Consider the following 115,343-nt stretch of genomic DNA (forward strand, 5'->3'; position numbering starts at 1 on the left):
ACATACTCATCCACCCAGCGATCAAGCTTCGGCATCAGTTCCTTCGTCGTTCCGGCAAGCCGGTCAAACAACATCAGCCGAAAACGATCGCTCTCGTAGGTCGCACGCGCCTGCGAGCGAAACGCAAGATATTTCCCATCAGGCGAATATGCTGGCCCGTCATCGCTCCCCATCGACGTCGAAACTTTGCGCGGCTTCGCACCCGCATCATCCAGCAGCAGTGTAAACACATCGTTGTTCGTGCTCGCCGCCGGAACAAGATCAACATTAGTTACATATGCAATCTCCTCCGACCCAGGTGCCCACGCGTATCCCACCGGACCACCCAGCGTAAACGTCGGCGCCTCCGCGTCCCCAATGTCCCGCCGCGGAGTCAGGTCCCGCACCGCATTTCCATCCGTCGCCGACACCACAAGCACATGACTCCGCTTCGGACCGATATAGCTATTCCAGTGCCGGTACAACAGATGTTCAAACACCTCTGCCTTCACCGGGTTCGCCGCAGCCGCATCGTCTTTCTTCTTGTTGCAAAGATCTTCATCCGTCCACGAGGCCTCATTAGTGCACTCGGGATACACCCGCGACGCAAACAAAATCCTCTTCGAGTTCGGCGACCACACTGCCCCATCAGCCTCCGTGCTTACATTCGTCAGCCGCTTCGGAGTTCCCATCGTCCCCGCAGCATCATCCCACGCAGCAAGAAAGATCTGCGACAGCCCCGTCGCACTATCGGTCGCCACAAACGCAACCTGCTTTCCATCCGGCGAAAATCGCCCTCCCGACTCACCATCCTTCCAGAAAGTGAGCTGCCGTTCTTTCGTCGGGGCGCCTACACTCGAAGCCGCTGGCGCAAGCACCGGAGGAGCCGCCATCGGCGCCACCCAAAGATGATTCACCTTCGAGTTCTTCTCAAGATCAACATCAGTCGCCGAAAACATCACCCACTTGCCACTCGGCGACACCTGCGGATCGCTCACTCTCTTCATTCGTTGGAGATCGGCGAACGTCATCGGCCGCTTTACCGCCGCCCCACCCGACAAAGAATCGGAGTCAGGACCGAACTCCTGGGCCCAAGTCCTGCTGGCCTTCCCACCACAAACATTAGCTGACACTAACGCCAGCACGCCTGCCCAAATCGCCCGGTTCTTCATCGCGCCAGTCTAACTCCCTAAGCCAAAGATCGAACCGGAATAGGAATCAGACAAGAAAATGCTGCCAAAGCTTTTCACGGCCCGCTGCGCGCGGAGCGGTCACTTCGTGACTTATATAGCGGCTTCGCCTGGGGCCTCCCGATGGTCGGCGGAAAGATCTTTGATCGCGACCAACGGGAGCGCCAACCGAAGGGGTATATAAGTCACGAAGTGACCGCCGCCCGCGCAGGGCACACCAAGGCGACAAAAAAAGATGGCTCAAACAGTTACGCGATGAGCTGACCCCTCCACCCGAGCGGATTTTTTTCCTGCAGCACGCATCACCGGCAACTCCACCGCCACCGCCGCACCATGCGGATGCAGGTTGAACGCGCTGATCTCTCCCCCATGCTCCTGAACAATCGAATAACAAAGACTCAACCCCATCCCCACGCTGTCGCCTGAATCCTGCAGCGTGTGAAACGGATCGAACATCCCCCCCGGCTCACGAAAACCCGGGCCCGTATCGCTCACAATCAAGTGAACCCTTCTCCCATTCTGACCAGGAGCGTCATCCGACCCGCTCCCCAAACTACTCAGCGAAATCCGAATCACCATCTCCTCCGCAGTCTTCACACCCCGAACTCCAGTCAACGCCTGCGCGGCATTATTCAGAAGATGCTCCAGCAACTGCCGCAGCCTGTGCCTGTTCCCGCTCACCCCGGGCACCTCTCCATCATCCTGGACCACCAGCCGAATCCCTCGACCCTCCAGCTTCTCCCCACACTCCACCGCCAGCTCGCGCACCATCTCCACTAAATCGACAGCCCCATCGCCCTGCCCCACCGGCCTGCGGAACTCCAGCAGCGTCTCCACCGTCTGTCGCATCCGCAACGCCTCCCGCACAATAATCTCCGCATCCGCCTTCACCCGCGGCTCGCCCGTCGAGCCCGCAATCAACTCCGCGAATCCAAGCACCGCCGTCAGCGGATTACTCAACGCATGCGCCATCCCTCCAGCCAGCATCCCCAGCCCTGCCAGCCTCTCGGCGCGCATCAGCCGCTCAGCCAGAGCAGCATTTTCCAGCGCCCGCGCCACCTTAACCCCCAGCGCCTCCAGCGGCCACAAAGCCTCTTCGAGCTCCCTCTGCCGTACGCTCAGCAACCCATCCGCACCAACCGCCAGCGCCCCGATCATTCGCCCTGCGGTCGTCCACAGCGGAATCACAATCGCCCCCCGCGCCTCCTCCACCAGCCGCGTCCTACCAAACACCACCGCAAACGCATTGTTCTTCACCCTCCTACCCAGCCCGCCCTCGTTCCGCCGCGTGCCAATCCCACCCTTCCGCTCCGCCTCAACAACGCCCTCCGCCCACTCATTCAACGACCGCACCGTCGTCTCTTCCATCCCCGAGCTAGCCGCGACGGAGAACCCGCCGCCCGCGTCCCGCACCAACATCGCCGTCCTGCGAAACACGCTCTTCTCCGCCATCAACCGGCTGACCTGCCCTGCCAGTTCGACTACCTCCGCATCCGCCGCCAGCCGCACATCCAGCCCAGCATAGGCCCGCAGTTCCTCCTGCTCGCGCCTCTCCCGCCGTCCTTCCGCCACCCCCACCTGCACCCGGCACCAGAGCGCCCACAGGCCTCCGCCCGCCAGCGACAACTCCAGCCAGCGCAGCCCGATCAACCCGCTCATCTCCCTCGCTCCAGGCCACATCACCAAACCTCCCCAAATCGCGTCTATTCTTAGTAGCGTGCAGGGCTTTCGCAGAAACGCAGCCCCGCCCATGGAGTTCTCCACATGAAGCTCAGCCGCGCCTCTGTCTCCGCGACCGTCCTCGGACTATTCCTCCTGCTATCGGCCCCCGTCACCCCAGCCATCGCCGCTGTCGCAAATCCAGACGGCGCCGCCGCGCAGGATCCCGCCGGCTTCGGCCCGCTCGACCCCGCGCCCCCCGCGAACATAACCCCACAACAAATCATCGAAAAGTTCGCCGCCCGCGAGACCCTCTTCAATCTCGCCCGCCAGAACTACACCTTCCGTCAGACCGTGAAAGTCGACACCCTCGTCGAGGACACCAACCGCATCGACGGCGAGTACCAGCAGGTCACTGACATCACCTTCAACCGCGAAGGCAAGCGCGAGGAGCACGTCGTCTTCGCCCCCCAAAACACCCTCGAGCGCGTCCAGATGACTCCCGCCGACTTCGACGAGATCGAGCACCGCCTCCCCTTCATCCTGACCACCGAAGACCTGCCCAAATACGACATCACCTACCTCGGCCGTCAGCACATCGACGAGCTCGACACCTACGTCTTCTCCGCCGGCCCCAAGACCTTCGAAAAAGGCAAGCGCTACTTCCAGGGCAAAGTCTGGGTCGACCAGCAGGACTTCCAGATCGTCCTCGTCAACGGCATCACTGTCCCTCAGGACAAGCGCAAAGGCCACGAAGATCTCTCCCCGCCCTTCACCACCTACTACGAGCAGGTTGACGGCAAATACTGGTTCCCCACCTACACCAAGGCCGAAGGCAATCTCCACTTCGTCGCCCAGGAGGGCGCCCTCTCGCAGGACGTCCACATGCGCAACATCGTCAAATACAGTGACTACAAGCAGTACCACGCCAGCGCGCGCATCATCTACAACGGCGAAGACATCACCGACAAAAAAGACACCACCCAGCCCGACTCCAACCAGCCTCCACCGCCGAAGAACCCCAAGCCGTAGCCGGGAAATCCCATCATCCGACCAACGGGAGGACGACGCGAAGCAACTACGAGTCACGAAGTGACCGTCGCCCGCGCAGGGCACCCGTCCGGCAGGATGTATCTCCCAGCCAGCCTCATCTTCCGCAGCAAGAATTTATCAAAGTTACCGAAGATTCGCTTGCCTGCGCCCACCCGCGAGTTTAGGATGACTCTGTTCCCGGTTCCACGGAATCACGGGCCCCCTCAAGCGGAAGATCGTCGGGAACGATCGTACTCAGGGAGGCCGCCGTGCCCATCAAATCTCTCCTCAAAGCTACCTGTGTCGCCACTCTCAGCCTTGGCTATGCCCTGGCCCAAACCCCTGCACCCGCGCCTGCCCCAGCACCCGCGCCCGCAGCAGGTCCCGCCGACGGCATCACCATGGATATGATGCCCATCACCCAGGACCAACTCACCCAGTGCCGCCAGCAAGCCTCCGGCCAGCTCACCGACGAGCAGAAGGCTCTGCACGATCGCGAGCACGGCCAGGATAAAGACAAGATGGCCCAGGGCGGCATCACCGGAGCCACCGGAGTCGCCACCAGCGCCCTCTCCCGCAAGAACAACTGGGGCTGGTGGGGCGGCGGCAACAATAACGGAGCCCAAACCGCAGCGGCCACCGGCGCCACCCAGCGCACCAACCGCAACAGCGCTGACGTCGCCAGCACCACCGCCACCAGCCAGACCGTCGGTGTCGACGCCTACCAGCAGTGCGTCAACGGCATCAAGGGTCCCGAGTACGTCCACTTCCGCCAGACCGGTCAGATGACCGCCTTCACCGGCGCTCCGCTCGCCGCCAGCTCCGCCGCCGCTCCTGCTGCGCCCGCTCCCGGCCCCGCTCCGGTAGCCACGGTAGCTCCCGCACCGATGCCAACCAAATCACCCGTACAGGATGAAGGCGACGGCAAACACTTCGTCCTCACCGCACCCGGCCAGACCGACGCCCGCGAGGTCACCCTCGTCCCCGGCAGCAAGAACTCCTACATCGAAGATGCCACCGGAGACAAATACATCGTCATGCCCGACGGCTCGGTCAACCGCATCCCGCACGTCAAGAAGACCGCAACCAAATAACTCTCACGCGTCTTATCTCAGTCCAGCGACGGTCGGTTCGCTCAATTCACGCACCAGACATCGGCATGCAGATCTTACCTGCATGCCGATCTTTCTTGTTCCACGCAGTCGAATTCCAGACTATGCTTCCACCCACAGGAGTTCTCCATGAACCGATCGACTGCAAGCACCGTCTCGCGCATCGGCAAGAGCGCCTTCCTTGCAACAGCGTTGTTCGCCTCTGTCATCTTCACGGCCCCCGCCGCCAGCGGTCAGGGTGCAGGCGGTGATCTCCAGGCAAAAGTAGCTGCCCTCAAACAATCAGTCGCCGCAAACCAGCAGAAACTGCACCAGTACCGCTGGCTCGAGACCACCCAACTCAATCTCAACGGCAACGACAGGCCCGGCACCCAGTCCATGTGCCAGTACGGCCCCGACGGAAAGGTGCAGAAGACTCCAATGAGCCCTCAACAGGCGCAGCAGGCTCCCAGCGGCGGCCGCCTCAAACAAAGAGTCATTGCAAAGAAAAAAGAAGAGATGAAGGACTACATGGGACAGGTCAAAACTCTGCTCGCCATGTACGTCCCCCCTGATCCTCAGCGCATGCAGCAGGCCTTCCAGCAGCAAAAGGTCTCTCTCGTCCCCGGCGGCGGTTCAGGTGTCGCACAGATCGTCTTCAAGGACTACGCTCAACCCGGCGACCAGATGACCATCTCCTTCAACACAGCAGACAAGAAGATCAGCGCGTTGAACGTCAACACCTACATGGACGACCCGAAGGACGTCGTCACCCTCGCCGTGCACTTTGCCAGCCTGCCCGACTCCACCAACTACGTCCACGACTCTGTCCTCAACGCCACGGCGAAAAAGCTCGTAGTCACCACCACCAACTCCAACTACCAGCCTCTCTCGCAGTGATTCGCCTATGCGGTGCGCCCTGCCGTACCGCCCGGATGACCCCCGCGCGTTGCGGGAACAGCAAAATACACACCACCATAAACACTGCGATCACGGCTGACGAAACAAACCGGCTCAATCCAAATCCGCCGTCGCCACGCGGCTTCGTCAACAAGTCACCCATCGACGCGCCAAGCGGTCGCGTCAAAATAAACGCCATCCAGAAAAGAACCGTCCTGCTTATCTTCGTAAAGAAGTAAAGCGCCGCAATCACCGCCAGCAGGACGATGAACAAAAAGACACCACCACCAAAACCAGTTCCTTCGCTCGTCCAATCGCCCAGCGCGATTCCCAGCGTATTGGAAAACAGAATCGTCAACCAATAGAACATCTCAGCCTTTGGCGTCACAATACTGTTCACCGACACAGTACCCAACACCAGCTTCCAAACCACCAGCGACACGATCACCAGCCCAAATAAGATCGACGTTCCGCCCGGATACCCAATCCCCAGTGAGCGGTCCGCAAAGTCCGCCATCGTTGTTCCAGCGAGCGTCGTCCAACAACCACGCCCCAATAGAGATAGGGATGAACCTCTTCGCTCTGATCTGCGCGACCACCAGCACCAGGAACAGCCCAAAGAAGATGATGGTGCTCGTCAAATATCCAAGCCCCAACCCCATCGACAACGCATCGCCGGCTGTCTCACCCAGAGTCGTTGCGGCGATCTTAATAATCCAGAATCCGATCGCAACTTCGGGAACCTTGCTCAGCGCGACCCTGGAAAACCCGCTATTACCACCCTCTTCAGCGGACGCGCCATCGGCAAGGCGCAACTGTATCTACCCCAGTACACCGGCCTCGCTGCAATCTCACTCATCCAAATCCAACCCCGTACCTTCATGGTCATTCCGATCGAACGCGGCGGCACAAAGAAACTGCCCACAGACGATATCCCAAAAGCCGAAGACGCTACTTCGTCTCGCAGTGAGAGTCCGGATCCGCATGCTGCTGCGTCATCCACCGATCCATCAGAGTCCCCGCACATCGCGCACCGCAGAGATGCTTCACTCCAGCCGAGTGGGCGTGGTGAGCCTGCCACCGCGTCAGCTTGATAAGAGGCTGATCCTCCTCCGGCTTCTCCCCTGGAAAACAATCCACCCAGGCCAGCCACCAGTCCCCACCCTCACCCTTCTTATCGCCGCACACGTCGCACTGATAACTCTCGATGTAAGACATTCGATCTCCTGCCGCTGAAACTATCACATCCGGGTTTCCACTTGCAGCCCTCAAGGAGGGGAATACGCTCAAAAAACTCCCCGCCCACTCTCGTTCTTTCGTCTCTCTTGCCTCTCGTTCCGCAAGCGCAACGAAGAACTCCCGCATTTCGCTCTGTAGTCGCCTTTGTCTTTCCTCGTCTGCAGTTGCCTTTGTCTGTCTTGTTTTGCAATTGCCTTTGTCTTTTTTGTTGTCATCCCCGAAGGGGATCTGCTGTCGTCTTTGTCTCTGCCGTTGTCTGTTCTGTTGTTGTCATTCCGCACCCCGAGCGTAGTCGAACGGGGGAGGAATCTGCTTTCTGCCGTTGCCTTTGCCTCTGCTACTCACAAAACCGTCATCTCGACCGAAGCTGTTCACAGCCTCACCGTGAACAGCGCAGTGGAGAGACCCCCATATTTCGTCTTTCGCTTTTGTCGTTGGGGTCTTGAATCGGCATTAAAGTCTGCTTGGAGATAGCTCATCACCGCATTCAAGGAGTAGACTGCCATCCCAACCGATTAATTTCATAAAAATCGGGCAATCTGGGCCTCCTTACAGCACGTTCTTCTCTCTAGGAGGACACGCAATGGACAAACAGCCCGCTCCATTTTTTCCGCACCGGCGCTTGGAGGATGGCAACCTGCAATCGATATGTTTGACCTGTTTGAAAACCGTCGGCGTGAGCAGCTCCAACGAAGAACTGGCAAAACTCGAAAAAGCCCATAGGTGCAAGGCAGTCCCCTACTCCGCGCGCGTCCCCCGCCCAAACCGAATTGGAAATCATCCCGCTTGGAAAGACGCACAGGAGTAAATGCAACCCGCTTCACCCTTTCAAACTGAGAACTCCACGCAATAAAGCTGTCAAGCCCCAATATCACTTAACTCATTACAAATAAACCACTTCCGCTTGGCGTATCAGTTACCTTCAAACCACTAGAATGGATCAAGAGATAGAAAGCCCCGAACCACACTCCGGGGGCCTCTCTTTCGCCGGTATAAAATCCAACTAAGCCTTTACTTTCAATATTTTAGCCGCAAGCTATTTGTAATCAATATTTTACAGGCATATACCACTCGTAAGGTACTGATTATAAGTATTTTACGCGCAAAATACCCCCCCCGGGGGAGGGGGTATCACTACAGCTTTCCCGGATGGAAAATACAGGATGGAAAATCTTAGGCCGCTGGTTCAGCCTCGAAGTACAAATACTTCCGCCAGGCCGCATCTGCGCTCCCGATCATCCGCATGATGTGCCGGGAGGTGTGCAAAGAAAACGGCCTCGGCTCCCGTTGCAACTTCATATCGGTCAACTCATGCAGCATCTGGTTACCTTTGCGACGGTTGCAGTTGTGGCAGCAGGCGACGAGATTCTCCCACGTCGACAGGCCGCCACGCGACCGCGGAATGACATGATCCAGCGTCAGCTCCCCCGCGGTCAGGATGACGCTGCAGTACTGGCACGAGTTTCGATCGCGCAGAAGAATGTTTTTACGGCTCAATGCCCGCGTCTGATGCGGAATTCTGCGGTACTCGAGCAGCCGGATCACACTCGGCATCGCCACCCGCATCCGCGCCGCATGCAGCACCGCGCCCTGCTCCTCCTCGGTCCGGGCGACGCCCTTCAGCACCAGCACCAGCGCCCGCCGCGCACCACAGATGTTGATCGGCTCGTACGACGCATTTAGCACCAGGACCGGAGTCTGCATCGCAGGCTGCCGAAACACGCCAACCCGGACTTCGCGCTCCGTCGTTACACGGACCGCGCCATGTCCGCCCCCATGCCCCGCGTGTCTTTTTCCACTCAGCCCTTGCTTCCGCATCTTCCCCGATTGCATCTCAAAGCCCTCCGGTTCCAACCACTGTTAGCACTCCGCGCCAAGCTTCTCCGCCACTCCAAATCCTCTAACCAGCATCCCAGGCAGCAACGTTCGAGCCAGCATCACGCGACGCCGAATCATCCCAGGCCGCGATCATCTCCGGCTGAGCCCGCGAAGCCGTCGCCACCCAAACCTTCGCCGCCCCGGCCCGTCGCAGCACCTGCGCACAAGCGCGAGCCGTAGCCCCTGTCGTATAAATGTCATCCACCAATAAAACTTCGCGCCCAGCCAACGCCGCGCGATCACTGACGGCAAACGCACCCTGCAGATTCCGTCGCCGCCCCTTCGGAGTCAGTTCGAACTGGCTCCGCGTATCTTTCACCCTTCGAATCACATCATGCGTCGCAGTCAGCTTCCACTCCGGACGACTCCTCTTCAACTCCGCCAACGCAGCATCGGCCAGCAAGACAGCCTGGTTATAGCCCCGCTCACGCTCCTTCGAAGGGAACAGTGGAACCGCAATTACAAGCAGATCTCCACCAGCTTCACCCTCAAGCATCTCGATTGCCCGCGCAAGGAACCGCCCCAGAGGCTTCGCCACCGAACGCACCCGCTCATACTTCAGCAGATGGATCATCTCCCGCAGCTCGTCCTGATACACCGCATAGGCTACAGCCCGCTCGAACTCCGGAGGCACCATCCGGCAAGGCGAACACACCAGCCCCTCCACCGGAAACTGTCCCGCGAAGCGCACTCCTTCCATATCCAGCGCTTCGCCACAGCGGACGCACAGTGTCATCGACTGCTCCACAACTCCATCTACACAGCTGTCACATACAGGAGAGAGTCCAGCTCTCAGCAGCGGCCCACCACAAGCCCTGCAATCGGTCGGATACAACGTAGTAACCAAGTCATCCAGCACAGTCCGAACAGACCGTCTCGGCCCCCACCACCAGCGAGACATCGCACGCCCGTCGCCCACCCCACCAGGCGGAGCACCGGGTGGCCCCCCGGAATCAATCCCGAGCGCATTGTCATTCAAGCAATCGCTGAAGACTCACCTCACTCGCTGGCGCTCCAGGTCGGTCGGACCGCGCCATTTCACGCAGTATAGCCCCTTAGCCGCTCCAGCCACAAACAATTCTGCACCAAAAAAGATGCGCCTGTGCTACACCTAGCCCATGTTGAGAGTGATCACCTGGTGCGCCAAATGCCTGTTTCTGTACTGTCTCGTCGCCTTTGCCGCAATTCGGCTCTGGCCGATTTCGATGGCATATATATATCAACTGGCGGCCAGTATGCACTGGACAAACCTGAATCGTATTAGCTACGTCCTGAGTTACTTTTTGCCGATGTTTGCAGTCGCTGGATTTCTCCTTGGCCTGGTTCCCTTCGGCAGACTGTCCGAAGCCGTTAGAGACCTCCGTCGATCGCTCTCTAACTCCCCATCGACCGAAATCCTATCGGATTCCGATGCGGTGCCGCCCATCCTGTGGGCGTGGCTGCCTGTCACTCTCGCCTTCCTGATCCGCTTTGTAAGTTGGCGGTCTAGAACGTCAAGCGTCTTCGACGCACATCGATCAACCGGCCGTTTAGAACGCTTCTTCGGCCCTCTCTATGGACAAAATCCCAACCTGCTCGATGACAAGTGGATCACCGACCGCTTCCTCTTCACCGGCCCAATGCTCTTCCTCATGGCCTGTGCCCTCGCCGCCCTCATCCGCTACAAACTCACAGCCCCGCGCAAATCGCTTCAAGAACCGTTCACCACCGACTCAGAGTGATACCTTGGAAAACACTTCTAAGCAGGCCTCCTGATGCATCGACACAAAATCCTGATATCGATCCTCGCGCTCATCTCCTCAGCTGCACTCGCGCAGTTGCCGGCAGGTATGCCAGATCCAACGCGCCAACAGACCTATACTCTCCACCGCTCCTCAAGCCGAGAGTCTACCGGCGCCAACGCCGACGCGCGCACTGTCACTCCCGGCCAAACCCTCACTGTTCTCGATGTCGACGGCCCCGGCATGATCTCGCACATCTGGTTCACCCTCGACGATCCAGAGCCCTATGCCCTAAAACGCATAGTCCTTCGGATGTACTGGGATGGAGAAACCACACCCAGTGTTGAAACTCCCATCGGCGACTTCTTCGGCCTCGGCAACGGAATCTATTACCACTGGGAGTCACTCATGCTCTCAGCCGGCGCCGACAAAGCGCTCAACAGCTACTTCCCCATGCCTTACGCTCATCATGCCCGCATCACGATTACCGATGAAGGCAAACTGCCTCTGAACCACCTCTACTGGAACATCGACTATCGCGTAAACGCCCAGCCTCTCACCGACGACACTCTCTACTTCCACGCCGAGTACCGTCAGGCACAACCCAACAAAGGCTGGACCGGAGATTGGTACGAGAATGGAGACCCGATCGTAAACTACCACCGCAACCTCGACGGCAAAGACAACTATGAATGGTTCGAAGCCAAAGGCCACGGCCAGTTTGTCGGCGTCACCTTCTCAATCCTCCAGAATCAGGACGGCTGGTGGGGCGAAGGCAACGACATGTTTCAGATCGACGGCGACACCCCAACCATCGTAGGCACAGGCGGAGAAGATTACTTCCTTGGCGCCTGGGCCTACGGCAGTGCACAAGACTACTTACTTCATGGTGCACCCGTCGTCGGCAAGGAGCTCGCTGGCGAGCGCTCCAGCATGTATCGCTTCCACTTCGACTCACCCATTCCCTTTACCAAATCCATGCGTGCAAGCATCGAGCACGGCCACGCCAATCATCGCTCCGACAACTTCTACTCGGTCGCCTACTGGTATCAGGCCGAACCGCATCTGCCCTTCCCGCCTCTCCCAAATGTCGACGAACGAATCCCGACCCTGCAGTTCGTAGGGGGACCCGGCAATGCCAAAGGCCCTTACGATCCCAACAGTCTGCATCCACGCTGACAGGACTCGTAGACTGACCCCACATCCCCGCTGATACACTCCATCGAAGCCGAAACAAAGCTCGACCGAAGCGGGAGACGTACCATCATGGCAACATCCACACCCACCAAACCAACCTTCAAATCCTTTGTCCCTGCCACCGAAACGCGCCCCGAACTATCCGCGAGAGCGTTAATCCTCGGCGCAATCTTCGGCGTCCTCTTCGGTGCCGTCACCGTCTATGTAGGTCTCCGTGCTGGTCTCACGGTCGCCGCGTCCATTCCAATCTCGGTTCTTTCCATCTCTATCCTGCGAGCCTTCGGCAAAGCCAGCATCCTCGAAAACAACATCGTTCAAAGCACCGGCAACGCTGGCCAATCCATCGCGTCCGGTGTCATCTTCACACTTCCCGCTCTCATCTTCCTCGGCTTCGATCTCGAAGCCTCCCGCATCTTCGCGCTCGCTCTCTTCGGCGGATGGCTCGGCGTTCTCTTCATGATCCCCCTTCGCCGCCAGCTCATCGTCGAAGAGCACGACAATCTCATCTACCCTGAAGGCACCGCATGTGCCGACGTCCTTATCGCTGGCGAACGCGGCGGCTCATTCGCCTCACGCGTCTTCCTTGGTCTCGGCCTCGGCGGTCTCTACACTCTCTTCCAGAATGACAACCTCTTCGCCCTCTGGCCCAGCCAGCCCGACTATCAGCCCGATCTCGGCACCCAACATCTCCTCAAAGGTTCTGCCATCCGCGCCGACTGTACCCCCGAGTATCTCGGCGTCGGCTACATCATCGGCATTCGCGTCGCCGCCATCATGCTCGCAGGTGGAGTCTTCTCTTGGCTCGTTCTCATGCCTGCGATCTACTTCTTTGGCTCACACCTCTCCAGCCCGCTCTATCCCGGTACGGTCCTCATCACGCAGATGTCGCCATCCGACCTCTGGCGAACCTACGTCCGTCCGATGGGTGCCGGTGGAGTCGCGGCCGCTGGCCTTATCACCCTCCTCCGCACCCTACCCACTATTGTTGGTGCACTCACTCAAGGCTTCAAGAAGACAGGCTCGGGAAAATCGGCGGCAGCACAACCTTCCCGCACAGAACATGACCTCCCACCAATAGTCGTCTTCGGAGGCTCCCTCCTCCTCATCGTCCTGATGGTTCTCTTCCTAGAATTCAAACCCATCCCCGGAGCCCAGGTTGGTCTCTTCGCCAACATCGCCGCCGCTCTCCTCGTCGTCGTCTTCGGCTTTCTCTTCGTCACAGTCAGCGCGCGAATCGTGGGCATAGTCGGCTCGTCCGCCTCGCCAGTCTCGGGCATGACCATCGCAACCCTCATGGCCACTGCCGCTATCTTCCTTGTCAAAGGCTGGACAGCACCTGCATTCGGAGCACTCGCCATAACCATTGGCGGAGTTGTCTGCATCGCAGCTTCAAACGCAGGCGACACCTCGCAAGACCTCAAAACCGGCTACCTCATCGGCGCAACTCCATGGAAGCAGCAGATCGCCATCATGATCGGCGTCATCGTCTCCATCTTCTCCATCGGCGCCACTCTCAACGCGATGAACAAAGGTCTCGAAACTTTTCAACGCCTCCCGAAACCAATCGTCTTTTCTCTCGACAAGCTCCCTGACGGGGTTCAGAACAACGGCCACTTCACTGGCAACGACAGAATCACTCTCACCTCTCACACACCTGACCACGCCAAAGAAGAGCTCTCCAATGCACGCCAGTACGTGCTGTTGAATGCCATCGGATCAACCACGCTCGATGACGGCAAATATCTCTATAACCCATCGACCGGAGAGATCGAGGTCCAGTGGATTCAGGGCATCGGAAGTGAAAAAGCAGCGGCCCCGCAAGGCCGTCTGATGGCCACTGTCATTAATGGAATTCTCAGCAGAAAACTTCCCTGGGCCCTCGTTCTGCTGGGTGTCGCGATCGTTGTTGTTGTTGAACTTCTTGGTGTCCGGTCACTCACCTTCGCTGTAGGAGCCTACCTCAGCATCGCCACAACTCTCGCCATCTTCGTAGGGGGCGTTATGCGCTGGATGGTCGATCGTGCAATGCTTCGACACGCAACGGAAAAAGCTCGGCTTGAACATGACGCTTCCCTGGCACTGTGGCACTCCGACCGCGAAACCTGGCTCGCGCAACATCCTGACTTCGATCCCACTGACCCCACGCACGCCGACCCCAACGGCCTGCCCCTGCCCAACACCATCACCGCGCGTGATGTCACCATCGAGTCCGAAGTCTCCCCCGGCTCCCTCTACGCCTCCGGACTTATCGCAGCCGGTGGCATCGTCGGCTTGCTAGGCGTCTGCGTCAAGCTCTACGAAGCCGCCACCGATCGTTCCATTCCGCGGTTCAGTGAACACAACCCTCTCCACCACGATCCGGTGAGCGTCGTCATGTTCGCCCTGCTGGCGTTTTCGCTTTACTATTTCGCTAGAAAACCCCTCAACACCGAGGGTTGATTTTGGTATTTTGTGCGAAAAAAAGCCTGCGTGGTGGAAGGTGGGTTTTTGCAGGGGTTTTTGCGTTTTTGGGGTGTTTTGTGGATGGTAAATCATGGTGAGGTTGTGGTGTTTTGCGTGGCTAGCGTGGTGTTTTAGCCGTCACTTTTTCAGGCTTGAAAAATACGCCAACTTTTCGAACTTTATTTTTTTGCCGGGCGCCATCAGATGTATCTTTTCCGTATTCAAGAAGGAAGTCGGAGTAGTTGATGGATTTTCGATGACTCGGGTTATTACGATCGGATGAGGAGATTTTGGATGAGTCATGTGCTGGTTGTCTTTCAGGCCGATACGGAACAGACCGAACAGTTGGCGCTCGCTGTCGGCGTGGGCGCTGTGGAGTCGGAGGCGGGCATTCGATTGCGACGTCTGAGGACGCCTGGTGCGGTTGAGGTTGGGCACAAGGGCTACGGAACGCTGAGGGAGGCGGATCTGCTCTGGGCCGATACCGTTGTCGTTGGGCTGGAGGATGAAAGGGCAGGAACGGAGGAATTGGATGGGTTCCGTGTGATCCTGAAAGAGATAGATCCGACCCAAATGAAGGGGAAGAGGGCCTGGACGTTTGGTGCGGCGGGTATTGCTTCGGGAAAGACAGAGGCCCAGAGGATTGTAGAGGAGTCTTTGCTGGCGGTTGGAATAACACCTTTGCCTTCAGTGGCCTCCGATGCGAGCGATGCCACGGAGCGAATGAAAGATGTTGGACGCCAGCTTGGACGGGAGCAGATTTGAGGGCTGGCTAAGGTTTCGTGGGTGGGAGCAACCTGACAACTTGTGTCCCCTCTGGAATTGACGCTGGAACCAGGATGGCGCGGGTCATACTGCCGCGCAGCATATCGATTTGCCTGGTGTAATCCGAGTCGGGGGCGAGATCGATTCCATAGACCGTGAAGGTCTGAAACCCTGGCGATTGAACACTTAGCGAATAGGTGCCAGCGGGAAGTTGGCGGAACTCGTAACTTCCCTTGCAGTTGGTGCGCGTTCGGAAGATAGCCTCCGTCGTCTGGTTGGTGAGGACAACTTTGGCTCCATTGATCGTTGAGCCCTCTGGGCTGTTGACCGTTCCCCGGATGGATGGGGAGAGATTCTGTGCGCTTGTGGACGAGGGAGCGCCGAGGGAAAGGAGGAACGCCAAAGTTGGGAGACCCAAGATGATCCCCAGGTTGTGCCGTCTTTTGATTGTCGGGGAGGGGATCGACACGAGGATCGCGAGAGTCAGGCAGAGGCGATAGAGAGACGTGTGAACGGAGTGCGAGGAAGCAAGGTGAGGTACCACGGATCCTACTGCAGCACTGCGGAAGGACAAGAAGAGAGCACACCAAGGCAAGGATGGGATCAACGGTAGCAGCAGGGCCGACGACAGAATAAGGAGTATGGGCATCGGCAAAGCAAGCAGCGACAGAAACGGTGAATGCAACGGCGAGCCTCCTGGCGGGCTCAGGGAGTGCCTGAGACTACCGCCGTAGATAGATCTTTGAGTGACGCTACTGGCCGCCCGGCCTAATTCCAATGGCCACCCTAAAGAACCTTCATATAGCCACCGCAGATCCTCGAATCTGCGCTCTCGGGCCAAGCGGGTACCACGAGCTGCAAAAAAGAGGAAATTCAGATGATTGAAAAACAAAGGGATAGGGAAGGGCTGAAGGTTTTGAATCTTATCTCGATATCGAGATATCTTATGTCGTAGGAGTTTGGGGAGGCTGAGATGGCAGATGAGCAGAATATAGTTTCGGCGCCCCGGCTCTGGTTGGTTCTGGCTCGGGCCTACGGTTCGATGGTGGATTTCATTGAGCGTTCCATCAACGCGCAGGGACTGGGAATCAGCGACTTCATGGTGCTGGAGGTTTTGCTGCACAAGGGGCCGCTGACGATCTCGGTGATCGGGGAGAAGGTGCTGTTGGCCAGCGCTTCGATGACTTCGGCGATCGACCGGTTAGAAAAGCGGGGGCTGGTGCTGCGGAGAAGCTGCAACTCGGACCGGCGGATTCGGCTGGTAGAGCTAACGACCGAGGGTACGGGCTTTATTGAAGAGATCTATGCGCGACATGAGAAGGATCTGCAGTTTGTGATGGCCGGGCTTACCGACGACGAACGCAAGACGATGTACGAGGGTTTGAAGAAGATCGGGCTGGCTGCGAAGGTGGCGGTTCCGACAGAGAAGTGCAAGACGGCTTGACGCAACAAGTTTCCATGCAAGACACGCGGCCCTAAGTAATGAGCCGGTGAGGCAGTAAGAGAGGACGCATTATGTTGACTGTTCGCAAGAGTAACGAGAGAGGCCATGCCGACCATGGATGGCTGGATTCGCACCACACGTTTTCGTTTGCCAACTACCATGACTCGAAGCACATGGGATATCGTTCGCTGCGCGTGATCAATGAAGACCGTGTGGCGGAAGGGCGCGGATTTGGAGCGCATGCGCATCGCGACATGGAGATTCTGAGCTATGTGCTCAAAGGCAAGCTTGCCCATAAGGACAGCATGGGTCACGTAGAGGTGTTGGGGCCGAATGAGATTCAGAAGATGTCGGCCGGCAGCGGCGTGGTGCATAGCGAGTTCAATGGGTCGGAGACGGAGCCGGTTCACTTTTTGCAGATCTGGATTGAGCCGAAGAGCCGGGGCACGACGCCTAGCTATGAGCAGTTGAAGTTTGAAGCGGAGGAGAAGCTGGACCGCTTCAAGCTGCTGGCTTCGCCGACGCAGACGGCCGGAGCGGCCACGATCAACCAGGACACGAAGGTGTCGGTTGCGGAGTTGACTCCCGGAAAACAGATTACCTATCCGCTGGGCGACAAGCGCCATGCGTGGTTGCATGTGATTCACGGAGAGGTGACGGTGAACGGCAAAGCGTTGGAGACGGGCGATGCTGTCGCAGTCGATGAGGAGCAGACGCTTGAAGTGAGCGCGCAGGGAAAGACGAATAGCGAGATTCTGTTGTTCGATCTTGCCTGATTACTCTTCGTTTGTAGAAGCGAGCCTACAAGTTTTTACGTAATTGCAACGGTGACCGGCACGTATTTTTTGAGCCGGTCACTATAACGATGACATCTCACAGCAGACCCAAATTTTCCGAGGAGAACGACCAATGAACCGTCGCATCTTTACCGCCGCCCTCTCTGCCCTGCTCCTGACCGGAGTCAGCGCGTTCGCCCAGAGCTCGACCTGGACGATTGACCCTAACCACTCGCAGGTGAACTTTGCGATCAAGCATCTGCAGGTCAGTACGGTGCGCGGCTCGATTAGCGGCATAACCGGCAACGTGAACTGGGATGACAAGGACCCGAGTAAATCGAGCGTGGAAGCGACGATCAACACAACGACTCTTACGACCAATAACGAGAAGCGTGACGCTCACCTGAAGTCGCCTGACTTCTTCAATGTCGAGAAGTTCCCGACGATGACGTTCAAGTCCACCGCAGTGACGGGCGCGCCTGGCAAGCTGCAGGTTGTGGGCGATCTAACGCTGGCTGGCGTGACCAAGAGCGTGACACTGGATGTGGACGGACCGACGCCTCCGCAGAAGGGTATGGGCGGCAAGCTGGTGACCGGCTTCTCGGCCACCGGGAAACTGAAGCGCAGCGACTTCAACTTCGGTTCGAAGTTTGGCGAGCCTATGCTTGGCGATGAGGTTCAGTTCACGATCGACGTCGAAGCAGGTAAGTAAACAGTAGTTCGATGGCCCTCCCTTTCGCGGAAAATCGCGAAGGGAGGGTTTTTTGTCTTGGGGCGGGGTTATGAGAGAGTTTCGCGGCTGAGTTGTTCGTTGCGCTTTTCAATTGCGGCTGAGGCTTCGGGCTTAAGACTGCGGAGGATTTCGAGAAGCTTTGCCGGGTCGAAGGATTCGAGTTGGTGGTCGGCGGCGGGACAGCCTTTGAAGCCTGGAGCAGCGATTACGATGATTGGAACCGTCGGTTGAAGAAGTTTGATTTTCTCGGCGACTTCGTCGCAGGTCATGTCGTCGAGGCCACCATCGAGCACGACGCCGCTGACGGCCGGGAAACGAGTGAAGAGTTCGAGCGCCTCCTGGCCACTGTAGGCGGTGATGACGTTGAACTTGGCGGTTTCGATGACAAGCTTGCGGGTCGAAATACTGCCGGGAAACTCCCGATCGATGACTAGAAAGCAGGGCCTGATCATGGACAGCATTAGACACTAAACGGTGACACAGCGGAAAGCCGGGTTTGCCATTTTTCCGCTATCTGATTGGAGTTTAGACTTCGGCAATGGCAGCGATGGAGACCATCATGCCGGGGATTCGAACAGGTAACTTCGCGCCTTGCCGCGCGGGCGGGTTCGCTGGAAACCACCTAACCCACTCTTCATTCATACCAGCGAAGTCGGTTTCCTCAAGAAGGATGACCGTCGCACTCACGACTCGTTCGAGGGAGCTACCTGCGGCTTCGAGGATGGCAGACACGTTGCTTAAGCACTGTCGGGTTTGCTCCTGAATCGTGTCACCGACGAGCTTTCCCGTCATCGGATCGTGCGGCCCCGTGCCTGAAACGAACACGAGCCCGGCAGCGCGTACCGCCTGGCTGTATGTTGGTGGTGGAGACGGCGCTTTCGTCGTTCGAATAATGTCTCTTGCCATAGATTTCTCCAGATCCTACCCTAGGCCTTCCCGATCCAGAAGTGCGGATTGTGAGTGTTACTGAAAAGAAATGGTCTCACAAGTCTGCATTGTTAGCGGCGGATTAGAGATAAGGCGACTACGCTCCATGGGCACGCTGGATGCGATCCTTATTGTCGCGAACCAAGCGAAGGAAGTTCTGCTGGATCGGATCTTCGTTCTGCGGGTTCCAGGCGACGGCGAGGCCCATGTGGAGGTTTTGCGGCACAAGAGGCGAGAAGACAATTCCGGTTGGGCGGAGGTAACGGACTCCTGAGGGGACCAGGGCTGCGCCTTCTCCGGATTCGACCAGGGTGAGGACGCTGGACCAGGTTGCGGCGGTGTTGACGATGTTTGGGGAGAAGCCTGACGCGGAGCAGAGAGAGACGATGCCGTCGTAAAGCGCGGGCGTCATCTGGCGGTCGCAGAGGACGAGGCGCTCGGTGGCGAGGGAGCCGATTGAGATGGGCTTGCCAGCGAGAGGGTGGTCGCGGGGCAGGACCACGACGACTGGGTCCTGGTAGAGAAGCTCGGCGCGGAGCGTCTGGTCGAAGGGCGGCTCGAGGGGACGGGCAAAAGCGATGTCGATCTTGCCGCCGGTGAGTGCCTCCATCTGTTCGGGAGTGCGCATCTCGTAGAGGGAGAGCTTGATGCCGGGGTAGAGCTTGCGATAGTCGCGGATGATGCGGGCGAAGAAGCCTCCGGCGCCCCAGAGGAAGAAGCCGATGCTGAGAGAGCCGACCTGGCCGAGGAGCGAGCGCTGGGTGATTTCGAGGGCGTGGTCGGCGGCGGCGAGGGTTTTGCGCGCCTCGGCGAGAAAGAGCTGGCCTTGTGGTGTGAGGCGGGTTCGGCCTGAGTTGCGGTAGAGAAGCGGGCCACCGACTTCGCGCTCGAGATCGGCAATCTGCTCGCTGATGGCGGATTGCGATATGTGCAGCCGACGGCCAGCTTCGCTGAAGGTGGCGTGCTCGGCAACGGCGCAAAGATAACGCAGGTGTCTTAATTCCATGAAGTTGAAATCCCTGCGTTTCAGGATATCGGTTTTTCCGATGGCATCTCGCGGAAATAACTGTAGATACCTTCACGCGGCAAGAATGTCTTACTCTATAGAAAGATTTGCCCGAAGCGGAAGAGGGTTCTTCGTATGTGGATCGTAAAAGTAGCTCTGAGCCGACCGTATACCTTCATCGTGCTGGCAATCCTGATTCTGATTGCGGCGCCTGTGGTCATCTCGAGCACGCCGACCGATATTTTTCCGAATATCAACATTCCCGTGGTGTCGGTCGCGTGGCAATATACGGGGCTGAATCCGGAGGAGCTCGAAGGACGCCTAACGACGCCATATGAGAAGGCGCTGACGGTGTTAGTGGACAACATTCAGCACGTCGAGTCGACCACGTTTGCGGGTCAGGTGATCGTGAAGATTTACCTGCAGCCGGGAGCGAGTCTGGATACGGCTAACTCGCAGGTGTCGGCTGCGTCGGAGTTTCAACTACGAAGTCTTCCGCCTGGGATTTTGCCGCCGCAGATTATTAACTTCAGCGCGTCGAGCGTGCCGATTATTCAACTGGGGTTGTCAGGCGAGGGACTGAGCGAGCAACAGCTCAATGACCTAGGCGCGAATTTCGTTCGTCCGCAATTGATCTCTGTGCCGGGCGCTGTGATCCCGAATATCTATGGTGGCAAGCAGCGGTCGATCATGTTGAACATCGACCCGAAGCTGATGCAGGCCAAGGGGCTGTCGCCGGTTGATGTGCTGACTGCTGTGTCACAGCAGAATGTAGTGCAGCCCGGCGGAACGGCGAAGATTGGTGAGGACGAGTATGACATTCACATCAATTCGTCTCCAGTGACGCTTGAGGGCATCAGCAATCTTCCGATTAAACAGGTGAACGGCACTACGATTTATCTGCGGGATGTTGCGACTGTGGCGGACGGGAGCATACCGCAGACCAACATCGTGCGACAGGACGGCCACCGCGGTGCGCTGATGGTGATTTTGAAGTCCGGAACCGCGTCGACGCTGAACGTTGTGAGCGGTATACGGAATATTCTGCCGAGGGTGAAGCTGACGGTGCCACCAGAGCTGAAGATCACGCCGGTCGGCGATCAGTCTGTTTTCGTTCGCGCATCGGTGCAGGGGGTTATCCGTGAGGCCATAATTGCCGCGATGCTCACGGGGTTGATGATTCTTTTGTTCCTGGGCAGCTGGCGCAGCACCATTATCATTGCGGTTTCAATTCCGCTGTCGATCCTGAGCTCGATTATTATCCTCGGGCTCATTGGAGAGACGATCAACATCATGACGCTGGGCGGACTGGCGCTGGCGGTCGGCATCCTAGTGGACGATGCGACGGTGACGATTGAGAATATCGAGCGGTACCTCGAGGAGGGGAGAGAGCTGCACGACGCCATCCTCGAAGGCGCAGCGCAAATCTCTGTGCCTGCACTCGTATCGACGCTTTGTATCTGCATCGTGTTTCTGCCAATGTTCTTTTTGAGCGGGGTTGCGCGTTATCTTTTTGTGCCGCTTGCTGAGGCGGTAGTCTTCGCCATGCTGGCTTCGTATGTTCTTTCTCGCACGTTGGTGCCGACGCTTGCGATGTACTTGCTCAAAGCAAAGGATCATCATGCTGCTCCCTCGAGGAATATTCTTGCGAGATTCCAACGCGGGTTCGAGCGGCTCTTCGAGAAGCTGCGCACCAGCTACCAGGATTTACTTGGCCGGCTTGTGGCAGCACGGATCTTCTTCGTTCTCATTTTTTTGATTCTCTGCTTGTGTGCCTTTGCGCTCGTGCCGTTTCTTGGACAGAATTTCTTTCCGAGCACGGATAACGGATCCTTCATTCTTCACGTTCGCGGCAAGAGCGGCATACGTATCGAGGAGACTGCGAAGCTGTGCGATCTGATCGAACAGGATATTCGGAAGACCGTGCCGCCCGCTGAGATGGACAATATCCTGGACAACATCGGCCTGCCGTACAGCACGCTGAATACGCAGCATGCAACATCGGGTTTGATTGGTGCGGGGGATGCGGATATTCTGGTTTCCCTGAAGGAAGACCACCATCCGACGGCCAACTATGTCGAGAAGTTGCGGAAGGATCTTCCGCGCGCGTTTCCTGAAGCCACGTTTTACTTTCTGCCATCCGATATCGTTACGCAGATTTTGAACTTCGGACTGCCAGCGCCAATCGATATACAGTTCGAGGGATCGGATATTGCAGCGAATCGCAAAGTCGCGAACCAGGTATTGAGCGAGCTGCACCATGTTCCGGGTCTGGTGGACCTACGCATCCAGCAACCCGATGACTATCCGGTGCTGGACGTTACCGTAGACCGCACGAAGGCGGCGCAGGGTGGTTACACTGAGCGCGACGTGGGCAGCAGCCTGTTGAACATACTTGGTGGCAGTACGCAGTTGAACCCTCTGTTCTACCTGAACTGGAAGAATGGCAATACGTACAACATTGTGGAGCAGACCCCGCAGTATCAGATCAGCTCTTTGAACTCGCTCGAGAATATTCCGATTTCGTCTGCAACTGCCAAACAACCGGAGATTCTGACGGACGTCGCGAAGATCACCCGCAGCAGCGAGATGGAAGTGGTCACACACTACAACATTCGGCGGACGCTCGATATCTATGGAAACGTTCAGGGACGTGACCTTGGTTCTGTGGGTAGGGACATCAACAAGATTGTGGCGAGGAATGAAAAGTCCTTGGTACGCGGCAGCTTCGTAAGGGTTCGCGGACAGATAGAGACGATGAACAGCTCATATTTCGGACTGCTTGCCGGACTGGCGTTCGCAATCGTGCTGGTCTACCTGTTGATCGTGGTTAACTTCCAATCGTGGCTCGATCCCTTCATCATCATTACGGCTCTTCCGGCGGCGCTGGCTGGTATTGTGCTCTTCCTATTTACGACGGGGACGACGTTGAGCGTTCCGGCGCTGATGGGCGCAATTATGTGCATGGGCGTGGCTACGGCAAACAGCATTCTGGTGGTGTCCTTTGCGAAGGAACGGTTGTTGCATCATGGAGATGCGATTGAGGCAGCGATCGAAGCGGGAGCGACCCGGTTCCGACCTGTCATGATGACTGCTCTGGCGATGATCATCGGCATGATTCCGATGGCGCTGGGTGCGGGTGAGGGCGGAGAACAGAATGCTCCGTTGGGACGTGCGGTGATCGGCGGACTGTGCTGCGCGACTGTTGCAACCCTCATCTTCGTGCCTGCTGTATTCGCTCTGTTACATAGTTCGAATAAGAAGAAGGTCCCTGCCCCAGGTGTGAGCCCCGAGCATCGATTGACGGCCGGAGCTTGAGAGGTTTTATGAAAATTGAAGGAGAACCAATGACGAGTGGGACAAAGGCCGAGACCAGGACGGATGAGGATATGACCACGCCTTCCAGTGAGTTCTCAGGGGGAGAGACAGAGGTTCGGGAGCCCCGGCTGACGAAGGGTACGTGGATCGGACTGGCGGTGATCGCAGTGATCGTGGCACTGGTGGTGATCTTCGGGATTGCTGCGCGTCACAAGTCGGAGAGCACGTTAGAGACGGATACAAAAGCTGCGTCGATTCCATCTGTGAATGTGATTCATCCCGTCAGTTCTGTCTTGTCTTCAGGGCTGGCGTTGCCGGGGAACACGCAGGCGTATGTTGACACCCCAATCTATGCCCGTACTAGCGGTTATCTGAAGAGCTGGCACTTCGACATAGGCGCGCATGTTCGCAAGGGACAGCTGATGGCTGTCATCGAGACGCCAGAGTTGGATGAGCAGCTTCAGGTAGCGCAGGCCGATCTGAAGAGTGCCGAGGCTAATCTGAACCTGGCGAATACGACCTCGGCTCGTTACCAGAATCTACTGACGACTAACTCGGTGTCGAAGCAGGAGACCGATGTTGCGGTGAGCGATGCGGCCGCAAAGAAAGCGGCTGTAGATGCGTCCAATGCCGCTGTACGCAGGCTGCAACAGTTGCAGTCGTTCGAGAAGATTTACGCGCCATTCGATGGAATTGTGACGGCGCGCAATATCGATATCGGCGGGCTGATTCAGGCTGGGGAGAATTTAACGCCGAAAGAGCTGTTCCATCTGGCAGCGATTCAAAAGATTCGCGTGTTCGTTTCGGTTCCCGAGGCTTACTCAACTTCTATTAAGTCAGGCGGAAAGGCGACTTTGACTCTGGATGAGTATCCGGACAGGGAGTTTGAAGGCACGATTGCGCGAAACTCGAACGCAATCGATTCTGCAACACGCACGCTGAACGTCGAAGTTGACGTTGAGAATCCGAAGGGCGAGTTGCTGCCGGGGGCTTATGTCTTCGTTCACTTCAAAGTTCCGCAACGCTCGTCGAATTTGATGATTCCATCGAATACGCTTCTGTTCCGTGCGCAGGGCCTTCAGGTGGGAGTTGTGCGTGATGGTCGTGTGCAACTGGTGCCGGTGACGATCAGCAAGGATCTTGGCGCCAATGTTGAGGTTGCTTCGGGGCTCACAGCTAACGACGCCGTGGTTCTCGATCCGTCCGACTCGCTGGCGAGCGGGCAGGAGGTGCAGGTGAAGAGCAAGCTGAGTGAGACCGCTAAGCAGATGCAGAAAAAAGAGGGGGATCAGTGACGCTAGGACCTGCAGCTCTGGCTGGCGCAACCATGCTTCTGATTAGTGGATGCATGGTCGGGCCGAAGTATGTAAAGCCATCGGTCCCCATGGCTCCTGGATATAAGGAAGCAGGTGCGGACGCCTACAAGGAGAACTCAAATTGGCAGGTTGCACAGCCGTCCGATGCGGCGCAACGCGGGGATTGGTGGACGATCTTCGGCGATACGGAGCTGAATATCCTTGAGCCGCAGGTTGCGGAGAATAATCAGGATCTTAAGGCAGCGGATGCCCGGTTCCGCGAAGCCCGTGCTCTGATTCGGTTCAGTCACGCGTCACTCTTCCCGACCGTAGGAGTGGCTCCGTCGGCCGGCGGTGTACGCGAATCGTCGAACCAGCCGTACTTCAACTTGAACAATGCCCAGGGGAACGGCACTGGGGTGATTCAATTGCCGGTGGATTTGAACTACGAGGTTGACGTGTGGGGACGAGTTCGCCGCACAGTGAGTGCTGCGCGCGAGGAGGCCCAGGCGAGCGCAGGGGATAGGCAGACGGTGCTGCTGAGCTTGCAGGCTGAGCTTGCGATCGACTACTTCGAAGCTCGCAGCGCAGATGCCCAAGAGAAGCTGCTGAACGATACGGTGAAAGACTTCGAAGAGGCCTTCCGGATCACGACGAATCGTTTTGAAGGAGGCGTCGCACCGAAGTCGGACGTCGACCAGGCGCAGACGCAGCTTGAAGCAGCGAAGGTGCTGGCGCGTGACATTACTTTGCAACGAGCGCAGTTTGAACACGCAATCGCGATTCTTCTTGGGAAACCTCCAGCATCGTTTGCTCTGCCAACGGTTCCTCTTGACGCGCGTCCGCCGATGATTCCGACCGGGCTGCCGTCGGAGTTGCTGGAGCGACGCCCGGATATTGCCGCGGCAGAACGCCGTGTCGCAGAGGCGAACGACCGCATCGGCATTGCGCGGGCCGCTTTTTATCCCACGATTTCGTTGAACGGATCGATCGGGGTAGAGGGGACCTCGTTTGCGAATCTGTTCGACCCGGCAAGTTTGCTGTGGTCACTTGGACCTACGCTGTCGCAGACCGTGTTCGATGCGGGACGACGAGCCGCTGTGTCAGAACAAGCCAATGCCAGCTACGACGAGACTGTTGCCAACTATCGACAGACCACTTTGACTGCGTTTCAACAGGTCGAAGACAATCTTGTCGCTCTCCGCGTTCTCGATCAGGAGGCTGGGCATCAGCATCAGGCTACGATGGCAGCGCAGTCGGCAGAGCAGATATTCAACAACAGATATGTGGGCGGGCTCGATACCTATCTTCAAGTTGTGACTGCGCAGACGACCGAGCTGAATAACGAACGGAACGACATCGACATTATGCGCAGGCAGATGGATGCGAGCGTTCTTTTGATCAAAGCGTTGGGTGGCGGCTGGAGCGTGGCCAATCTGCCGAAGCTGTAGTCTTAGCGGCCCGAAAGGTTGAGGGGCAGGTAGAACGAGAAGACCGACCCCTGCGACGGCTGGCTGGTTACGTCGATGGACCCACCGTGGGCTTCGACGATTGCCTTCGCAATGGCAAGTCCCATGCCTGTGCCCTGCACGCGATACCGCTGTCCCTGACCGCGATAAAACTTGTCGAAGATCATCATCTTCTCGAGGTCATCGACCCCCGCGCCCCGATCGGCGACACTGGTGACGAGTTGATCTTTGGAGACCTCGGCGCTGACGAAGATAGGGCTTCCCTCCGGGGAATATTTTGCGGCGTTCTCCAATAGATGCTGGAGTACTTTGGCGATGCGCTCCAGGTCTATTAGCACTGGAGGGAGCGTGTCGGGCAGACGAAGTTCGAGAGGATGATTCTTGAGCGGCCCCTGCACGGCTTCAAGGGCTAAATCAACGGCCTCTCGCATCGAATGAAGGCGGAGGTCAAGTTTGATGTCGTTCGCATCGAGCTCCGCCATCTCCATGGCCTGGCCTACGAGCCGGTCGAGCCGCGCGGCCTCCTCTTCGATCACCTGGAGCATCTCTCCGCTTTGCTCTGCGTCGAGAGAAGGTTCACTGCGCAGGGTCGTGACGGCGGCTGTGATGGAGGTTAAGGGCGTTCGCAGCTCGTGCGCTACGGAGTCGAGGAGAGCGTTGCGCAGACGCTCGCTTTCGCGGGAGGCCTGGACGCGGGTCAGGGTTTCCACTGCGCCGGCGCGCTCTATGGCGATGGCGGCCAGGCCGCAGACGGCATCGAGCGCCTCGGGCGAAGTCCTGTTGCCGGTAATCCCAACTGCGCCGATGGGCCGGGTTCCGAGAAGAATGGGAACTAACGTGACGGCGCGTGCTTCGTCATAGCGATGATCGCGGGTGAATGCGGCATCGCGCAGCTCAGCAGCGGTCACGTCCATGTAGTTTGGGCTTGAACGATAGATGCGATCTCTTTCGCGAAGGTAAACAGCGGCTCCGGTCAGATTGAAGGTCACCGCAATCATCTGCGGCAAGACGTTGAGGAGGTCGATTACATTTCCGGTGACCAGCATCTGCTGGCTGAATTCGTACAGCCTTTCCGCCTCGCGTTGGCGGCGGCGCGAGATCTTTGCTTCGCGGCGTGCACGCTCTGCGAGCTGGCTGGCGACGATGCCTGTCACGAGGAATGCCAGTAGAGCGACCCAGTTGCGGCCATCCCCGACAGTGAAGGTAAGGACCGGGGGGAGGAAGAAGAAGTTGAACGCTGCGGCTGAGAGGATAGACAGGTAAATGGAGTGGCGGAGACCCCAGTTCGCCGCTACGAAAAGGATGCCTATCAGGAACGTTAAGGCTACGGTGGTTTCGTTGACATGCAGCCGGAGAAAGTAGACCGCTACAATGACAGCTGCGCTCGCTGTGGAGATACTGTAGCGGACGATACTGGGTATAAGCTTTCGCTGCACTCCTTTATCTTATCCTTATGGGCACTCGCGACAATTCGAATCCGACGCTGAAGAGCCCGGAAGAATGGCTGGAAAAAGTCGCGCCAGAGAAGATGCGAGGAACCTTTAAGCTTTTCCTCGGTTACGCACCCGGCGTCGGCAAGACGTACAACATGTTGAGTGAGGCGATCCGCCGGCATCAGCGCGGTGAGGATATTGTGATCGGGGTAGTCGAGACCCACGGCAGACCGCGTACTGCAGAGTTAGCCGGGCAACTGGAGCAGATTCCGCGAAGGAGAATCGAATACAAAGGCGTGGTCTTCGAGGAGATGGACCTCGACGGGATACTTTCGCGGCGACCGCAGATTGTCCTTATCGATGAGCTGGCGCATAGCAACATTGAAGGGAGCAAACATCGCAAACGCTTTGAGGATGTTCTCGACGTTTTGGCAGCGAATATCGACGTGCTGGCCACGATGAATGTGCAGCACATCGAGAGCGTCGCGCCAACTGTGCAGAGTGTCACGGGCGTGATCATTCGCGAAACCGTTCCCGACTGGCTAGTGCAGCGCGCCGACGAGATCGTAATGGCCGATCTAACACCGGAAGCACTGCAAACACGAATGCGGCGCGGAGATATCTATGGAATTGACCGTGCTGAGAAGGCTCTGGCAAACTTCTTTCGCCGGGGAAACCTGATTGCGCTCCGCGAACTGGCGTTGCAGCATGTAACCAAAGCGGTCGATCGCACGCTGACTGCCTACATGGATGCGAAACGCATTGAGGCCCATTGGGCCGTGCGTGAACGGATTGCCGTCTGCATCAGCTCTAACAGTTCCTCGCAGATGCTGATCGCACGCGGTGCGCGGGTAGCAGAAGGGGTCGGAGGCGAGTTATTCGTTCTGCACGTCGACACAGATGAAGACTTGCCTGAGGAAGAAAAAAGTACGCTCGCATCCAACATACAGTTCGCACGCAATCTTGAAGCCCAGGTCTTCACCGTCAAAGGAAAGACTATTGCGCACGCCGCAGCCAGCTTTGTTCGCGAGAAACGCATTACTCATATCGTCTTCGGCCGCGCGGCGGTTCACGGCTTTCGCAAATACCTTTACTACTGGGCGATTCAGCACTTTCTCAGCGAATCGCCAAATGTGGATGTCCATATCGTTACGCAACATCCGGAGCGCGAATGAAGCAGATCCCGCACGACCAACAACAGGCGAAGATACTTATCGTCGATGATGAACCTCAGATCACTCGCGTGCTACGCACGGCACTTTCTACTCAGGGCTACTCGTTGCGTATCGCCGCGAATGGTGTTGAGGGAATGGAGGCTGTACACACGTGGAAGCCGGATCTTGTCGTCACGGATGTTTCCATGCCGGAGATGAATGGGATTGAGCTTTGCCGCGAGATTCGAGCCGTGTCCGAAGTGCCGATCATCGTTCTTTCGGTCCGCAATCAAGAAGCTATGAAGATCGAAGCGTTGGATGCCGGGGCCGACGACTACGTGACGAAGCCATTCAGCATTCAGGAGTTGCAGGCCCGCGTTCGTGCGCAACTGCGCCGGAGCCTGGCAACCGAGTCCGAGACTCCGCAGATCATCTCAGCCGGCGATTTCTATATCGACATTCCACAACATCGCGTCGTGGTTCGAGGGCAAGATACACACCTGACGCCGAAACAATTCGATCTTCTTGTCTGCCTGGCTCAGCACCCCGGACAGGTGCTGACGCATCGAGCGTTACTCCACGCGGTGTGGGGGACCAACGCCGACCAGCCGGAGTACCTGCGGGTCAACATTGGACAGTTGCGCAAGAAGATCGAACTCGCAGATGAGCCAGCGTACATCGTTACCGAGCCGTGGATTGGCTATCGCTTTCGACCGACTGGCAACGATGATTTCTAATAGGGTGCGATTCTGAAGAGATGGAATGTCTATTTCATTCTCTCTGCCGCGTTGTTTTTGGGCATTAATAACAAAACTGCTTTAGGTAAGAGCCGGACTGACATCGGCAGGTTCCCAACCCACTCTCCGTCGAGTTCAGCGTGAATGCGATGATTCGTCTCGAAAGGTGTGCAGAGAAACTCGGAGACACGGACTTCCTCGAGCCAGGGATTTTGTGCCTTCAATCCGATGCGACTGAGAGCAAACCAGGCGGGTAAACCGACCCTTGCGGGTGGCTTCACGATGGACAGGAGGAGGTCGCTCTCGGATTGGGAACTCTCACTTGCCAGACGGCTGAATACGCCGCCAAGATTTGCGACACGAGAACACATAACGCTGACACCGCGCTGCTCTACCCACTCGCCGTCGCTTGTGCGGTACTTCACGCGAAACGGCGGAAAATTTCGCGTGAGGAAGAGCCTTAGAGCATGAGCATAGTAGGCGCTTCGACCGAGCTTCGACCTCTTTCCGGCAAGCAGCCGATACACAAGCGCGCCGTCAGGGCCGGCTCCTGCCATCACCGTGAAGTACCTGGTCACTTCGGATTCTCCGGTGGTATATCGCGCCTCGCCTACTGAAACCGCGCGTGGTTCAGAGTTAAGCTGCTGTTCGAGAGCTTTGATTGGGTTGAGTGAGAGATGCAGGTTGCGGGCAAAGACGTTTGCCGTGCCGAGCGGCACGACTCCAAGTGCGGCCGTTGTGCCCACAAGGCCTTGCAGAACCTCGTGAACGGTGCCGTCGCCACCACAGGCAAAGACTGCATCACTTTTGCTGGCTGCAGCGGCTGCAATGGATTGCGCCTCCCCGGCCGCTGTCGTTAACACTGCGGTCGTCTGCACGCCGCTTTGTTCAAGAGCCTGCGTCAAGGCATGGACCAGCGTCTGCAGATCTTTCCTTCGCCCTGCTGACGCGTTTACGACCAAAGTGGCTCGATGCACACTGCAAGACTCTCATACTCTGAATCCGAGGGAACAGAACCGACGTCCTCGGGGCGGGCCTCCGAATCTGATTGTGCGGAACTGCCAGTCCATGATTTGATCGAGTCTGCAGGCGTGTTGCAGTCCTCAGGAGCTTTGCATGACCTACCAGGTTTCACGCAACGGGCAGACGTACGGACCTTATACCCTCGAAGATCTCCAGCGTTACGTCGCCTCGGGAAACGTTCTCCTGACTGACATGGCCAAGAGTGACACGATGCCCGATTGGATCCCCGTCGCTCAAGTTCTCGGATCGGCCGGCGTCCCGGCGACACCGGCCTACGCGGCTCCTGTTGCCTATCCGCAGGCGGGCGGCATTTATCCTGATCCACCCAATTTGAACTGGCTTCTTGAGCTGCTGCTGGGCTTCTTCACGTGTGGGCTCTTCGTTGTGGTGTGGAACCTGGTTATCGCCGCATGGGCAAACCGGGTGCAACCGGCGAGCAAGGCTCTAATGTTTTACATCATCTCCACGGTTCTGGTCGTGCTCCACTTCGGCAGCTCTTGGGGAGTGGTGATCTCGATGAGCCATCATCAGCAGCCGCATCAAAACTTCGTCGGAGGATTTATCGGCATCGCCTCGTGGGTCGCTCGGCTCATCGCCCGCTTTACGTTGCGAGACACGCTTGAACAACATTTCAACGGACCCGAGCCGCTCGGTCTGCGTCTAAATCCCATCATGACGTTCTTCTTCGGTGGAATCTATTTTCAGTACAAACTCAACGAGATCAACCAGCTGAAGCAGAACCTTCGCTACCAGAACGTAGTGCGATGATTTCGATAGTTCGCGGCCGCCTCTCAGAGGTTCTGCGCGCGGGGACACCAGTGGTTGTGGTTGCCATAGGCTGCGGTGTTCTGTTGAGCTTTCCGCCTGCACAGAATAGCTTCTATCCGCGGTGCCCTATTTACGAATTTCTGCATCTGCAATGCCCCGGGTGCGGAGCCACGCGTGCTTTGGCCGCCTTGCTCCGTGGACATTTCAGCGAGGCAATGCACCTCAACGGCTTTGCCGTGATCTTGCTGCCAATCGCGGTGATCTGTGGTGTGCGTTGGTATTTTCGTTTTGTGCGGCGCGAAGTTGATCACTGGCCGCAGATACCTCGCGTGACAATCTACGCCACGCTTGCTGCCGCCATGATCTTTACGGTTGTTCGCAATCTTCCGCTTGGCTCGTTGAAATAAAAACAAAGCCGGTCCCCATAATTAGCAGGACCGTTTTGATCGATCGCGAACGGCGTTGAAGAAGAGTTATGCCTCGACTGCAACTGGCTCGGCTGCTGCGGGGGTTGCAGTACCGCCCTTCAGGTCCGTGCCACCAGGCTTGCGAATATCGATGCCGCCTTTGAAGAAGGCGCCATCTTCAATCGAGATACGTGCTGCGATGACGTCGCCGGTGAGCGAGCCTTCGCTGCGAATATCCACGCGATCGCTGGCCTGGCAGTTTCCGCGAACTTTACCCAGCACAACGATCTCGCGTGCCACGATGTTCGCCGCTACCTGACCATTGCGGCCCACGGTGACGCGGTTGCCAGGGAGGTTGATTGCGCCTTCGACTTTGCCGTCGATGTACAGTGACTCAGAGCCTGTCAGCTCACCCTTAACGATGAGGGACTTGCCGATGGTGGCCTGCTCGCCGGTTGGTACGGCGGCTGATGCGTTGCCAGCGCCAACGGTCGCGGGACGGGTGGGGCTCGCCTCGAAGTTCGTCGCTGGAGTCGACGGACGCACCGGTTCTGGAGTCGAGGGAGTGTTGCTTCCAGTCTGATTCGGTTTCCACATGTTCGTTTGTATCCTTTCGTACTGCTTCAAAATGATCCGCCGCGGTCTGTCGCACGCGCTACCACGACGGCAGCACGCATACTTTCCACGATACTACTCTGCAAAGGCCCACGGATTGCCCAGTATTCACAATCTATTCCACAACGTCTGAACCTTTTCCGTTACCTGTGGAGTTCTTACGGGATTCATTGGAGTTTCTTCCGCATATTCTCCCTTTTCTACCACCCCAAAAGTGTTATGCGTCCCAGAGCCCGTACCGCATAGAAAAGACTGTGCGTCAGGTAGCATGACAACAACTGAAAATCCTCTGTGAGAGCCCTACCCCTTGAGTTCGACTCCCCGCACGACCCGCGCCAGGCGGCAAATAGTTCCTCTTTTGCCGACCTTATTTTTTTTAGTTTTACCGTTGATTTTCTTTGGAAATTCGCTGCTTGCGGCTGGTCCGAAGGTTCATACGGTGACGCTTGGACCGTATCACAAGGTTCCCTACACTCAGCCTGACGCCACTCCGGACACCAAGGCGGATGAGACCAGCAGCCTGAAGGTGCGCCCTCTCTTTGTCGACGATCGCCAGAAAGAATGGACGACTGGCGAGATCCACGATGTCACCGACCGCACGTTCACAGTCCGTCGCGCGCTTCGACTCAATGACGCTCTGCCCAACGATGCCGCACCGCACTGGATCTGGCAGCCTGGTCCTTGGCTCTCGGTTGATCGCGTCACCGGCCACATTACAGTACTTCATCTACCTGACTTCGACTTTACCGTCTCGGATGTGGTCTGGTTCCGCGACTATGCGGCGTATTGCGGCATCTCTACAGCGGCCAAGGGCGGCCTCTTTGCCGTTGTGGCCCAGCTGGGAGCGCGTCGTCCTGTAGTCCAGAAGCAGATCGGCAAATGGCCGGAGGCAGACCACTTCATTCCCGTCTGTCAGCCTGCCCAGTGGCAGCGATTGCCTACGAGGGTCACGTTGAAGCCTACTGGTGGCGAGGCCGCAACTTACGATGTGGTCGGCACCGTTTCCCTGCTGGAAGAGGGCGATAATTCGGAAGAGCAGTAAATCGGAACAGCTAGAGCGCTCATAATATTGAGGTGGGAGCATTCTATGCGCTATCTGGACAAAGCCGCCCTGGGCCAATTTGAAGACTGGTATGGCAACAATGCGGCTGTCCAGTGCACCTCGTGCGGCAAGGTCTTCATCGTCTCTGCCGTGCTGCATCGTAAAGGGCGAAGCTGCCCGGCCTGCGGAAAGTGCACCGCGACTGTCACAAAGCAGCAAGTTTCCATCACTGACCCCTCGGACACGGCGCTCTAGCTGTCGCAGCGCCTTTTTCTTGTCGCCTGACGACGACGTCCGTCTCGATTTGAGTTGCTCTACCTCCTGGCTGGGCGGTTTCCTGATCTTGCGCAGGCCAAAATGCGGTATTTGTTTTAGCATCAACGTCTACTTGCAATACGGCCGCTGTGAAGCCGTTGATTTGCGCTGCTTGCCGTACAGGAGTCGTCAATTTGTTGAATTTGTTCCAGGGCATTAGACCGTTAAAACGAGGTGGTGCCTTACGAGACGCGGTCGCCGGGGTTGCGTTTGCCGCAATGAACATTCCCCAGGCTCTTGGGTACACACGAATCGCGGGGATGCCGGTCGTAACCGGTCTGTATTCCCTTCTGTTGCCGCTGTTTGCGTTTGCGACCTTCGGGTCGTCGCGATTTCTGGTCGTCGCTGCCGACTCGGCCACCGCAGCAATTCTTCGCGGCGGACTAGTCGGTATGGCGCCGTCCGCGAGCACACGGTACGTTGCACTGGCAGGTCTGGTTGCGTTGCTGACGGCTGCTTTCCTGCTACTCGGCCGTTTGCTCAAGCTGGGCTTCGTCTCAGACTTTCTCTCGCAGACAGTACTTGTCGGCTTCCTGACGGGGATTGGTTTTCAGGTCGGCATTGCGGTTCTGGGTCAGATGCTTGGCATTCAGGTCACCTCGCATCGATCGATTCTCCAGCTCGTGGAGATCAGCCGTGGCCTCCCGAAAGTTCATCTTCCAACGCTGGCGGTGACCCTGGCCGTGCTTGCGTTCGTCTTTGCTCTCCGGTGGGCTGCGCCTAAGGCGCCGGGTCCAATGTTGGCCGTCATTCTGGCCGTTGGAGCCAGCGCGCTGTGGAACTTTGCTGGACACGGCATCGCCATCATTGGCCCGGTGGTGGGCGGTCTGCCGCACTTTGCCATGCCTGACGTCAGCTGGCGGGACGTTCCTCCGCTACTCTCTGTGGCAGCTTCGTGCGCGGTCATGATTCTCACCCAGAGCGCTGCGACCTCTCGCGTCTATGCAGCGCGCCATCACCAACGGCTTGATGAAAACCAGGACCTGGTTGGGCTGTCCGCCGCCAACGCGGCCGCTGCCTTCAGCGGGACTTTCGTCGTCAACGGTAGCCCCACGCAGACTGCGATGGTCGAGAGTGCGGGAAGTCAGAGCCAGGTTGCTCAGGTCACCACGGCTGTTGTGGTTGCGCTCGTCCTGCTATTTCTGACTAAACCACTACAGTTTCTTCCTCAGTGCGTCCTCGGTACCCTGGTCTTCCTGGTGGCGATTCGCCTGATCAAACTGCGCAGCCTCGCCAGCATCCGCCGCGAGAGCCCAGGCGAGTTTGCGCTCGCGGTGACAACCACCATCGTGGTGATTACAGCGGGGGTGGAGCAGGGCATCATTCTGGCGATGGTACTTTCTTTGCTGCGCATCGTGCACCACATCTATCATCCGCGCACCGGCGTCATGGTCCCGGATGAGACCATCATATGGAAGCTGATTCCCCCCGATCCAGGCGCCGCTACTGCGCCGGGGCTTGTGATGTATCGATTTGGAGCCGCGCTTTTCTACGCAAACGCAAGCCGCTTCTGCGACGAAGTCCTCAGGCTGGTGGGTCCGTCGCCGACAACCGTGCGCTGGGTCATCATTGACGGCGAAGCGATCACGAACCTGGATTACAGCGCGGCCCGATCCATTGAAGAGTTGAAGAAAAATCTGGCGGGCATGGGCGTCCAGTTCGGATTCGCTCGATTGCCCTGGAACACACGGGCCGACTTCGACCGCCACCATCTCACCGAAGCCATTGGCCCTGCGTGGATCTTCAACCGACTCCATGACGCAGTCGATGCCTTTGAGGCACTGGGGCCGGCCCCATCTGTCACGTTGGCGCAACCGTCCCCTACGTCGTAGCCGCCCCCGAGATATAGGCTTCGAGGTGGCGGATCGTCATCTCCTGCTCGTTGATGACCGAGTTCACCAGATCGCCGATCGAGACCACCCCGACGACTGCATTGGCCTCCACCACCGGCAGGTGCCGGATGCGATTCTTCGTGATGAGGCGCATGCACTCTCCTACTGTGTGCTTTGGCGACACGGAGATCACCGGACTGCTCATGATCTCGGCAACCAGCGTCTCCTTTGACGAGCGCCCCTGCAGGATGACCTTTCGCGCATAGTCACGTTCGGAGATGATCCCTAGCAACGATTGCTGCTGCATCACCAGCAGCGCGCCGACCTGCCGCTCGGCCATCATCTCGACTGCCTGGTACACGGAGGCATCAGGAGCGATCGCCGCAACTGCCCCAGACTTCTGCTTAAGCACCATACCAATTGTCGTTGCAAATTCAGCCATTGAGCACCTCGGGCCTCGAATAGTACCCCCGGCGCGCAACCTCGCGCAATACTCAAAAGACGTGCGTCCATTGCCAGCGGTATCATCTTGCTATGCAGTCTTTTGACTCTCTCCTCCGTGAAGCAGAGATCGCCCACGGCCACCTCTGCGCCGGGCAGATTCTCGGGGTCAGATTGGCGATGCTTGGTTGCGAACGGCTCGGCATCGAAGATCCGAAGGGAGTCGATCGCAAGCGCTTGGTGACCTTCATCGAGATCGACCGTTGCGCCACCGACGCAATTGCTGTCGTCACGGGCTGCCGTCTTGGCAAGCGCGCCATTAAATTTCGCGACTGGGGGAAGATGGCCGCTACCTTCGTGGACCTCAACTCGCCTCTCACACCGCAAGACGACACACCCGTCTTTAAAGCCGTTCGTATTGCAGCGCTTGAATCGTCCAAACAGCGTGCTCGTGAACTCTTTCCGCATATCGAGAATAAAAATCAGCAGCAGATGCTTGCTTATCGCGAGCTTCCGAATGTTGACCTGTTCCATGAAGAGTGGGTTGCGGTCCCGATTCATCCTCGCGAAATGCCTGGCTACAAGTCGGCACGCATTACCTGCGCGCAGTGCGGCGAAGGCATTAACTATGATCGGGAGCACCTGCTCGGTGGACGAACACTTTGCCAAGGTTGTGCCTTCCCCGAGGCCCGCTACTATAGACCTTTCACAGAGAGGGAGTTTGGGACCAACAGCGAGGCCGGCGCGGAAACCTCTCCGCAACCGGCCTGCGAACATTGTTAGTTAGGAGCTAGCAGAGTCACGCGTTGATTACCAGCGTCCGCGATGGTCGTAGTGATAGCGTGCATATTCGTGGGCTCGTACCCACTCGGCATGACGACGCTCCTGCCCAAAGCGCTGTCGAGCGTAGTAGTCCGGTCCATAGTAGCCGTAGTAGCCCGGATAACCGACCCGAACGCCCACGGCAAGCTGCTGTGCGTCCGCCTTCGCCGGTACAGCCAACGCGACCGCACCTGCGAGTAAAGTAACCGTTACAGCCTTTGCAACCATCGCTTTTACGTTTGTAATCTTCATAACAACCTCCTGCCTACACCAAATGAAACACGCCTTCGTAACAGCGGTTGCGCGCAACTATCATGGTGATCCGGTGTCGCGGAAGCTCGAGTCGGAAGATTTGCATCTGTAAAAAAGGCAAGGTGTTCTAAATGCCGCAACCAGTCATCGCATTTCTTCGTCACTCTCTGACTTTGAAGGCCGCAATGGCCGCCTGCCTCGACGATCCCAAACCAGAAGCCGTTCACAAGCTTCGTTCCAGCACTCGCCGCCTGGAAGCCGTGCTCGAAGTATTGAATTCCTCTGCCGATCTGCCCACACTTCAGAAGAGATCCAAGGCCTTCAGGCGTTCGCTTCGGCAGATTCGCCGGACCTCCGGAGGAGTACGCGATCTGGATGTTCACCGTGAACTTCTCAGCTCTTACCAAGCAGTAAGCGGCGCGGCTGAGTTAGACCAGGAGTTGCAAGCGCTGAGAAAGAAGAAGGTGAAAAAGCTGCATCGGCAGATCCTCGCGGATGAAGATGAAATCCGCCTTACCCTCGACAGGCTCGAAGCAACTGTTGCGGGGCTCACCGATCTCAAGCTCAGCGGAGGAAATCTCGTCGACGCAGCGCGAAGCTGGCTAACCCCGGCGGTGCGTGGTCTTAATCCTCATGAGGATGAAGACCTCCACTCGATCCGCAAGGCCTGCAAGACGGCACGGTACATCGCAGAGATCGGCGGCGAATCCTCTAAAACCGCGGCGAAGTTTGCAAAGCGTATGGAGAACGTCCAGCAGACTACCGGAGCGTGGCACGATTGTCTGCTTTTGTTAAACCATGCCCATGCCAGCCTTCCGGGCAAAAGTCCTTTCACTGAAAGGCTTTACGTAAAGACAGGACTACTGCGGCGCCGGGCTGAGTCCAAAGCAGCTCATCTGCTGAGGGCCTGAGCGCGGATGGTGTACACTGAACCTCAACATGACGGTCTTCCGCCAATTCGCGACCCTGTACCTCATGCCCACTCGCTGTTGTTGTAGCTAGTCCCCCTGCGTAGTACCCCCTTTCTTCACAATTTAATGCCGTAGCTTACACATATTTTTGTGTGCACCACGTTTCTTCCAAGGAGATTTCTCCATGTCCATCCCTCGCACCCGTCTCTCTTTTTCCACTGATACGTGGGCAATTGTGTTGTCTCTTGCTCTCGCCGTCATCGTTCGCGTTGGCCTGCTCAAAACTGTTGGCTGGTAAGCATCGAAGTCCGCGCTCCCAACAAATTCTGCACTAAGGAGAACTTATGGCCGCCTCAGTCGATCTACCCGATCTTCGTACCGAGTACCCCCCGCACGCCCCGGGCCGCGTTCCCGCTGAGCGCTCCTCGCTCCTGGGCTTACTTCCGGGCATCGCACTTCTGGCGATCGTCGGGTACGCGGGCAAGTTTGTCGAGCACTTCATCAACACCTATGGGAAGGCTCATCACTACGTCCTTCCTAACATCGAATATGTCCTCTGGGCCATCCTCTTTGGCATACTGATCGCCAATACCGTCGGCCTTCCTCGAATCTTCCGGGCTGGCGTCGCTACCTACGAATTCTGGCTCAAGGCCGGAATCATCCTGCTTGGCGCACGTTTCATCCTTGGTGACATCCTCAAACTCGGCGGAATTTCGCTCGCCCTGGTCTTCGTAGCGTTCGCCTTCTCGCTGACCTTTATGACCTGGCTAGGTCGTACGTTCAAACTCGGTCCCCAACTCACCACGCTTCTGGCCGTTGGCTCCAGTGTCTGCGGTGTTTCTGCCATTATCGCCACTCAGGGCGTAATCGACGCGGACGAAGAGGACTCCTCCACCGCTATCGCTGCGATCCTGGCACTCGGTGCAATCTCGCTGTTCACCTTCCCGCTCATCGGTCACGCACTGCACATGAGCGACCGCGCGTATGGTCTTTGGGCTGGTCTCGCCGTCGACAACACCGCCGAAGCCACCGCTGCCGGAGCCCTCTATTCCGATGCTGCAGGCAAGTTCGCCGTGCTTGCTAAGACCTGCCGCAACGCTCTGATTGGCTTCGTCGTGCTGGCCTACGCGATCCAATGGGCACGCAAAGGTCTCGCGAGCCGTGCAGCCACAGCACAATTGGAGAACAAGGCGGCGTTTCTATGGAAGAAGTTCCCCAAGTTCGTGCTCGGTTTTCTCTTTATCTCCCTTCTTGCGACGCTCGGGTCGTCGACTAACCCACACGTAGCTGCGCTGGGCTTCTCGAAACCTCAGATAACGGCGCTTGGGAATCTAAGCCGTTGGGCCTTTCTGCTCACGTTCGCCGGTGTGGGACTGCGCACGAATCTGAAGGACCTCTTCAAACAAGGAGCCAGACCGTTCGTCGTCGGAGCTGTTGGCGAAGTCGCTATCGCTGCCATTACCCTGCTGCTGGTTCTCGGGGCCAATCACTTCTTCCACCTCTAGACCGACGCTTTTCTGGACTGTGAGCGGTCCGCTCGTAGAGTTACGAGCGAGCCGTGCCCTTCCATGAAGGCGGAAAGTTGTCACGTTTTGGTCACGCTCTCATCGGTATGCGTCAGGCTATGGTAGCCTCCTGCAAGGGGTTGCAGTATTCGAGTCGAGCAGCCCTGAACCGTTAACGATGCCTGTAATGCACCTAAAACCTGGTCGATTCCTGTTTTTCGCAGTATCCCTCCTGCTTCCAATCGGTCAGTTGTGCTACGCACAAAGTGCCTCGATGCAGCCCGTCTCATCGAACAAGGTTTCGGCAGACACCTCCGCGTCTCTGCCCGATGCACCGGAACCACAGGTCCCCACCGGATCTCCTTCAGGTCAGGCGGCAGACCCGTCAGACCGACCGGACGTCACCTTGGCTGGCACCCCGAAGCGGTTTTTACTCGACCAAAAGGCTATCTGGACCAGCCCGCTGCACCTGCGGCCGAGCGACGCAATCTGGCTGCTGCCGCTGGGCTCGGCAACGGGCTTGCTGATAGGCAGCGACCAACACACCATGAACTCGCTGATCCACATCAACGCGGACGACCGAAGCACGTTCAATACCCTGTCGGACGCTGGAGTTGTAGCACTTGGCGCGGTGCCTGCGAGCATGTACCTATGGAGTCTGTTCAACTACGCTCCGCAGGCCCGCGAGACCGGCCTGCTGGCTGGCGAAGCGGTGGCGGACAGCCTGACCGTGAGCGAAGTGGGGAAATTCATCTCCCGGCGTGACCGTCCACTCGTAAATGATGCCAAGGGAGACTTCTTCAGTTCGGGCCTCACCGACTCGTCATTTCCATCAAATCACGCGACCGCGGCATGGGCTCTGGCGGCAGTGATCGGAGATGAATATCCTGGCTGGATTACACGCACTGCGGTCTATGGGCTGGCGACCGGAGTGAGTGCAAGCCGTGTGCTTGCGGAACAACACTTCCCGTCGGATGTCCTGATCGGAAGCGTGACCGGATGGCTGATCGGGCACTACGTCTATCGGGCGCACCACAACTTTGGCCTGAACCCTTTCGATTCCGCGCCGATGCCAGGAGATTTCGGCGTGCCGCGGACCCACAAGGTATCGCAGGCAGGTGGGCCTTCTCAGCCAGTCCCTGTCGCCCACCACCCCCCACGGCTTTTTACGGAAGAGGATGATCCAGACACCATCGGATCAACGAATGTGCCAATGGACAGTTGGGTCTATCCTGCGCTTGAAAGACTGGCCGCGATGGGGTTCATTCCCGGCCAAAGCGTCTCGATCCGCCCATGGACCCGGCAGGAGTGCCTGCGACAGCTGAGAGTGGCAGAGGATCTGGCTGATCGGGAGGACTACAGCAGTCCAAGTCTACTCAAACAGGCCCGCTTGCTCATAGCCGATCTCCAAGTTGAATTCGAAACAGAGCCGACCTACTACGAGGTGGCGAGTCTTGAATCGGTCTACGGGCGATTTGGAACGATTGCGGGGCCAGCACTGTCAGACAGTTTCCATTTTGGCCAGACCTGGTGGAACGACTTCGGTCGCCCGCTTGGCCGTGGCAGTAGCGCGATTCTCGGGTATTCGGTGCGCGCCCGTTATGGGCGACTGTTCTTCTACGACCGTCAGGAGCTGCAGCACGGTCCCGGCAATCCGGCGGAATCAGAGGAGAGGAATCAACTGATCAACGAACTGGATCAGATACAGCCCGACTCCGATCCGCACATAGAGCCGATTCCTGAAAGGTCGGCCTATACTCGACAGCGCCCAATTGAACTCTATGGAGGGATCGCGTTCGCCGGCAATGAAGTTTCTTTCGGCAAACAAGAACTCTACTGGGGTCCGACGAATATCGGTCCGCTCGCCTTCTCCAGCAACGCAGAGCCGACCTACAACCTGCGCCTTGTATCTACCCGTCCCCACCCCTTCCCGTTCGTTCCATCCCTCGGGACTTACCGTTTCGATATCGTGCTCGGAAAGCTGTCCGGACACAGCTATCCAGCGCGTCCTTGGTACAACGGGCAAAAGATCGACTTAAACTTCGGGGACAACCTTGAAATGAGCTTCACACGCTGGTCGATCTTTTGGGGCGTCGGACACCCGATCACATTCCACACCTTCAAGGACAACGTCTTCAGCTACAACTCAACTGGAAGCGGGACGAGTGGTGGAGGGGGCAGCGCAGGGTACGGCGATCGACAGGATCCAGGTGACCGCAAGAGCAACTTCGACTTCAGCTATCGACTTCCATTCATGAGCCGGCTTGTCACACTGTATGCGGACGCATATTCCGACGACGACCCCAGCCCACTCGACGCTCCTCGCAGAGCCGCCTGGAGTCCGGGGATTTACTTTGCACGGTTGCCCTTCCTGCCCCACATGGATCTACGCGTGGAAGCCGTAAGCACCACTGGTCTCGCCACCGACTTCGGCGGCCAACACTTCTATATAAATAATCAATACTTGGACGGGAATACAAACAAAGGGTTTCTGATAGGCAATGCTGTGGGTCGCGACGGACGTGCAATCCAAGGCACTAGCAATTACTGGTTTTCTGCGCGGACAAAACTCGAATTTGGCTACCGCCAGAATAAGGGAGGTACGCTATTTCTACCCGGCGGCAGTACGATTACCGATGGTTTCGTTAACGGCTCGTACGCCTTCAATCGCCATTGGCAGGCACAGATCTTCACGCAGTACGAGCGTTTCCTCATCCCCTCTTACATGAGCGGCTCACAGCACAACACCAGCGGTTGGCTGCAGGTGACATGGACGCCAGAGTTGAATCTGCATCACTGAGGTCCCTTTTCCGGGTCTAAGCCCAGATGGGATGCGGACACTGTGACATGCGACTAGTTCCAGAATTGTCGATTCATACTTAATCTGCGCTTGGACTCAAGGCTCAATCGACTTTCAATTCTGCCCAGCCGATAACCCATCCACTTTGCCGCCGTACGGACCAACGCTGATGGGATGGCCCACCAATAACGTGGCCAGAGATAACGCAATTCGGATCGAACAAATCTACCGCCCTCCCCGCCCGCGCCGCCAAATTCACGAAGGATCCAGCTTTCCCGCTGGTGAAGCACCCCAATGTCGAAGTACCGTCGAAATTCCTGCTCCCAGGTATAGCTGTGTGAGTGATACACCATCGCCTCGGCCACATAGGCTATCTTCCATCCTGCCAAAAGCATTCTGGCAGCAGTGATCGTATCTTCTCCGAAGATGACGTCTCTCGGAAATCCTCCCACCGCCATGAGCGCAACGCGTCGATAAGCCGCAAATGAGTTCGAAATAAAGATGGTTTTAAATCCAAGCTTTTCTCGGCTAGCCAATGTGCGCATATCAGACTGGGCGGGATAGTTGTACAAGCGAGCATGAGCTTCACTTGGAGTCGCCCCACGACGAGGAAGCTGGCGTCCAAAAGCAGCGGCAACGGTTGGATCGATGAGGGCTTCGAGCAGCCGATTGATGTCGTCGGCCTCCGCCAACTCGACATCCTGAGTTAGGAATACAAGTATCTCTGCATCAGGCAGCAACTCGACCGCCAGTTGTCTTGTGCCGCCGTGATTGAACTCAGATCTTGCAATCACCTGAACTCGAAAACCAGCAGCAGTAGCCAGATTCGCCGTCTCATCAGTGGAAGAGGAATCAAGTATTAGCACCCGGTCCGCTGGAATACATCCTAAAAGCGGTGCTGTAAGACGAGACCAATCTTCGGCGGCATTCAGAGTAGGTACAACGACGAAAAAATTCACCGTTTAGAGCCTATCACTATCGAACAGGCTTCTGACGCGAGTTGTACTCCTCGATCTGGCTTGAAGATCGAGATGTTGAAGCACCATCTTCACCAGCTCTTTCCTAGAAGACAACAGTGGCCGCGGCTATCGCGATTCCAAACTGGCCGACGATCTGCGCAATATCAACGATCAACCGTATCGTATTGCCCTTTGTCAGATTCAGAGGAACAACAACCGTGTCGCCAGGATACAAATGCAATGAATCGAAGTTGTTTCCCCGCAAAGAAGAACTATATTGCTTGCTGATCACAGATCCACTCGCACGGATTACGTAGGCCCGGCTCTTATCCGCATCTCGATTCGTTCCACCAGCCAGTCTTATGTAACCCCCCAGCCGACGTTCCTGGTCGAACACGAATGAGTTCTGGTTGTAGACCGCTCCGTCCACGCTTACGGTAGATGGAACACGCGGAACGATGAAGCGATCTCCGTCTTCGAGCGGGAGGTCAGGTATCTGACTCAAGTCGTGACTGGCTGGCTTCAAATCCAATACGATTCGTCCTGTGGATCTCACTTGTCGCAAACTGGCGATGATGTTCTGATTTTGTGCCTGAGCTGCAGTTGCCGCGGCTGTGTCTGAAGCGCTGATAGCTCTCCCGGCGTTGTTGGTCGCGTTTGTGCTCACCTGAAGCGCGATCTCATCGACATACTGATTCAGACGCGCTTGCTGAACGCGACGTGTCGATTCGCGGGTGAACTCTGAACCATATAAATAAGCTTCCGAGGTAAACCCGCCGGCGCGTTCCACCAAGTGTCTGAGCGTTTCGCCTGGCTGAACACTGTACACACCCGAGGAGGCGAACTCTCCGTCCAACCGCACAAATCGAGTCTGCTGCTCTTGAGGAACACTAATGTCCGCCTTCGAGAAGACCGTAACCACGTCTCCGGGAAGCAGCTCCAGATCTTGCGTACTATCTCCCCCTAGAACAACCTTTCCAAGGTTGAAAGGAAGGAGTGATGTCGTCAGGGTCTCCTTGCTCTGACGCTCAACGACAGCGTAGCTCCAATCGATATCTGGCTCGCCCAATTTGACATTGTTCTTCGGCCGGAATTGGCCCGCCGAGGAGTTTTCCACGGTCGAGCCTAGACTGGCGCTTGCTGCGCTGATGCGATTTGAAGGCGGTTGTTGCGTACCTGGGAAGCCGTTTTGCGGCAACGTAGATGCAGATGTGTTGGAGTTGCTTCCCGTGTTAGCGTTTTGATTATTGGAACCATTTGCATTCGTTCCAGTTGCCGCATTTGCCGCTGCAGACGGGACGTACCGATCGTTGGAACCGCCCAACGCGGTTTGCGATGCAGGAATTTTCATGCAGTCAAGTCCGCCGTCAGTAGAAGCATCGGCGTCGCCGTTTGCATCTTGATCTGGCGTTCGATAGCTGCTTCCTTCTTCATTCCCGAAAGCCAATCCAATCAGATTCGGATTTCTGGTGGAAGAATATCTCCAGTTTGGGTTCAATCCCTCTTCTCCAACAGCAATTCCGTAACGCAAGTTGGGTATACCGTACGGCGTCAAAGGAAGGCATGTGGGGATATAGGTCAGCGTAGGTTGTCCGAGCTGACTTCGCTTGAGCCAATAATCACGCGTGATAAGCGCATCCTTGTCAGGCAGGAGATCGCGAACGCGCATTCCGGGTTTCCAGGTATAACGTCCAGGATTCGCTACATTGCCGCGTAGAGTCACTGCATCTCTGTACTGGCTGACCACTGCGTCTACTTCCAACAGGTCGCCATCCTGCATCACGGTGGCCCTTCCGCGTGCATCGAGGGATACCTCCGTCATGCTTCGCCTTCGGTGGTCGTCCACGCGCTCTAACCGAACTCTTTGTCTCGAAGCCACGTTTGATAGCCCCGCAGCAAGCTCGAGAGCGTCATCCATTGTCGTATCGCCCTGCGATTTCAGTTCATAAATTGCTGGTTTGTTGACACTGCCTGAGACAGCTATCTGCGGACCGGCGGGAGGGATGTAAATCACGTCACCGGGCAATAATTTCTCGTCCTTCGATTTATCACCACGCAGCAACAGGTCATACAGATCGAAATCGACAACTACCTTACCCTCGCGCTTTAACTGAATATGTCGGAGGCTCCCCTGCGGTGATGGGCCTCCTGTGGCGAAAAGTGCGTTGGTCAATGTGCTCAAGGAGCTGATCGTGTAACTACCTGGTCTTCGTGCCTGGCCAACCACAAACACCTGGATTGACCTAAGCTGCCCCAAATTCACACTAAGGTCAAAGTTTCTAAAAACCCTGCTAACCTGACTCTTCAGGAAGTCGTGCATCTGGTCAGATTTCACGCCGGCGACGTGAATCGAGCCTACCTGCGGTACGAAGATGCTTCCAGATCGATCGACTAAAAAGCGGCCGTTAAGCGTGACCTGGCCCCACATCTGGATGATCAATTCGTCCCCAGGACCGACGACATAATCTGGCGTAACCGGAACCAAATTGACAGGTGCAAACGTGGAAGGCAGATTCCGAAACAGGTTTACTCCATAAATCGGCAACATTTTGCCAATCGAATTGGCAACCAGAAGCTGAAATTCCGTTGGCGAGTCCAGAGGAAGACGAGTCAGTTGATTCTGGTTTTGTTGTTGATTCTGAAGATTATTTTGCGTATTGGTCTGGGTAGTGTCCTGCCCAGGCACAATAATCTGCGGCGTCGAGTTCTGCTGTTGCTGATTGCTCGAAGGATTGCGCGTCTGAAAACTGCCCGGGTCCGAAGATTGGCACGTCGGATCATTCGGGTCACAGGATGGCTGCTGTCCGAGTTGTCCTCCTCCCAGTCCCTGACCGAATTGATCCAACTGAGCCGATGACGTGAGCGTCCCGAACACAGTAAACAGAAACACAAATCCAAACCTGCATACTCTGGGGGAACTACCAAACTGCATCTGCTCTGATCCTCTTAACCTTATTTGCCTGTACTGTTCATCATACAATCAGCACCCGATAACTCGTTGAAATGAGTTATCGAACAGTTAACTCTGGCTGTCGCAACGAACGGTCTCGGTGACTTCTGCCTTCCCGATGCATCTGGCGCGATCTTCAATCGAACCTATCAGCGCATGTACTGACGAGCACCGCTTAGTGGCCCAACCTATTGCGCCTGCTGCTTTTCGACGGCCTGCCCGACGCGCAGCATAGTGGCTTCATCAAAGTGCTTGGCCATGATCTGCACACCTATCGGCAAGCCTTCCTTCGTTTGCCCACAGGGGACGGAGATACCGCAGATTCCCGCGAGACTGGCCGCCACCGAGTAAATGTCCTCTAAATACATCTGAACGGGATCGTCTGTCTTTTCGCCGAGTTTAAACGCCGGGGTCGGAGTTACCGGGGCCACCAGCACATCCACATCAGCGAATGCCGTCATAAAGTCCCGTGTCAGCAGAGTTCGAACCTGCTGCGCTTTGCGGTAGTAGGCATCATAGTAGCCCGCGCTGAGTGCATAGGTGCCCAGCAGGATCCGACGTTTCACTTCGGCGCCGAAACCCTGGTCTCGAGTCTTCCTAAACATCGCTGACAGCGTGTTTGCCTCTTCCGCCCTCAGCCCGAACCTGACCCCATCGAACCGCGAAAGGTTTGATGAAGCCTCAGCCGTAGCGATGACGTAGTAGGTAGGAATTGCGTATTTGGTGTGGGGTAAACTTACCGGCTTTACCACGCACCCCACCATCTTTAAACCATCAATTGTGGCATCAATTGCACGTCGAATCTCCGAATCTAGTCCCTCCCCAAAGTACTCCTCCGGCACGCCAATCCGTAGCCCCTCTACCGGATTCGCCAGCTCGCCGACATAGTCGTGAACCGGCCTGCTTGATGAAGTTGCGTCCATAACATCTTTACCTGCAATCACCTGGAGCACTCTCGCAGCATCTTTCACGGTCTTCGTCAACGGTCCCACTCGGTCCAAAGAGGAGGCGAATGCAATCAATCCATACCGGCTGACCCTTCCATAGGTCGGCAGGACGCCTACAACTCCGCAGAAGGCCGCTGGCTGTCGAATCGACCCACCGGTATCGGTACCCAGCGTCGCCGTGGCGAAATTAGCCGCAACGGCCGCCGCAGAACCACCGCTCGAGCCGCCCGGAACCCTGCCCAAGTCCCTTGGATTCAGCACGGGTCCATATGCGGAATTTTCATTCGACGACCCCATCGCAAACTCGTCGCAATTGAGTTTACCTAGAAGTGTCGCCCCAGCCGCTTCCAGCTTAGCGACTACGGTCGCATCATATGACGGTCGGTACCCTTTCAAGATCAGTGAACCCGCCGTCGCTGGAGCACCCTGCATTACCAGAACATCTTTGATCCCCACCGGCACCCCGGCCAGTGGCGGCAACACTTCGCCCTTCGCGGCCATCTCGTCAATCTTCCGAGCTTGCGTCAACGCTCGCACCCGACTTAGCGCCAGAAAACTATTGATCTTGCCATCCAGAGAGGCGATGCGGTCATAGTGCAGCTCTGCGAGCTCTGTCGCCGTCGTCTTCCCCGAAGCTATCGCCTCCCGCGCTAAATCGATTGTCAGATTTTGCAAATCCACTACCTTCTCACTCACCTTTCAATCACCTTCGGAACCTTAAAGAATCGCCCATCGGTCTCCGGAGCGGAGGACATCACTTCAGAGCGATCAAGCGACGGGCGTATTTCGTCCGTCCGCAAAGTCTCTCCTCGGCTGAGCAGGGTACCGTCCAACATCTCACCTACCTGCGCCATTGCAGGAACTCCAGCGGTATCCAGCTCATTCAACTGGTCGATGTGGCCAAGAATGGCGTTCAGGTCTCTCTGCATCTTCGGCTCTTCCTCCACGGTTAGCTCCAGATTCGCCAACTCCGCCACCCGCCGAACATCGTCCAGAGTTACTCCAACCTGTTCCTTCATCACTTGTAATTCCTCTTCCTCTCAAAGTGTATCTCGCTCACGGAAACCCCCGAAATACGAGCCAACTCTCGGGCAAGCAGATGACGCGTACTTATCATTTGGCGGAGCCACACGCCATCTTCTACCTCTACTCGCACTACACCGTTTTCAAATCCCACGACTTGTCCCCGCTCAGCCATTGCCTTGCCGCACGCCACCGGCCACGCCGCCGATAATCTGTCCTCCGCCTGCAGCGCTTGCAGGCTTCTCCCCAAGGAACCTCTCAACATGTCTCGCATTCCTTCTAAAGGCATCAGAAAAACTCCAATGAAGTTGTCACTGAGGAGATCACGGGCCTATGTTCTAAGGATTTTCGGTGCCATCCGGCTAGATGCCATTCGAACGCCACTCAGCTTGAATCTCGGCAGACCATGGAAGGGGTGTTTTGCCCTCGATGAAGAACTCGTGGACGCAAAGTCTAGAGACGGCCCTTAGACGAAGAAATCGCATCATGGTTCGTCAATGATGTCCATGCGATTTCTATGAACCGTCAGCCTAATAGGCTCCGTCCTGGTTCACAACTGACGCAAACGTCTTCGTCAGGATCCAAATATCTCGCATCAGGGACCATCTCTCGACGTATTCACAGTCGAGAGCGACACGTTTTTCGTAACTCAATGCACTGCGTCCCGATACCTGCCACAGACCAGTCAATCCGGGCTTGACCCTGCAGTAGCAGTCGAAGCATTCACCGTACTTCTCCACTTCTGCGGCTACAATCGGCCGTGGCCCCACAAGGCTCATCTGTCCAACGAGCACATTCCAAAGTTGCGGCAACTCGTCGAGACTGTATCGCCGAAGAAAAAGCCCCAGAGGAGTAATTCGTGGATCCATACGAAGTTTGTGGGTTCTGTTCCATTCCGCGCGGGCCTTTGGATTTCGCGCCAGATGCGCCTCCAGAACTTCAGCTGAGTTAATACACATCGTGCGAAACTTCCACATCGAGAAAAAAGAACCGCTCTTGCGAATCCGCCGATGCGAATAAAAAACGGGTCCTGGCGAACTCAGTTTTACCGTCGCCGCTACTATGCCCAACAATAGGAGAACGACGGGCATCGAAATCAGAACCAACACAACGTCGACACAGCGTTTGATAACCCGATATCGGAAAAACTGTGACGGAGTTTCATATGCTCGATGTGAGATCTCCAACGAGCGACCGACTGACTCCGGATACGAATAAGAACCTTCAATAGCCGCTGTCCGCGACTCGGGAGATTGATATTCAGCCTGCATTCGAATCCTGTATCTGTCCGACTCGTATGTTCGCATCTTCTGCATCACATCAGTCGGACTGGTTCCTGTTACATGCCTTGTGTCGCGGTACCTTCTCTAATCCGCTTCCGAAATTAATCCCCGGAGACGGCCGCGCTTCCAAATCACTTCCACCTGATTGCTCATGCTACCCGCCCAATGGACCTTACGATGGTCTCTCTGTTAAACCGGGTTGGACCAAGCCGACGACTGGGAATCAAAGCGCATTTGTGCAACTGCTTCATTCTACCCGACCGTATTCTGAAAGCGGAGCTTACGTTTATCAGATTCGCCTTTTATTCGTTCCACTTTGGGACGATCGGATCACGCCTGTTTTCATGTACGCTTTACGGCCACTACACTACACAAATGCAAGTTCTGGAAACACCTCTACGTGACGTTAAGCTAATTCAACCCCAACGGTTCGGAGATAGTCGCGGTTGGTTCGCAGAGGTATTCAATCAATCAACTTTTGCGGCTGCGGGATTATCCACGGACTTCGTACAAGACAACCAGTCTTTTTCGGTAAAAGGAGTGCTTCGTGGCCTTCATTATCAACTCGGAAAACCCCAGGGCAAGCTTGTCCGTGTTCTCTCCGGTCATATCTGGGACGTCGCGGTCGATCTGCGGCGCGAATCTCCCGACTTCGGCAAGTGGGCTGGATTTGACCTAAAAGCCGAAACCTCGGCCGAACATCTTCAGCTGCTCTGGATTCCCGAAGGGTTTGCGCATGGCTTTCTTGTTCTCTCAGACACCGCAGAGGTCCTCTACAAGACCACGAACATCTATCATCCGCAGGGAGAGCGCTCCATTCTCTGGAGCGACCCCACCCTAGCCATTGATTGGCCTCTGGGAGCGCTTAATGGTATCTCACCCTCTGTCAGCCCTAAGGATGCTTTGGGCAAGCACTTCCTCGAAGCCGAATTCCCGCCAGTTGAGGTACCCCATTTGGTTTAGAAATTTCCGTCGCGGGACACAGGTAGACTCTCCGGGAGAGAATCATGGTTCGACAGGTTTGGATCGCGCCGCAGTGCAGCTTTGAGCGAGGTTGACGTTTACCCCTGGTTGACGTTTACCCCTGTGCGAGCAGCCACCGTTCTACTTCGGCCAAGGAATCCACCTTCAGATGTTCGCCATCACACCCGGCGGTTTCAGTTCCACAGACCAAAAAGGCTTGGCGCAATCCAGCCGCATTCGCAGCCGCTACATCCGAGCACCGATCCCCAACCATCACACTTTCGCTAAGCTCTACCCCAAATTCAGCAACTCCTCGTCGCAGCATCCCAGTGCCAGGCTTCCGATCCTCGTGTTCGCGTTTGTACACCCCTACCCCGTGCACGGGATGGCAGGGGCAAAAATAGACGGCATCGAGCTCAACGCTTTGCGCACGGAGTTCTGCTCGCATGAAAGTCATCAGCGCGTGGAAATCGGCCTCCGAATAATAGCCACGCGCGATTCCCGCCTGATTCGTAACAACGATCAGCCGATATCCAAGCCCCACCGCGGTCCTACAAAGCGAAAAGATTCCATCGACAAACCGCACTTCCTCGGCTCGATGAAGATATCCCACCTCTTCATTTACTACTCCGTCCCGATCGAGGAATAACGCTCGCTGCTTCATAACTCTGACAGTACCTCGCGCAACGAGTACCGCCAATCCATCATGGTCCACCCAAATCGTTCCATCAGCTTGCTGCAATTCAACCGTGAGTTTAATGGCCGCTTCGCGGAGGTCGGATATTGAGCGGTCTGTATCGCTTCGACCGTCGCAAGTCGCGCTCCGGGCGTGCTCTCGTGTTGCAGTTGAACCGCTTCCGCAGCAAATCCAAACCAGGTAGTCTCTCCGCTGCCAGCTGCATGGTAGATCCCACTTGAATCCGAAAGCACGGCCTTCAGTCCTTTATCTCGTGCCGCTGCCTCACAATCTTGAATTACCTGCGCAGTCATTCTTGCCAAGTCACGGCTCCAGGTCGGTGCACCGTGCTGATCGGCTACTATCTTCAGGGTCTCGCGTTCCCGCGCCAGTTTTAGAATCGTCAACAGAAAATTCTTCCCTGTTGCACCGTAGACCCAACTTGTGCGGAAAATCATGTGCCCTGCGCCGCTCTCAGCAAGCGCCTTCTCGCCCGCGAGTTTGCTCGCGCCGTAGACGCTCACCGGTCCAACCGTATCAATCTCGGTGTAGGGTTCGTTCCCAGAACCATCAAAAACATAGTCCGTAGAGAAGTGGATGACGCCAGCACCAAGGGCATGCGCCTCTTCTCCTATTGTCTTAACAGCGTCAGCATTAATCGCATAAGCCAGCTGTGGCTCACTCTCTGCTTTATCAACCGCTGTATAAGCAGCGGGATTCACGATCCACCTCGGCCGTATTGCGCGAATCGTCTCCCGAATCGAGTCCGAATTCGCAAGATTCATCGTTACGCGTTCCGGAGCGACCACGTCCCCCACCAATCTCAGAGTTTTCGATAACTCGCCCCCAACCTGGCCCGTAGCCCCCGTCAGCAGGATCTTCTCCCCCAACGGCAACTTCCCAACCATCATCAGTACACCGTCTCTTCCAGCACCCGCAGTAGGTATTGTCCATAGGTGCCTTTTGCGATCTTCGATGCCAGTGCTCGTAGCTGATCAGCATTGATGTAACCGAGTCGGTAAACAATCTCCTCGGGACAAGCGACCTTCAGGCCCTGCCGCTTCTCAATCGTATGGATAAATGTCGCCGCCTCGAGCAGCGAATCGTGTGTCCCGGTGTCGAGCCACGCGATTCCCCGTCCCAGTACCTGCGTCCGCAATTGCCCATGTTCCAGATACCAACGATTCACATCGGTGATCTCAAGTTCACCACGCTGCGATGGCTTTAGACCCTCCGCAATGCCGACAACCTGCGCGTCATAAAAGTAGATTCCCGTTACTGCATAGCGTGACTTTGGCTTCAGCGGCTTCTCTTCAATCGAGATCGCACGACGGTGTTCGTCGAACTCCACGACCCCGTATCGCTCTGGATCAAGGACAGGATAAGCAAAGACCGTCGCTCCCGCACCACCTTCGGCAGCCTCCCGTAAGGTCTTCGCAAAATCATGCCCGTAGAAGATATTGTCCCCAAGCACTAGGCAACAACCCTCTCCCGCGAGAAAATCCTTCCCAATCAAAAACGCCTGTGCCAGACCGCCAGGAGACGGTTGTACGGCATACTTCAGAGCAATGCCCCATTGTTCACCAGTCCCAAGCAGTTGCTCGAACCGCGGCGTGTCCTCTGGCGTCGAAATTACCAAGATCTCGCGAACACCAGCCAACAATAATGCCGAAAGCGGGTAGTAGATCATTGGTTTGTCGTAAACCGGAAGCAGTTGTTTCGAAATCACCTGTGTCACGGGATGAAGCCTGGTCCCCGAGCCCCCGGCGAGAATAATTCCCTTCATCGAACCCTCTCGGTGGCTGCAACTTTTTCTCCGCGCCCGGAGTAATTCTGGGTCATCCACTGGTGATACGCTCCGCTAGTCACGTTCTCCACCCACGGTGCGTTCCTCAGGTACCACTCCACCGTCTTCCTCAATCCGGTCTCGAAGCTCTCCTGCGCTCGCCATCCGAGTTCTGACTCGAGCTTGCGGGCGTCGATCGCATATCGGCGGTCATGTCCGGGCCGGTCTGTCACATATTTCACCAATTGCACGTGCGGTTTGAACTTTGACTCAGGGACCAATTCGTCCAGTAGCACACAAACCGTCTTCACCACCTCGAGATTGCTCCGTTGGTTGCCTCCGCCGACGTTGTAGGTCTCACCCACACGTCCCCGCTCGAGGACTGTGCGCAGCGCGCTCGCATGGTCTCCGACATAGAGCCAGTCTCTTACCTGTTGTCCGTCTCCGTACACCGGCAGCGACTTGCCTTGGAGGGCATTCGCAATCATCAGCGGGATCAGCTTTTCCGGGAATTGATAGGGTCCATAGTTGTTGGAGCAGTTAGTAATGATGGCAGGCAGACCGTACGTATGCACCCAGGCTCTCACTAGATGGTCTGATGCTGCCTTCGATGCCGCGTAAGGGCTATTGGGAGCATAGGGCGTCTCCTCATGGAAAGCCGGGGCCTCCGGCGTCAATGTGCCATACACCTCATCGGTCGATACATGGAGAAACCGAAACATTCCCTGATCTGCGCTTGTCAGACTGCCGTAGTATGCGCGTGCAGCCTGCAGCAACGTAAACGTGCCATCTATATTGGTTCGCAGAAACGCTTCAGGTCCTACAATCGAACGGTCGACGTGGCTTTCCGCGGCGAAGTGTACGACGGCCCGTGGTTTGTATTTCTCCAGAAGACTGGCAACCAATTCCGCATCGCAGATATCGCCCTGCACAAACGCATACGCCGCACTGTGCTCAACAGAGGCTAGATTCTCTGGATTCCCCGCATAGGTCAACTTATCGAGATTGACTATGGACCCACGACCGGCAGCCAGCCAATCCAGCACGAAGTTGCTTCCTATAAATCCAGCTCCGCCAGTCACTAGAATGGAGTCGCTGCATGTAATTTCTTCTGTCGTGCCCGCTAATCTCATGTTACTGCCGGTTCCTCCGCGAGTTGCTTCCAATCCTTAATATATAGGCCAAATACACCCGCGTTCACGCTGGGCATCGGAAACGGCGCCCTCTGAAGACTCTTGCAGCTTACGTGTCTGCCGTCCAATCTAAACTTCACGAGGAAGCAGGCAACTACAATCGCCATCCCTTCTCTCCAATGACCATTGAGAAGCGAAAGGTGACCACATGTCCACGAATGATCAACAATCGAATCAAAGCAACTACCAGAGCCCTCGGATTGACGCAAAACATGCAGTTGAGCCCTCGGGGCCGAAGGGTGATGATCCTTCCACCGCCGGTCCAGGACCCACGAAGGTGAGCTCCAACACCCCTGAAAACAACCTGGGTCACATCAATCCGTCTGCTCCGGAAGATGCCAACACAACTCCCGGCAGCACAGGCAAGAAATAAGATTATTCTGTTCAATGTCTACCATCCGTGATATCTCCTGAAAGGGCTGATAAGACGTCACTATCTCTCGACCGACATAGCTTCAGCAGCGTTTACGCTTCTCCACCTCGCGACGCAGTAGAGTCCGACGTGGGATGCAGGAGCGAGCCATTTCGCTTGCCACACGCAGCAAGATTCAAAACGGTTCGAGAGCTTATTGCCGTCCGACCAGCCACACGAAGGAGCAGTTTCCATGGAAATCGAAAGCAGTCTGCATCTGCAACAGCAAATCGCGCGGCTACAGGCCCTGCTCGACACGACCCACAGAATCCACAGCACCATCGAGTTGGACAGTGTTCTACGCAGTGTTCTACAGATCACTGTGCGCGAGCTTGAGATGGCGGGTGCATTTTTCACGACCTTCCCTTTTTCGTACGGAGAGATTCCCCCACGGTTCCTCTTACATCCGCCGTCCTCCGATCCGAGGCGCGGCTGTTACCGCTTCCCTTTGTTGGACCGTCATGGTACGGCTCTGACTGAGATGGTCGTTATCACGCGCGATGGCGCGCCGCTCTCTCTCTACGAGCAGGACTTTCTAGAGCATCTAGCAATTCAGGCCGCAGTCGCCATTGAGAATGCCCGATATCACGAACAAACGCTGGACATGGAGCGGGTGAAGCAGGATCTCTCGTGCGCCCGTGACATTCAACGAAGCCTACTTCCGCAGGTCTTTCCAGATATCCCGGGCTACAGTATCGACGGGCGTTCACAGACCTGTTACGAAGTTGGTGGCGATTATCTCGATCTCATTACGCTTCCGTCGGGAGAGCTGATGGTCGTCGTGGCCGATGTTGCTGGCAAAGGCCTCGCCTCAGCGCTGGTCGGCAGCTCGTTTCGGGCGGCATTGCGAGCGATGGCAAACTCGGAGATGCCGCTCGTCGACATGGCAACAAACATGAACCTCCTACACTACAAGGAGGGTGAAGAGTCGCGCCGTCGTTATGTCACGGCAATGTTCCTGAGGCTCGATCCAAAGACTCATGCTGTCGAAGTAGTAAACGCCGGGCACAATCCCGCCTTTCTCCTCAATGGCAGCGATGTGCCTGAGTTGATTGAAGCCAGTGGCACACCCGTAGGGATGTTGCCTTTCTCTGATTACTCTTCAGAAAAATATGTACTGTCTGACAAGGCGAAGCTGCTAATCTACACCGACGGAATGACTGAAGTGTTTAAAGGTAACGAAGAATTCGGTCAGGACCGCCTCATGGAGGCATTCCGTGCCTCCCGCCACACTGACGCGACTGGAACACTGAACTCGATCTGGCGAGCCCTGGATGCCTTCTCCAACCAGGAAAATCAGTCAGACGACATGACCGCACTTGTAATCGGACGGAAGCCGTAGGAGGGGAATTGGAAGGTAAGAACAACATTATCGAACTTCGTCTTCCTTCGCGTCTCGGTTTTGAAAAGGTCGCAATGAGTACAGCCTCCAGCGTCGCTAAGCTGATGGGCTTCGCGCCGGATCGTGTGGAAGACCTCAAAACCGCCGTTGCCGAGGCCTGTATCAATGCGATGGAGCATGGGAATAAGCTCGACGAGTCCCTCATCGTAGGTGTCATTCTTTCCATGGATGAGACTTCATTGGAAGTAAAGGTACTCGATACTGGTACTGGGCCTCCAAGCGGTGTCCACACCCCGGATATGGACAAAAAGATGCACGGAGAAGAGGCAAGTCGCGGTATGGGAATGTTTCTCATTCAGTCCCTGGTGGACGAGGCAGAGTGGGTCAGTTCACCTCCCGCTGGAAGTTACGCGCGACTCGTCATACGCTTAAACCACACAGAGGATTGAAGGAGACACTATGGCGGAGTTTAATACCAAGGTCAAAATGGAACAGGTCAAGTGCGCTTCAGGCGATCCCATCACCGTGCTGCGTTTCGCCGGCGATATTACGAGTTCGTCTGAGCCAGCAGTCCTGGGCACGTATGGAGGGCTGTCACCCGAAACGTCGAAACGCATCCTGCTCGACTTCTCAAAGGTAGAGTATCTCAACTCCAGTGGTATCGCATTGATCATTCAACTGCTCTACGCCGCCAGCCAGAAGGGACAGAAGGTGCAGACGTTTGGCCTAACGCCGCACTTCCAAAAGGTCTTCACCATGGTAGGTATTACGAAGTACACGAAACTCTACCCCGACGAAGCCGCCGCCTGCGCAGGCTTCGAGTAATCCGTCTCACCTCTGTGTGGCAGTCAGATTTTTTACTGATTTAGCTCGCTAAGTCGCGGCAAGAACGACTTTCTGATCAGGAACATTCCCAGGCGTTTGCAGACGCTGAATTCGTAGAACAAGAATGTCATCCTCTTGACCAAAGTCCTGGGCTGCGGATGCCAGCTCTGCCGCCGAGATCGACCGCTGCAACATCTTCTCGATGCGTTCAAACCCAAATAGCTGCTTCTGTTCATCCTGTGCCTCTGCGACCCCGTCGGACATGAGCATCAAAGTGTCTCCAGGAGCCAACGTGAAATGCGAGACGAAGAACTCTGCTCCTGGCACGACACCGATCGGTAGCGAGCCTCCCATCTCGATCTCTACGCCATTCCGGTAAGGTGGCAGATGCCCGGCGTTTGCCAGAGTCACGTGACCGTCGGTGCAGATTTGGAGGATGAGGCAAGTAGCACTTGCCCGTCCCCGACCCCACAGCCGATCGTTCAGGCTGTTCATCAGGACTAAAGGATCGGAATCATATTGGACTGCGGTCCGTATCGCACCGACGATCAGCGCGACAAGCATTCCAGCCTGCAAGCCTTTCCCTGTGACGTCGCCAACCACAATCAATACACTGCCATCCTCCCGCACGGGGAGGATCTGGAAGAAGTCCCCGCCAACTTCACGTGCTGGACGATATTCGCTCTCGATAGCGAGACCGGGTATTTTTGGTAGTTGTTCTGGAATCAGCACGTGCTGAATCTGTCGTGCCTGCTCGATCTCTGCCTTCCACTGCTCGCGTATCCGCTGAGTATGCAGAAATCGACGAACCAACATCACCGTAATGAGGAAGAGAGAAAAGATCGTCGAGATAGTTCCCAACCCAACGGCAAATCCAAGCAAACTAAACGCCGTCTTTATATGGAAAAGACGGAGCTGGGACTGAAAGAGAGCAATGGCCACCAAAAGGACTGCTGAGAGAGCCAACCAGCCCTCGGCCTTTTGTTTCCGGATGCCTTGAACAGTGATTGCGCATAAGAGCACGCCAAAGCACAATCTCAGCGCAAGCAATATAGGCGTCAGATAGACGGCCGCATGCACAGGAACATGCTCGCCGTAGATCGGAGCACTGATCATGGCCGTTCCGATCATCGTAAGAGCGACCAATCCCCACACTGTGCGATGAATCCATTGCATCCGGCCAATTCGAAACCAGTAGCCCCAGAAGATGACCCAAAGCCCGATCCGGATTGGACTGATGATGACGAACTGCAAGACGATCCCGGCCGTCAGGGCAATCCACGGCACGAAACTGACGATCAGAACGACGCCATTCTCCAAAATTGTGACCGCACATACCAGGCTTAGCCACAGATACGAAGGCTCCGTGCGGTCCATTGACAGAAGACTCACTGCCACCATCCACGCAAGGAGCAGGATCAGCATCTCGAGGAAGCCGCTACCGACAACATGCGCAGTGTCGTCCCAATCCAGCTGGATCAGGGTTCCGATCACTCCGGCGTGACCAAGCACGGGAGGTTCATGCATCCCTCCGGCGTCTGGCGCAAGAAAAATGGACGCACTATCCATCCATGTCCGAACAGCAATGGTTATTGGTCCATTGCGGAGCTCCCTAGGTAGCCTGAACGCCCGGGGAAGCGTACTGTAGGCTGTTGCCTTGCGCTCGCCAAATCTGCCTAGCTCCCCAAGTAGCTGACCATTGACGTACAGCTGATACGCGTCATCGACTTGGTTTGGCATCTTAATCGCAAGCCTGCCATGTGAGCTCTGAACGTTAACTCGCAGCCGATACCAGGCAAACCCTGTATGTTTTGGATAACCGTTAGCTGTCCAGCCTGGAATGTAGCCGCTGCTGCCCAGCTCAGGATTGGAGGACCCGGCAGGCGGCGTCAGATCGATTGTTCCCCAACTTGAATCGTCGAAGTCCTGGCTCGCCCAAGACATATCGTCGCCAATATTGAACTTCCAGAGGCCGGAGAGTTCGACAGTGCCGTCGCCGAGCGTAGCCTCAAGCTGCGGTCTCGGTGCGGGGGCTATCTCGGGTTTCTGTCCCCGCAAGCCCGTCGCAATACCAAAGAGCAGCAACAACACAACCGAAGTTCCTGCGTAGCGCATAGGTGCAACTCTCAAGACCTGTTCCTGAAATCCATCAGCTGGCCACTTCGCCCCGTCAATTGCAGTACGCAAACTGAAATTATCGCTGTCTTATTTGCTTCAAGACTGCTCGACCGCCACCGCTCACTTCGGACTGCGCTGCAGTTCCCCAGGATCGCCCTCACAGCCAACTATCGTTTTTTCGGTGACGCCTCTTAGGGCTTTTCAGGAAGCCTCTCTCAACGGGCGCCGATTAGAGAAATTTCTAGAGTGAGGAGGTAAGAGCCCAAGGGGATCCCTGATCCGCAGGTTACGCAAATCGACGCCCCACTGTCAACGTCATCCTTTTGACATCATGAGACTTTGGGCCACGAGCGTCGGCTCCACCAGTTCACGGCGCCTGCCATTCTCGCAGGTCATAAGCAGCCGGCCAAGATCTTTTGGCGGTTCCTCCGACAAGAAAGCCCGGGCCTTAGCCCGGGCTTCTTCGATTGTCCTGTCCGAAGTTTCTCAACTCCACTTGTTTCAGCGGTTGCCGTCAGCCGATTTTCCGGCGGCCGTCCAGATCCGACGCGACATATACAGGCCGGCCATCATGACACCGGTCGAGAACAGCAGTAAAGAGTCGGGCTCGGGAGTGATGCCTACAACGCCTGTACCACCCGTGAAATCCGCCGGATCTGCGCCCTCTTCGAAGACGATTATGTCTCCAAGGGGAGCCACACCCGCTCCTCCAGCGAAGTTTAGAAGAAACTTAGTTCCATCCTGATTCAGACCGCAACTAACAACGTTAAGCGCGCTTTGAAGATTGCCTTGGCCCCCATTGTCGCAACTGGCAGTCTGGCCTTCGATTGGAGCGTCAAACGTGAGTATCAGGCTCGTAATTGTTGCACCGGTAAGATTGTCGCCCACAAAGCATCCGAAGGTGCCGGGCGTAAGGCCAGCAGACACTCCCGGGGGGCAGGCATCCGCCGACAGGCCAACGTTGAACTGTGTTCCTGGGTCTCCGATAAAGCACAAACTCGGATCTGCGCACATGTTGGGCGGATCAAGAACTGTCATGCGGAAGTCGACACCGTCAGCATGGGCGAAGCCGGAACCGCCGCAGAGCAGGGCTACGACAAAAAGGACGCGAAGAAGATATTTCATTTCTGTATTCCTCCAGAAAAACTCTCTAACTGATTTGCAATCTTGTTGAATCAGGGAAACTGCGCCGGAAGCCGCCTGTACTGATTTTTGGGACTCTTAGCTGCAATGCAAATAAGCACGCGTGGTGCCAAAGGAAAACTCAAAAGATTCAGGCGAATCGTCCATTCTCCGCCTTGTAATGCGCAAAAAAATGCACATCAAACGGAAATATTAGTACCTCAAGGAACACCCGCAGAGTGCTTAAATCGCAGAAAGACCGCCTCATGGAGGGTGAGCGAGTTTGCGTTCGTGACTTGGACAACGCTATTGCCGATGCATTTGCAATCACGAAGCAGGCCTATCATTCCAGCGTGATAGTCAGCCAGCGTCAAATATTTTACGAAGCTAAAGTCTGAGAAACAAAGCCCGGCATGAAAAAAGCCGCAGACGGTTGTGTTCTAGGCGTCCAAACTATCGCGTCTGCTCGAATTCGCTCCCATAGCTAGCGCGGATTGACCGGATAGACGAAGGGACCATTGAGGAGTATGTGGTCGCTCGCCTCGTAAAGAGTCGTCACCTACGGTACTACTCGACTCGGAGTTGAGGCTGGGTGAGGCTTTGGATCTCCAATGGTCTGATATACATCTCGAACGGTACCCTCGCTGCGAGGCTGGCTAGTCTCCTGAGGGAGAAGCAGAAGACCGCGTCCTCGCAATGGATCTTTGCAGGTGACAGCCCGGAGAAACCGATACTGCCGCAAACATCACTTCCCTGCTGATCTCGTGCTCCATTCGCTGCGCTACACGGCGCTCACCCGCCTAGGAGAGACAGGGGCTGATGCATTTACAATTGTGAAATTGGCTGGATGCTCCAGCGTGACGGTCTCTCAACGGTACATGCACCCAAGTGAAACCGTACAGCTAGGCTTTGACAGGGTAGAGGCCCTGAACAGTCGCGCTTTAGAGGCGTCAAGTACCAATACTATGTGCGTTTTTAGATACAGGGTAAATTTTGGCTCTGGCATCTACCTCGTAGCGGGCCTGTAGCTCAACGGTTAGAGCAGGGGACTCATAATCCCTTGGTTGGGGGTTCAAATCCCTCCGGGCCCACCAAAATCAATTCCATATACGTTCATTCAAACCATTGGATCGTACGTATCGCACTCGAAACTGGAATGCGCGCATCGGAGATTGTGACCTTACGCCGCATGCAGGTGGACATTAAACGCCGCATTGTGCGTCTACTTGAAACGAAGAATACTTCACCGCGCACAGTGCCCCTTATGGTGATCGCAGCAGCGACCTTCCGTGAAGCACTCGATCATCCGATTCGTCCAATCGATACTGATCTAATTTTCTTTGGCGAGCCACGTCGCGACGGAAAACGACGACCGTATCAATTCAATTCTGTTTGGTTGAATATCAAGCGAGAGCAAGGGCTCGCTGACGTGCGCTTTCACGATCTTCGACATGAAGCCGTTAGCCGTTTTGTCGAGGCGGGGTTCTCAGATCAAGAGGTCTCAGCGATCAGCGGTCACAAGTCGATGCAGATGTTGAAGCGTTATACCCATCTACGGGCAGAGGATTTAGTGGCACGGATTGATGACGTGGCGAAACGCCGGAATGGAACATCGTAGAACTCTGTTTAAGAACCCCGATGACACAGTCTTCGAGACGGCTTGGCGACATACTAGGTTGCGTAATGGCCGGATCGATTGAAGCCCTCCGTTAACACGCTCTTTCGTTCATGCGACGTCGCTTGATGAACTGCCCACGAGGTTGGCTCATCGGTCATTGCCGAAACCCGTTTTTCGCCAGCTACCTGAGCCGCTTGTACGAGATGCCGCTTATACGGCCAGTGACTTGTGTTCCAGTGTCGGTGAGTGCATTCCACTGACCAGCGACCGACGAATACCTTTAGAAAAGCGCAGGGGCGCAATTGACCGTCTAGTCAGTTAACGATACAGTTCATTCGGGAGCATATATGCAATCCATCGGAGTCGTTTTAGAGTCGGCACCTCGTACCCATAAGCGAGACAGAGACGTGACCGTCCCGGCCATTCTGGCCGCGGCAGAGATTGAATTTGCTACTCATGGTTTTGCCTCAGCCCGGACCGAGAGCATCGCGGTACGGGCACATGTGGTCAAGGGTCTCATTTTTCATTACTTCAAAAGTAAAGAAGGGCTCTATGAGGCGGTCCTCGTGCGGGCGTATGAGCCAATTAGCGAGGCGCTCGACAAATCTTTCGACAAAAACCTCAATGCCACAGACGCCTTGCTGACCTTTGTCGAGAGGCTGCTCGGGGCAATGAGTGAGCACCCCTTATCTCCCGTTATCTTTGTGCTGGAGAGTATTCAAGGCGGGGGCGAGCAGGTTCGCAAGTTAGGAATGCCTTCGCTCTACAGCCGAGTCGAGGTTTTGCTGAAGAGGGGGATCGCGTCAGGAGAGTTCCGGCAAATGGACCCTGGACATGGGGCCATCAACATTATTGCCCTGTGCGGCTTCTATTTTTGTGCGGCAAACAACATCTCCCATATTCCCGGGAAAAACCGTAACCCCTTGAGCAAGCAATCGTTGTCCAGACACACAGAAGAAGTGTTGGCCCTGGTCAGAAAGGGCATCATTTCGAACAGCTAAAAAATGTGGACCATTTGACGTAACAGCACATCAAATTTATTGACTAATTGGATAGTCAATTACCTTCGAACGTGAAAATGCAAATGATGAGATTCACTAAACCGGTGACTCGAAGAAACAGAAAGTAGGGAGAATTAGTGACAACCGCAGTCGCAGTAGTAACCATGAAGGCCGCTCAAGTAACCGCGGCTGGTGCCAGTCTTAAGATCGTTGAGCGAGAGATTCCAGAGCCAGCCCAAGGACAGGTGCGCATCAAAGTTCGGGCGTGTGGTGTGTGTTACAGCGACTCGATCGTTGTCGAAGGCCGCCGACCAGGAATTCCCTACCCGCGCGTTCCGGGACATGAAGTAGCTGGCGTGGTGGATGCGGTCGGGACTGGAGTGACTGAATGGCGAACAGGCCAGCGTGTTGGCGTTGGCTGGCATGGCGGCCATTGCGGTACCTGCCCCGAGTGCCGGCGCGGAGATTTTCGGAACTGTCGCAATGAGCAGAATCCTGGTCTCAGTTATGACGGCGGCTATCAGGAGTACATGTTGGCTCCGGTCGAAGCGTTGGTTTCGATCCCCGACAGTCTCAGCGATATCGAAGCAGCACCGCTGCTGTGCGCTGGAGTCGCAACCTTCGACGCCCTGCGGCACTCTGGCGCACTACCAGGCGACCTAGTCGCAGTGCAAGGGATCGGTGGACTCGGCCACCTTGGAATTCAATTCGCCAACAAGTTCGGCTACAAGGTGGCTGCAATCGGGCGCGGTTCGCAAATTGAATCGCTGGCAATGAAACTAGGCGCCGACGTGTATATCGACAGCAAAATGAAGAACACAGCCGAGGAACTACAAAAGCTAGGCGGCGCAAAAGTCATTATCGCTACTGCGCCGGACTCCAAGGCGATGACCGAACTGATTGGCGGTTTGGGTCCGAACGGCAAACTTCTCCTGATCGGCGTAACCTCCGATCCGATCGAGGTGGCTCCGGTTAAGCTCATCAGGGGCAGCAAGACTATCGAAGGATGGGGAGGCGTAACGCCGGCGGATTCGGATGACACGCTTCGCTTTGCCGAACTGCGCGGAGTACGTGCCATGATCGAAACCTATCCCCTGGAAAAGGTAGCCGAAGCATATGCCCGCATGATGAGCGGCAACGCAGAGTTTCGCGTTGTGCTGACAATGTGATTGCGCCAATCGCGACGGAGAACGGCGTCGGAACAAATCTCGATACATCGTTAGTCAATGTTGAGCTGTGATTTTTAATTGACTGATCAGATAGTTAATAAAGAAAAGCCAAAATGAACATGACAATTAAAACCAGTCCCAGACAATGGTTTCGGCCAGCGAAGGCAGCGGCACTCCTGCTCCTCATACTCGGCACGAAGGCTGAAATGATGAAGGCGCAGGATCCATCTTCCGCAGCCCAGAAGCTATCGTTAAACGACGCCGTCGATCTCGCCCTGAAACAGAATCTCGACATCCAGATTGCGAATATCGAAACCGCAACGCAACAGCAGGACCGCGTCATTGCTCGCTCTGAACTGCTGCCCCACGCGAGCTTCGAGACGGATGAAAGTGTCAATCGCTACAACCTGAAGGCCCAGATTGGTATTCAGATTCCGCTTCCCCAAGTCCCTCACAGCATCGGCCCCTATCAGGCAGTGCACGTCGGACCAACATTCTCGGCTCCTGTCTTCGACCTGACGCTGATTCGCCAATACCAGGCGACCGGGCATCGCTTGCTGGCAAGCCGCGCTGATGAGCAGACCGTTCGCGAAGAAACTGTTGTGCTGACTGTCAGCGAATACATGGCTCATCTTCGTGCCCTTGCCAGCATCACGGCCGCCGAGTCGCGCGTGGAATTGGCAACACGTCTCGCCCATCAAGCAGATGACCTGCTAAGGGATGGCGTAGCAAGCAAGATCGACGTATCGCGCGCGCAGGTGAGGCTCAGAGAAGAGCAGCAGCGTCTGATTGATGCCCAGCGCGATGCGGACACTACCATCTATGCGCTGAAGCGAATCATGAATGTCCCCGACAGTCAGAAGACTGAGTTCGCCGATCAGCAGGACTTCTTTCAGACGCCGTCGCTCGACCTCTCAGACCCGTTGGCAACGGCCCTGGTCCAGCGGCCCGAACTGCACTCTCTGGCCGAAAGTATCAAGGCCGCCCACCTAACGCATAAGGCCGCCGTAGCAGAATCCGTGCCTAAATTGACCTTCGATGGTTTTTGGGATGAGCAGGGTCAGACGTTCAGCAAGGCCACTCCCGGATATCAGTATCGAGTCAACATGAGGGTTCCTATCTTCACCGGTGGACGGCTCAGAGCAGAGCGGAAGAGCACAGCGCTGGTCGAACAGCGAACAGAGAAACAGCTCGCCCAAGAGCGCAACCAGGTGACCGAGCAAGTGCGCGATGGGCAGGTCGAATTGCAGTCTGCGCTTCACCAGGTTGACCTTGGTCGGCAGGAGGTGCAACTGGCCAATGAGGAAGTCACGCTCTCGCAGGGCCGCTTTCAGTCAGGCGTTACCGACAACATCGAAGTCACCCAAGCGCAGGACTCGCTCGCCCGCGCAAACGACACGGAGATCGGCGCTCTGTTTCGATACAACATCGCGCGTGCGCAGCTTGCTCGTGCTGTCGGCAGTGTGGAACAGACCTATACCCACCCCTAAAAGTTTGCATTTTTATGAGAGGAAGATGCCATGAGTCAAGCAGTAATGGAATCGGAAGTCGGAGAATCAACAACAGCATCTCAACCTCCGAGCATCGGCGGGATCGTTCGACGAAAGACACTCCTGTTGACGGGCGGAGGCGTGGCGTTGGCTTTGCTGCTGTTCTTTGGCGTTCGATACCTCGTGTGGTCAGCTCATCATGAGGAGACGGACGATGCATATCTGGCGGGCCATCTGCACCCAATCAGCGCTCGCGTCACGGACACAGTGCAGCAGGTCCTGATCGACGACAACCAGCATGTAGCTGAAGGACAGACCTTAATCATCCTTGACCCAAACGATTACAAGGTGAGACTGGACCAGGCAAAGGCCGCACTTGATGCAGCAGGCCGCCAATCTGATACCGCCGAGGCAGCGATCCGCTCCACATCGCAGTCCGCCACGGCGCAAACGACACAAGCGGTGGGAACCATCGGAGAGGCCAAAGCTTCGATCCAGGCATCGAAGGCCGCCGTCACCGCCGCTGAGGCAGGAGTTCCGCGTGCGCAGGCCCAGCTTCAAGAGGCAAATGCGACCCTACAACGCGAAGACACCGACCTGCACAGATATGAAGATCTCTATACGAAAGAGCAGGTCTCCAAGCAAACCGTCGATCACCAGCGCGCAAGCTACCAGGTCGCCGTCGCCGGACAAACCGCGGCCCAAGAACAGGTGCGGCAGGCGCAGGCACAACTGGTCGCAGCACAACAAGGCGTTGTCCGCACGGAAGCACTGCTAACGAACTCCCAAGGCGGCCTGCAATCTGCACAGGCTACAGGGCTAGAGACGCGTGTGCGCGAAGGACAATTTGCAACGGCTCAGGCCGCAGTCGCGCAGGCCACGGCCGCGTTGGAGGACGCAAAGCTTCAGCTGTCCTACACCACCATCAAAGCTCCCGTGAGCGGACGAATCGGCAGAAAGTCAGTCGAGGCCGGGCAGCGCGTGCAGATCGGGCAACCATTGATGGCGATTGTGGAAGATCAGCTATGGGTAGTCGCTAATTTCAAGGAAACACAACTGGAGAAGATGCGCACCGGTCAGCGTGTCGAAGTGCAGATCGACACTTTTTCAAAGCACAAGTTTTATGGACACGTGGACAGCCTCGCTCCCGGCTCTGGCAATGAATTCGCGCTGCTGCCTCCGGACAACGCGACCGGCAACTTTACCAAGATCGTGCAGCGAATTCCGGTCAAGATCGTGCTCGATCAGGACAGCGTGCGTGGCTATGAGAACCTCCTTTCGCCCGGCATGTCGTCAGTCGTAACTGTAACCACTAAGTAAAGGAAAACTTCCATGGCAACCACAACGACCAATCCGGCAAGGGTTGAAAATCTCACGCCTGGGGCCCAAGATCATGTGTCGCTGAAGACCTGGATATCCGTTCTCGGAGTTCTTTTAGGGTGCTTTATGGCAGTGCTCGACATCATCATTACGAACTCCTCACTGCGCGACATTGCCGGAACGCTTGCAGCCAGTTCGGATGAGATCTCCTGGGTGCCGACTTCATATCTAGTTGCTGAGATTGTTACGATCCCGCTCACCTCGTGGCTCTCCGCTGCATTTTCATTGAAGAAATATCTTCTGGTGAATTCAGTCTTGTTCGTATTCTTTTCTGTTTGCTGCGGACAGGCACATTCGCTGGAACTGATGATCCTCTTTCGCGTCCTACAGGGTTTCACTGGCGGCGTACTTATTCCTCTCTCCTTCAACGTAATCCTCACGTATCTTCCACCGGCGAAGCAACCGATTGGCATGGCAATGTTTAGTGTTACAGCGGTGTTTGCCCCTGCGATCGGCCCGCTCATCGGCGGCTGGTTGACCGACAACTACGGATGGCCCTTCGTCTTTTACATCAACATCATTCCGGGAGCGCTGTTGATCGCGGCTGTCTGGTTCACCATGGAAAATCAACCGATGAACCTCAGTCTGCTCAAGAAAGGTGACTGGTGGGGAATTCTCACTATGGCGATTGGCCTCGCCGCATTCGAGATAGTCCTCGAAGATGGAAATCGTAAAGACTGGTTTGGCGATCCGGAAATTGTAAAACTGGCCTGGACTGCGGCGATCTTCATCCCTGCCTTCATCATCATCGAACTGCGCAAAAAAGACCCGCTTCTTGACCTGCGCCTCTTTGCACGCAGAAACTTCGGGTTTGGCAGCTTCGTTAACTTAATTCTCGGTGTTGGCCTTTATGGCGTCGTGTTTATCCTTCCCCTGTATCTAGGACAGATTCATGGTTACGACGCCTTACAGATCGGCGAGGTAATTATCTGGCTGGGACTTCCGCAACTCCTCGTTATTCCGCTGGTGCCGAAGTTGATGAAACACTTCGACGCCCGGATTATTATCGGCGTTGGAATACTCTTTTTTGGGGGTAGTTCGTTCTTTACCTCTCATCTCGATTCCGATTTTGGGGGCCTACAATTCCATATTCCGCTTATTTTCCGCGCACTGGGCCAGCCACTTATCATGGTTCCACTTTCTTCCGTATCCACGGCTGGCATGGCGAAGGGACGCGAAAGCGGTTCAGCCTCTGCACTTTTCAACATGATGAGAAACATTGGAGGCTCAATCGGCATCGCTGGACTTTCGACATTGCTTTCTGTTAGGGAACGCTTCCATTCGGCCCGCATCGGAGAGTCCGTGACCATTTACTCAAGTGCCGTGCAGGAACGCTTACAGCAGTCGGCAACTTACTTCATGTCTCAGGGCAGCGACCCGTCTTCGGCTCACATGCGCGCGATCGGCGCGGTTGGCGGCGCGGTCCGCCGTCAAGCATTCCTGCTCGCATACAGCGATTGTTTCCTGACGCTGGGCTGTGTATTGCTCTCGAGCCTATTTGCTTTGTTCTTTATGAAGAGAGCACGTCTCTCGGGTGCGGTTGGTGGACATTGATGTACAACAACTGGCAGTCAGAAATGCATTCCTGACACTTCTGGATCAATCAGAGATCGCCTGGAGCGTAGGCTGTTCGGATTTCGTTTCTATCAATGTTTCGGCTTGTCGATCTTGCAAATTTGCAATAAAGGTGTGGTGGGTCTACACGAATCGAGACAGAAGCTCAATCGTTCTATGGTCGTTTCTCCGCAACTGGGTCAAGTGAATGCTCAACCTGCCTAGTTCGCAGAATGTTAGTTTCTTGATCGATACGAAGGTATCGCACGATACCTTCGTCCAATTGTTCGGTTCCCACGCGGCCGTGTTTATCTCACGCCTGAAGGAGGTTTTGTCCGACGACTCTCATGATGCGGTGGCGTCCTTGATCGTGTCACAGACAAATTTCAGGTCGGCGAGATTACGTACCCCATCCTAACGTCGGATCGTAATCGATACGCAAAAAGGGACGTGTTTGTGAACTGATTCATCTTTCCAGCCAGGTTCGGTGAGGGTGATAATCACTTCGATGAGGGAATTGTCGACTAGGAGAAACCTTTTGGTACAAAGGCTGAGTTTCATCTTTTCCTTCTCCCCACTGATACGTCTTTCTCCAGCCATGATCCGCAAAACCACTCATTTTCGAAATAACTTGCCTTGGCCGAGATCGGGCCGGACAAAGTTAGGGAAAAGGCGACGACGGGCGCTCTTGCCGCCCGGATGCAGGATTTTGCTCTCAAAGCTACTAGCCAAGTACGGGCTTTTCCAGCCGGGTTCGAGCCTTTTCAGCCATGATTTCCAGCCAGGTTCGGGCTTTTCTCCAGCCACCATCGGCAAACCGCCCATTTTTCAGATAACTTGCCTTTGGCGAGATCTGGCCGGCCAAAGTTAGGGGAAAAGGTGACGACGAACGCTCTTGCTACCCAGATGCAAGATTTTGCTCTCAAAGCTACCAGCCAGTACGGGCTTTTTCCAATCGGGTTCGGGCTTTTTCAGCCACTATTTCCAGCCAGGTTCGGGCTTTCCCCAGCCTTGATCGCTCATTTCGAAATAACTTACCTTTGGCAGAGATCTGGCCGGCCAAAGTTAGGGAAGAGGAGACGACGGGCGCAAATTCGCGCGTACCCGCGCACATCTGCTCTAGAAGCGATAAAAGATGAAAGGTGATTGGCCAACATGGCAGCCATCGTTTCGAATTTCCCCAATTTGCGTTTCCGGATTCGGGAATTGAGTGCCTACTATTGAAGTTTTAAGATAAGAATTTCTCGTGTAAAAGGAGGCATCCAGGTTCTGTAGGTGATGCCTCCGAATTGCGACGTTTTAAGGCAGGGTACCACCTGATACGCAAGAAAATACTCAGCATGAATCGTTGGCGTGTCCCCCTCAAATAAATCCACGCAGGCATCAGGAAGATTGGCCGGCCTATACCGCACTCTGTCGATTCCGGGCGGTGTCGGCACGCGTTGATCAATAACGACGCCTGCATTTGCAATTTGTGTAACTCCATCTGCTTCAAAGCCTGCCTGGATTTGAGAAGAAGTAATCCCTCCGGCGTGCAGACGGTTGACCGCCAAAACCCGAGCCTTGTACATAGCGATCCAGTCATGCGTTCCTGCTACGCTCAAAAACACAAACAGTAACAACACCACATAGCTAATCAAAGGCAGGTGTGTCTCAACTCGCTCTTGATAGAGTCTCAGCAACACCACAACCGCCAGCACCAGGAGCGGTAAAAGGTAACGGTCGATGATTTCTGGCAAAAGCGTGCGGGGAGTGAGCAATGCCAGATATGCAGCTGAAAAAGGACCGAATAGAAAAGTTAAACAATGCCACGATCTCCCGTCGGCATCCGCCCCACTTGAAGATCGCTCCAGCAGAGTAACGTAAAAGAACACGATCAACCCTGCGAAAACCGCCGCCGACACCGCTATGCGCTCACTGAAATTGAACGTCATCGGTGATATTCCGATAAACCACCCATTTCTGTAATCGAAGATTCCTAAACGAATAATCACGTCTCCGATCCAGGGCATCATCCCTCTCATGGGATTGTGCCGAGTGACAAACATGCTCGCGATCAGAGCCACGGGAACAAGGAGTGTCATCCAAGCTAACGTTTTTCGCGGAATCGCGCGGACGTATGTAAATGAGGCGACCAGTATTGGTAGTACCAGGAATGAAAGACAAAGAAAAGCCCCAAGATAGTGTCCTACCATTTCCCGACCTGACCAAATTTCAGGGATCACAGTCACCGACACGCTATGTGGCTGAGCCTTAAACCATCTCATACACTCCAGCACAACCGCAGCCGTCATAAGTTCGCCGATCACCCCCGCGACGACCACGCCTTTCCGTCGACGAAGCACCCAAACAGCCGAAGGTACCATCACCAGCGGGGCCAACCACGCGATCTGTCGCGCCGTTCCTCCAACCGCACCCGTTAGACTAGCAATCACCACCCACGCCACCACCATTCGATCACTTTGCGCATCCAAGGCTCGCAGGCAGCAATACAGACACACCAGGATTGCAAATAGACCACTGATGTCTGTCATAAATGTGACTGAAAGAGGAACGAATAGTGGCGAGAGGGAGACCGTTAGCGTCCCGAAGATGGCGTTTCTTCGGTTGACCCCGCAGCGCAAACAAATGGAATGAGTCAGCCAAACGCAGCCGGCTGCTACTGTCAAAGTGGAAAGTTTTGTTGCTGCATACGTGTACCCAAGCAGCTTGACGAACAAAGCCCCCCATACTACCTGCCAGCCAAGCATAGCCGTGGCCCACCCGTTATAGAGCAGGTGTCCCGTACGCGCGAAATCAAATGTCGTTTTTACATACGAGAAGTCATCGATTTGGCCCATTTCCACGAAAGGCTGCGACGCCAGAATGGCAAGAATTACTGCTACAGTCAGCAGCAAACCGTCCCAACGCGCGTCCAACTTTTCTGAACGTAACTCCCGGTTTTTTTGCGGCAAAAGAACTCCTCGGCTAGGTTCGTCCCGGCCCGTAGACGCGGGCGGATACACCACTTCATGATTCGCAACGCCTATTCTACGTTACTACTGGTGTAGTCGAGTACAGGGCCATAGAGTATGGCCACAAGGTGGAAGGAGCTTCATCAATGGCTTTCATAGACTCAAGAATCTATCACGCATATTCCTAACAAGAGGAGATTTGGGCGAAGCTAAACTTGGCGGAGCGCCCCGTCTATCCACCGCAGCGCCTACGATCGGGTTGACCTGCCCCCAATCGTAATGAGCGGCAGATCCTTCCGGTCAGCAAGAACTGTAGCTATAGATGTGCACGACGGTATTTCCGCCTTTCATAGTGAAGATCCACAGATGAAACGTGCGCTGCTTGAGACGTCCGGCTGAGCTGCGATTGCAGTATTGAACGAAAGCTCTCCGCATCAGCTCCTTTTCAAGTCGCAGCAGTTGATGCTATCGCTGATCTCATCGTGTCATTCGCGCGAGATTGTACGACCCACAGAGACTCGCGGCCGCGAAAATATTCGTTCTTGGCGGACTATTCCGAACGCAGTGATTCCACCGCGTTCACCCGTGCCGCGCGCGCTGCCGGCACGACCGAAGCGATCACCGCTGCGGTAAGGATGACGAAGGCCGACGCAACAAAAGCCAACGCTCCGGGCAGATGCGCTTCCGTTACGTACCTGCTAACGCCCCATGCGAAGACGATGCCGGAAACCGCGCCCGCGCCCACGCCTATCCCGGCAATCGTCAGGCCCTGCAACAGCACATCGGTCAAAATGTTCCGCGGCTGAGCGCCGAGTGCCATCCGAATTCCGAACTCGCGTGTGCGCCCACTCACCGAAAATGCAAGCACACCAGCTACACCTACCACGGAGATCAGGAGTGCCACCGCAGCGAACCCTCCGAACACAACCGCGTTCAGCCGGTCTGACGTCAGTACCTCTGCGCGAATATCCTTCAGGGTGCTTGCCCGCTCCACCGGCTGTTCCGCAGAGATCTCGTGAATTGTGCGTGCAATGGCAGGAGCCAATGTGTATGGATCCTGCTCTGAGCGCACAAGGAGCCGCCCCTGCCATCCCTCCTGATCAGTCGGCTGGTACACGGTCATAGCCGGCGAAGCAATAATGTTCTCATCATCCAGATCTGGCACCACCCCGATGATCCGTCGTGGCTCCAGGCTGATGCCGACGAACTTCATCACGCCGTCTGTCCAACGCAGATCGCGGTTCAATGCATTTTGACCGGGAAACAGCGTCTGTGCGAGGCTCTGGCTCACGATCACGACCCGTTCTGAACCATTCTTGTCGGTGTCCCTGAAATCGCGCCCCTCCAAAAGCGGCAGACCGAGCGTTGCGAAGTATCCGGGCGATATCGACCGGAATTTCGCACGCCAATCGTCGAGCGCGTTCTTTCGCATCGCTCCTTGAGCTGCAAAGGCGAAGCTGATGTCCAGCCCCTGATCGTCGCGCCACGGAACGCTAAATCCTGTCGACACATGAACCACTCCGGGCAAAGCGCTCACCTTGCGCTGTACTTCGTGGTAGAAGTCCTGGACCTGCTCCGGTGTCCGTCCATACGACATCACGGGCAGATTCACTGCCAGCACGCGCGCAGTATCGAACGGTGACTGCGTCTTCTCGAGTATGTACAGAGTCCGCATCAGGACGGTCGCTCCGGTGAGCAACAAGAACGAGGCAGTGATCTGCATGATGGCGAAGATGCGCAGACGCCGGTTGCTGCTACCTGTCATCCTTGTTCCACCGCTGGTGAGCGCTGCAGACAACGGCGCGCTCCCCGAGGGTAGCCTCGGAATCAGAGCCAGGAATACCGCTGCCGCTAACGCCAGCGCAACGCCAAACCATATCAGGCTGAAGTCAAGCTTCAGTCCCTCGGCACGCACCGAGAAGCGCGCTGCATAACGCCCCAGCACCGCCACTATCGGCCACGCGAGGATCAGTGCTGCAAGCACTCCGCTTCCGCACAGGACCAGACTCTCCGCCAGCAGCGAACGCCGCAACGCCGTGGCATTGGCTCCAAGTGCCGAGCGCACAGCCAGCTCCGACTCGCGACGAACCGTTCGTGCGAGCACCAAGTTAGCCACATTCGAGCATGCGATTACAAACAGCAGCCCCGAGGCCGCAAACAGCACCCACAGAACCGTATTGGCGCGCGAATTGATCTGGTCGTGCATCCGCGTCACATCGATCCTGTAGTGGTCCGCGGTCCTATAGACTTCCGGATGCGCGGCCAGTATCGCCGCATGACGCGTGCTCAGCTCCGACCGAGCTGCATCGAGAGTAGCCCCCGGTGCAAGCCGAGCGAAGACCTCCGTCATCCGGTGCTCACGGCCGGTCACCATTGTTGCCGACAGATGGTGCGGGCTGGTCACGACGTTGGCGATGATCTCTGTTGCTACGGGATACGGCACCGACGGTTCCAGAACCCCCACGATGGTGGCTTGACGCGCGCCGGCGATGCTCTCCAGCCGCACCGACTTTCCAATCACTTTTGGGTCTGAATGCAGCGCCGAGGCCCAGAATCGATACGTCAACACGACCGCTCCCGCCGCATTAGGCCCATCGTCGGAGGAGGTCAGCAGTCGCCCCAGCACCGGGCGCAGCCCCATCACTTCGAAGTAGTGACCGTCGACCACGCCCGCCGGGATCTCGCGTGGCGTGCCGAGCCCTACGACGGTAAAGTCGATTGACGAAAACGTTCCCAGATCCGTGATCGTCTTCAGACCTTTGCCAACGTCATCTATCTCCGGTACTGAGAACGCCGTGTTCGTGATGCCAAGACCCGGAGCGCTTTGTCGCAAGTAGAGCAGACGGTCTTCGTCCCGGTTCGCAAGCGGACGGAGGAGCACCGCGCTTATCACGCTGAAGAGGGCGGCGTTGGCGCCGATTCCCAGAGCCAGAGTTAGGGCTACGGTGATCCAAAGAGCGCGAACGCGCCACAGCGACCGCACCGCAATCTTAAGATCGTGAAAGAATGACATAGCGATCCTCCGCCTGCTTCGAATCTGTCCAGTCATATAAACGCGTTCTAAACCGTCTTCCGTTTTGTTTCGGCGTTTGCTGCTGGCCTCGCTCAGATTCTCAGCGAGAGTTGATTAGTAACGGAAGTTGACTTCGCGATACTAATTCTTGGATCTTCCTCATCGTGCGGCTAGCTTCGCCGCCGCTGCTCGTTCTGCTGAATTATTTCGCTCATATCGCCAGTTGGACGTATCTCGAACAACGTCCCATACTTCATGGCCGGACGCTGTGACATGAGCTGAATCGCATGATTCATGTCCCGTGCCTCAATCACGAAGATGCCGCCGAGCTGTTTTCCTTGGTCTCAGCATAGGTTTCGTCTGTCGTCGCGACTTTGCCGTTCTACCAATACACTGTCAACCAGTTCAGCAGGCTGAAGGGCTTCTCCATCAGCAAAGTGCCCGTTGGCGCAAGTGGTCGTCGCACTCAAAGCATTCGCGAACATCGCGTGTTTTTCGTCCTCGGTCACGCTGACGTGTTTTGCTGGCTCGTAGTATCGAAGACACATGTATTTCATTGCACACCTCCTCTTGTCGGTGGCCAGCAGCGCAACCTTGCGTACTGGATTGTTCACCCTATAGTCGTTGGGCGTAGGGAAAATCGACAGCAAGACGAGTTTTTTTATTTGGGGACGGCCTGGCCTGCTAGCCCACCCGTACGCCAATGACATCCCAAATGATAGACAGTCAACTTAATAGCGCAAACACCTTCTCGACCATCGCGTCGACAACAGTGTTGTGATCGAGACCGAGGGCCTGGAGTTCGCCCTGTCCAATCGCATCATAGGTTCGTTCTGTGGTGAATAGATGGATTGCGTCATCCTCTCGCCGGCCTGCCGGAATTCCGTGACGAAGACGCAGTTGTGCAATGACATCCAATTGTCTGCGACGTTGGCTCCGATAAAACCGCCGCACTTCCTTATCAGTGAAAACCAGCTCCATCAATGACGCTCGCAGACCGCGCCATTTCCTATGAAAATCGATGGAGAGCTCGACGAGTCTTCGTGCCGTTTCTTTCGCTTTATTGCCGGCCGACAGTTCCGAATCGATCGCGGCCCACTCGGATGTAACCCAGGTCTCGTAAACCGCGAGAAAGGCTTCACGCTTGTCTTTAAAATGCTTGTAAAAGGTGCCGGTTGCGTATCCTGCCTCTTTCGCAATCCGATTGGAATCGGTTCCGTGATAGCCCACATGATTGAAAATGTCCGCCGCCGTGGCCACAAGGCGCGCGCGGGTTTGCGCTGGTGTGCCCCGTCTGGGGCGGTCAGCTTTTAGTCTTTCCATCCTGCGTTGGTCATTAAATATTGACAATGCTCGAACGCTAATGATAGTCCTATCACTTAAAGCGATGCAAACATCATTAGCGTTTACCCTATTAGAGACGATTCATGTGCATAATTTTCCCTATCGCGAGAATCATGTCTTCATTCATCTTCATTCCCGCAGCTCCACGTCATTTCTCAGGCGAGGGAGTAGCACATCCCGTAAATTTGGGCGTGCCTTTTGCTCGCCTACTCGTTCCCTTGTCCGGAGTTATGGCAATTGTCGGGGGATTGAGCATCGCTTTCGGCTACAAAGCACGCTGGGGAGCCTGGGTCTTAGTAGCGTTCCTCTTGCCCGTCACCTGGATGATGCACGCATATTGGAAACGAGAGTAACCGCACGTAGTTTTTCGGGAGCCGTCAGTCACTGCGAGAGCCCCCTTCCGTCTTGACGACTGTCCCAATAGGCCAGTTTCCAACCATCTCCTGATCTCCAGCTTCTAGCGCAAAATTCAATCGGGCTCGCCATTCAAGATGAGACGCCAGGCTCAACAACGACCCACACAACCGCATCTCGATGTTCTTCTGTCGATCCTCCACGTACATCGATTTCTCTTCTTCAATCTGCACGAGGGCACGGAGCTCTTCAGCACGCACATTCCACGACGAGAGTTGTTCAGCCGCTTCCCCTTCAATCGCATTCGCTAAACCGCGAAGCACACTGGAAGCTAGCTCTTCTACCTCTCGAACAAGCGCGTCTGGTTCGGCCACTGTCAGGTTTCCGTGCTGTAGAAGTCCAGTCTTCACGAATAGAAAGGCTCGCAATTCTGGCGAGAGCGTCCGAATGCTACGGTTCACAAGGCTTTCGTACGGCTGTTTGGGGAAAGACTCAAAAGCGTACATATCCGCCAGATCCCGCAGTTTGTCGAAATCACGGTTAATTCTGGAACTCGTCACGGCTAGCCGTTGATTGGCTTCTAGAGCGGTTTCCGCTACGACAGCCTTGAAGTCCGCCAAATTCCTCAGTGTGCTCAGAAGCAAGCTGCGGACGGATGCGCTGGAGTTCTCTGCCCAGAGATGATCAAACACAAGCCACATTGCTACAACACCCAGCATGATACCCAGAAGCGCGTCGCGGGATGGCACGAGGGAGGTATTGATCGTGAACCTATTGAGATTTACTAGGTTGTAGGCCAGCACAATCTGAAACCCAGCGTATGCAATCCGCGGTCCGGAGGTCGCCACCCATGACCCAAGCGCAACGACCGACGCGAAGAGAAAAGCGTATTGCATGAGACTGTTTATTTGAGGAAGAATCAATGCCTCAGTTCCTAATCCAATCACGCCTGCTCCCACAATGAATCCGGCAAATCGGAGACTTTGTCGATGGCGGCTGGCCCCAGTAAATCGACGAGCCGTAAGAGTACACGTTATGATCGAGGCGCCCAGACCCATCCAGCCGGTGCTCATATAGAACACATAGCAGAGTAGAGCAGAGAGAGCGCCGCGCACCGCAAATTTGTAATGATTCTTGTTTCGAAGGGCATCAACAGCAAATGCACCTATCGACATTGTTGGTTCTGCTGCAGGTAAGAGCCGATGGATCGCGAGGTTTTCATCAGAAAAGCTCTGAGCGATCAGATCTACTGTGCGTTCAATTTCTACCAATATTGGATTCACGGTGCGATTTGCCAGGGGTAGATCGATCCAGTTCGTAAGGCTTTTGCATAACAGGCAGTACCGAATAGCAGATAGGTTCCGTGCAATCGCTAGACAACGCTCCTGGTCATCAATGGATAAGATTCGGGCAGATTCGGCGAGATTCGACCCGAGTTCTATCAGCTGTCTTGTGAGGGCAATCACAGTAGCGAGCAAATCGCGATAGCCCGGCTCACAGGGAGAGCGCGCGAGTAACTCCGACAAATCGTCCACACCTTTGGCAGCAGAACGACTGAGTTGGATCGTCAGCGCCGAAGGAGGAAAATCTTCCGCTTGCGCTTGACTCAAGAGTGTCTCAATCAGACCTAAGCGGTGATTGATTCCGTCCAGAATTGCGTCAGGGGATTGCTTTTTCGCGAATGAGCTCTCAATCAGCGCAGTGACTGCACACGCTATCAGAATCGCAAGCAACGTGTAGAGCGTACGCTCAACGCGTACTTCCGTACGGACTGGCAAGTCCCATACTTGAATCGCAACCGCGATTGTAACGCTGGCGGTGAGAGAGGGATTTATGAAGTTGAAGCTACTGATTGCGAAAAATGCAACGAAGAGAATTGCGATTACCCAAATCACATGGAGGAATGGAGAGCCGCTCGTCAGTACTCCTCCCAGAATTACCGCCGCAGTTGCGATTGAGCACGCCAAGCCAATCTCAAACGCGGATTTTCTCGTCGCCTTGGGACTCTCGCGCGAGATCAATATCGGGAAACCGGCGCCTAACGCCGCACCGGGAATCCGAAAGATGAACGCGAGCAACATCACGCTCGTACACGCGAGTACGATTCTTCCGACCAGCGCAGTCCGCCCCGGATACGACGCCAGCTCCGCGCGCAGCATCTCGACGGGCTTCCAGGCTGGCGGTTTGTATTCGCCGTATATTGGCATGACTGACCTCAACCCTGACGATGGGGAGCTCGCATCACGACGATTGCGACCTGACCAACGCGAAATATCCCCGGAGGCGGATCGACAATTTTGATGCGTACCGGATATCGCGACGCTAGACGCACCCAATTTAGCGTCCGCTGCACCTCCGGCAAACCCTCTGAAAACTTCCCCACAACATCCGGATCAGGAGTCACACCAAAGCTCGCGCTTTCGACAACACCGCGATATTTTGTGGTTCTATCAGACATAAGAAAAACGTCTACGGGCGTTCCGGGTTGAACATGTCCGATTTGCGTTTCTCTGAAATTCGCGAGGACCCACCAATTTCTATTGTCAATAAGGGTGAACAACTGCTTGCCTACCTTGGCGTATTCGCCTTCGGATATCGTGAGGTTTGTAACACGGGCATCGAATGGCGCTAGTACGCTGCATTGCTCATAGTTGTATTGAGCCAGCCGAACTGCAGAAGCGCGGCTCTCACGCTCCGCAAGCAAGGGTGCTAGAACCAGAACAGAATGTGCCGATTCTTTGACCTGAGCCTGGCTCTGGGAAATCTGTGCGACGGCTTGCTGTTTTTGAGCCGAAGCAGAGAGCAAACTCGCTTTCGCCAATAGCAATTGAGACTGCGCCTGTTCCACTGCTGCCGCCTTCGCGTCGGATGTGGAGCGTGCTTTGTGAACATCATCCTCAGTGACGAAGCCCTTGGCTAGAAGAGGCTGGATGCGATGAAAATTCGCTGTAGCGTAATTTTCGTCAGCCTGCGCCTGTTTCAGCGCGGCTTCCGATCGCCCAACTGCCGCTTTAGCAATTTCAATTTCCTCAGTCGCTCGTGTCTCGTTCGCCAGTGCGCTCTGCTCGCCGGCATGCGCCACGTCGATCCCGTTGACCTGGGAGGAGATTCGACGGGATTCATTCTCGATCTCACCCTCCAGTACCGCCTGGGCAGCGAGTGCACTCTGCAACGCATACAGGTAAGGCCGATCATCAATTTTGTAAAGGAGAGTCCCCTTTTTGATGAATTCGTTGTCATGAATGGGCAACTCCATCACCGGGCCTTCAACCACCGGAGCGATACCAATGAAGTTCGCTGTCACTTCCGCGTCGTCAGTACGCGGATACAACACCACCTCGCGAACTACCAAACCTGCGGAGACAAGGGCACCTGCGACGATGCACGCGCTGATGATCGTTCCTTTGCGTGTTATCACCGATTGTGAGTTTGTTATCTGCAAGATGTTTTCCTCTCTACCGGAACAAGATCAGCCAGAGTGTGCAACTGAAGAAACAAAGAAGCGCCGAGTAAACAATTGGCAATGGCCAAAGTTCTTCCGTAAGTTTTTTACTTGTGGCGTACACATGAGCCAAAAACGTTAACGCAATCGCAATTGCGAGACATACAAGCCATGACGGGAAGTACGATCCCAGGATGTTGAACTCCGGGGATCCGGAGCACCCGATAGTCGCCAGCAAAAGCGGGCTAGTTGCAAAGCTTATCCAACTCTGACGTTTGTTCGTTCCGCGCCAAAGAAACTGGTGATTCGAGCTCATGGATTGTTGCCTTTCGGATGATTTGCCAGCAGATCCCCTGTCCGGAAATCGAGATCGGTGAAAGTCCTGAGCACTTGAGTGCGAGCCGTAACGTCGATGGCGCGGGCCTGTGCCAAAGCATCTTCCGCCGCCAGCACATCCAGGAAATTGCGGACGCCTTCTTTGTACGACTCCAACACCGCGGTGTAGGACTCCTCAGCCGCAGTCAATAAAGCCGTCGCCGCCTCTCTTTGGTGCAGGGCTGTCGCTGCATTTGAGTAGGCGGTCCAGACTTGATTTGCAATTTCGTCTTGACGGTTGTGAACCTCATCAGTCGCTACTTTCTCTTCTGCCTTCGCCTCCGTAATCCGATTCTCCCGAAGGAGCCCGTCAAATACCGTCCACTTCAGTTCAAGCGTGGCGTCATAGACGGGGGCCTGGGCATAGAAGCCGGGCGATCCTTGTTGCTCTCCGAAGGCACGAAGCCATCCTTTTGAACCTTCAAATGTGAGCGATGGGTAGTAGGCCGAGGTAGCGTGCTTTACCTCAGCATGCGCGGCGCTCACGTGCGCTTCGTCAGCCTGCAGGTCGGGCCTAACCGTAAACGCCGTGTCTACGGCGTGTTGAACTGATTGGTCCAGTTTGTCTGGAATTCTGAGCTGATCCAGCGCTTCCACTTTCAGCGGTTTCAGTGGACTGGCGGTAATTGCCGTGGCTAAATCTCCGATTTCCACTTGCTCAGCCCCGAGCGCACTTTGCAATTGGTAGTTCGCTTTTGCGGTCGCGGCCTTGGCCTCCAGCACTTCTGGCACTGTAGCCAGTCCGTTATTACGTCGTTCTTGCGCCGCGGTTTCTGACGTCTTGGCGTCGTTGAGGGAGACCTCAGCCGCCTCCCGCAGTCCTTTCGCTTCGAGCAAACCGAAATACGATTGACTGACCTGTCGGACAAGGACCAGATGCTCATTGTTGAAGGAAAGGTTTGCAGCAACGAGTCGCGCTTGAGCCGCCGTAATTTCTGTGCGACGCGCACCGAAGTCCACGAGAGTATAAGCCAAATGAACAGCGGTATCGAAGTAGCCTATGTCCTGTACAGCCCAGGTCAGACTGTAGAGCTGTGCATTGACATAGGTTCTTCCGGCCGCCATCGCAATGATCGTCGGATACAGTTCGCTCTTCGCGATCCCAACGGAAGCGGCTGTCACCTTAGCTCGATTCCACGCCGCTTGTGTCGCGGGACTGTTCGATTCAGCGATGTCGACTAGCTCACCCAGGCTGTAGACGTGGCCATCATCTAACGCCGCTTCATGCAGAGGAACCGCAGTTGAGTGGCGCTCCAACGTGTGATGGTCTGGAAGCCAGGGCTCATTCGGCGTAATCGGTGGCTTTTGACCGGCTGCTCCAATCGATAGAAACGACGTCATCGTCACGGCAGTCGCAAGCAGTCTTAAGGCGATCGCGCCCGACTGAGTGTTTTTGGCTTGTTGACCCGATCTCATATCAAAAAAGTTTCCATCATTCGTTCGCCGTACGTCTTGTACAAGTTTGCTATGCTTGGTTGCTCGTCCAGATACCTACTGCGGCCGCGCATGCAACACATCACTAAACGAAGGGAATCAGCCTACAACCGTGATGCTAAGGATCCGGGCCGCTGTCCGCGATCCGCGTGAGCAGCCAGTGTCCGCGTGATTGCCCATCGTTCTTGCCCGAATGCATCGAATGGCATTACGCATTTCCTTTTCTCGCGCAATGAGTGTATCGAGCGCGATAGGACTTTAGTAACCAGGAATCGACTACTGCGAGTGGTTTAGATCAAACACACAGCTGCGATTAAGCCACAAGAAGGAGCTTGGTTCCATTGGACGAAGGTATCGATTCAGTATCAGGAACACTACGCGCTTTTCGAACGGATTACAACGCTGCCGGAGTACTATCCGCCCCGCTCCGAACGTCCACAGTTTGAGCGGAGCGCGCCGATGCGATTGTGGCTGCCAATGAACCGATTGCTTCTATTCGCGGAGCTCAATTGACCAGATAGTCAGTTACCCGTATAGTCATACGAAAACGAACCTGGAATCCAACGGAGCCGACGTAGAGGTGCCCGTACTCAAAAACGAGACAGAGACGTGACCGTACCAGCCATTCTGGCCGCGGCCGAGATTGAGTTTGCAACAAATGGTTTTGCCGCAGCGCGCACTGAGAGTATTGATGCGCGGGCAAATGTAGTAATGGGCCTGATCATTCACTATTTCAAGAGCAAAGAAGGGCTCTATGAGGCGGTTCTGGTGCAGGCCTACCAGCCACTTAGGGAGGCGCTCAATCAGTCTTCTTCCGATCAAACCTCAGCGCCACGGACGCTTTGCTGACGGTTTCGTGAAAATCGTAGCGACTCGCTATAACCGTTATTTGACTCTCCGGATAGTCAACAATAAGATGAGCCGGTTTAGGCGACGACCCACATTTTTAGCTGCTCGGGATGGTGCCGTTTCTGACAAAGGCAATCACTTCTGCTGCAGTTGCGGCGAAGAGCGGTCCCGCTCGAGAACAGATAGTTCTGCTGACTCAGACCCGCGTTGAACAGATCAATCGCCCAGCCTCGACGAGGCGGCACTGCCGTTAGCAAAGGAAGAGTCGAATCAGATATGGCAACTGAAAGGAGTGCGCTGTCTGCGATCTGAAACGAGCAAATTTAACGATTTCCCCGGAGGATACTGCGGAATAACTCCTCGCGAATCTTTGCACTTCCTGCGTTCATCCAAAGAGACGTGGCAATTGTGGAGATCAGATAACGTGGCTGCTTTTTGTGGATGCTGTGGAGCAGAGATCACTTTGAAGGCTGGGGCGTGCCCTGTATGTGGCACCCCTAAACACGGAATGGCACAACCTGATTTAGTGCTCGCGTTAGATGACAGCGGGGGACCATCTCAAGAGAACATCAGAATTGTTCCGAAGCTGAGTAGGTGGCTAACACGTAAGCTGGGGTGAATCGGCGAGCGGCGGATTTTAAACTCACCGTGCGGTTCGTATTTCTAAAGAACGTGTCACGCGCATGATTTTTTGAGATCTTCCGAAGAGTGGTATTTATGTCCTCAATCGCAAACATCCTCTATCCCGTCGATTTCTCGCACGCCTGCGTTTCGATGGCTGCTTATGTGAAGAGAGCAGCGGCCTTGCTTGGCGCAAGGGTTTCACTCATTCATGTTGCCGATCCCGGCGGCTACAACGGCTTGCAACTTTACGTAAGGCCGATCACCGAGGTTTAGAGGAGCTCCTGAGCCTTTGCCGGGAGAGACTGGATTCCTTCCTGGTGGGAGAGTTTCCCGTGGCGGAGTGCCCGAGAGTTCTGACTTTGGGGCACGCAGCGACCGAGATTGCTCGAGTCGCGAGAGAGGATGGATTCGATCTCATCATCATGACGACGCACGCGGGCAAATTCCGGCAGACGCTGTTTGGCTCAACGACAGCTAAGGTGATTAACGATGCGGACTGTCCAGTGTTGACGAGTCGGCATGTTGAGACGATCGCTCCGAGGCCTTTGGAGCACAAGGAATGGCTATGCACCGTCGGTTTGAGTTCAAATTCGGAGAAAGTGCTTCGTTTTGCCAGCCAAGTAGCGGTACAAGCGCGCAGCAAGCTCTCGATTATTCATGCGGTCCAAGCGGGAGATATGGCCTGCAGATTCAACTCGACTTGCGAAAAGAGATCCATTCTGCCGATGCGCAGGAGGCGAGACGGCGTATCGCTGAGCTTCAGCAGACGGTTGGCACGGATGTTCCGGTCCGTGTTGAAGTCGGTGAAGTCAAAGACGCGCTGCTTGCCGCTGCTCTGGAGTCGGATGCCGATGTGCTGATGATCGGAAGAAGCCAACAGCCCGGCGCTCATGGCCGCATGCGGGACTTGACCTACGCGATGGTGCGCGATTCGCCGTTTCCAGTGCTCAGCGTCTGACCTGGGTCCTCGCGAATATCGCGAATATCGTTTGTTCCTGTTTCGTCGGGCCGAATGGAGATCCCGCGCGCAGCGGAGATCATGGTAAACCATCTATATTTTTTAAATTCGACCTCGATTGTTCGATCCAGTGACTTGCGCTGCGCGCGTTGGACGAAGGAAGAGTGCGGAGTGTAATCTTTTGCCAGCAGAAGGAGAGTTTATGTTGCGTCGTGACTTCGTGCGCGCTGTCGTCTCGGTTGGACTTCTACCGAAGGCGCTGCTTGCCCAGCAGACAGCGAATCCCGCCCCGCCTCCGCCGGCTCCGGTGCCGTGGACACTGGGGCTAAATCCTAAGACGCCTCTGCCTGTCACCGTAGCGGCCGATGGGATTGCGGAGACCGAGGCAAGTTTTTTTACCTCGAGTCAACTTGCGACGTTCACACGACTATGCGATTTACTGCTGCCACCGCTCGACAACAAGCCAGGCGCGCTTCAGGCCGGGACACCCATGTTTCTTGACTTCCTGATCGGCAGTTCGCCCACGGCGCGGAAGAAGGTATATAGCGGCGGCCTGGACTGGCTCGACGCACAGTCAAAGACCAAATATAAACTGCCGTTCGCTCAGTTAAACGCAACTCAGGCCGATGCGCTCATCAAGCCATGGCTGCGCACCTGGATGACAGATCATCCCCCGACCGAGCAGCACGCCGACTTCATCAACATCGCGCATGAAGACATTCGGGTTGCGACGATGAACTCGAAGGCCTGGGACGATGCTGGCGTAGCCGCTGGGCAGGACTGGGTAACGGGCGGACTCTACTGGTCTCCGATCGAGCCGGACATGGCAGGCCTGGGCGCGACCTCCACGCATCTACCTCCGCATGTGATGGCTGTTCCTAAGGCCCCACATACCATCCCATCCTACCCACGCTAGAAGTGAGCGACTCCCCACAGATAATGACAGAGACAACCTACGATGTACTGATTATTGGGTCGGGCCATGCCGGTGGAATGGCTGCGAAGATCTTGACCGAAAAGGGCATCCACTGCCTGATGTTAAACGCGGGCCCGGTGGCCGATGTAGCCAGAGATGCGCAACGCAAGCCGGCGTACGAGCTTCCCTATCGCGGCTTCAAACCACCAGGGCGTCTCGAGCATGTCTTCCAGGCCAGCGAATTCAACGCAAACGTCTGGGTGGATGAGGAGGAGGTTCCGTATACCTTCGATGCTTCCATGCCGTTCAACTGGGTGCGGGTCCGTCTGTTCGGTGGTCGGTCGCTGTTCTGGTCACGGCAGTCGTTCCGCTTGAGCGACTACGAGTTTAAGGGCAAATCGCATGATGGCTACGGCGATGACTGGCCCATCAGCCTCACCGACCTCGCGCCCTATTATTCGCGCGTGGAAGAGATCTTCCAAGTTGCCGGCGCTCAGGACGGTCCGCCGCAGATGCCAAATGGCAACTTCGTTCCCGTCAATGAGGTGTGGTCGGAGTCTATACAGCGGTTTATCAAGGCTTCGCAGCCGTATAACATGGCGGTCTGCCAGCAACGCCGCGCACAGGGCCGCGATGGGCTGGCGAGCTCGGTGAATCTTCTGCTGCCGGATGCGGAGCGAACCGGCAAACTGACTTCAATCGCCAATGCAGTCGTGCGAAAAATTACGGTCGATAAGAACACGGACCAGCCGAATGGGTGCCTTTTCGTCGATCGACTGTCTCGCCGCGAGATGCACGTGAAGGCTCGGGTGGTGGTATTGGCCGCGGGAACGCTTGAGAGCACGCGACTGCTGTTGAACTCAAACCTGGGCAATTCGAGCGGCATGATAGGACACTATCTGATGGACCAGATCTACGGGCCAGGCGTCACCTGCTCAGTGCCTGAGGCGCGCAATGGTAAGGCGACAAAACAGTTGATGGGTGGCGCGGCAATTGTGCCGCGCTTTCGCAACATTACGACAAAGTATGACAAATTCCTCCGCGGCTACGCGTTGAATGTAACCAGCCGCATGGGTGCGATGGAGCCGCGAAATTTTGCGGCGTATGGCGCGGAATTGCAGCAGAAGTTGCAGGAATACAACGGGAGTGCCTTCCACATCACAGTGATGGGAGAAGTGCTCGGGCGCTACGAAAACCACGTTCGCATCGATAAGGAGAAGGTGGACGCGTGGGATATTCCCGTGCTGAACATCCAGACCAGATATACCGAAAACGAGTTCAATATGGCGAAGGACGCCGTGGAAGTCAGCTGCGCCGTGGCCGATGCGGCTGGATTCGAAGTGCTCTCTAAGAATGAGGTTCCCAATCCTCCGGGCTACAGTATTCATGAAGTTGGAACCTGCCGCATGGGCGATGATCCGAAGAAGAGCGTGCTGAATAAGTGGTGCCAGAGCCACGACCACAAGAATCTATTCGTTGTCGACGGAGCGAGCTTTGTGAGTGCCGGTTGGCAGAACCCAACTATGACCATCCTGGCGCTCTCGATGCGCGCTTCCGAATATCTCGCAGACGAGATGAACAAACAAAATGTCTAAGAGGGATACATTGACGGGCAAAGATCGAGACGGCGTTTGTTCAAGTGTCCGATCTTGCGACCCGTTGATCGATCAAGCCTCTGACATATTCTTACATTTCCGCCCAGCGTCGGAGTAGGTTGTGATATATCCCGGTCAATTGGATCCCAACCGTATTTTCAGGAGCCTCTTTAGCCAGCCGCTGGATTGTTGTATCCAGGTCGTACAGTAAGGTGCGATCCGCATCGCTGCGAATCATGCTTTGTATCCAGAAGAACGAAGCAACTCGTGCGCCTCGCGTAACCGGATTCACGCGATGCAGACTCGTCGCCGGATACAGTACCATGTGCCCTGCCGGTAGCTTCACGCTATGCACTCCGTAGGTATCTTCGACTAATAGTTCTCCACCTTCGTACTCTTCAGGGGCCGACAGAAACAGTGTCGCGGAGACGTCTGTTCTGATTCTTTGTCCCGTGGAGGCGTTGGCGCGGATCGCAGTATCCACATGCGTTCCGAAGTGCCCACCGCCTGTGTAACGATTGAACATCGGGGGAAACACTCGCAGCGGCAATGCAGCCGACATAAACAACGGTGACCGCGCTAGCGCTGCCAGTACCATCTCTCCGAGCTTCACCGCCACTGGATGTCCTTCGGGTAATTGCAGATTTTCTTTTACGCTTTGGGCCTGGTATCCGGCGGTAACTTTGCCATCCACCCATTGCGCCGCATCCAGCAGCGCACGTGATTCTGCAATTTCACCCACACTTAAAACATCCGCAATCGTAATCAACATCAAAGTGCTCCTAAAGTTACAAATAAGATCTGCCCGGACGAAACGCCGGGCAGATCGATAAAAATGTTCTTCTCAGAACCGAAAGTTCATGCCGATCAGGGCGCTCGCGCCCGCGCCCGGAACTAAGTGGCTTGGATGCGGCAGATCGATATAGTACCGATTCAGCAGGTTATATACGTTCGCCTGCAGTTCCAGCCTGTCTGTCAGGGGTCGTTTGACCATCGCGTTGAACACCCAATACCCCGGTACCTGTTTTATCGCCACACTCGTCACGACGAAGCCCGGTCCGTTTGGATTCACGGCGTATCCTGTCGGTACGTAGGGTACGGTCGAGCTCGCAGTTCTGCTTCCCACATAGTTCCCGCCCAGACCTGCATTTAGCCGCCAGGGCAACCGGTGTGTCACGAAGAGATTAAACGTCTGCTTCGGGACGTTAGCCAGCGGATATCCCACCGACGCGGGAAAGAACTTCGAAAAGATGACGTCACTATCTAGGTATGCGTAGCCCGCAACCACATCCATTCCGTGCGGCAAGCGTCCCACTACGCTGAATTGGACTCCTTTCACGAGCTGGTTTCCAGCCGCCACGATGTTATTCGAGTTCGTCGGGTCAGTCTCTCGCGCATTATCTTTCTCTGTGCGGAACCATGATCCTTCCAGAAGCAGGCGCTCGTTCATAAAGCTCCACTTCGCGCCCGCTTCGTAGGTTTCATTCTCTTCGGGTGCGGCAGAGCTGTTTGCCAATCCGATGCTCAAACTCAGAGACTCTGCCGCTGGGTTGAAGCTGGTTCCATAGTCGAAGTACACGCTGCCATGGCTAGAAGGCTTGAATACCAGGGCTGCTCGATAGGTCGGTTGTTCATCTATTCTGCTGATCGGAGTGACTGGCGCGGTTACGGTCCCTCCGGCCGGCGGAGTCGGCTGGTAGAGGTTGTATCCAGTATCGAAGCGGTCCCAACGCACGCCGCCGCTCAGTTCGAACAGTCTCCCCAGCTTCAAGGTGTCCACGAAGTAGAGCCCAACGCTCTTCGACTTGGTGTGAACGATGGAAGTGATATAACCCGTCCCGCCGAACGGCTGATCTACATTCGGGTTCAACAGATTCGCCGAAGGCACAGTGTTGATCTTATTAATTGTGTAACTGGTTCTGATCGGATTCGAAATCTCCTGCCCACCTTCGACGCCGGCTACAAGTGCGTGCTTCACGCCGAAGGTTTTGAATCGGGCCACTATCTCAGTCTGATCCCACAGATCACCCTCGACACTCTTTACCTGGATCTGGTTCCGGTTCACTACGATGTTGCTGGGATCAATCCCGGCCGTATATGCACAGGGGAGCGCAGTGTTTACAGCAGAGGTCGGCAGGCTAGCTACGATGCCGCCCACCGGCACACTTGCAGGCGCATTTGAGCAGATTTGCGGTTCAGTAATCTGCGCGCTACGTGGGTAATTTGCCGCTCGGGCGATCGTGCGCAGGTTTATTTCCGGCGAGAACTCGTGATCGGCTCTCAGCGTCAAAATATCGTCGCTTGTCTTCAGATAGTTTTCGTCTGGAAATCCGAAGTAGTTATGACGAATGGATCCTGGCGCCACCGAATTGATAAACCATGGCAATCCGTAGTCGGGAGTGTCGTTTTCTGTGAGGTGCACATAGCTCAGGGTCGCATGGGTCTTGGTATCCAGGCCGATCGTGACCGATGGAGCTATTCCGAAGCGCCGTATCTCCGCATCCGGTCGACCTGCCACGCCTCCCTCCTGCGCCATGATGTTAGCCCGGAAGGCTGTTCCACCCGCCACATCGGCCACGGGCTCATTGATGTCCGCTGTAATCCTGCGCGTCAGGTCTGTGCCGAACTGAGCCTGCACATTCACAAACTGCTTCATCTCAGGGACCTTGCTCTCCTGATTGATGACTCCGCCTGTCGACCCGCGACCGAACTGGATTCCTGCTGGTCCTTCAAGAGCATCGACCTGTTCATAGTTGAACGAATCGCGGTAGTAGCTTCCGAAGTCTCGTACGCCGTCTAGGAAGATATCGTTGCGCGCCGTGAAGCCCCGGATTGTCAGATTGTCACCTTGCGCTCCCGCTTCACCGGCCGCGAGGCTAATTCCCGGCACGTTTCGCAGTGCGTCCCGCAGAGTGGACACCCCTTGATCCTGCAGTACGAACTGCGGCACAACATCGATAGTTTGCGGAGTATCAAGCAGCGGCTCGGTAAACTTCGCCATCGAGACCGAGTCAATCGCCAAAGCCTCAACAGACACGGTGTCCTTCGCCTGCACCCCGACTACCATTGTCCTTGCGTCTTCAACGCGATAGTTCAACCCCGTGCCATCGAGCAGCTGACGCAGAGCCTCATCTTCGCGGTAGAGCCCGGTCACACCATGGGAGTTGAATCCGGCTATAGTTCCAGACGGCAGCACTATATTTACTGTCAGACCCGTCGCCTTCTCGTAGGCCTTGATGGCGGCATCCAGTGGGCCTGCCGGGATGTCGAAGCGTTTGAGAGGCAGCGTCGCATCCCCGCCGGAGTTCCCCGCCGTCGCCGTCTCCTTCACAGCTGCCACCGCCTGCGTACTGCTTCCCATCACGGTGTACGCTGCCAGAGTGCCGGCAGCAAGCCATCCTCGCGTTCCACCGAACATCGACATGGCGCTCCCCTTTTTATTCCGTGCCAGTGACTTCAGGCCATCGCGGGTATGCTTTGTGCTCTTCATAATCTCTCCTTGCTTCATGTCTTTTCCGGACTTTCCGGAAGACAACATGTGTGCTCTGCGGCGCATCGACACGCCAATGGCACACGGAATCCCCGAAGCCCTACTTGGTGGTTAGCCAGCGGCAGAGCTACGAACGTCAGTCAATGAGTTTGGAATCAGCGAGACGCGCGCCACAAACTCAATGGTCTGGAATGACCATGCGCCAATCTCGAGCCGGGCATTTAGAATGCAGACAACTGCAGTCCTTTCCGGCTGTAGCCCCAGACTCTCGTGGTTTCCGCCAAGAAACTACCCACGGGGGTCTGGCCCCTCACTTCTCAACTCCCTGCAACAAAACTCTCGAACCCAAATTCAGATGCGGTAAATTCAATATACGACATGATCGGTCCTACTTCAATATTAATATCAGACTAAATCGGTCCGAGCTGAGAGCTGTGCGGCCTTCTGGGGCAGCATCGGTACGAATCGTCAAAGGGCAGACGAACTTGTTCGCGAACTCAATCGGGGACTAACTGGCCTCCCAGGAATAGGCGAGAAGTGCGTCGCAGGTTTCCAGCTACTGAATGGGCGCTCGCCACATGCAAGGAGAAGGAGGTCGCCGCCTTGGTGGCGACGACCGGTTGTCTGAGCCGTACGTTGTTAATCCGTCCGGCTCCATTTCCTATTTGGGCCAGAATTCATAGTTACTCTGTACGCAGCGCTTTCATCGGAGCTATGCGCGTTGCCCGTCGCGCTGGAACATGGCACGCGGATAGAGCGACTGCCATCATCAACGCGGTCACCCCGGTGAACGTCCATGGATCATACGGCCGCACACCATAGAGCAACGACGAGCCAGCGATTACTTGACTTAGAACCAGCGCAGCTAAAAACCCACAGGCGGCACCGGTCAACGCAAGCCTGCTGCCACGCCTTAACACCCACCTGAGCACCTCTCCACGGTTCGCGCCCAACGCCATCCGTATCCCAATGTCGCGGGCGCGTTGTCCCACGATATAAGAGATGACGCCATACATTCCAATGATTGCCAGCACTAATGCGGTGCAGGCAAACACGGCCAGCAGTGTCATGGCAAACCGCCGAGATGAGAGCGTTTCCGAGACAACGTCGTCCATCGCCTCGGGGTTATAGACTACTTGCTCGTGATTCATCTGAGTTACCGAACTTTCAATACCTTTGAAGCTCGGGATCGCTCCAGACTTTGAACGAGCAAGCGCGTCCATGCCGAAGGCAACCAAACTCAACTGTTGCTCCGGCAGCTGCATTAGGGCTTGATAAGTCTCAGCGCGCAACGGATTCACAGCGTCGTTATCAATCCCCCATTGGTTCACATGTCCGACAACACCTATGACGGTCGCTGCATCGTCAAACTGGTCCAGATGGATACGCTTGCCAATCGGGTCAACGTTGCCGAAGAACTTCTTAGCAAATACTTCATCGATCACAATCACTCGCGGCGCGCGGTCGTCATCGGCCTCGGACAGGAATCGTCCCTTGAGAAGTGGAATGCCCATGACTCGCAGATAGTCTGCTCCGACCAGATAGCGTATCGACGATCGCATAGCATTCTGGTTCCCGGGCTTTGGTTCTCCCTCAAGCCAGAATGATTGCTCGTCGTCTGACATCATTGGCAGAGCGGCCCATGAAAAGCAAACCGCTTCAATATCGGGAGTCATCGCGATTTTTCGTTGCGCCTCGCGTAGATAGGCTCTGATCGCATCGGGTCCTGCGCCACTCATCGCCGGAGGCGCTTCCAGGCCAAACGTCAGTACACCTCTTGAGTGAAAGCCTGGATCAATATTCGATAGCTTGACCATGCTTCGAATCATCAACCCAGCACCGATCAACAAAACCAGTGCCAAGGCCATCTGAAAGACGACCAACGAATCCTGCGTGCGGTTGTTCGCACTGCCGATGCTACGGCCTCCCAATCTCAGAGTGCTCTGGACATCTCGCTTGAACATTTTCAGTGCGGGAGCAAAGCCGAACAAGATTCCCGACGCAAGCGAGATGAGGGCGGTGAAGCAAAGTACTAACCAGTCGATATGAATCCCAGTCTCTCGCGGCAGATTCTCCGGCAGCATCTTGACGATGATGCGCGTTCCCAACGCAGCCAACGCGAGGCCCAATACGCCACCGAGCACAGACAGAGTCAGACTTTCAGTCAGCAACTGCCGCAACAAACGAGCACGGCTTGCTCCCAAAGCCGATCGCACTGCAAACTCCTGCGCGCGAGCATTCGCCCTCGCCAGTAGCAAATTCGCCACGTTGACACAGGCGATCAGAAGTACAAAGCCGACAGCGCCCATCAGCACCAACAAGAGTGGTCGGACATCGCGCACCAACGATTCCTTGAACGGCACGAGCTTGGCGTGGATCCCTTGATCCTCTGCCGGGAACGTCGTTTCAAGATTCCGAGAGACTCTTTCCATATCGGCCTGCGCCTGCTTGAGCGTCACTCCTGGCCGGAGTCGGGCGATACCGTGAATTCCCAACCCAGCGCTACGATCATTCAGAGCAGGATTTTGAAATTGACCGATTGGCACATAAACATCACTTGCGCGAAAGTTGCTGATCGCAAGATTGAAGGTCGCAGGCAGCACGCCGACGATAGTGTAGTCGCGTCCATCGAGCATGAGAGGATTTCCGATTACATCGGGTTGCGCTCCAAATTTACGCTTCCAGAACCCGGAGCTGATCATCGCTACGGGTTCCTGCCCAATCTCATCCTCATGGGAGGCGAATAACCGCCCCGCGACAGGCTTCACCCCAAGGAGAGGAAAAAAATCCGAAGAGACGAGTTCTCCGCGCACCTCTTCCGAAGCACCTGTTCCAGTCAGAATGTATCCTGTGCCTCGCGAGACAGCGAGCGCGGCCAGAGCCTTGTTATCCCGCTGCCAATCGCGAAAATTCAGATAGGAGATTGAGCCTTCATTGAAGTTCTGCTTAGCCGCATGAACCGTTACTAGCTCCTCCGCATGAGGATAAGGAAGCGGGTTCAGAAGAACTGCATTGAGGACAGAAAACAGAGCGGTATTTGCTCCGATGCCAAGACCAAGCGTGAGCACGGCCACAACAGTAAATCCTCGACTCTTGAGTAGCATTCGAAGACCGAACCGAACGTCCTGACACAACGTCTCCAGGCCAGGAAGCCTCTGTCGCTCGCGATAAGCCTCTCTGGTTTGCTCCAGACCACCGAGGTGAGTCAACGCTTGTCGTCGCGCCTCAGCTTCGGACATCCCCGAACGGACGTTGTCCTCAATATGCATCTGGAGATGACTTTCAAGTTCTTCGTCCAACTCCATACTTTCTCGTTTGTTGCCGAGAGTTCCGCAGATCCGAATCCAAAGCGCACGCAATCTTCGCATCAAGCCTCCTGCCTGGGAGCGAAAAAGCGCGCGAGGATCGCAGTCGTGTGCTCCCAATCCTGGGTTTCTCTATCCAACTGCCTCTTGCCCGCGCGACTCAGCTGGTAGAACTTTGCGCGTCGGTTATTTTCCGAGACGCCCGATCAGAGACTATGGCTCCCTCCTGCTCCAACTTCAGCAATGCCGGACAAAGAATCCCATAGTTCAACGACAGAAGACCGCCCCTCGTTTGTTCTATACGTCGGGCGATACCGTAGCCGTGAAGCGATCCCATTGATTCCAGAGTCTCGAGTACCATCAAGGCCAACGTGCCTTGCCAAATGTTCGTCTTACCGCCCACGCCGCTCTCCTATTGCTATCCAATACATATTTGCACATGCACGTATGGGGTAACAATAGGTAATTTTCTGGAGACAAGATCCGGGCACACTGAGTGTCGCGGAGCTACATTTTTTCTAGCGAGGTCGGGCTTTCCAGCCAGGTTCGGTAGTCGGTTAGTGTCCACCTTCGCTTAGAAATGACGATCATGATGCCATCAGATTGGCAGCTCCGCCTAAGTCGATATAATTTGAGAACATGCGATCGATTTATCAACGTTGTCTGCTAAAGGTCAATCGACTCCTGAAGATGAACCGGCAAGGGCATCTGAGGAGCTTCGAATTGTACTTGCCTTATATCAAGGACAAATGGGGTTTGGAGATCGGTGGGCCGAGCGATGTATTTCGGAAGGGAAATCCCACACCGGTCTACGAAGAAGCTCGAAGAGTAGACAATTGCGATTTCTCTAAGGCGAATGTCTGGGCAGAACACAGCGAGAGTTTCGTCTTCAATCCTGAAAAGCCCGCGGGCGCAAGCTTGTTCTGTGAAGGTTCAGTCTTGGACGAAGTGCCTGATTCAACTTATGACTTCGTTCTGTCTTCCCACAATCTCGAACATTTCGCAAATCCGATCAAGGCCGTGAAAGAATGGCAGCGCGTGTTAAGCCCAGGAGGAGCGCTAATTCTTACGCTACCTTATTATCGAGACACATTCGATCACCTCAGGCAGCCTACAAGTGTAGACCACATGTTCAATGACTTCGAGCAGAACATTGATGAAGATGATCTCACCCACTTACCTGAGATTCTCGAAAAACACGATCTAACGATGGACATTGCCGCAGGCTCCAAGCAAGACTTTCACCGACGTTCGCTAGAAAACTTCTCTAATCGATGTCTACACCATCATGTTTTTGATGAACACAACAGTCGTGAATTGTTATCCCGGGCCGGCTTCAGAGTATTGTCGGTGGAGACCGTAGCGCCGCCTCACATTTGCATTCTTTCGCAACTAATCTAAGTGTCGCCACCCGTAGTTGCGACAGCGAGTGGGCCGAACTGCGGTCCAATCTCATGAACAAGCTGCTGCTCTACCCTTACGATCTCTGTTACAGAGGCGGCACGAACTAGTAAGGTGATGGGCTGCATGTCGTCCTGGATATAGGAGGGATCGCGCTTCCTGCCAACCTCCGGAGGCACCGTCACTATGACCAGCTTTCAGGCGGCCACATATGACCCCTTGCTACTACGGCCTCAAGTGATACAACTAATTGTCTCGTGATTCACAGGCTAAGCAAGGGTCGGAAAACTCTACCCAGTCATCAAGGTTTCCTTAGTACCCATATGTCTTGACCTAGACTTGGCGACGGAATGAACTCTAGCACCTCCAGGTTCTGGAATAGTTTCGTCGTAAGGTACTCCCTGGAGTGAAAAGCAGAAAAAATCCTACTCCCTTCGGTGACGTTGCCGCGCAGCACAATTCCCCGCGAACGGTATACCTCCACTTCATCAGGAAGCAATTTCTCCAGATAAGCATCGCCTTGCATTGTGACGACCAGAATCGACCCGCTATGAGTTATACGAATCAATTCTTCAATCCATGCGCGGCTGACTGATTCAGACAGATGCGTAAAGACCGATATGGAATATACGAAGTCAAAAATACCCGAGTCGAATGGTAGCGGAGGTTCCAGGCCGTTTAGGGTGAAATTAACCCCAGGGATACTCTTAGAGCACCACTTTATCGTGTCTTCGTTGTAGTCAGAACCATAAACCTCAGTCTTAGCCCCAAAGGCAGCCGAAATGTGACGAATCACTCGCGCCGGTCCGCATCCCCATTCGAGAACCCGTAAAGGATGATTCTCTGATAGGTGACGACTGGCAATTTGGGAAAGTAATGCGGCGGTATCGGTTCCACTCTTTCTGTAATTTTCCCAATCTAGCCATGAGTACGCGTCGTATGCAAGCGCCTCGGGTGGAACCACAAAACCTGGGTTGGCTTGACCGAATAGCATATTCTTTCGCCGTTGCTTTCTATTCACAAATAAAAAGTTGGCTCTTTCTGCTGCATTTAATAGGCCCGCTGTACGCAGCGAGCGCAATATTCGTTGTTTCACGGGAAGTCGGTCCTTTCACTTTAAAACGGAGAAATCATGAACTTTCTGCAAGCAATCCCCAGAGAAGAAGGATACTATGCCACCGGCGCTAGGCCAAACCGCAATCTCAACCGGGGCGAAATCGAGGCCGGGCCGCTTTGCGCAAGCAGATGGGGCGGTTGGATCGAAGGGGCGCTTTCCCGAGATCCTCGGTCAGTTCTGCAGCCATACGTTTTCTCGTACTTGACTTGGCCCAATATCAAGAGGCTGAACGGGGACACTGCAAAAAGCTGGCAATCGACCCGAATGATATTGGCAGTGCGCTGGATACCATATAGAGCAGTCGCCAGACTTGCCTGGTGGAAGTGTGGCGAATGTACTAGGCGAGCAAAATCAACCAGCATTTCGACAACCGCAACGCGCCATATATTTCGCCAAAGCGTGTGCAGGATTCGACTTGGGTGCGTGTTCTTTTCGCCAAAACGAGCTGTGCGACTCCACTCCTTTAATCTAGACGGAGTTCGCTGGCAGGTTAGTTCGCGGATCGATGCTCTATGTGTTCGACGGGCCGCTGCGGATTATTGGTCCGGCAGATGTAACGCTCATATCCTCGATCGTAGTAATGGCTGAGCACGAATCTCATCAGGCGATTCGGACAGGCGATCTTGAGCGATTGGTTTGCGGTGGCTTCGACGATACGCATCACTAGTGGCATGCGTGTGAGCATGCTGCTTAGCCGGACAGCCATAGGGTGTGGTTTTCGCGGCAGTCTGCCCGGCCAGAGCTTGTCGAAGTATGCCGTCGACTCGCCGACCTTTTCAATGCGGCGGCAAGCTCCCACGAAGTTCATCGGATGCAGGTGACGAGCTACAGCATCTGGTAAAAAGACCATCTCCAGACCATGCTCGGCTTCAATGCGGCAGGCCGCTTCGATGTCCTCCATGGCCGCATATGGAAATGACTCGTCGAAGGGAAAGATGCGCAGTAGCGATGTCTTTAAAGAAAGATTGCTGGTGTAGAAATGCTTCCAATCTGGCTTGATACCGGCGATCAGTTCTCCATAGAGGAACTGCGCGCCACGGGTACCCTCCCAGCGCATAAACGGCGTGATTTGCTGACCTTCTTCGTCCAAGACGGTGAGCCCTAGTCCGACGACAGACGCCTCTGGACGCTGTTCATGCAATTGCATGTGGAGGGCCGTGAACTGTGGCGCAGGGAAGATGTCGTCGCCTATCAGAAGCGCAATCGGCGCCTCGATGACGGAGATTGCAAAATTGCGTGCACGCGCCGGGCCGCTGTTTTCCTGGCGGAAATAGCGGAGCGCGAGCGGAGTACGCTTCAGGTAGTCGCTTACCCAAACCTCTGTAGAATCGGTGCTTCCGTCATCGACAATAACGACCTCGAAGTCCTTACGCGCCTGCTCCTCGAGATGCTTCATGCACTGCTTCAAAGCGTCACAGCGATTGTAGGTTGGGACAACAACTGCGAGTGGATACGACACTGCCGAGCCTCCGAAATTGCCTGCCTCAACGATAAGGCAGACCCATCGTCTACCGTGAAGCAGCTTTTTCCATTTTAGCTGCTGCGGATGGTGCTGCGGCACATACCCCCGTCTCGGAGTACACCATGTCTTGGCTGGAAGGTACGACTACGCGGACGAGTACCCTACCATCGCAGCAAGGGTGGGTACCGTACGCGCCGGAGGTGGACTGTCATCGTCTGCCATTCTCTACGCCTGGGGAGTCTCCGCCGCCACCGCAGCAGCTAATTCAGACGGCTCCAGACACGGAAGAGCAGGGATTGCCATCGCCTGTAGTTCGGAGGGTAATGTCTCAGCACCTTCGGAAAAGGCTGCTTCACTTTCAGCTCCCGCATGTGGTGCCATCGAAGCAGCGCAGGACCGTCGACTATTAGCGATCCGTCGAAGCCCAGAAAAAGATGGGTCACTTCATCTTCGTCTCGCATTACCTCGAGAGAATTGTCGGAAATATGGAAAAGGCTGTAGTACTGTTGATCCACGAATAAAAGGTTAGGGCCGATCACAGCGATAAGTTCATAACCCTTTTCCTTCGAGAGCTGCACAATTGGAGCTCGACTGCTGCTCTGGTTGCGGCTTGCATCAGCAGCCTGCACATACATGAAGCGGTTCGACGAGGTCGGGTTGAACTCGATCAACACTAGCTTCGGCCTGAACTTTCGTACGGCCTTCCAGATGTGAAAATCATTCCCGTCGACGTCAATCGAAAGAAGGTCGAACTCCAACGGAACGGGATGTTTCTCGAGGATGGTGTCGAGATTGTCGTCATCCGTCCACCCCACAAACTGCCCGACAAAGACGGCGTTCTCTTGGAAAGGGTATTCCTTGCAGAGTCTCTCGTATTTGGCACGATCACCTTCGATCAGAACAACATTGTAGTTCCTGTTCTCCACTAGGTTATAGGTGTTGCTCAGGTGCTTCCCATCCTAGGCTCCGAACTCGACACACCAATTGCTCCGCTCAGGCAGCATATCCAGAACCTTCGCAATCACCCCGTCTTCTCCGGTCTGCGAATGTACATCACTTGCGAATTCGTTGAGCCACCGACTCGACCGTTTCAATGTTTCCAAAGGGCTTAGCTGCGGGTCCATCCTTAAACTATAGTTGCTCTTGAAGCAGCCGTCGACAAGATCGAAGACAAACCTAAGTAAACTGGACCGCTATAGGTTGCCGCGGATGGTGCTGCAGCAATTACTTCATCTCGGGGTGCATCAAGTCTCGGCTGGAAGGTGGACCTTTACCATTGCCTCAGCTAACAGCACGCCGTCGTTGAGGGCCTATTCAGGAAGAATGTACCCCAGCAATTCGTCGGTATGGCTTCCCTCGCATGCAGGGTCAGTGCTTACGAAGTGGTCGTGACTGGCGGAGCAGCGATAGATCGCTACTACCGCGACGCCCGCAGGAGGCAGCCCGTAGAGATATCCGTTCAGACCGATCACATATTGACCTTCGCAGTCCGAATCTAACGAAACAAAAGCGTCTGTGTTTCCCGCCTTGCAGCCGTACAGGGCAACTGTCGCTCCCGCTTGCGGGGCTGGGTAAAGCCGGCCCAACGTCTTCTCCAGCGTGAAGACAGTCGTATCAATCGAACCCGTCGTCACCCGATGTGAGGTTCCGTGTGAGTATAGGTTTAGTTCATACAGCGTTGCGTCGTTAGGCGACCAGGAGACGAGGCCGATGTCCCAGTTGGTAAGTTTTGCATCAGCGGCTGCGGAAGTCGGCGACTCATCCCAGGCTACCTGTACGTTCGAAAAGGACGGGAAAATCTGCACGGTTCCGCTGCCGTCCTGATACAAGTTGCCATATCCGTCTTGCAAAAGGCCCGGCAGAAAATTACTCTCATAGCCAGTAAGGTTCGTGTCAAAGGTCTTCAACTCCTGCCAACCCGTCTTGCCGATCAGCAGATCGGCTTGAGGAATTCTGTACAGTTGGAAGCCCCATTGCCCATACTCCATGATGCCCCCGGTCGTCGACGTGGCGCGTCCCCCTAAGTTATAGAGTGCGTACCAGTAGCCGTCCGCCGTGTTGAAAGCCATATCGGCCCAGGTTGGATGGTCCGAGACAAGATTCAGTCCATTGGTCGTCAGCAAGCTGCCAATCTTAAAGTGCACTCCGTCAGAGGACACGGCCTCCCGGTGTACGTCTTCGGGGTCACCGTCCTCATAGAACAGCGTGATAGCCTGCCGTCCATCCGAGTTGTAGGGTACGGGTTGAGCTACACCGTATTCGTTCGAGGTAGCCGGGATCACCGGCGACGAGTACTTCTTCCAGCTAATCCCATCGTTGGAAAAGGCGACTCCGATGGCGTTACCCCCACCCCCCCCATTGGGGGTGCCCACGTAGTAAAGGGCGTAGGTATAGGTCTGGCCATCCCCGAGTGGATTGCTGAACTTGCCCTGGACCACCTGGGGGTTACAGGTGAACGCGGAGTCCCACGCACCCGGCGTCTCCGCCAACGCCACCTCGGGGCCTACCCGCTTCCCGCTTACAAGATCAATCGACTCATACATGATCGTGTCTGTATCCTGCGAAGGTTTGGCTGGGTTCTGAGCCTCACCGCACCACCAGAACTGCTGCACATGGCCAGTCTGGATAACGGACGGTGTGTAGTCCCATCTCCCCGATCTTCCGACCACAGCTCCCGGAGGGGGCCCACCCGACCCGCATCCGATCAAGTAAAGAAGCAAACCAAACCAAATCAAATCTCCCAGTCGACGCGGCACACCTTGGCCCATGCGGGGGGAAGCTACGCCCCCATATCCGATCTTGAAAAAATGCATTGGAGAATTGTAACGTCCCTCGATGGTCTTACTGAAACAACCACTTCTACCTGTCTATGGAGTTTTCCGCCGACGTCGGTCTCAGCGCTCATCGAGCCACTCACCGGCGGACCGGTCGTAGTGGTCCCTGGGACTGCGGTGTGAATTCAGGACGAAATAGCCAATCGCCTATCGAAATCCTAGTGCTGACCGAATCTCATCAAGTTTCTGCGCCTGTTCCGGCACCTGGCGAAGCCTATCGAGAAGCAACTCGACAAAACCCCAAGCCGCGGCCAAGAGGAATCCGAAAGCGGCGAAGCCCACCGATAACAGCTTCCTTGATGGACCTGATTTCTTATCCGGAGGGATAGCGCGGTCCACAATCTGCAGGATCGGCGCCGATTTCGCCTCATCCAGCTTCGCCGCTTCACTTTGTCTCGTCAACAGCTCGAAGAGGGTCTCATGATACTTCAACTCTCGAGCCTGCCGCTCGTACTGTAGCGCGGCCTCGGGCAACTGACCCGCGGGAATCTGCAACTCTCCCGGTTTCACCGATTGCTCGCTTTTCTCAAGTTCCGCCACATGTGACTTGAGTGCTTCGATCTCTCGCTGCAATTGAATTACAAGAGGGTTGTTCTCGGTCGCATAGGTCTCCATCGACTGTAGCGCGACCTGTCTGCTTGCTAATTCGGCTCGCGCCTGAGCGATCGCGTTGATGATCGCAATTGCCTGCCCGTTGAACTGGATCACACCTGTCTTTTGTTGTGTGTTTCGCAGAGCTTCTTCGGCATCTGAGAGCGCGTGTTTCTCGTCAGCAAGACGGCGGTCGTAAAATCTATTCCGCTGCGTCGCCTCGCCGGTCGCAAGCTCTGAGTTCAAGACATACAACTGATCCAGATAGCTGTTCGCGATGTCGCTCGCGATCTTTGGATTGGAGTCTTTGACACTCAGATGGATCAGGTTGTCCTTACTCGACTCAAAAGTTGTATGCGCTTGGAGAATGAACTCCGTATCGACCAGCGTCTTGGTCTTATATCGCTGACGCAGATTGCATGCAGCTATAACATTGTCGGCGATCGTCCGGCTTTCGAGGATACCAACGTACATATCCGCCGGACTCTTCAGACCGAATACTCCTCCACCCAAGCCCGCCCCGCCCGAGAGCGCCCCCACTTGTCCCAAAAGAACTGACGCTGCGGACGTTGCCTGCTGCGGTGGAAGGATTGCCGCCGTAGCAGTGTAGGTAGGCTTCAGGACGAGACTTAAAATTATTCCAACTGCCAGGCCTCCGACGGTCATCAGCGTTACCCGTCGCTTGGTCTTTGCCAGAACCAGAAGCACGGCCAGAAGATCGATGCGACTGTCCGTCACGGTAGGTTGCAAAGCCTGCGCATCCGCAGCGTTTGGTTCGTAGATGTAGGATGTCATAGGGCGGTGGTGCTGTAGTTCGTTGCCCGCAGCGTTCAGGCACTCTACACTTATACTACGCCGTTGTACCTCGCCGGAATGGCTTGGGCATTTCGGAACTCCTGATTGAGGTTGATTGCAAGCGGCAAGATGACCAATGATATGGCTACCATCGCTGGTACCTTCAGCCGGCCCGGTCGGAATGATTTCCTGCGTCGTTACGAGAAGTTCTTCTTTCTGACTACTGTTCTGTCCTCGGCGTTGCCAGGATTCGCTCCACTCAAATTGGTCGTGATCGTCGCGCTCTGGTGCTATCTGATGGTGGGCGATAGCTTCACCATCGCTGCCGCACTCTGGTTCGTTTCGGTATCGCTGAATCTCCTGTTAGGAGCGCAGGTCGGCGCCGTCTTCCAGGGTGTCCCGCTGAAGTATGTCTTCGACCATTTCCTTCGGTTGATCGTCTTCTTTATCGCCCTGGGGATAGGCAGCTACACTGCGAGTCGATGCTCCATTTCGCAGAAACGGTTGGACCAACTCATCTTCGTTATTGCCATTGGCTTGATGGTCTTTAAGCTCTTGATAGCCGGTGCCGTCCTCGCAGGGATCCCTCAGAGTCGCGTTCAGGGAATCTTCGGGTTTGACACACCGACAGAAGGTATCGGGTTCGGCTTGCAACGACTGCAGTTTCCATCCGACATCATCGCTCCCTTTCTGATCGCCTGTTACGTGGGGGGCAAGAAAAAAATCAAGGATGGCATCCTGCTCTTCTGCATTGCTACCGTCGTTTTTCTCAGCTTCTCTCGTTTCCTGATAGTCTTTTACCTTCTGTGCACTCTTTTACGAGCGCTCTGGATCAAGAAAGCTGACTTCATCACCGTGCTTAACGTCGTTGTCTCCGTGGCATTCGTGATCGTCTTCTTCGAAAGTATCCTGTCCCGCTTCGCCAGCGTCGACACGGAGATTTCCGATCGGACTCGCGTCGACCAGATTCACTATCTGAAGATCGGCATCAAGACCTTTCCGCTCCTCGGCACTGGCATCGGTTCGGAAGCGCACGATTACCTGCGCAATGACAAGACCCCCTACCTTTATGAAGCACAGTGGTACGCAACAACCATGCAGATGGGATTCATCGGAGTCTTCTGGTATGTGCTCAATCTCCTGCTGGCGGTCTACGTGCCTCTTCGCAAGAACTACGTCGCGTTCACCGTAGTCTTCCTGGTGTGGTTCTTCTCAGGTTTTACCAACCCGTACCTCACCGGCTTAGGAAGCGCTTTCGGCCTCACCATACTTCTTCTGAGATGCAACGGCGCGCGGCTCCAATCTGGGCGGGCTGCTACCATCGCCTGAGCCATCATTCTCCAAGGCGAATTTCATCCCATGCGTCAGCTCGCGATCAACATTGTTCGGTATAACCAAGAGTTCTCCCTCTTGGAGCGCTCTATCCAGGCTGCACTCAACCAGGATCTCGACAACTTCGAGGTTGTTCTCACCGAGAACGGATCCTCGGATTGCACCAAAGGGTTGCTGTTGCAGCGTTTCGGGACTGATCCCCGCTTCCGTTATGCAGAGAACGATGCGAACCTCGGATTCTCGGGCGGCCATAACCGATTCATCCATACCGCGAATGCGGAGTTCGTTCTTCCACTCAACCCCGACACGCAGCTCACGCCGGAGTACGCACGCACCGTTCTCGCCATATTCAGCGACCCCTCCGTCGCCGCTGCTGAGGGCAAGATGCTCAAGCCTGAACCTCTTCCAGACGGTCGATACATCCTCGATGGCACTGGCATGTCTCTCTCCCGTGCTCGCAGAGCAGGGGAGAGAGGGCAACTCCAGATTGATGAAGGGCAGTTCGATCACAGTACTAATGTTTTTGGCGTCTCAGCCACCGCCGCAATCTATCGCACCAGCGCACTGGAACGTATCAAGCATGGCGACGCGGAATACTTCGACGAGGACCTCTTTACCTACTGGGAGGATCTGGATCTCGCATGGCGTCTGCGGCTTGCCGGCTTCGAGTGCCGTTACGTGCCAGAAGCCATCGTCTATCACTCACGTTCTGCCAACCAGAGCAAAGATGGTTTTAGTCGAATCGGCGCCTTCATCGCCTACACCCGCAGCCTTTCCCTTCGCGTCGTGCAATGGGACTGGCGCAATCATCTGCTGACGATCATCAAGAATGACTTTGGCTCCAGCTTGTTACGCGATCTGCCCCGCATCGCAGTTCGCGAGCTGACCATTTTCGCCTACCTGTGTGTCGTCCGCCCCCAGATTCTGTGGACGTTACCGGAGTTCTTCAGGCTCCTGCCAAGGATCCTTCGCAAAAGGAAGTTCGTGCAAGGCAGCCGTGTTGTCTCATCCCGACAGATGGGCCAATGGTTTGAAAGCGCACGGCGCTGAGCCTCTAAAGAGTGGTAACGCGTTCGATCCATGGAGAAGCTCAGCGAAGGCTCCACCTCAGTACCTGCAGAGCAAAGGCCGGCTCTCGCAGGGTCAGCAGGGTTCTGACAGCACGTTTCAGCAGGCGGGCGCGGTGCATCAGACTTCCTCCGCCCCATCCTGTTTCCCGAACAAATTGCCATTCGGCAGCCAGGAGATTGTCGAAGCGACGATGACTGGACTCCTTTTGCAGATTGTTGGTCGAGAGCCGGTGCGGAATGATGACGTCAAGCACCAGAAGCCTCCCTCCCTGCTTGTGGAGACGATGAAAGACGGCGTGATCCAGGAAGTCGAGCCAATATTGGGAGGGGAAGCCGCCGATCGCCCGCAATGCGCTCACGCGCAGGCAGGCGCACGAATTCAGTGCAGTCAGCCATCCAGAGTTCAATCCCGAAAACCCTTCGTCCATGGGCAGGTAGCGAAACCGGTGAACGGCGATGGGCGAGAGCACAACGCCGTCCTGCACAAGCTTGGGAACAATGCCGCAGACCTCGGACGGCGGCGTCCTGTCAATGGCCGTGAATGTGGCTGGGATAAGCCCCGGAACCACCGTCGTGTCCTGGTCAAAGAGCCATAACCAGGTGATTCCCGCCTCTTCGGCGGCATGGAGCGCATGGTTATATGCAGTCGCAAGACCTCCATTCGAGGGGTCGTGCTGATAGCTGGCTTTCGCGAAGAAACCCACGGGCAGTTCAGCCGCTTGCGGCTCCGGCGAGTTATCGTAGATCAGCAGAGAGATGCGGGCCGCGAGTGTCGGATACTCGCGTAGTGCAGCGCTTAGGGTTTGGAAGGTTTCCGACTCGTGCAAGGCTGTTCGATAGAGTACGACGACGCACTGAACACAATTGAGGGACATCGGACTGGGAGCTGCGGGCACACTGTGGGTGGAACTATCCATCGTAATTGTCCTAGCAAAACCAGCAACCGCTTGCCATGCATTATTATTCACGGTCAACCGCTAAGTCCGCGACTTTTCCTGAGCGCGAAAACATCCCGGACGGATCGGTGAGTTAAGGCAAATAATTCATACTCAGGTGCTCGTCGGCCGTCGGCGCTCATCGTTAGAGAGGGATCCGGGACTTTCACGTACATGATGAAAACCATCCGGCAAACCAAAATAAAAAACCATGTTTCATGGTAAACGATGGACAAGCTTCATCATCGACGCAGGCAATTTCGGCATGGCAGTGTCGTATCCGCTCGCAGTTGTCGTTTCACCTACAACCGTTGTGACGCTTTGAATCAGTGATTGTCTTTTGCCGGATACTATTGCCTGCCATCTGCATCCCATGAGCTTTTCTAAAGGCCTGCCGCCGCATAAAAGTTGACGAGTCGGCGTTATACTTCGACGAGCTCTGGCCGGGCAAACTGCCCCGAACCCGCTGGTCATCCGGCTCGGCAGCGTGTTCACACGGGTGCCAACCAGTTGCTGAAGGTCTCCTGCCCAAATCGCCTGATGAGCTTCGTGCTTAGCTGCTACTTTGATCGAGGATATGAGCATCATATGCGCGGGAACGCGAATCCCCTGCCGCAGTCCATCGCGAACTAATATGTCATCGAACTCCGAACTAGATGGAAGAAGATGCGTATCGTGTGTTTGCCGATTCGGAATGATCTTTCGCTTGAATCGCATACCGAATAGAATGTGAGGGGGCGGCAATTTTGTGCCATTTGTCGATTCGCCGGTATGTCACATCGCGTACCGAGCCTTCTTCATGGTTCAGAAGCGGCACTGGATTGCCGGTTTCGATAGAACGGAGAGAATGAAACTCAGGTCATTTTTGAATAAGCAAGCATACGTCACCGGCTTCCAGCCGTCAGTTTTTGTCAGATCTCTCTTAGCGATTCCCACCTATGCCAGAGACGTACGGGCGTATCAGAAAAAGAATAACCTGAAGTCATTTAACATAAGTCTAAAGGATGCATTTCCGATTCTTACGGACATGAAAGGCGGCGCCGGTACAACTGGCGGCCATTATTTTCATCAGGACCTATGGGCCGCCAGGAAGATCTTTGCGGCGCGTCCTGCAGAGCATTTTGACATCGGATCACGGGTGGATGGATTTGTCGCTCACCTCTTGGTATTTATGCCAGTAACCGTAGTAGACATCCGGCCGCTCACAAGCGAGGTCACGGGCCTCAACTTCTTTCAGGATGACGCCAGTGAGTTGAGTAACCTAATGGACAATAGCGTTAGATCGCTATCAACGTTACATACCGCGGAACACTTCGGATTAGGCCGTTATACGGATTCTATTGACCCACAGGCTTGCTTTAAATTCATGGCGTCTCTGCAAAGGGTATTGGCTCCCGGAGGGAGACTTTATTTCTCCGTTCCGGTAGGACGCGAGCGCGTGGAATTCAATGCGCATCGGGTCTTTGATCCGCCGACCATTCTACGCAGCTTCTCAATGCTGGACCTCGTGTCCTTCTCCTACGTCGGCGATGACGACCTGCTTTACGAAGATCGCGATCCTCTGAGGCTGCCTCCAAGCGAGATGGCTTGCGGCTTATTTGAATTTACGAAACGATCTATCTAACATTTCTTCAGGACCTACTCTGCGAGTTCAGGAGTGGTGGCGTCGGGAGCTGGTGCAGTGAAGGACAGACCTGGTGAAATGCCAATCAAACCTCATGATCCGGAGGAGTTCGAAAGTTCAATTGATAGCGCCGGGGGCGCGCCCCTCCTTCAGGTAACCCAGTCGCGCGCAGGCCGCATCATGCGAGTGCTAACTGGGTTTTTTCTCGGACAAGGAGCGTCACAGGCTATCAGCACTATTGCCGGTCTCTTTCTTGTTCGCGTTCTCAGCGTTGAAGCCTATGCACAATTTGGCGTGGCCACTGGATATCAAACCGTTTTCTCAATTCTGATGGACTCTGGGCTCAGCGCATCCATTATCCCCCTGGTGGGGGATCGTGTTCATGATCGCGCTGCCATCGGGCGGTACGTTCGTGCGGCAAGTCATCTTAGGAATCTCATCTTCTGGACGCTGGCTCCCATAGCCACGGTTGCCTTCTTCGCTACGGTCCACAAGTATCACTGGAGTTGGACAGTTCAAACTGCGCTTCTGGTCTCCATTCTGTTGACCCTGTATTCGGGAGGCATTGTCTCGTTATATTCAGCGCCTCTCCTGCTGTTTGGCAAACTGCGCGAGTATTATGTGCCCCAGATTGTCTCCGGCGGGAGCCGCCTTCTGGCTTACATCTGCCTTGACTTTGGCGGCGCACTGAATGCATGGACCGCTGCTGGCCTTGGCGCCCTCAATGTAACCATGAATGGGAAACTCATTCGCAAGGCCAGCCTTCAACGCTTCGACTGGCCAGAGAAAGACGATCCCGCAGTCGATCGAGAGCTCCTGCGTTACGTGCTCCCCGCCACTCCCGCCATACTCTTTTCGGCGTTTCAATCACAGCTCACCTTGTTTCTCGTCAGCATCTTTGGCAGCACGGTCTATATCGCGCAGGTTACCGCACTCGGTCGCATCGGGATGTTGTTCACTGTGCTGATGACCTTCAACTCCATCGTGATCGAACCGTTCATCGCACGCCTTGACCGGAGGCGACTCCCAAGGTACTTTGTCGGCTTTATTTTTATTGCGATTGCGGCCTGCTCTCCGTTCGTCATTGTGGCTTTCCTATGGCCTGGAGCCTATCTGCTCATTTTGGGAACAAAGTATGAAAGCATACGAGCCTTAATGGGTTGGTATGTTTTCTCTGCTTACGTGAATTTTATTTCTGGCTTAATCTGGATCATGAACAGAGCCAGAAAATGGGTGTTTTGGAGTGGCTCGATTCTCGAGGTAGTTCTTCTACTAGTCGTTCAAATATCTTTCCTCGCACTAGTCGGGGTGCGAACGACGCAACAGGCAGTCTTTTTTTCAGTAGTGTGTAGCGCGTGCTATCTGATCGCGCACGGTTATGTCACCATTCGCGGCTTTGCTGCGCAGGTCTAGCCAGCCAAATCCTCTCGCAACTAACTCTTCCTGCGCTCGACGGGACTTTTAGACGGAGTTTATTTCTGTCGTACCCGAGTATCGATTGGCCTGATGCTACAGGCACAGTGAACCAGATCAGGATGAGTGGCATGACCCGTATCCAAGGATGGCGCATTCTGGCATCCTTCACGGTTCCAACCTTCACCTGCTGGGTCGATGGGAAACATCTCCGGTAAAACTATCTGACAGCGTCTCCACGCAAGTTGTTGTCAGGCTGATCAGAGGTTTAGGAAGCCAGCTCTTCGGGATGCCACCGCGCGCAACGTCACCTCACGGATTCGAAGAAAAAGACTCTGCCGTTGCACTGCACCACTACAGGAGTGGATAGGAAAGCCGCCACTAGATGATTTCCGCAGAATGACTGTTAACATATTGATTGGGGATGGTGAATGTTTAACCGATGAAAGTCTTCAGCAAACAACTCAGTGGACTTGGCAATCAACTCTTTCAGTATGCCGCGGGGCTCTACTTTGCTGATAGATACAAGGGTAAGCTGCTAGTGATTCAGGAACCGGAAGAAGGGACGCTCTCGCACGGTAAGTACAGCCGTCCCTTTCTCCTTTCACGATTTCAGATCACGTCTCCGGTCCGCCTGAAGAACCGATTGGATCATTTGATACTTTCCAAGGGACCCCGTGGACTCAAAGTAAGTGCGCCCATGAAAGCCCTTGGGCGTATCGCTGTCCATCACGAGACCAAAGAACAGCGCTCCCACTTCATTGAAGACCTGGCGCTGCCGTCCGGCGTCCGAACCCTCTACATCTCTGGATTCTGGCAGGCCTACCGGTACGCTGAAGCTGTCGCTCCCCAACTTCGCAAAGAGTTGCGCCTGCGAGAGCCCGCCACCGGGAACAATCAAAGGCTGCTCGAGCAGATTGATGCAGCTCCCGTCTCCGTTTCACTGCATATGCGGCGCGGGGACTATACCTTGGCAGTGGAAGGAAACATCGCTCTTCCGCTCGATTATTATCATCGAGCCATCGATCTTATCCGTCGGCAGTTTGCCGATCCCGTTTTTTTCATCTTCTCCGATGATATCGAGTTTGCCCGCAAGAACCTGCCCGACGACATCCGCAAAGTGTTCGTGGAAGGCAATGACGACGTCTCCGCCCAGGAGGATTTGCGCCTCATGGCCGCTTGCCAGCATCAGATCATCGCTAACAGCAGTTTTTCCTGGTGGGGAGCTTGGCTAAACCCAAACTCGGAGAAGGTAGTTGTCGCTCCACGCCATTGGCTCCTTTCACCGGAGAGCGCCTACGCGGATCTGCTTCCGCCCGAGTGGCATGCGCTGGACTCGCTGCGCAAAGAGTTGTGAGTTCGAGAGACATGCAGCGATGGTTCGGTGAAAAACGGACGAGTAGCTCAGAACCAGTAATGCATCTTGCGCAGCTAAAATGCTGTTCAGGAAGTCTCCATAGAACTGACTTTAACTTTCACTCCACTGTCTGACCTGAGTTGCTCACGCAGACGCTGAGGAAAACCGTTATCAAAGTGCCCGCAAATCCCATCAAGGTGAGCTTTCGCTAATATCTTGATTCTCAGCCAACGATGGTCTACATCAAACACTAGTACAGCAGCCGCAAAACAAAGAAACCTTACGATCAAAAGTGGATAGCGAACAATCGGATTCTTACGATAGTTCTGTTCTATCCAGGCGGTATTGCGGTGGCGATAATAGTCAAAACAGTACCCTTCGATGTCCTTCTGATAAAAGACATGCGAGAAAATCTGTCTGCTCTTTTGCCTCCGGGCAACTTCCTTATGGGCTACCACACTTTCACGCGCGAGCGCGATATCTCCAACAGAGCGAAGACGCATGCAGTATTCGGTGTCATCGCCGTGAATAAAAAAGTCCGAGATCGGAAGCCCGATCCTATCAATGGAGCAACATCGAATAAGCAGACCTACAAACGACGAAAACCGAACCTTTACATAAGGTGGCCGATTCGATCGCGACATGAGCCTAAGCCCGTCAGCGGTTTCGTTCCCGAGACGATCTACCTTAAGATTAGCGATCGCAACGACTTGATCATGACGTTTCAGCCTCTCCATTATTTCTAGAGAATCTAGATACGGCTCTGTATCATCGTCCATCACCCACACCCAATCAAATCCGGCTTTGTGTGCGGCTTCCATTCCGACATGGAACCCTCCGGCGCCGCCGAGGTTTTGAGATAGTTCGATATAACGGATAAGCGGATTCTCCAGGTAACCCCGCTCCTGCAAGTACGGCTTCGTGCCATCCGAACTGGCATTGTCCACAATGAAGATTGCGTTCAGCGGCAGGCTTTGATGCAACAGCGCATCCACACACTCCGTGAGGAGTTGTTTCCGATTGAAAGTAACAACGACGGCGGCATTTGTACTTGAAGTCATCTGGGATTATTAAGGAGTTTGTTGCTGAGAAGCAAAGCGGCAGCGACGACCTGGTCCATGTTGTAGTAACGATATTCCGCTAAGCGGCCAATGAAAAAAGTTGCGGATTCAGCATCTGCCAATTTTTTATAGCTTTGATAAAGAGCGTGATTCTCCGAAGTGGGGACCGGGTAATACGGATCGCCAGTCGTCTCGGGGAACTCGCGAACAATCGATGTCCCAGGATGGTTCTGACCAGTGAGATGCTTAAACTCCGTAATCCGGGTGTATTCATAGTCGTTGGGATAGTTCACCGTCCCGACGGGTTGATACTGCTCTTTCTGAGCAAAATGTTCATGTCGGAAGGACAGGGACCGATAAGGTAACTTACCAAAACAAAAATCGAAATACGCGTCGAGAGGTCCGCTATAAAAAGTTTGTGCTGCATCGACCTTGTTCCGAACATTTCGAAAGTCGGTGTTGAGTTCTACCTGGATATTCGGGTTATCCAGCATGCGTTCGAACATCCGCGTGTAGCCTTCCGCAGGCATGCTCTGAAAGTTATCAGTGAAATAGCGGTCGTCGCTGTTGGTGCGTACAGGAATCCTTCCGGCGACTGCAGGACTTAGCTCGGACAGATCGAGACCCCACTGCTTTCTCGTGTAGTTTCTAAAAAACTTGTCGCACAGATCGCGGCCTACATTGTTGAGAACAATGTCTTCACTGTTACGAATGGGCGTGCGCTTCTCTCGAACATTTTCAAAAAATCCCGCTACACCCTCTTCGTCCAACGAGAGACCGTAAAGTTGATTGATCGTTTGCTGGTTGATCGGTACAGGATAGAGCTTTCCCTCGACAGAAGACAAAACCCTATGCTCGTATCTTCTCCATTCAGTAAACTGAGACAGATACTCTTCGACATGTGGCGCATTCGTGTGAAAGATGTGAGGTCCATACCGATGCACCAACACCCCGGCACTGTCCAACTCGTCGAAGGCATTGCCGCCGATATGGGAACGCTTGTCGATGACAAGAACGGATCTCCCATGTGACGCGAATCGTTCAGCAATCACTGCGCCGGCGAATCCTGCGCCCACCACTAATATGTCCGTCTTCATCCGTGAGTTTTTCAGCCGAGGAATACTCTCTCCCTCGCGTCCCAATTCTTAAGTCTAACCTGTTTAGTGTTAAAGCGTAAGGGATAGAATACCTTATAACCAAGAGCGTTTCTCGCGGAGCGCTGCGAAGAAATCTGTTCCTCATCCACTACACAAGAATGAACGGGCCTCCAACCACATCCATTGCGATCTTTTTAGGCAACGAAGACATTGGCGTAACCCTTCAAGGATACGATCTTTGTGACGGGCCTCACTTCCGTGAAGTGGCTCGAAATCCACGAGCCACTTCACGCATGAGGAAGAGATGAACCAGCGGCGGTTTGTCTCGATAGCCTCAGCCCTTGGAGTAACAACACTCTGCTGTTTATGGATCGTGGGTCCGCTTGTATCGCCTGCCCACTATACCGCCTACCACTGGACCGGACCTGCCAGAACGCTCTTCATCCCCGCGTTTCTGAATTTCATCGCGGCCTGGGCGATAATCACAACCCTAATACTCGCTGCGCAAGGGTCGGATCGAAGATCGGTAGCAATTTGGGCAGGTATCGTTATTCTCTTGCCTTGGGCGTTTCTGAAAAACTGGTCTCTCCTTACTGACTTGTATTTTCCCCACTGGCTGAGCCGGAGTCTACTTGGGCTTAGCGTGGCGGCCTTCTTGGTCCTTATGGCTCGCTGGCGACCAACTCACCAGCCAATCTTTGAGCGCGCCCAAAGATTCGCGGTCTCAGTGTTGTGTTCGATTGCTGTCTGCGGAGCCTTGATTCTAATCGAATTGGTATGGTTTGGATGGCAGGCACGCTCGCTCAATGCGCCACACCCTCTTCACCGCAGGACGAACCTATCTCAGACGCTCCAAGCCACCCACCCTCGCATCATTTGGATTGTCCTCGATGAGCTATCGTACCAGCAGATTTATGGAAAGAGATTTCAAGGCCTCAGCCTTCCAGAGTTCGACTCTCTCGCCAACCAGACGACTGTATTCACTCATGCCGTGCCAGCCGGCAATATGACGGAAATTGTCTTGCCATCGTTTATGTCGGGTCTCGCGATCGACAAGATCCGCCCCCTTGCGGATGGAAGTCTGATGATTCATCTCTCGAGCGAGAATAGGTGGGAGCACTTAAACGAACACGATACTGTCTTCCAGGATGCTCTCGATGCCGGTTACAGCACCGCGATATCCGGCTGGTACAACCCATACTGCCGCATCCTCCCAGACGTGCTTGATCAATGCAACTGGATATTGAGTGGATTAGCTCAAAACAGATCGATGCCTCAAGCTTCTATCCTCAGAAACACCTTCCAGCCGATTCTCACAAGTTTCATCCTCATAGATAGTCTGCATACCGAACTGACCCACGAACCCAGGGCCACCGACGTTTCTGCCTCACTTCACATCGCCGACTATCAGGCGCTTTCAGCCTCAGCGGATCGCCTCCTTCAAGATCGCTCGGCTGACTTTATCCTGCTCCACATGCCCATACCTCATCCGGGCGGCATCTACAACCGTACGACGCGAACACTCACTATGGGGAACTCGACCTACATCGACAACTTGGCGCTTGCAGACTCTTATTTGGCACACGTTCGCTCTCTCCTTGAATCACAAGGGCAGTGGGACTCTTCTGCCATAGTCATCATGGGAGATCACTCCTGGCGAACATACTTATGGTCTATCGGTCCAGACTGGACTCCTGAGGAGCAGGTCGCAAGCGATGGAGCGACCTTCGACGATCGTCCGGCGTATATCGTAAAGGCACCTTACCAAAAAAAAGGCGCGCGGATCAATCTACCATTCAATGCTGTCGACACGCGACTACTGTTGGACGCATTTATAAAACGGCAGATCGTTTCGGCCGAGACACTTTCCAAGTGGGTCGAAGATCTCGACAAGAAGCATCACAAATAACGCTCGTTTAGAACGTATTGCGGACTGCATCCCAGGTGAGGCCGATTCCCTGCTCCAAACTAGTCGTATGGTGCCAGCCAAGGCTGTGCAGGCGTCTGACATCCATCAGCTTCCGTGGCGTGCCATCAGGCTTGGTGGTGTCAAAGACCAGTTGGCCCGAGAAGCCGAGAACACGAGCGACGGTTTCGGCGAGTTCGCGCACGGTGACATCTTCGCCCGTACCAATGTTAATAAGAGGAGGAGAGTCTTCGACAAGTAGAGACTGAAAACCGGCTTCATCAAGATTCATGAGGAAGATACATGCGTCGGCTAGATCGTTGGAATAGAGAAGTTCGCGGCGTGGAGTTCCGGTACCCCAGACTGTAATCTCTCTTGCCCCAGTCTTAAGAGCTTCGAAGGTCTTGCGAATGAGCGCAGGAAGCACATGCGACGTGTTGAGGTCGAAGTTGTCGTTAGGACCGTAGATATTTGTAGGCATCGCCGCGAGGTAACGAGTACCGTACTGACGGTTATAGCTCCAGCACATCTCGATACCGGCGATCTTGGCAAGAGCATACGGGCGGTTTGTTGGTTCAAGAGGACCAGTGAGCAGTGAAGACTCAGGTATCGGCTGAGGAGCAAGCCTCGGATAGATACAGGAAGATCCCAGAAATAGAAGGCGTGCAACATCAGATTTGCGGGCCGATTCGATGATGTTGGACTGAATGACGAGGTTGTCGCGGATGAAGTCGGCTGGGTAAGTGCTGTTCGCGAGGATCCCCCCAACCTTCGCTGCTGCTAGGAAGACGTACTCTGGCTTGGTCTCCGCGAAGAACTGAGTGACCGAAGCCGTATCGAGTAGGTCAAGTTCAGCGCGAGTACGCGTAAGTATATTGGTGTAGCCGCCCTGCTCGAGACCACGACGAATCGCTGATCCGACAAGGCCCCGGTGACCGGCTATGTAGATGCGAGAGTCTTTTTTCATAAAAACAACCTCCGGTTACTCGTGGAACTTGCGGCACTGAAGCCGGAGGGATCCACGGCAACTGAGGTAAGTTTCACGAGGGCCAATATTCAAACGAAGCAAAAGTCAATCGCAGAATTCTATGTCTCGCGAACGTTATAGGCGTCAAAACCGTGTTCACGAACTAATGCATCTCGCTGGGCGGCTTTGTAATCTGCATCGACCATCTCACGGACTAGTTCATCAAAGCTGGTTCGCGGAGTCCAGCCTAGCTCACGCTTCGCTTTGCCGGGGTCACCGAGCAGAGTCTCCACCTCCGTCGGGCGGAAGTAGCGCGGATCCACCGCGACAACTACATTCCCCTTCGAGTCGACAGCCTTCTCATCCATGCCGCTTCCCTGCCACGTCAAGCGCATATCGAGAAGTTCAGCGCAGCGCGTAACGAAATGACGGACGCTGAATTGCTCGCCGGTAGCAATGACGTAGTCCTGCGGCTTCTCTTGCTGGAGCATAAGCCACTGCATCTCGACGTAATCTCGTGCGTGACCCCAGTCACGTTTTGCACTCAGGTTGCCCAGGAAAACCTGCTCCTGAAGTCCCACCTTGACGCGGGCCAGGCCGCGAGTGATCTTGCGGGTAACAAAAGTCTCACCGCGCAGCGGCGACTCGTGATTGAAAAGAACACCATTGCAGGCGTAGATTCCATACGCTTCGCGGTAATTGACGCAAATCCAGTAGGCATACAGCTTGGCCACCGCATAAGGACTCCGCGGATAAAACGGAGTGGTCTCCTTCTGCGGAATCTCCTGGACCAACCCATAGAGTTCGGAAGTGCTGGCTTGATAAAACTTCGTCTTCTTTTCCAGACCGAGGATGCGGATTGCTTCTAGAAGCCGGAGCGGTCCAAGCGCATCAGCATCGGCAGTGTACTCTGGCTGCTCGAAGGACACTTGAACATGAGACTGGGCGCCTAGGTTATAGATCTCATCCGGCTGGACTTTCTGAACGATATGAATCAGAGACGAGGAGTCCGTCAGGTCGCCGTAGTGGAGGATAAAATGCGGCGAAGGATTGTGCGGATCCTCGTAGATGTGGTCAATGCGAGCCGTGTTAAAAAGTGAGGTGCGGCGCTTGATCCCGTGAACTTCATAACCTTTGGCGAGGAGAAATTGGGCAAGATAAGCTCCGTCCTGGCCAGTAACTCCTGTAATGAGGGCTTTCTTCAAAAAACCAGGTACTCCCTTAGTTAGCCGAGCGGCTTTAGTGATTGTACTTTAGAGCCACAGAGATAACCCGCCACCTACCTCATCCCAAATTTTAGTCGTATTGAAGCATGTGCGGCGCCGGTTCGGTCAGCGTTCCATCTTTGCGCTCATACCACATGAACAGTTTGTGATCCCCATTCACGCGCACTGCAACAATGATCCCGCTTCCAAACGCGCCCGTCCCATCAGTCTTTGAAATATCGACATGATGCGAATGAATCGGTTCGCCAACCGGGCTCGCCGTCGTCCAATCTTCGGTAAACCGCTGCAGCGGATAGTCCTTATGCCGATCGGGATGCTGCTGCCAGTCCGGATCGTTTGTGTAAATCGCAAATGCCTTGCCGTAGTCCTTCGCTTCGAGGGCACTAAAGAAGTTGCTAACCTTGTGCTCGGCCGGAAGATTCGACAAGAACCACCCATGACCCAGCAGATAGCCGCCCACCCCTATCACAACCGTCAGCGCAACAAGAACGCCGAAAGCAATCAATAAATTACGGTTTCGCGTTTCGCGGCGGCTATCAAACTCCGGTGCATTCAGCAGCGTCATTGCTTCTC

General features: G+C 55.3%; 101 protein-coding genes, 1 tRNA gene and 1 pseudogene (1 of these 103 running past the window's edge). 50 read left to right on the forward strand and 53 right to left on the reverse strand.

The window, feature by feature from the left end:
* A protein-coding gene (locus HDF14_RS01855) for an alpha/beta hydrolase family protein (RefSeq protein ID WP_260697950.1) crosses the window boundary here: on the reverse strand, positions 1-1,151 show its 5' portion. The gene continues 1,756 nt to the left of window position 1, outside the view; 1,151 of the gene's 2,907 nt are visible here — the first part of the coding sequence; it begins with the start codon at positions 1,149-1,151; its stop codon lies beyond the left edge, outside the window.
* 258 nt (positions 1,152-1,409) lie between these two features.
* A complete protein-coding gene (locus tag HDF14_RS01860; RefSeq protein ID WP_183972983.1) occupies positions 1,410-2,828 on the reverse strand; it encodes a sensor histidine kinase in 1,419 nt (472 codons plus the stop codon).
* A gap of 105 nt (positions 2,829-2,933) precedes the next feature.
* Between HDF14_RS01860 and HDF14_RS01865 the strand changes: the two genes are divergently transcribed.
* From HDF14_RS01865 to HDF14_RS01875, 3 genes are all read left to right on the forward strand, one after another.
* Positions 2,934-3,860 carry an outer membrane lipoprotein-sorting protein gene (locus HDF14_RS01865; protein WP_260697951.1) on the forward strand — a complete coding sequence of 309 codons (927 nt, stop codon included), beginning with the start codon at positions 2,934-2,936 and terminating at the stop codon, positions 3,858-3,860.
* Positions 3,861-4,129: 269 nt separating this feature from the next.
* Positions 4,130-4,954: a hypothetical protein gene (locus HDF14_RS01870; RefSeq protein WP_183972986.1), complete on the forward strand. Its 825-nt coding sequence runs from the start codon at positions 4,130-4,132 to the stop codon at positions 4,952-4,954.
* 147 nt (positions 4,955-5,101) lie between these two features.
* Complete coding sequence (locus HDF14_RS01875; RefSeq protein WP_183972988.1) at positions 5,102-5,851, forward strand: hypothetical protein; 750 nt, start codon at positions 5,102-5,104, stop codon at positions 5,849-5,851.
* On the opposite strand, the gene HDF14_RS01880 is transcribed toward HDF14_RS01875, so the two are convergent.
* The 5 genes from HDF14_RS01880 to HDF14_RS01895 all read right to left on the reverse strand — a co-directional run bounded on the left by HDF14_RS01880 (position 5,811) and on the right by HDF14_RS01895 (position 9,704).
* Positions 5,811-6,338, reverse strand: a complete 528-nt coding sequence (locus HDF14_RS01880; RefSeq protein ID WP_406707180.1) for a hypothetical protein — start codon at positions 6,336-6,338, stop codon at positions 5,811-5,813. The genes HDF14_RS01875 and HDF14_RS01880 overlap by 41 nt on opposite strands.
* On the reverse strand, positions 6,223-6,666 hold the full coding sequence (locus HDF14_RS26245; RefSeq protein WP_260697953.1) for a hypothetical protein: 444 nt from the start codon (positions 6,664-6,666) through the stop codon (positions 6,223-6,225). Before HDF14_RS26245 ends, HDF14_RS01880 begins: the two co-directional genes overlap by 116 nt.
* 136 nt (positions 6,667-6,802) lie before the next feature.
* On the reverse strand, positions 6,803-7,069 hold the full coding sequence (locus HDF14_RS01885) for a hypothetical protein (RefSeq protein WP_179581340.1): 267 nt from the start codon (positions 7,067-7,069) through the stop codon (positions 6,803-6,805).
* Between the two features lie 1,194 nt (positions 7,070-8,263).
* On the reverse strand, positions 8,264-8,923 hold the full coding sequence (locus HDF14_RS01890; RefSeq protein WP_183972990.1) for an HNH endonuclease: 660 nt from the start codon (positions 8,921-8,923) through the stop codon (positions 8,264-8,266).
* A 67-nt stretch (positions 8,924-8,990) separates the two neighbouring features.
* On the reverse strand, positions 8,991-9,704 hold the full coding sequence (locus tag HDF14_RS01895) for a ComF family protein (protein ID WP_183972992.1): 714 nt from the start codon (positions 9,702-9,704) through the stop codon (positions 8,991-8,993).
* A gap of 499 nt (positions 9,705-10,203) precedes the next feature.
* Here HDF14_RS01895 and HDF14_RS01900 point away from each other — a divergent pair, with 499 nt between their 5' ends.
* From HDF14_RS01900 to HDF14_RS01915, 4 genes are all read left to right on the forward strand, one after another.
* The gene (locus HDF14_RS01900) at positions 10,204-10,689 is read left to right on the forward strand and encodes a hypothetical protein (protein ID WP_183972993.1); all 486 of its coding nucleotides are present in this window, start codon (positions 10,204-10,206) and stop codon (positions 10,687-10,689) included.
* A gap of 33 nt (positions 10,690-10,722) precedes the next feature.
* Positions 10,723-11,868: a glycoside hydrolase family 172 protein gene (locus HDF14_RS01905; RefSeq protein WP_183972995.1), complete on the forward strand. Its 1,146-nt coding sequence runs from the start codon at positions 10,723-10,725 to the stop codon at positions 11,866-11,868.
* A gap of 87 nt (positions 11,869-11,955) precedes the next feature.
* Entirely contained in the window at positions 11,956-14,325 is a 2,370-nt protein-coding gene (locus HDF14_RS01910) for an OPT family oligopeptide transporter (protein ID WP_183972997.1), read from the forward strand.
* A 297-nt stretch (positions 14,326-14,622) separates the two neighbouring features.
* Positions 14,623-15,093, forward strand: a complete 471-nt coding sequence (locus tag HDF14_RS01915; protein WP_183972998.1) for a hypothetical protein — start codon at positions 14,623-14,625, stop codon at positions 15,091-15,093.
* 7 nt (positions 15,094-15,100) lie between these two features.
* On the opposite strand, the gene HDF14_RS01920 is transcribed toward HDF14_RS01915, so the two are convergent.
* Positions 15,101-15,511 carry a carboxypeptidase-like regulatory domain-containing protein gene (locus HDF14_RS01920; RefSeq protein ID WP_183973000.1) on the reverse strand — a complete coding sequence of 137 codons (411 nt, stop codon included), beginning with the start codon at positions 15,509-15,511 and terminating at the stop codon, positions 15,101-15,103.
* Positions 15,512-16,066: 555 nt separating this feature from the next.
* On the opposite strand from HDF14_RS01920, the gene HDF14_RS01925 reads away from it, so the two are divergent.
* The 3 genes from HDF14_RS01925 to HDF14_RS01935 all read left to right on the forward strand — a co-directional run bounded on the left by HDF14_RS01925 (position 16,067) and on the right by HDF14_RS01935 (position 18,025).
* On the forward strand, positions 16,067-16,537 hold the full coding sequence (locus HDF14_RS01925; protein WP_183973002.1) for a MarR family winged helix-turn-helix transcriptional regulator: 471 nt from the start codon (positions 16,067-16,069) through the stop codon (positions 16,535-16,537).
* A 71-nt stretch (positions 16,538-16,608) separates the two neighbouring features.
* Positions 16,609-17,313, forward strand: a complete 705-nt coding sequence (locus HDF14_RS01930) for a pirin family protein (RefSeq protein WP_183973004.1) — start codon at positions 16,609-16,611, stop codon at positions 17,311-17,313.
* Positions 17,314-17,446: 133 nt separating this feature from the next.
* Positions 17,447-18,025, forward strand: coding sequence for a YceI family protein (locus HDF14_RS01935; RefSeq protein WP_183973006.1), 579 nt, complete (start codon positions 17,447-17,449; stop codon positions 18,023-18,025).
* Positions 18,026-18,093: 68 nt separating this feature from the next.
* Here the strand turns inward: HDF14_RS01935 and HDF14_RS01940 are convergent, their stop codons facing one another.
* From HDF14_RS01940 to HDF14_RS01950, 3 genes are all read right to left on the reverse strand, one after another.
* Entirely contained in the window at positions 18,094-18,498 is a 405-nt protein-coding gene (locus tag HDF14_RS01940; RefSeq protein ID WP_313899460.1) for a response regulator, read from the reverse strand.
* A 73-nt stretch (positions 18,499-18,571) separates the two neighbouring features.
* Entirely contained in the window at positions 18,572-18,952 is a 381-nt protein-coding gene (locus tag HDF14_RS01945; protein ID WP_183973008.1) for a RidA family protein, read from the reverse strand.
* A 118-nt stretch (positions 18,953-19,070) separates the two neighbouring features.
* The gene (locus HDF14_RS01950; protein WP_183973009.1) at positions 19,071-19,979 is read right to left on the reverse strand and encodes a LysR family transcriptional regulator; all 909 of its coding nucleotides are present in this window, start codon (positions 19,977-19,979) and stop codon (positions 19,071-19,073) included.
* 135 nt (positions 19,980-20,114) lie between these two features.
* Between HDF14_RS01950 and HDF14_RS01955 the strand changes: the two genes are divergently transcribed.
* Genes HDF14_RS01955 through HDF14_RS01965 form a run of 3 tightly spaced genes read left to right on the forward strand, consistent with a single transcriptional unit; the run spans position 20,115 to position 26,043 of the window.
* Positions 20,115-23,297 (forward strand): efflux RND transporter permease subunit, encoded by a 3,183-nt coding sequence (locus tag HDF14_RS01955; protein WP_183973010.1) that lies wholly within the window; start codon positions 20,115-20,117, stop codon positions 23,295-23,297.
* A gap of 29 nt (positions 23,298-23,326) precedes the next feature.
* Entirely contained in the window at positions 23,327-24,592 is a 1,266-nt protein-coding gene (locus HDF14_RS01960) for an efflux RND transporter periplasmic adaptor subunit (protein WP_221304512.1), read from the forward strand.
* Positions 24,589-26,043: an efflux transporter outer membrane subunit gene (locus tag HDF14_RS01965; RefSeq protein ID WP_313899461.1), complete on the forward strand. Its 1,455-nt coding sequence runs from the start codon at positions 24,589-24,591 to the stop codon at positions 26,041-26,043. The genes HDF14_RS01960 and HDF14_RS01965 overlap by 4 nt, the downstream gene beginning before the upstream one ends.
* Before the next feature lie 2 nt (positions 26,044-26,045).
* Here the strand turns inward: HDF14_RS01965 and HDF14_RS27115 are convergent, their stop codons facing one another.
* Positions 26,046-27,497 carry an ATP-binding protein gene (locus HDF14_RS27115; RefSeq protein ID WP_183973011.1) on the reverse strand — a complete coding sequence of 484 codons (1,452 nt, stop codon included), beginning with the start codon at positions 27,495-27,497 and terminating at the stop codon, positions 26,046-26,048.
* A gap of 17 nt (positions 27,498-27,514) precedes the next feature.
* On the opposite strand from HDF14_RS27115, the gene HDF14_RS01975 reads away from it, so the two are divergent.
* Positions 27,515-28,669: a histidine kinase gene (locus HDF14_RS01975; RefSeq protein WP_183973012.1), complete on the forward strand. Its 1,155-nt coding sequence runs from the start codon at positions 27,515-27,517 to the stop codon at positions 28,667-28,669.
* Positions 28,666-29,385, forward strand: coding sequence for a response regulator transcription factor (locus tag HDF14_RS01980; RefSeq protein WP_183973013.1), 720 nt, complete (start codon positions 28,666-28,668; stop codon positions 29,383-29,385). The genes HDF14_RS01975 and HDF14_RS01980 overlap by 4 nt, the downstream gene beginning before the upstream one ends.
* 29 nt (positions 29,386-29,414) lie before the next feature.
* Here HDF14_RS01980 and HDF14_RS01985 read toward each other — a convergent pair whose 3' ends face one another.
* On the reverse strand, positions 29,415-30,362 hold the full coding sequence (locus tag HDF14_RS01985; RefSeq protein WP_183973015.1) for a diacylglycerol/lipid kinase family protein: 948 nt from the start codon (positions 30,360-30,362) through the stop codon (positions 29,415-29,417).
* A gap of 139 nt (positions 30,363-30,501) precedes the next feature.
* On the opposite strand from HDF14_RS01985, the gene HDF14_RS01990 reads away from it, so the two are divergent.
* Positions 30,502-31,176, forward strand: a complete 675-nt coding sequence (locus HDF14_RS01990; protein WP_183973016.1) for a DUF4339 domain-containing protein — start codon at positions 30,502-30,504, stop codon at positions 31,174-31,176.
* The gene (locus HDF14_RS01995) at positions 31,173-31,583 is read left to right on the forward strand and encodes a DUF2752 domain-containing protein (protein WP_183973018.1); all 411 of its coding nucleotides are present in this window, start codon (positions 31,173-31,175) and stop codon (positions 31,581-31,583) included. Before HDF14_RS01990 ends, HDF14_RS01995 begins: the two co-directional genes overlap by 4 nt.
* Positions 31,584-31,649: 66 nt before the next feature.
* Here HDF14_RS01995 and HDF14_RS02000 read toward each other — a convergent pair whose 3' ends face one another.
* Positions 31,650-32,180 carry a bactofilin family protein gene (locus HDF14_RS02000; RefSeq protein ID WP_183973020.1) on the reverse strand — a complete coding sequence of 177 codons (531 nt, stop codon included), beginning with the start codon at positions 32,178-32,180 and terminating at the stop codon, positions 31,650-31,652.
* A 406-nt stretch (positions 32,181-32,586) separates the two neighbouring features.
* On the opposite strand from HDF14_RS02000, the gene HDF14_RS02005 reads away from it, so the two are divergent.
* From HDF14_RS02005 to HDF14_RS02015, 3 genes are all read left to right on the forward strand, one after another.
* Positions 32,587-33,240 carry a hypothetical protein gene (locus HDF14_RS02005; protein ID WP_260697954.1) on the forward strand — a complete coding sequence of 218 codons (654 nt, stop codon included), beginning with the start codon at positions 32,587-32,589 and terminating at the stop codon, positions 33,238-33,240.
* Between the two features lie 45 nt (positions 33,241-33,285).
* On the forward strand, positions 33,286-33,495 hold the full coding sequence (locus HDF14_RS02010; RefSeq protein WP_183973022.1) for a hypothetical protein: 210 nt from the start codon (positions 33,286-33,288) through the stop codon (positions 33,493-33,495).
* Between the two features lie 194 nt (positions 33,496-33,689).
* Positions 33,690-35,387 carry a SulP family inorganic anion transporter gene (locus tag HDF14_RS02015; protein ID WP_183973024.1) on the forward strand — a complete coding sequence of 566 codons (1,698 nt, stop codon included), beginning with the start codon at positions 33,690-33,692 and terminating at the stop codon, positions 35,385-35,387.
* Here the strand turns inward: HDF14_RS02015 and HDF14_RS02020 are convergent.
* Positions 35,377-35,829, reverse strand: a complete 453-nt coding sequence (locus HDF14_RS02020) for a CBS domain-containing protein (protein ID WP_183973026.1) — start codon at positions 35,827-35,829, stop codon at positions 35,377-35,379. The two genes, HDF14_RS02015 and HDF14_RS02020, sit on opposite strands and share 11 nt — an antisense overlap.
* Before the next feature lie 92 nt (positions 35,830-35,921).
* Here HDF14_RS02020 and HDF14_RS02025 point away from each other — a divergent pair, with 92 nt between their 5' ends.
* Entirely contained in the window at positions 35,922-36,611 is a 690-nt protein-coding gene (locus HDF14_RS02025; RefSeq protein ID WP_183973028.1) for an FmdE family protein, read from the forward strand.
* 27 nt (positions 36,612-36,638) lie between these two features.
* Here HDF14_RS02025 and HDF14_RS02030 read toward each other — a convergent pair whose 3' ends face one another.
* Positions 36,639-36,902, reverse strand: coding sequence for a hypothetical protein (locus tag HDF14_RS02030; RefSeq protein ID WP_183973030.1), 264 nt, complete (start codon positions 36,900-36,902; stop codon positions 36,639-36,641).
* 131 nt (positions 36,903-37,033) lie between these two features.
* Between HDF14_RS02030 and HDF14_RS02035 the strand changes: the two genes are divergently transcribed.
* The 3 genes from HDF14_RS02035 to HDF14_RS02045 all read left to right on the forward strand — a co-directional run bounded on the left by HDF14_RS02035 (position 37,034) and on the right by HDF14_RS02045 (position 42,118).
* Positions 37,034-37,813, forward strand: coding sequence for a CHAD domain-containing protein (locus tag HDF14_RS02035; protein WP_183973032.1), 780 nt, complete (start codon positions 37,034-37,036; stop codon positions 37,811-37,813).
* Between the two features lie 344 nt (positions 37,814-38,157).
* Positions 38,158-39,318, forward strand: a complete 1,161-nt coding sequence (locus HDF14_RS02040) for a YeiH family protein (RefSeq protein ID WP_183973034.1) — start codon at positions 38,158-38,160, stop codon at positions 39,316-39,318.
* Between the two features lie 274 nt (positions 39,319-39,592).
* Entirely contained in the window at positions 39,593-42,118 is a 2,526-nt protein-coding gene (locus tag HDF14_RS02045; protein ID WP_183973036.1) for a capsule assembly Wzi family protein, read from the forward strand.
* A gap of 53 nt (positions 42,119-42,171) precedes the next feature.
* Here the strand turns inward: HDF14_RS02045 and HDF14_RS02050 are convergent, their stop codons facing one another.
* The 6 genes from HDF14_RS02050 to HDF14_RS02075 form a co-directional block, all read right to left on the reverse strand.
* On the reverse strand, positions 42,172-43,077 hold the full coding sequence (locus HDF14_RS02050) for a glycosyltransferase family 2 protein (RefSeq protein ID WP_183973038.1): 906 nt from the start codon (positions 43,075-43,077) through the stop codon (positions 42,172-42,174).
* A gap of 103 nt (positions 43,078-43,180) precedes the next feature.
* Positions 43,181-46,009, reverse strand: coding sequence for an SLBB domain-containing protein (locus tag HDF14_RS02055; protein ID WP_183973040.1), 2,829 nt, complete (start codon positions 46,007-46,009; stop codon positions 43,181-43,183).
* Between the two features lie 206 nt (positions 46,010-46,215).
* Positions 46,216-47,655 (reverse strand): Asp-tRNA(Asn)/Glu-tRNA(Gln) amidotransferase subunit GatA, encoded by a 1,440-nt coding sequence (gatA, locus tag HDF14_RS02060; RefSeq protein ID WP_183973674.1) that lies wholly within the window; start codon positions 47,653-47,655, stop codon positions 46,216-46,218.
* A gap of 11 nt (positions 47,656-47,666) precedes the next feature.
* Positions 47,667-47,993: an Asp-tRNA(Asn)/Glu-tRNA(Gln) amidotransferase subunit GatC gene (gatC, locus tag HDF14_RS02065; protein WP_183973042.1), complete on the reverse strand. Its 327-nt coding sequence runs from the start codon at positions 47,991-47,993 to the stop codon at positions 47,667-47,669.
* Positions 47,993-48,286: a DciA family protein gene (locus HDF14_RS02070; protein ID WP_183973044.1), complete on the reverse strand. Its 294-nt coding sequence runs from the start codon at positions 48,284-48,286 to the stop codon at positions 47,993-47,995. The genes gatC and HDF14_RS02070 overlap by 1 nt, the downstream gene beginning before the upstream one ends.
* A 241-nt stretch (positions 48,287-48,527) precedes the next feature.
* Entirely contained in the window at positions 48,528-49,313 is a 786-nt protein-coding gene (locus HDF14_RS02075) for a sugar transferase (RefSeq protein WP_313899479.1), read from the reverse strand.
* A 342-nt stretch (positions 49,314-49,655) separates the two neighbouring features.
* Here HDF14_RS02075 and rfbC point away from each other — a divergent pair, with 342 nt between their 5' ends.
* Positions 49,656-50,243, forward strand: a complete 588-nt coding sequence (gene rfbC / locus HDF14_RS02080) for a dTDP-4-dehydrorhamnose 3,5-epimerase (protein WP_183973048.1) — start codon at positions 49,656-49,658, stop codon at positions 50,241-50,243.
* Between the two features lie 115 nt (positions 50,244-50,358).
* On the opposite strand, the gene HDF14_RS02085 is transcribed toward rfbC, so the two are convergent.
* Genes HDF14_RS02085 through rfbB form a run of 4 tightly spaced genes read right to left on the reverse strand, consistent with a single transcriptional unit; the run spans position 50,359 to position 53,838 of the window.
* The gene (locus tag HDF14_RS02085) at positions 50,359-50,907 is read right to left on the reverse strand and encodes a D-glycero-alpha-D-manno-heptose-1,7-bisphosphate 7-phosphatase (protein WP_183973050.1); all 549 of its coding nucleotides are present in this window, start codon (positions 50,905-50,907) and stop codon (positions 50,359-50,361) included.
* Complete coding sequence (gene rfbD, locus HDF14_RS02090) at positions 50,904-51,830, reverse strand: dTDP-4-dehydrorhamnose reductase (protein WP_260697956.1); 927 nt, start codon at positions 51,828-51,830, stop codon at positions 50,904-50,906. The genes HDF14_RS02085 and rfbD overlap by 4 nt, the downstream gene beginning before the upstream one ends.
* On the reverse strand, positions 51,830-52,705 hold the full coding sequence (rfbA, locus tag HDF14_RS02095; RefSeq protein ID WP_183973052.1) for a glucose-1-phosphate thymidylyltransferase RfbA: 876 nt from the start codon (positions 52,703-52,705) through the stop codon (positions 51,830-51,832). Before rfbA ends, rfbD begins: the two co-directional genes overlap by 1 nt.
* On the reverse strand, positions 52,702-53,838 hold the full coding sequence (gene rfbB, locus HDF14_RS02100; RefSeq protein ID WP_183973054.1) for a dTDP-glucose 4,6-dehydratase: 1,137 nt from the start codon (positions 53,836-53,838) through the stop codon (positions 52,702-52,704). The genes rfbA and rfbB overlap by 4 nt, the downstream gene beginning before the upstream one ends.
* A gap of 208 nt (positions 53,839-54,046) precedes the next feature.
* On the opposite strand from rfbB, the gene HDF14_RS02105 reads away from it, so the two are divergent.
* The 4 genes from HDF14_RS02105 to HDF14_RS02120 all read left to right on the forward strand — a co-directional run bounded on the left by HDF14_RS02105 (position 54,047) and on the right by HDF14_RS02120 (position 56,477).
* Positions 54,047-54,271 carry a hypothetical protein gene (locus HDF14_RS02105; RefSeq protein ID WP_183973056.1) on the forward strand — a complete coding sequence of 75 codons (225 nt, stop codon included), beginning with the start codon at positions 54,047-54,049 and terminating at the stop codon, positions 54,269-54,271.
* Between the two features lie 232 nt (positions 54,272-54,503).
* Entirely contained in the window at positions 54,504-55,652 is a 1,149-nt protein-coding gene (locus tag HDF14_RS02110) for a PP2C family protein-serine/threonine phosphatase (RefSeq protein WP_183973058.1), read from the forward strand.
* An 8-nt stretch (positions 55,653-55,660) separates the two neighbouring features.
* Complete coding sequence (locus tag HDF14_RS02115) at positions 55,661-56,101, forward strand: ATP-binding protein (RefSeq protein ID WP_260697957.1); 441 nt, start codon at positions 55,661-55,663, stop codon at positions 56,099-56,101.
* A 10-nt stretch (positions 56,102-56,111) separates the two neighbouring features.
* The gene (locus HDF14_RS02120) at positions 56,112-56,477 is read left to right on the forward strand and encodes an STAS domain-containing protein (protein ID WP_183973060.1); all 366 of its coding nucleotides are present in this window, start codon (positions 56,112-56,114) and stop codon (positions 56,475-56,477) included.
* A gap of 48 nt (positions 56,478-56,525) precedes the next feature.
* On the opposite strand, the gene HDF14_RS02125 is transcribed toward HDF14_RS02120, so the two are convergent.
* Positions 56,526-58,607 (reverse strand): PP2C family protein-serine/threonine phosphatase, encoded by a 2,082-nt coding sequence (locus HDF14_RS02125; protein ID WP_183973062.1) that lies wholly within the window; start codon positions 58,605-58,607, stop codon positions 56,526-56,528.
* 489 nt (positions 58,608-59,096) lie between these two features.
* A complete protein-coding gene (locus tag HDF14_RS02130; protein WP_183973064.1) occupies positions 59,097-59,720 on the reverse strand; it encodes a hypothetical protein in 624 nt (207 codons plus the stop codon).
* Between the two features lie 1,015 nt (positions 59,721-60,735).
* Here HDF14_RS02130 and HDF14_RS02135 point away from each other — a divergent pair.
* The 7 genes from HDF14_RS02135 to HDF14_RS02165 all read left to right on the forward strand — a co-directional run bounded on the left by HDF14_RS02135 (position 60,736) and on the right by HDF14_RS02165 (position 67,929).
* Positions 60,736-60,811 (forward strand) — tRNA-Ile (locus HDF14_RS02135).
* The gene (locus HDF14_RS02140) at positions 60,778-61,335 is read left to right on the forward strand and encodes a site-specific integrase (RefSeq protein WP_260697958.1); all 558 of its coding nucleotides are present in this window, start codon (positions 60,778-60,780) and stop codon (positions 61,333-61,335) included. Before HDF14_RS02135 ends, HDF14_RS02140 begins: the two co-directional genes overlap by 34 nt.
* A 407-nt stretch (positions 61,336-61,742) precedes the next feature.
* A complete protein-coding gene (locus tag HDF14_RS02145; protein ID WP_183973068.1) occupies positions 61,743-62,336 on the forward strand; it encodes a TetR/AcrR family transcriptional regulator in 594 nt (197 codons plus the stop codon).
* A gap of 137 nt (positions 62,337-62,473) precedes the next feature.
* Entirely contained in the window at positions 62,474-63,505 is a 1,032-nt protein-coding gene (locus HDF14_RS02150; protein ID WP_313899462.1) for an alcohol dehydrogenase, read from the forward strand.
* Positions 63,506-63,618: 113 nt separating this feature from the next.
* On the forward strand, positions 63,619-64,995 hold the full coding sequence (locus HDF14_RS02155; protein ID WP_183973070.1) for a TolC family protein: 1,377 nt from the start codon (positions 63,619-63,621) through the stop codon (positions 64,993-64,995).
* Between the two features lie 30 nt (positions 64,996-65,025).
* Positions 65,026-66,315, forward strand: coding sequence for an HlyD family secretion protein (locus HDF14_RS02160; protein WP_183973073.1), 1,290 nt, complete (start codon positions 65,026-65,028; stop codon positions 66,313-66,315).
* A 12-nt stretch (positions 66,316-66,327) separates the two neighbouring features.
* A complete protein-coding gene (locus HDF14_RS02165; protein ID WP_183973075.1) occupies positions 66,328-67,929 on the forward strand; it encodes a DHA2 family efflux MFS transporter permease subunit in 1,602 nt (533 codons plus the stop codon).
* A gap of 1,217 nt (positions 67,930-69,146) precedes the next feature.
* On the opposite strand, the gene HDF14_RS02170 is transcribed toward HDF14_RS02165, so the two are convergent.
* The 5 genes from HDF14_RS02170 to HDF14_RS02185 all read right to left on the reverse strand — a co-directional run bounded on the left by HDF14_RS02170 (position 69,147) and on the right by HDF14_RS02185 (position 75,219).
* Positions 69,147-70,883, reverse strand: coding sequence for an ArnT family glycosyltransferase (locus HDF14_RS02170; protein WP_183973077.1), 1,737 nt, complete (start codon positions 70,881-70,883; stop codon positions 69,147-69,149).
* A gap of 550 nt (positions 70,884-71,433) precedes the next feature.
* On the reverse strand, positions 71,434-73,896 hold the full coding sequence (locus HDF14_RS02175) for an ADOP family duplicated permease (protein WP_183973079.1): 2,463 nt from the start codon (positions 73,894-73,896) through the stop codon (positions 71,434-71,436).
* 170 nt (positions 73,897-74,066) lie between these two features.
* A complete protein-coding gene (locus HDF14_RS26260) occupies positions 74,067-74,192 on the reverse strand; it encodes a hypothetical protein (RefSeq protein ID WP_260697960.1) in 126 nt (41 codons plus the stop codon).
* Between the two features lie 48 nt (positions 74,193-74,240).
* A complete protein-coding gene (locus HDF14_RS26265) occupies positions 74,241-74,453 on the reverse strand; it encodes a hypothetical protein (RefSeq protein WP_260697961.1) in 213 nt (70 codons plus the stop codon).
* Positions 74,454-74,622: 169 nt separating this feature from the next.
* Positions 74,623-75,219, reverse strand: coding sequence for a TetR/AcrR family transcriptional regulator (locus tag HDF14_RS02185; protein WP_183973081.1), 597 nt, complete (start codon positions 75,217-75,219; stop codon positions 74,623-74,625).
* A gap of 134 nt (positions 75,220-75,353) precedes the next feature.
* Here HDF14_RS02185 and HDF14_RS27335 point away from each other — a divergent pair, with 134 nt between their 5' ends.
* Positions 75,354-75,593, forward strand: coding sequence for a DoxX family protein (locus HDF14_RS27335; RefSeq protein WP_183973083.1), 240 nt, complete (start codon positions 75,354-75,356; stop codon positions 75,591-75,593).
* A gap of 24 nt (positions 75,594-75,617) precedes the next feature.
* Here the strand turns inward: HDF14_RS27335 and HDF14_RS02195 are convergent, their stop codons facing one another.
* The 4 genes from HDF14_RS02195 to HDF14_RS02210 are packed head-to-tail and all read right to left on the reverse strand — an operon-like array spanning position 75,618 to position 80,827.
* Positions 75,618-77,801 (reverse strand): FUSC family protein, encoded by a 2,184-nt coding sequence (locus HDF14_RS02195; RefSeq protein WP_183973084.1) that lies wholly within the window; start codon positions 77,799-77,801, stop codon positions 75,618-75,620.
* Positions 77,802-77,809: 8 nt separating this feature from the next.
* On the reverse strand, positions 77,810-79,036 hold the full coding sequence (locus HDF14_RS02200) for an HlyD family efflux transporter periplasmic adaptor subunit (protein ID WP_183973087.1): 1,227 nt from the start codon (positions 79,034-79,036) through the stop codon (positions 77,810-77,812).
* A gap of 13 nt (positions 79,037-79,049) precedes the next feature.
* Positions 79,050-79,352 carry a YtcA family lipoprotein gene (locus HDF14_RS02205; protein WP_183973089.1) on the reverse strand — a complete coding sequence of 101 codons (303 nt, stop codon included), beginning with the start codon at positions 79,350-79,352 and terminating at the stop codon, positions 79,050-79,052.
* The gene (locus tag HDF14_RS02210; RefSeq protein ID WP_183973091.1) at positions 79,349-80,827 is read right to left on the reverse strand and encodes a TolC family protein; all 1,479 of its coding nucleotides are present in this window, start codon (positions 80,825-80,827) and stop codon (positions 79,349-79,351) included. The genes HDF14_RS02205 and HDF14_RS02210 overlap by 4 nt, the downstream gene beginning before the upstream one ends.
* 627 nt (positions 80,828-81,454) lie before the next feature.
* On the opposite strand from HDF14_RS02210, the gene HDF14_RS02215 reads away from it, so the two are divergent.
* The 6 genes and pseudogenes from HDF14_RS02215 (at position 81,455) to HDF14_RS02235 (ending at position 85,787) form a co-directional block, all read left to right on the forward strand.
* The gene (locus tag HDF14_RS02215; protein ID WP_221304514.1) at positions 81,455-81,694 is read left to right on the forward strand and encodes a TetR/AcrR family transcriptional regulator; all 240 of its coding nucleotides are present in this window, start codon (positions 81,455-81,457) and stop codon (positions 81,692-81,694) included.
* A 717-nt stretch (positions 81,695-82,411) separates the two neighbouring features.
* A complete protein-coding gene (locus HDF14_RS02220; protein ID WP_183973093.1) occupies positions 82,412-82,591 on the forward strand; it encodes a universal stress protein in 180 nt (59 codons plus the stop codon).
* 44 nt (positions 82,592-82,635) lie between these two features.
* Positions 82,636-82,818: pseudogene (locus HDF14_RS27340) on the forward strand (universal stress protein); the annotation flags it as partial.
* 200 nt (positions 82,819-83,018) lie between these two features.
* Positions 83,019-83,276: a universal stress protein gene (locus tag HDF14_RS26270; RefSeq protein WP_260697962.1), complete on the forward strand. Its 258-nt coding sequence runs from the start codon at positions 83,019-83,021 to the stop codon at positions 83,274-83,276.
* Between the two features lie 202 nt (positions 83,277-83,478).
* Positions 83,479-84,192, forward strand: coding sequence for a gluconate 2-dehydrogenase subunit 3 family protein (locus HDF14_RS02230; protein ID WP_183973097.1), 714 nt, complete (start codon positions 83,479-83,481; stop codon positions 84,190-84,192).
* Between the two features lie 23 nt (positions 84,193-84,215).
* Complete coding sequence (locus tag HDF14_RS02235; RefSeq protein WP_183973099.1) at positions 84,216-85,787, forward strand: GMC oxidoreductase; 1,572 nt, start codon at positions 84,216-84,218, stop codon at positions 85,785-85,787.
* Positions 85,788-85,878: 91 nt separating this feature from the next.
* Here the strand turns inward: HDF14_RS02235 and HDF14_RS02240 are convergent, their stop codons facing one another.
* From HDF14_RS02240 to HDF14_RS02255, 4 genes are all read right to left on the reverse strand, one after another.
* Complete coding sequence (locus HDF14_RS02240) at positions 85,879-86,559, reverse strand: Fe2+-dependent dioxygenase (protein ID WP_183973101.1); 681 nt, start codon at positions 86,557-86,559, stop codon at positions 85,879-85,881.
* A 72-nt stretch (positions 86,560-86,631) separates the two neighbouring features.
* A complete protein-coding gene (locus HDF14_RS02245) occupies positions 86,632-89,277 on the reverse strand; it encodes a TonB-dependent siderophore receptor (RefSeq protein ID WP_183973103.1) in 2,646 nt (881 codons plus the stop codon).
* A gap of 683 nt (positions 89,278-89,960) precedes the next feature.
* On the reverse strand, positions 89,961-92,645 hold the full coding sequence (locus HDF14_RS02250) for an ABC transporter permease (protein WP_183973105.1): 2,685 nt from the start codon (positions 92,643-92,645) through the stop codon (positions 89,961-89,963).
* A gap of 97 nt (positions 92,646-92,742) precedes the next feature.
* On the reverse strand, positions 92,743-92,943 hold the full coding sequence (locus HDF14_RS02255) for a helix-turn-helix transcriptional regulator (RefSeq protein ID WP_313899480.1): 201 nt from the start codon (positions 92,941-92,943) through the stop codon (positions 92,743-92,745).
* Positions 92,944-93,311: 368 nt separating this feature from the next.
* On the opposite strand from HDF14_RS02255, the gene HDF14_RS02260 reads away from it, so the two are divergent.
* Positions 93,312-93,983: a class I SAM-dependent methyltransferase gene (locus HDF14_RS02260; protein WP_260697963.1), complete on the forward strand. Its 672-nt coding sequence runs from the start codon at positions 93,312-93,314 to the stop codon at positions 93,981-93,983.
* Here HDF14_RS02260 and HDF14_RS02265 read toward each other — a convergent pair.
* From HDF14_RS02265 to HDF14_RS02290, 6 genes are all read right to left on the reverse strand, one after another.
* Entirely contained in the window at positions 93,980-94,168 is a 189-nt protein-coding gene (locus tag HDF14_RS02265) for a hypothetical protein (protein ID WP_183973109.1), read from the reverse strand. The genes HDF14_RS02260 and HDF14_RS02265 overlap by 4 nt on opposite strands.
* A 116-nt stretch (positions 94,169-94,284) precedes the next feature.
* On the reverse strand, positions 94,285-95,079 hold the full coding sequence (locus tag HDF14_RS02270; protein ID WP_183973111.1) for a class I SAM-dependent methyltransferase: 795 nt from the start codon (positions 95,077-95,079) through the stop codon (positions 94,285-94,287).
* Between the two features lie 511 nt (positions 95,080-95,590).
* Positions 95,591-96,661 carry a glycosyltransferase family 2 protein gene (locus HDF14_RS02275; protein WP_313899463.1) on the reverse strand — a complete coding sequence of 357 codons (1,071 nt, stop codon included), beginning with the start codon at positions 96,659-96,661 and terminating at the stop codon, positions 95,591-95,593.
* Between the two features lie 161 nt (positions 96,662-96,822).
* Positions 96,823-97,488, reverse strand: coding sequence for an FkbM family methyltransferase (locus HDF14_RS02280; RefSeq protein ID WP_183973115.1), 666 nt, complete (start codon positions 97,486-97,488; stop codon positions 96,823-96,825).
* 384 nt (positions 97,489-97,872) lie between these two features.
* Positions 97,873-99,375, reverse strand: a complete 1,503-nt coding sequence (locus HDF14_RS02285; RefSeq protein ID WP_183973117.1) for a hypothetical protein — start codon at positions 99,373-99,375, stop codon at positions 97,873-97,875.
* Positions 99,376-99,543: 168 nt separating this feature from the next.
* Complete coding sequence (locus HDF14_RS02290; RefSeq protein ID WP_183973119.1) at positions 99,544-100,782, reverse strand: Wzz/FepE/Etk N-terminal domain-containing protein; 1,239 nt, start codon at positions 100,780-100,782, stop codon at positions 99,544-99,546.
* Positions 100,783-100,923: 141 nt separating this feature from the next.
* Here HDF14_RS02290 and HDF14_RS02295 point away from each other — a divergent pair, with 141 nt between their 5' ends.
* Complete coding sequence (locus tag HDF14_RS02295; RefSeq protein ID WP_183973121.1) at positions 100,924-102,111, forward strand: hypothetical protein; 1,188 nt, start codon at positions 100,924-100,926, stop codon at positions 102,109-102,111.
* A gap of 30 nt (positions 102,112-102,141) precedes the next feature.
* Entirely contained in the window at positions 102,142-103,164 is a 1,023-nt protein-coding gene (locus tag HDF14_RS02300; protein WP_183973123.1) for a glycosyltransferase family 2 protein, read from the forward strand.
* A 40-nt stretch (positions 103,165-103,204) separates the two neighbouring features.
* Here the strand turns inward: HDF14_RS02300 and HDF14_RS02305 are convergent, their stop codons facing one another.
* A complete protein-coding gene (locus HDF14_RS02305) occupies positions 103,205-104,101 on the reverse strand; it encodes a glycosyltransferase (RefSeq protein WP_183973125.1) in 897 nt (298 codons plus the stop codon).
* Between the two features lie 817 nt (positions 104,102-104,918).
* Between HDF14_RS02305 and HDF14_RS02310 the strand changes: the two genes are divergently transcribed.
* From HDF14_RS02310 to HDF14_RS02320, 3 genes are all read left to right on the forward strand, one after another.
* Positions 104,919-105,743, forward strand: coding sequence for a DUF268 domain-containing protein (locus HDF14_RS02310; protein ID WP_221304515.1), 825 nt, complete (start codon positions 104,919-104,921; stop codon positions 105,741-105,743).
* Positions 105,744-105,821: 78 nt separating this feature from the next.
* A complete protein-coding gene (locus HDF14_RS02315) occupies positions 105,822-107,156 on the forward strand; it encodes a lipopolysaccharide biosynthesis protein (RefSeq protein ID WP_183973127.1) in 1,335 nt (444 codons plus the stop codon).
* Between the two features lie 442 nt (positions 107,157-107,598).
* Entirely contained in the window at positions 107,599-108,513 is a 915-nt protein-coding gene (locus tag HDF14_RS02320; RefSeq protein WP_183973129.1) for an alpha-1,2-fucosyltransferase, read from the forward strand.
* 86 nt (positions 108,514-108,599) lie between these two features.
* On the opposite strand, the gene HDF14_RS02325 is transcribed toward HDF14_RS02320, so the two are convergent.
* Positions 108,600-109,574 (reverse strand): glycosyltransferase family 2 protein, encoded by a 975-nt coding sequence (locus HDF14_RS02325; RefSeq protein ID WP_183973131.1) that lies wholly within the window; start codon positions 109,572-109,574, stop codon positions 108,600-108,602.
* A complete protein-coding gene (gene glf / locus HDF14_RS02330; RefSeq protein WP_183973133.1) occupies positions 109,571-110,671 on the reverse strand; it encodes a UDP-galactopyranose mutase in 1,101 nt (366 codons plus the stop codon). The genes HDF14_RS02325 and glf overlap by 4 nt, the downstream gene beginning before the upstream one ends.
* Before the next feature lie 757 nt (positions 110,672-111,428).
* Here glf and HDF14_RS02335 point away from each other — a divergent pair.
* Positions 111,429-112,580: a sulfatase-like hydrolase/transferase gene (locus tag HDF14_RS02335; RefSeq protein ID WP_183973135.1), complete on the forward strand. Its 1,152-nt coding sequence runs from the start codon at positions 111,429-111,431 to the stop codon at positions 112,578-112,580.
* A gap of 7 nt (positions 112,581-112,587) precedes the next feature.
* Here the strand turns inward: HDF14_RS02335 and HDF14_RS02340 are convergent, their stop codons facing one another.
* The 3 genes from HDF14_RS02340 to HDF14_RS02350 all read right to left on the reverse strand — a co-directional run bounded on the left by HDF14_RS02340 (position 112,588) and on the right by HDF14_RS02350 (position 115,335).
* Positions 112,588-113,544 carry a GDP-L-fucose synthase family protein gene (locus tag HDF14_RS02340; protein ID WP_183973137.1) on the reverse strand — a complete coding sequence of 319 codons (957 nt, stop codon included), beginning with the start codon at positions 113,542-113,544 and terminating at the stop codon, positions 112,588-112,590.
* A 119-nt stretch (positions 113,545-113,663) separates the two neighbouring features.
* Positions 113,664-114,749, reverse strand: a complete 1,086-nt coding sequence (gmd, locus tag HDF14_RS02345) for a GDP-mannose 4,6-dehydratase (protein ID WP_183973139.1) — start codon at positions 114,747-114,749, stop codon at positions 113,664-113,666.
* 91 nt (positions 114,750-114,840) lie between these two features.
* Entirely contained in the window at positions 114,841-115,335 is a 495-nt protein-coding gene (locus HDF14_RS02350) for a hypothetical protein (RefSeq protein WP_183973141.1), read from the reverse strand.
* Positions 115,336-115,343 lie beyond the last annotated feature (8 nt).

Source organism: Tunturiibacter gelidiferens, assembly GCF_014201335.1.
Lineage (GTDB): Bacteria > Acidobacteriota > Terriglobia > Terriglobales > Acidobacteriaceae > Edaphobacter > Edaphobacter lichenicola_E.

Bases quoted from the DNA above. Each gene is read 5' to 3' on its own strand.
- HDF14_RS01860 (WP_183972983.1), bottom strand. From the start codon at position 2,828: ATGAGCGGGTTGATCGGGCTGCGCTGGCTGGAGTTGTCGCTGGCGGGC.
- HDF14_RS01865 (WP_260697951.1), top strand. From the start codon at position 2,934: ATGAAGCTCAGCCGCGCCTCTGTCTCCGCGACCGTCCTCGGACTATTC.
- HDF14_RS01875 (WP_183972988.1), top strand. From the start codon at position 5,102: ATGAACCGATCGACTGCAAGCACCGTCTCGCGCATCGGCAAGAGCGCC.
- HDF14_RS01885 (WP_179581340.1), bottom strand. From the start codon at position 7,069: ATGTCTTACATCGAGAGTTATCAGTGCGACGTGTGCGGCGATAAGAAG.
- HDF14_RS01890 (WP_183972990.1), bottom strand. From the start codon at position 8,923: ATGCAATCGGGGAAGATGCGGAAGCAAGGGCTGAGTGGAAAAAGACAC.
- HDF14_RS01895 (WP_183972992.1), bottom strand. From the start codon at position 9,704: ATGACACTGTGCGTCCGCTGTGGCGAAGCGCTGGATATGGAAGGAGTG.
- HDF14_RS01900 (WP_183972993.1), top strand. From the start codon at position 10,204: ATGCACTGGACAAACCTGAATCGTATTAGCTACGTCCTGAGTTACTTT.
- HDF14_RS01905 (WP_183972995.1), top strand. From the start codon at position 10,723: ATGCATCGACACAAAATCCTGATATCGATCCTCGCGCTCATCTCCTCA.
- HDF14_RS01910 (WP_183972997.1), top strand. From the start codon at position 11,956: ATGGCAACATCCACACCCACCAAACCAACCTTCAAATCCTTTGTCCCT.
- HDF14_RS01915 (WP_183972998.1), top strand. From the start codon at position 14,623: ATGAGTCATGTGCTGGTTGTCTTTCAGGCCGATACGGAACAGACCGAA.
- HDF14_RS01925 (WP_183973002.1), top strand. From the start codon at position 16,067: ATGGCAGATGAGCAGAATATAGTTTCGGCGCCCCGGCTCTGGTTGGTT.
- HDF14_RS01930 (WP_183973004.1), top strand. From the start codon at position 16,609: ATGTTGACTGTTCGCAAGAGTAACGAGAGAGGCCATGCCGACCATGGA.
- HDF14_RS01935 (WP_183973006.1), top strand. From the start codon at position 17,447: ATGAACCGTCGCATCTTTACCGCCGCCCTCTCTGCCCTGCTCCTGACC.
- HDF14_RS01940 (WP_313899460.1), bottom strand. From the start codon at position 18,498: ATGATCAGGCCCTGCTTTCTAGTCATCGATCGGGAGTTTCCCGGCAGT.
- HDF14_RS01945 (WP_183973008.1), bottom strand. From the start codon at position 18,952: ATGGCAAGAGACATTATTCGAACGACGAAAGCGCCGTCTCCACCACCA.
- HDF14_RS01950 (WP_183973009.1), bottom strand. From the start codon at position 19,979: ATGGAATTAAGACACCTGCGTTATCTTTGCGCCGTTGCCGAGCACGCC.
- HDF14_RS01955 (WP_183973010.1), top strand. From the start codon at position 20,115: ATGTGGATCGTAAAAGTAGCTCTGAGCCGACCGTATACCTTCATCGTG.
- HDF14_RS01960 (WP_221304512.1), top strand. From the start codon at position 23,327: ATGACGAGTGGGACAAAGGCCGAGACCAGGACGGATGAGGATATGACC.
- HDF14_RS01975 (WP_183973012.1), top strand. From the start codon at position 27,515: ATGGGCACTCGCGACAATTCGAATCCGACGCTGAAGAGCCCGGAAGAA.
- HDF14_RS01980 (WP_183973013.1), top strand. From the start codon at position 28,666: ATGAAGCAGATCCCGCACGACCAACAACAGGCGAAGATACTTATCGTC.
- HDF14_RS01990 (WP_183973016.1), top strand. From the start codon at position 30,502: ATGACCTACCAGGTTTCACGCAACGGGCAGACGTACGGACCTTATACC.
- HDF14_RS01995 (WP_183973018.1), top strand. From the start codon at position 31,173: ATGATTTCGATAGTTCGCGGCCGCCTCTCAGAGGTTCTGCGCGCGGGG.
- HDF14_RS02000 (WP_183973020.1), bottom strand. From the start codon at position 32,180: ATGTGGAAACCGAATCAGACTGGAAGCAACACTCCCTCGACTCCAGAA.
- HDF14_RS02010 (WP_183973022.1), top strand. From the start codon at position 33,286: ATGCGCTATCTGGACAAAGCCGCCCTGGGCCAATTTGAAGACTGGTAT.
- HDF14_RS02020 (WP_183973026.1), bottom strand. From the start codon at position 35,829: ATGGCTGAATTTGCAACGACAATTGGTATGGTGCTTAAGCAGAAGTCT.
- HDF14_RS02025 (WP_183973028.1), top strand. From the start codon at position 35,922: ATGCAGTCTTTTGACTCTCTCCTCCGTGAAGCAGAGATCGCCCACGGC.
- HDF14_RS02030 (WP_183973030.1), bottom strand. From the start codon at position 36,902: ATGAAGATTACAAACGTAAAAGCGATGGTTGCAAAGGCTGTAACGGTT.
- HDF14_RS02035 (WP_183973032.1), top strand. From the start codon at position 37,034: ATGCCGCAACCAGTCATCGCATTTCTTCGTCACTCTCTGACTTTGAAG.
- HDF14_RS02040 (WP_183973034.1), top strand. From the start codon at position 38,158: ATGGCCGCCTCAGTCGATCTACCCGATCTTCGTACCGAGTACCCCCCG.
- HDF14_RS02045 (WP_183973036.1), top strand. From the start codon at position 39,593: ATGCAGCCCGTCTCATCGAACAAGGTTTCGGCAGACACCTCCGCGTCT.
- HDF14_RS02055 (WP_183973040.1), bottom strand. From the start codon at position 46,009: ATGCAGTTTGGTAGTTCCCCCAGAGTATGCAGGTTTGGATTTGTGTTT.
- gatC (WP_183973042.1), bottom strand. From the start codon at position 47,993: ATGAAGGAACAGGTTGGAGTAACTCTGGACGATGTTCGGCGGGTGGCG.
- HDF14_RS02070 (WP_183973044.1), bottom strand. From the start codon at position 48,286: ATGCCTTTAGAAGGAATGCGAGACATGTTGAGAGGTTCCTTGGGGAGA.
- HDF14_RS02075 (WP_313899479.1), bottom strand. From the start codon at position 49,313: ATGCAGAAGATGCGAACATACGAGTCGGACAGATACAGGATTCGAATG.
- rfbC (WP_183973048.1), top strand. From the start codon at position 49,656: ATGCAAGTTCTGGAAACACCTCTACGTGACGTTAAGCTAATTCAACCC.
- HDF14_RS02085 (WP_183973050.1), bottom strand. From the start codon at position 50,907: ATGAAGCAGCGAGCGTTATTCCTCGATCGGGACGGAGTAGTAAATGAA.
- rfbD (WP_260697956.1), bottom strand. From the start codon at position 51,830: ATGATGGTTGGGAAGTTGCCGTTGGGGGAGAAGATCCTGCTGACGGGG.
- rfbA (WP_183973052.1), bottom strand. From the start codon at position 52,705: ATGAAGGGAATTATTCTCGCCGGGGGCTCGGGGACCAGGCTTCATCCC.
- rfbB (WP_183973054.1), bottom strand. From the start codon at position 53,838: ATGAGATTAGCGGGCACGACAGAAGAAATTACATGCAGCGACTCCATT.
- HDF14_RS02105 (WP_183973056.1), top strand. From the start codon at position 54,047: ATGTCCACGAATGATCAACAATCGAATCAAAGCAACTACCAGAGCCCT.
- HDF14_RS02110 (WP_183973058.1), top strand. From the start codon at position 54,504: ATGGAAATCGAAAGCAGTCTGCATCTGCAACAGCAAATCGCGCGGCTA.
- HDF14_RS02120 (WP_183973060.1), top strand. From the start codon at position 56,112: ATGGCGGAGTTTAATACCAAGGTCAAAATGGAACAGGTCAAGTGCGCT.
- HDF14_RS02130 (WP_183973064.1), bottom strand. From the start codon at position 59,720: ATGAAATATCTTCTTCGCGTCCTTTTTGTCGTAGCCCTGCTCTGCGGC.
- HDF14_RS02155 (WP_183973070.1), top strand. From the start codon at position 63,619: ATGAACATGACAATTAAAACCAGTCCCAGACAATGGTTTCGGCCAGCG.
- HDF14_RS02160 (WP_183973073.1), top strand. From the start codon at position 65,026: ATGAGTCAAGCAGTAATGGAATCGGAAGTCGGAGAATCAACAACAGCA.
- HDF14_RS02165 (WP_183973075.1), top strand. From the start codon at position 66,328: ATGGCAACCACAACGACCAATCCGGCAAGGGTTGAAAATCTCACGCCT.
- HDF14_RS02175 (WP_183973079.1), bottom strand. From the start codon at position 73,896: ATGTCATTCTTTCACGATCTTAAGATTGCGGTGCGGTCGCTGTGGCGC.
- HDF14_RS26260 (WP_260697960.1), bottom strand. From the start codon at position 74,192: ATGAATCATGCGATTCAGCTCATGTCACAGCGTCCGGCCATGAAGTAT.
- HDF14_RS26265 (WP_260697961.1), bottom strand. From the start codon at position 74,453: ATGAAATACATGTGTCTTCGATACTACGAGCCAGCAAAACACGTCAGC.
- HDF14_RS02185 (WP_183973081.1), bottom strand. From the start codon at position 75,219: ATGGAAAGACTAAAAGCTGACCGCCCCAGACGGGGCACACCAGCGCAA.
- HDF14_RS27335 (WP_183973083.1), top strand. From the start codon at position 75,354: ATGTCTTCATTCATCTTCATTCCCGCAGCTCCACGTCATTTCTCAGGC.
- HDF14_RS02195 (WP_183973084.1), bottom strand. From the start codon at position 77,801: ATGCCAATATACGGCGAATACAAACCGCCAGCCTGGAAGCCCGTCGAG.
- HDF14_RS02205 (WP_183973089.1), bottom strand. From the start codon at position 79,352: ATGAGCTCGAATCACCAGTTTCTTTGGCGCGGAACGAACAAACGTCAG.
- HDF14_RS02210 (WP_183973091.1), bottom strand. From the start codon at position 80,827: ATGAGATCGGGTCAACAAGCCAAAAACACTCAGTCGGGCGCGATCGCC.
- HDF14_RS02220 (WP_183973093.1), top strand. From the start codon at position 82,412: ATGTCCTCAATCGCAAACATCCTCTATCCCGTCGATTTCTCGCACGCC.
- HDF14_RS02230 (WP_183973097.1), top strand. From the start codon at position 83,479: ATGTTGCGTCGTGACTTCGTGCGCGCTGTCGTCTCGGTTGGACTTCTA.
- HDF14_RS02235 (WP_183973099.1), top strand. From the start codon at position 84,216: ATGACAGAGACAACCTACGATGTACTGATTATTGGGTCGGGCCATGCC.
- HDF14_RS02240 (WP_183973101.1), bottom strand. From the start codon at position 86,559: ATGTTGATTACGATTGCGGATGTTTTAAGTGTGGGTGAAATTGCAGAA.
- HDF14_RS02245 (WP_183973103.1), bottom strand. From the start codon at position 89,277: ATGAAGAGCACAAAGCATACCCGCGATGGCCTGAAGTCACTGGCACGG.
- HDF14_RS02250 (WP_183973105.1), bottom strand. From the start codon at position 92,645: ATGCGAAGATTGCGTGCGCTTTGGATTCGGATCTGCGGAACTCTCGGC.
- HDF14_RS02255 (WP_313899480.1), bottom strand. From the start codon at position 92,943: ATGGTACTCGAGACTCTGGAATCAATGGGATCGCTTCACGGCTACGGT.
- HDF14_RS02285 (WP_183973117.1), bottom strand. From the start codon at position 99,375: ATGCATTTTTTCAAGATCGGATATGGGGGCGTAGCTTCCCCCCGCATG.
- HDF14_RS02290 (WP_183973119.1), bottom strand. From the start codon at position 100,782: ATGACATCCTACATCTACGAACCAAACGCTGCGGATGCGCAGGCTTTG.
- HDF14_RS02295 (WP_183973121.1), top strand. From the start codon at position 100,924: ATGGCTACCATCGCTGGTACCTTCAGCCGGCCCGGTCGGAATGATTTC.
- HDF14_RS02300 (WP_183973123.1), top strand. From the start codon at position 102,142: ATGCGTCAGCTCGCGATCAACATTGTTCGGTATAACCAAGAGTTCTCC.
- HDF14_RS02305 (WP_183973125.1), bottom strand. From the start codon at position 104,101: ATGGATAGTTCCACCCACAGTGTGCCCGCAGCTCCCAGTCCGATGTCC.
- HDF14_RS02310 (WP_221304515.1), top strand. From the start codon at position 104,919: ATGGTTCAGAAGCGGCACTGGATTGCCGGTTTCGATAGAACGGAGAGA.
- HDF14_RS02315 (WP_183973127.1), top strand. From the start codon at position 105,822: ATGCCAATCAAACCTCATGATCCGGAGGAGTTCGAAAGTTCAATTGAT.
- HDF14_RS02320 (WP_183973129.1), top strand. From the start codon at position 107,599: ATGAAAGTCTTCAGCAAACAACTCAGTGGACTTGGCAATCAACTCTTT.
- HDF14_RS02325 (WP_183973131.1), bottom strand. From the start codon at position 109,574: ATGACTTCAAGTACAAATGCCGCCGTCGTTGTTACTTTCAATCGGAAA.
- glf (WP_183973133.1), bottom strand. From the start codon at position 110,671: ATGAAGACGGACATATTAGTGGTGGGCGCAGGATTCGCCGGCGCAGTG.
- HDF14_RS02340 (WP_183973137.1), bottom strand. From the start codon at position 113,544: ATGAAAAAAGACTCTCGCATCTACATAGCCGGTCACCGGGGCCTTGTC.
- HDF14_RS02350 (WP_183973141.1), bottom strand. From the start codon at position 115,335: ATGACGCTGCTGAATGCACCGGAGTTTGATAGCCGCCGCGAAACGCGA.